The organism is Pseudomonas sp. SWRI77 (assembly GCF_014269105.1).
Classification (GTDB): domain Bacteria; phylum Pseudomonadota; class Gammaproteobacteria; order Pseudomonadales; family Pseudomonadaceae; genus Aquipseudomonas; species Aquipseudomonas capeferrum.
This window is the reverse complement of the sequence record NZ_JABWRV010000025.1, coordinates 1-97448: the sequence shown is the minus strand read 5'-3', so window position 1 is coordinate 97448 and position 97448 is coordinate 1. Positions and strand designations below refer to the sequence as shown.

79 protein-coding genes and 2 pseudogenes are annotated in these 97448 nt (G+C 63.1%); 40 read left to right on the top strand and 41 right to left on the bottom strand.

The window, feature by feature from the left end; genetic code table 11:
* Positions 1-89 precede the first annotated feature (89 nt).
* Positions 90-267: pseudogene (locus HU766_RS26260) on the top strand (MFS transporter); the annotation flags it as partial.
* Between the two features lie 120 nt (positions 268-387).
* Here the strand turns inward: HU766_RS26260 and HU766_RS21535 are convergent.
* Positions 388-999, bottom strand: coding sequence for a LysE family transporter (locus HU766_RS21535; RefSeq protein WP_186660441.1), 612 nt, complete (start codon positions 997-999; stop codon positions 388-390).
* A gap of 101 nt (positions 1000-1100) precedes the next feature.
* On the opposite strand from HU766_RS21535, the gene HU766_RS21530 reads away from it, so the two are divergent.
* Positions 1101-2075: a helix-turn-helix domain-containing protein gene (locus HU766_RS21530; RefSeq protein WP_186660439.1), complete on the top strand. Its 975-nt coding sequence runs from the start codon at positions 1101-1103 to the stop codon at positions 2073-2075.
* Positions 2076-2098: 23 nt separating this feature from the next.
* Here the strand turns inward: HU766_RS21530 and HU766_RS21525 are convergent, their stop codons facing one another.
* Positions 2099-2950, bottom strand: a complete 852-nt coding sequence (locus HU766_RS21525; protein WP_186660437.1) for a CAP domain-containing protein — start codon at positions 2948-2950, stop codon at positions 2099-2101.
* 270 nt (positions 2951-3220) lie between these two features.
* On the opposite strand from HU766_RS21525, the gene HU766_RS21520 reads away from it, so the two are divergent.
* Positions 3221-5386, top strand: a complete 2166-nt coding sequence (locus HU766_RS21520; RefSeq protein ID WP_186660434.1) for a TonB-dependent siderophore receptor — start codon at positions 3221-3223, stop codon at positions 5384-5386.
* A gap of 9 nt (positions 5387-5395) precedes the next feature.
* Here the strand turns inward: HU766_RS21520 and HU766_RS21515 are convergent, their stop codons facing one another.
* The 5 genes from HU766_RS21515 to HU766_RS21495 form a co-directional block, all read right to left on the bottom strand.
* Positions 5396-6007, bottom strand: a complete 612-nt coding sequence (locus tag HU766_RS21515; protein WP_186660432.1) for a cell wall hydrolase — start codon at positions 6005-6007, stop codon at positions 5396-5398.
* A 34-nt stretch (positions 6008-6041) separates the two neighbouring features.
* Entirely contained in the window at positions 6042-6959 is a 918-nt protein-coding gene (locus tag HU766_RS21510) for an AEC family transporter (RefSeq protein WP_186660430.1), read from the bottom strand.
* 110 nt (positions 6960-7069) lie between these two features.
* Positions 7070-7933, bottom strand: a complete 864-nt coding sequence (locus HU766_RS21505) for a LysR family transcriptional regulator (RefSeq protein WP_186660427.1) — start codon at positions 7931-7933, stop codon at positions 7070-7072.
* A gap of 81 nt (positions 7934-8014) precedes the next feature.
* Positions 8015-8863: an ABC transporter permease subunit gene (locus HU766_RS21500; protein ID WP_033697438.1), complete on the bottom strand. Its 849-nt coding sequence runs from the start codon at positions 8861-8863 to the stop codon at positions 8015-8017.
* Positions 8860-9876, bottom strand: coding sequence for an ABC transporter substrate-binding protein (locus tag HU766_RS21495; RefSeq protein WP_186660425.1), 1017 nt, complete (start codon positions 9874-9876; stop codon positions 8860-8862). Before HU766_RS21495 ends, HU766_RS21500 begins: the two co-directional genes overlap by 4 nt.
* Before the next feature lie 186 nt (positions 9877-10062).
* Between HU766_RS21495 and HU766_RS21490 the strand changes: the two genes are divergently transcribed.
* Positions 10063-11991 (top strand): S8 family serine peptidase, encoded by a 1929-nt coding sequence (locus HU766_RS21490; protein ID WP_186660422.1) that lies wholly within the window; start codon positions 10063-10065, stop codon positions 11989-11991.
* On the opposite strand, the gene HU766_RS21485 is transcribed toward HU766_RS21490, so the two are convergent.
* Positions 11988-14132, bottom strand: coding sequence for a methyl-accepting chemotaxis protein (locus HU766_RS21485; RefSeq protein WP_186660420.1), 2145 nt, complete (start codon positions 14130-14132; stop codon positions 11988-11990). The two genes, HU766_RS21490 and HU766_RS21485, sit on opposite strands and share 4 nt — an antisense overlap.
* Positions 14133-14319: 187 nt before the next feature.
* Between HU766_RS21485 and HU766_RS21480 the strand changes: the two genes are divergently transcribed.
* Positions 14320-15639, top strand: a complete 1320-nt coding sequence (locus HU766_RS21480) for a Na+/H+ antiporter family protein (protein ID WP_186660418.1) — start codon at positions 14320-14322, stop codon at positions 15637-15639.
* A 4-nt stretch (positions 15640-15643) separates the two neighbouring features.
* On the opposite strand, the gene HU766_RS21475 is transcribed toward HU766_RS21480, so the two are convergent.
* From HU766_RS21475 to HU766_RS21465, 3 genes are all read right to left on the bottom strand, one after another.
* On the bottom strand, positions 15644-16651 hold the full coding sequence (locus tag HU766_RS21475; protein WP_186660415.1) for a FecR family protein: 1008 nt from the start codon (positions 16649-16651) through the stop codon (positions 15644-15646).
* Between the two features lie 170 nt (positions 16652-16821).
* The gene (locus HU766_RS21470) at positions 16822-18591 is read right to left on the bottom strand and encodes an acyl-CoA dehydrogenase C-terminal domain-containing protein (RefSeq protein ID WP_186660413.1); all 1770 of its coding nucleotides are present in this window, start codon (positions 18589-18591) and stop codon (positions 16822-16824) included.
* 80 nt (positions 18592-18671) lie between these two features.
* Positions 18672-20294, bottom strand: coding sequence for an acyl-CoA synthetase (locus tag HU766_RS21465; RefSeq protein WP_033697445.1), 1623 nt, complete (start codon positions 20292-20294; stop codon positions 18672-18674).
* 196 nt (positions 20295-20490) lie between these two features.
* On the opposite strand from HU766_RS21465, the gene HU766_RS21460 reads away from it, so the two are divergent.
* From HU766_RS21460 to HU766_RS21435, 6 genes are all read left to right on the top strand, one after another.
* Positions 20491-21897 carry an ATP-binding protein gene (locus HU766_RS21460; RefSeq protein ID WP_186660411.1) on the top strand — a complete coding sequence of 469 codons (1407 nt, stop codon included), beginning with the start codon at positions 20491-20493 and terminating at the stop codon, positions 21895-21897.
* A gap of 12 nt (positions 21898-21909) precedes the next feature.
* Positions 21910-22527: a response regulator gene (locus HU766_RS21455; RefSeq protein ID WP_033697449.1), complete on the top strand. Its 618-nt coding sequence runs from the start codon at positions 21910-21912 to the stop codon at positions 22525-22527.
* A 125-nt stretch (positions 22528-22652) separates the two neighbouring features.
* Entirely contained in the window at positions 22653-23126 is a 474-nt protein-coding gene (locus HU766_RS21450) for a MarR family transcriptional regulator (RefSeq protein WP_033697451.1), read from the top strand.
* Positions 23127-23156: 30 nt separating this feature from the next.
* Positions 23157-24350, top strand: a complete 1194-nt coding sequence (locus HU766_RS21445) for an HlyD family efflux transporter periplasmic adaptor subunit (RefSeq protein WP_186660409.1) — start codon at positions 23157-23159, stop codon at positions 24348-24350.
* Positions 24347-25882, top strand: coding sequence for a DHA2 family efflux MFS transporter permease subunit (locus HU766_RS21440; protein ID WP_186660406.1), 1536 nt, complete (start codon positions 24347-24349; stop codon positions 25880-25882). Before HU766_RS21445 ends, HU766_RS21440 begins: the two co-directional genes overlap by 4 nt.
* 507 nt (positions 25883-26389) lie before the next feature.
* Positions 26390-27136, top strand: coding sequence for an SDR family oxidoreductase (locus HU766_RS21435; RefSeq protein WP_186660404.1), 747 nt, complete (start codon positions 26390-26392; stop codon positions 27134-27136).
* Between the two features lie 6 nt (positions 27137-27142).
* Here the strand turns inward: HU766_RS21435 and HU766_RS21430 are convergent, their stop codons facing one another.
* The 6 genes and pseudogenes from HU766_RS21430 to HU766_RS21405 all read right to left on the bottom strand — a co-directional run bounded on the left by HU766_RS21430 (position 27143) and on the right by HU766_RS21405 (position 34263).
* A complete protein-coding gene (locus HU766_RS21430; RefSeq protein WP_186660402.1) occupies positions 27143-28867 on the bottom strand; it encodes an ATP-binding protein in 1725 nt (574 codons plus the stop codon).
* A 165-nt stretch (positions 28868-29032) separates the two neighbouring features.
* Positions 29033-29293 (bottom strand): annotated as a pseudogene (locus HU766_RS21425) (PAS domain-containing protein); the annotation flags it as partial.
* Between the two features lie 27 nt (positions 29294-29320).
* Positions 29321-30976 carry a PAS domain-containing sensor histidine kinase gene (locus tag HU766_RS21420; protein WP_186660397.1) on the bottom strand — a complete coding sequence of 552 codons (1656 nt, stop codon included), beginning with the start codon at positions 30974-30976 and terminating at the stop codon, positions 29321-29323.
* 60 nt (positions 30977-31036) lie between these two features.
* Positions 31037-32446 (bottom strand): GntR family transcriptional regulator MpaR, encoded by a 1410-nt coding sequence (mapR, locus tag HU766_RS21415; RefSeq protein ID WP_186660395.1) that lies wholly within the window; start codon positions 32444-32446, stop codon positions 31037-31039.
* 52 nt (positions 32447-32498) lie between these two features.
* A complete protein-coding gene (gene ccoG / locus HU766_RS21410) occupies positions 32499-33902 on the bottom strand; it encodes a cytochrome c oxidase accessory protein CcoG (protein ID WP_186660393.1) in 1404 nt (467 codons plus the stop codon).
* Positions 33903-34023: 121 nt separating this feature from the next.
* Positions 34024-34263 carry a DUF3203 family protein gene (locus HU766_RS21405; protein WP_186660391.1) on the bottom strand — a complete coding sequence of 80 codons (240 nt, stop codon included), beginning with the start codon at positions 34261-34263 and terminating at the stop codon, positions 34024-34026.
* Positions 34264-34417: 154 nt separating this feature from the next.
* On the opposite strand from HU766_RS21405, the gene HU766_RS21400 reads away from it, so the two are divergent.
* Positions 34418-34951, top strand: a complete 534-nt coding sequence (locus HU766_RS21400) for an MgtC/SapB family protein (RefSeq protein ID WP_186660389.1) — start codon at positions 34418-34420, stop codon at positions 34949-34951.
* A gap of 531 nt (positions 34952-35482) precedes the next feature.
* Here the strand turns inward: HU766_RS21400 and HU766_RS21395 are convergent.
* From HU766_RS21395 to HU766_RS21385, 3 genes are all read right to left on the bottom strand, one after another.
* Entirely contained in the window at positions 35483-36382 is a 900-nt protein-coding gene (locus HU766_RS21395) for a hydroxymethylglutaryl-CoA lyase (protein ID WP_095065135.1), read from the bottom strand.
* A 20-nt stretch (positions 36383-36402) separates the two neighbouring features.
* Positions 36403-36801 (bottom strand): MerR family DNA-binding transcriptional regulator, encoded by a 399-nt coding sequence (locus HU766_RS21390; protein ID WP_027593543.1) that lies wholly within the window; start codon positions 36799-36801, stop codon positions 36403-36405.
* Positions 36802-36886: 85 nt separating this feature from the next.
* Positions 36887-37765: a helix-turn-helix domain-containing protein gene (locus HU766_RS21385; RefSeq protein WP_186660387.1), complete on the bottom strand. Its 879-nt coding sequence runs from the start codon at positions 37763-37765 to the stop codon at positions 36887-36889.
* 171 nt (positions 37766-37936) lie between these two features.
* Between HU766_RS21385 and pobA the strand changes: the two genes are divergently transcribed.
* On the top strand, positions 37937-39124 hold the full coding sequence (pobA, locus tag HU766_RS21380) for a 4-hydroxybenzoate 3-monooxygenase (RefSeq protein WP_186660385.1): 1188 nt from the start codon (positions 37937-37939) through the stop codon (positions 39122-39124).
* A gap of 37 nt (positions 39125-39161) precedes the next feature.
* Here the strand turns inward: pobA and HU766_RS21375 are convergent, their stop codons facing one another.
* A complete protein-coding gene (locus HU766_RS21375) occupies positions 39162-39812 on the bottom strand; it encodes an ankyrin repeat domain-containing protein (RefSeq protein WP_186660382.1) in 651 nt (216 codons plus the stop codon).
* Between the two features lie 116 nt (positions 39813-39928).
* Here HU766_RS21375 and ggt point away from each other — a divergent pair, with 116 nt between their 5' ends.
* The 3 genes from ggt (at position 39929) to sodC (ending at position 43314) form a co-directional block, all read left to right on the top strand.
* Complete coding sequence (gene ggt / locus HU766_RS21370) at positions 39929-41719, top strand: gamma-glutamyltransferase (protein ID WP_186660380.1); 1791 nt, start codon at positions 39929-39931, stop codon at positions 41717-41719.
* Between the two features lie 70 nt (positions 41720-41789).
* Positions 41790-42671, top strand: a complete 882-nt coding sequence (locus HU766_RS21365; protein WP_033697476.1) for a LysR family transcriptional regulator — start codon at positions 41790-41792, stop codon at positions 42669-42671.
* Positions 42672-42798: 127 nt separating this feature from the next.
* Positions 42799-43314 carry a superoxide dismutase family protein gene (sodC, locus tag HU766_RS21360; RefSeq protein WP_186660378.1) on the top strand — a complete coding sequence of 172 codons (516 nt, stop codon included), beginning with the start codon at positions 42799-42801 and terminating at the stop codon, positions 43312-43314.
* Positions 43315-43439: 125 nt separating this feature from the next.
* On the opposite strand, the gene HU766_RS21355 is transcribed toward sodC, so the two are convergent.
* Positions 43440-44375, bottom strand: coding sequence for an arginine deiminase-related protein (locus HU766_RS21355; protein ID WP_202883659.1), 936 nt, complete (start codon positions 44373-44375; stop codon positions 43440-43442).
* A gap of 68 nt (positions 44376-44443) precedes the next feature.
* A complete protein-coding gene (locus HU766_RS21350) occupies positions 44444-45496 on the bottom strand; it encodes an ornithine cyclodeaminase (RefSeq protein ID WP_186660373.1) in 1053 nt (350 codons plus the stop codon).
* 190 nt (positions 45497-45686) lie between these two features.
* On the opposite strand from HU766_RS21350, the gene HU766_RS21345 reads away from it, so the two are divergent.
* Both HU766_RS21345 and HU766_RS21340 read left to right on the top strand, forming a co-directional pair.
* Complete coding sequence (locus tag HU766_RS21345) at positions 45687-46109, top strand: Lrp/AsnC family transcriptional regulator (protein WP_033697484.1); 423 nt, start codon at positions 45687-45689, stop codon at positions 46107-46109.
* Between the two features lie 382 nt (positions 46110-46491).
* Entirely contained in the window at positions 46492-47910 is a 1419-nt protein-coding gene (locus HU766_RS21340) for an amino acid permease (protein ID WP_186660371.1), read from the top strand.
* A 25-nt stretch (positions 47911-47935) separates the two neighbouring features.
* On the opposite strand, the gene HU766_RS21335 is transcribed toward HU766_RS21340, so the two are convergent.
* From HU766_RS21335 to HU766_RS21320, 4 genes are all read right to left on the bottom strand, one after another.
* Positions 47936-48541: an START domain-containing protein gene (locus HU766_RS21335; protein ID WP_186660369.1), complete on the bottom strand. Its 606-nt coding sequence runs from the start codon at positions 48539-48541 to the stop codon at positions 47936-47938.
* An 88-nt stretch (positions 48542-48629) separates the two neighbouring features.
* Entirely contained in the window at positions 48630-49466 is an 837-nt protein-coding gene (locus HU766_RS21330) for a bifunctional allantoicase/(S)-ureidoglycine aminohydrolase (RefSeq protein ID WP_047583757.1), read from the bottom strand.
* 106 nt (positions 49467-49572) lie between these two features.
* Entirely contained in the window at positions 49573-50964 is a 1392-nt protein-coding gene (locus HU766_RS21325) for an LLM class flavin-dependent oxidoreductase (protein WP_186660367.1), read from the bottom strand.
* Positions 50965-50980: 16 nt separating this feature from the next.
* Entirely contained in the window at positions 50981-51961 is a 981-nt protein-coding gene (locus tag HU766_RS21320) for an aliphatic sulfonate ABC transporter substrate-binding protein (RefSeq protein ID WP_186660365.1), read from the bottom strand.
* Positions 51962-52184: 223 nt separating this feature from the next.
* Here HU766_RS21320 and HU766_RS21315 point away from each other — a divergent pair, with 223 nt between their 5' ends.
* A complete protein-coding gene (locus HU766_RS21315; RefSeq protein WP_186660363.1) occupies positions 52185-53069 on the top strand; it encodes a hypothetical protein in 885 nt (294 codons plus the stop codon).
* Positions 53070-53073: 4 nt separating this feature from the next.
* Here HU766_RS21315 and HU766_RS21310 read toward each other — a convergent pair whose 3' ends face one another.
* Positions 53074-53958 (bottom strand): DMT family transporter, encoded by an 885-nt coding sequence (locus HU766_RS21310; protein WP_186660361.1) that lies wholly within the window; start codon positions 53956-53958, stop codon positions 53074-53076.
* Between the two features lie 180 nt (positions 53959-54138).
* Here HU766_RS21310 and HU766_RS21305 point away from each other — a divergent pair, with 180 nt between their 5' ends.
* Positions 54139-54810, top strand: coding sequence for a TetR/AcrR family transcriptional regulator (locus tag HU766_RS21305; protein ID WP_095065147.1), 672 nt, complete (start codon positions 54139-54141; stop codon positions 54808-54810).
* Positions 54811-54816: 6 nt separating this feature from the next.
* Here the strand turns inward: HU766_RS21305 and HU766_RS21300 are convergent, their stop codons facing one another.
* Positions 54817-55824 carry a helix-turn-helix domain-containing protein gene (locus tag HU766_RS21300; RefSeq protein ID WP_186660359.1) on the bottom strand — a complete coding sequence of 336 codons (1008 nt, stop codon included), beginning with the start codon at positions 55822-55824 and terminating at the stop codon, positions 54817-54819.
* Between the two features lie 182 nt (positions 55825-56006).
* Here HU766_RS21300 and HU766_RS21295 point away from each other — a divergent pair, with 182 nt between their 5' ends.
* Entirely contained in the window at positions 56007-56219 is a 213-nt protein-coding gene (locus tag HU766_RS21295; protein WP_033697499.1) for a PLDc N-terminal domain-containing protein, read from the top strand.
* 50 nt (positions 56220-56269) lie between these two features.
* Here HU766_RS21295 and HU766_RS21290 read toward each other — a convergent pair whose 3' ends face one another.
* Both HU766_RS21290 and HU766_RS21285 read right to left on the bottom strand, forming a co-directional pair.
* Positions 56270-56587, bottom strand: coding sequence for a hypothetical protein (locus HU766_RS21290; RefSeq protein ID WP_033697500.1), 318 nt, complete (start codon positions 56585-56587; stop codon positions 56270-56272).
* Positions 56588-56874: 287 nt separating this feature from the next.
* Positions 56875-57594: a TorF family putative porin gene (locus tag HU766_RS21285; RefSeq protein WP_186660358.1), complete on the bottom strand. Its 720-nt coding sequence runs from the start codon at positions 57592-57594 to the stop codon at positions 56875-56877.
* 179 nt (positions 57595-57773) lie between these two features.
* Here HU766_RS21285 and HU766_RS21280 point away from each other — a divergent pair, with 179 nt between their 5' ends.
* The gene (locus HU766_RS21280) at positions 57774-58118 is read left to right on the top strand and encodes a hypothetical protein (protein ID WP_033697502.1); all 345 of its coding nucleotides are present in this window, start codon (positions 57774-57776) and stop codon (positions 58116-58118) included.
* A 12-nt stretch (positions 58119-58130) separates the two neighbouring features.
* Here HU766_RS21280 and HU766_RS21275 read toward each other — a convergent pair whose 3' ends face one another.
* Positions 58131-58382, bottom strand: a complete 252-nt coding sequence (locus HU766_RS21275; RefSeq protein WP_186660356.1) for a hypothetical protein — start codon at positions 58380-58382, stop codon at positions 58131-58133.
* 180 nt (positions 58383-58562) lie between these two features.
* On the opposite strand from HU766_RS21275, the gene HU766_RS21270 reads away from it, so the two are divergent.
* Positions 58563-59918, top strand: a complete 1356-nt coding sequence (locus tag HU766_RS21270) for a DUF3300 domain-containing protein (protein WP_186660354.1) — start codon at positions 58563-58565, stop codon at positions 59916-59918.
* Positions 59915-60823, top strand: coding sequence for a DUF2950 domain-containing protein (locus HU766_RS21265; protein WP_186660352.1), 909 nt, complete (start codon positions 59915-59917; stop codon positions 60821-60823). Before HU766_RS21270 ends, HU766_RS21265 begins: the two co-directional genes overlap by 4 nt.
* Positions 60824-60850: 27 nt before the next feature.
* On the opposite strand, the gene HU766_RS21260 is transcribed toward HU766_RS21265, so the two are convergent.
* From HU766_RS21260 to HU766_RS21245, 4 genes are all read right to left on the bottom strand, one after another.
* The gene (locus HU766_RS21260; RefSeq protein WP_186660350.1) at positions 60851-61807 is read right to left on the bottom strand and encodes a helix-turn-helix domain-containing protein; all 957 of its coding nucleotides are present in this window, start codon (positions 61805-61807) and stop codon (positions 60851-60853) included.
* Between the two features lie 149 nt (positions 61808-61956).
* Positions 61957-64041: a hydantoinase/oxoprolinase family protein gene (locus HU766_RS21255; protein WP_186660348.1), complete on the bottom strand. Its 2085-nt coding sequence runs from the start codon at positions 64039-64041 to the stop codon at positions 61957-61959.
* Positions 64042-64054: 13 nt separating this feature from the next.
* Positions 64055-65800, bottom strand: coding sequence for a hydantoinase B/oxoprolinase family protein (locus HU766_RS21250; protein ID WP_186660346.1), 1746 nt, complete (start codon positions 65798-65800; stop codon positions 64055-64057).
* A gap of 168 nt (positions 65801-65968) precedes the next feature.
* Positions 65969-66823, bottom strand: a complete 855-nt coding sequence (locus HU766_RS21245; RefSeq protein WP_186660344.1) for a LysR family transcriptional regulator — start codon at positions 66821-66823, stop codon at positions 65969-65971.
* A gap of 93 nt (positions 66824-66916) precedes the next feature.
* On the opposite strand from HU766_RS21245, the gene HU766_RS21240 reads away from it, so the two are divergent.
* Positions 66917-67348, top strand: coding sequence for a multidrug/biocide efflux PACE transporter (locus tag HU766_RS21240; protein ID WP_186660342.1), 432 nt, complete (start codon positions 66917-66919; stop codon positions 67346-67348).
* Between the two features lie 9 nt (positions 67349-67357).
* Here HU766_RS21240 and csiR read toward each other — a convergent pair whose 3' ends face one another.
* Complete coding sequence (gene csiR / locus HU766_RS21235; protein ID WP_047583363.1) at positions 67358-68053, bottom strand: DNA-binding transcriptional regulator CsiR; 696 nt, start codon at positions 68051-68053, stop codon at positions 67358-67360.
* Between the two features lie 195 nt (positions 68054-68248).
* Between csiR and glaH the strand changes: the two genes are divergently transcribed.
* The 4 genes from glaH to HU766_RS21215 all read left to right on the top strand — a co-directional run bounded on the left by glaH (position 68249) and on the right by HU766_RS21215 (position 73041).
* Positions 68249-69226 carry a glutarate dioxygenase GlaH gene (gene glaH / locus HU766_RS21230; RefSeq protein WP_033697526.1) on the top strand — a complete coding sequence of 326 codons (978 nt, stop codon included), beginning with the start codon at positions 68249-68251 and terminating at the stop codon, positions 69224-69226.
* A 22-nt stretch (positions 69227-69248) separates the two neighbouring features.
* Positions 69249-70499: an L-2-hydroxyglutarate oxidase gene (lhgO, locus tag HU766_RS21225; RefSeq protein WP_186660340.1), complete on the top strand. Its 1251-nt coding sequence runs from the start codon at positions 69249-69251 to the stop codon at positions 70497-70499.
* 145 nt (positions 70500-70644) lie between these two features.
* Complete coding sequence (gabP, locus tag HU766_RS21220) at positions 70645-72036, top strand: GABA permease (RefSeq protein WP_186660338.1); 1392 nt, start codon at positions 70645-70647, stop codon at positions 72034-72036.
* Positions 72037-72147: 111 nt separating this feature from the next.
* The gene (locus tag HU766_RS21215) at positions 72148-73041 is read left to right on the top strand and encodes a PA4780 family RIO1-like protein kinase (RefSeq protein ID WP_186660336.1); all 894 of its coding nucleotides are present in this window, start codon (positions 72148-72150) and stop codon (positions 73039-73041) included.
* 46 nt (positions 73042-73087) lie between these two features.
* On the opposite strand, the gene HU766_RS21210 is transcribed toward HU766_RS21215, so the two are convergent.
* Positions 73088-73729: a TetR/AcrR family transcriptional regulator gene (locus HU766_RS21210; protein ID WP_047583361.1), complete on the bottom strand. Its 642-nt coding sequence runs from the start codon at positions 73727-73729 to the stop codon at positions 73088-73090.
* Positions 73730-73855: 126 nt separating this feature from the next.
* On the opposite strand from HU766_RS21210, the gene HU766_RS21205 reads away from it, so the two are divergent.
* From HU766_RS21205 to HU766_RS21165, 9 genes are all read left to right on the top strand, one after another.
* The gene (locus HU766_RS21205; RefSeq protein ID WP_186660334.1) at positions 73856-75892 is read left to right on the top strand and encodes an NADH:flavin oxidoreductase; all 2037 of its coding nucleotides are present in this window, start codon (positions 73856-73858) and stop codon (positions 75890-75892) included.
* Between the two features lie 96 nt (positions 75893-75988).
* Positions 75989-77299 (top strand): Xaa-Pro peptidase family protein, encoded by a 1311-nt coding sequence (locus tag HU766_RS21200; protein WP_186660330.1) that lies wholly within the window; start codon positions 75989-75991, stop codon positions 77297-77299.
* 24 nt (positions 77300-77323) lie between these two features.
* Positions 77324-78115, top strand: a complete 792-nt coding sequence (locus HU766_RS21195) for an amino acid ABC transporter ATP-binding protein (protein ID WP_186660443.1) — start codon at positions 77324-77326, stop codon at positions 78113-78115.
* Entirely contained in the window at positions 78115-78756 is a 642-nt protein-coding gene (locus HU766_RS21190; protein WP_186660327.1) for an amino acid ABC transporter permease, read from the top strand. The genes HU766_RS21195 and HU766_RS21190 overlap by 1 nt, the downstream gene beginning before the upstream one ends.
* The gene (locus HU766_RS21185) at positions 78753-79421 is read left to right on the top strand and encodes an amino acid ABC transporter permease (protein WP_186660326.1); all 669 of its coding nucleotides are present in this window, start codon (positions 78753-78755) and stop codon (positions 79419-79421) included. The genes HU766_RS21190 and HU766_RS21185 overlap by 4 nt, the downstream gene beginning before the upstream one ends.
* A gap of 34 nt (positions 79422-79455) precedes the next feature.
* Entirely contained in the window at positions 79456-80289 is an 834-nt protein-coding gene (locus HU766_RS21180; protein ID WP_033697541.1) for a transporter substrate-binding domain-containing protein, read from the top strand.
* Positions 80290-80444: 155 nt separating this feature from the next.
* Complete coding sequence (gene hemB, locus HU766_RS21175; RefSeq protein ID WP_033697542.1) at positions 80445-81419, top strand: porphobilinogen synthase; 975 nt, start codon at positions 80445-80447, stop codon at positions 81417-81419.
* A 248-nt stretch (positions 81420-81667) separates the two neighbouring features.
* Positions 81668-83170 carry a glycine betaine/L-proline transporter ProP gene (gene proP, locus HU766_RS21170; RefSeq protein WP_186660324.1) on the top strand — a complete coding sequence of 501 codons (1503 nt, stop codon included), beginning with the start codon at positions 81668-81670 and terminating at the stop codon, positions 83168-83170.
* Positions 83171-83203: 33 nt separating this feature from the next.
* Positions 83204-84103 carry a LysR substrate-binding domain-containing protein gene (locus HU766_RS21165; protein ID WP_186660322.1) on the top strand — a complete coding sequence of 300 codons (900 nt, stop codon included), beginning with the start codon at positions 83204-83206 and terminating at the stop codon, positions 84101-84103.
* Positions 84104-84158: 55 nt separating this feature from the next.
* On the opposite strand, the gene HU766_RS21160 is transcribed toward HU766_RS21165, so the two are convergent.
* The 3 genes from HU766_RS21160 to treS all read right to left on the bottom strand — a co-directional run bounded on the left by HU766_RS21160 (position 84159) and on the right by treS (position 87642).
* The gene (locus HU766_RS21160; RefSeq protein ID WP_033697545.1) at positions 84159-84860 is read right to left on the bottom strand and encodes a YoaK family protein; all 702 of its coding nucleotides are present in this window, start codon (positions 84858-84860) and stop codon (positions 84159-84161) included.
* Between the two features lie 2 nt (positions 84861-84862).
* On the bottom strand, positions 84863-85492 hold the full coding sequence (locus HU766_RS21155; RefSeq protein WP_186660320.1) for a riboflavin synthase subunit alpha: 630 nt from the start codon (positions 85490-85492) through the stop codon (positions 84863-84865).
* Between the two features lie 83 nt (positions 85493-85575).
* Complete coding sequence (gene treS, locus HU766_RS21150) at positions 85576-87642, bottom strand: maltose alpha-D-glucosyltransferase (RefSeq protein WP_186660317.1); 2067 nt, start codon at positions 87640-87642, stop codon at positions 85576-85578.
* 322 nt (positions 87643-87964) lie between these two features.
* Here treS and HU766_RS21145 point away from each other — a divergent pair, with 322 nt between their 5' ends.
* Together HU766_RS21145 and HU766_RS21140 are read left to right on the top strand one after the other, a co-directional pair.
* A complete protein-coding gene (locus tag HU766_RS21145; RefSeq protein WP_186660315.1) occupies positions 87965-96805 on the top strand; it encodes an RHS repeat-associated core domain-containing protein in 8841 nt (2946 codons plus the stop codon).
* 136 nt (positions 96806-96941) lie between these two features.
* On the top strand, positions 96942-97145 hold the full coding sequence (locus HU766_RS21140; protein ID WP_186660313.1) for a cold shock domain-containing protein: 204 nt from the start codon (positions 96942-96944) through the stop codon (positions 97143-97145).
* Positions 97146-97448 lie beyond the last annotated feature (303 nt).

The window sequence follows — 97448 nt, the reverse complement described above, 5'->3', positions numbered from 1 at the left end:
GCGTAGCGGCCCCGACAATCTATGCGGCGAAGCTGAAATCTGGGGCCGCTGCGCGCCCCTTTCGCGACGCAAGGCCGCTCCTACAATCGCCTGGCTTCAGCGTGATCGGCCTGGCGCTGACAGGCGTGCTGTTGGACTTTGCGGTGCAGATGAACATTTCTGGGCGGGGCGTTGGGCTCGGCGGTGGCCAGTGCGCTGTTGGCCCAGTTCGGCTGGCACGGGGTAGCGTTGATCGTGTTCCTCATCCAGGCCCGGCGGGGTTTGTAGGAGCGGCCTTGCGTCGCGAAAGGGGCGCGTAGCGGCCCCGACAATCTATGCGGCGAAGCTGAAATCTGGGGCCGCTGCGCAGCCCTTTCGCGACGCAAGGCCGCTCCTACAAACGGCCGCTCAGCGGCCCAGGGGCAACGCCACGCCAATCACGACGAACAATGTCCCGCAGCAGCGATTGAACCCTTTGCCGCCTTTGGCCAGCCAGGGCCGAATGCGAAACGCCAGCCGTGCCAGCAGGTACTCGACCACAAACTCCACGCTGGCAAAGGTCGCCGCCATCACCACGAACTGCAGCAACAGCCCCCGTTGGGGGTCGAGGAACTGCGGCAGGAACGCGCCATAGAACAACAGCACCTTGGGGTTGGCCATGGCCGACAGCAGCCCCTGACGGAACAGGCTCGCATTGCTCAAGCGCGGGGTTCGCTGGGTCACCTCCAGGTGCAGCGCCGGGCTGCGCCACAGCTGCACACCCAGCCAGACCAAGTAGGCGCCACCCACCCACTTGAGGATGCCAAGCACCGATGCAGAGGTTTGCAGCAGTGCACTGAGGCCGAACATCGCCAGGGCGATCAGGGCGCTGAAGCCGAATACCCCGCCAACGATGGTGAACAGGGTGCGGCGCGCGCCATACAGTGCACCGTGGGTCAAGGCCAGCAAACTGTTAGGGCCTGGGGTCAGCGACAGGCCAATGCTGGCCAGCAGGTAGATAAGCCAAGTGTCGAGTGCCATGGGCAATGCCTTGTAGGGTCACAGGGCGCCAGTCTAGGCCACGACGACGTTTTTAGAGGGTATTATCTGGACATTCTATGGTTCAATCCGGACGCCCTGCGATGCCCCCTGATATCCGCCTGCTGATCGTGCCGCTGCCGGAGTTCGCCTTGCTGCCGTTCGGGGCGTTTCTCGACAAGCTCCGCTTCAGCGCCGATGACGAAGACTACAGCCGTCAGCGCTACTGCAGCTGGACCCTGGCAGGACTGACCCGCGAGCCGGTGGCCGCCAGCAGTGGCGTGGTGGTGCAGGTAGAGGCCATCGCCGAACAGCTCGACCTGCAGCAGTACGATTACCTGGTGCTGTTTGGCGGCCGCAACGCCATGGCCACCGCCGAGCTGGCACCGTCTTACAAGGGCTTGCTGAAACGGGCCGCCAAGGCTGGCGTCAAGCTGGTGGGTGTCGATAACGCCGCGTTTCTACTGGCCGCGTGCGGCCTGCTGGAGGGGCACGACGTGGTGGTCCACTGGCGGCATGAGGCCGAGTTCCGTACCGCGTTCCCTCACCTGAAGGTCCTGCGCGATCAGCTTTATTGCATTCAAGGCGGGCGCATCACCTGTGCTGGGGGGACGGCGGCCGTCGACCTGGCCGTAGAACTGTTGTCGCGCGCCTGTGGGCGAGCCCGAGCGCTGAAGGGCCTGGCCGACATGCTGGTAGACGAAACGCGCGATAGCCGCCACGCCTTGCGCTCGCTGGAGCTGGGGGTGGGGCAGGGGCGGCAGGTTCAGCGCGCATTGGCGTTGATGCGCCATCACCTGGGTTCACCGTTGTCGGTCGAGCACCTGGCGGCAGAGCTGTGCATCAGCCGTCGGCAGCTCGATCGACAGTTCCTGGCCAGCCAGGGCATGAGCGCCAAGGCCTGGTGGCGGGAAATGCGCTTGCAGCAGGCGCGCTGGCGGTTGCTCAATTCCAGCCACAGCCTGGCGCAGATTGCCGATGAAGTCGGGTTGGGCGATGCCAGCCACCTGGGCAAGTGCGTGCGACGGCGGTTTGGCTGTACGGCGTTGCAGCTGCGCAGCGGGGCGGCTGCTGGCTGAGGCCGCCCAGGCTGTTCAGGTGCTTATTGCGGGGTACCGAACAAGGCCGTCCAGTAGATCCCGGCATCACTCTTCGGGTCCACCGCATAGGCGGCCCCCAACTCGCGGAAATCAGGGTTCATCAACGTAGCGCAATGCCCAGGGCTGGCCAGCCAGCCGTCGACTACCTTGTGCGCGCTGTCGCGGCCGGCAGCGATGTTCTCGCCGACCTGCTGATACAGGTAACCGGCCAACTCCGCTCGATCGCCGGGGGTACGGCCGTCCTTGTCGATGTGGTCGAAGAAGTTCTGGTTGGCCATGGCCCGGGTGTGGTCGGCGGCCACGCCGGCCAAGGTGGTATTCCAGGTCAGCGCCGGGGCGCCAGCAAAGGGCTGGCCGCCGCACTGGCGCGGCAACTTGCGCGCAGCGTTGATTTCCTGCAGCACCTTCTGCCCCTCGGCTTGCCAGTCACCGAGGCGCCCGCTGAGCAACGGGCGGGCGAGGACGATGCGCCAGTCGCGGCCTTCCTGGCTGACGCCGATATCGACGAACTGCGGGTCGAGCACCACTTGGCAGAAACTCTCTTCGATAGCATGCATGGCCGCTTGTGCATCACGCGGGCCCGAGAGGCTGATCGCCTGCACGTTGACCATCGGGTAGGCAGCGCGGGTCATGGCCTGCTGCAAGTCGCGGGTGCCCTCGGGGGACAATGCCAGGCGGGTGTCGCTGTTGAGGGGGGGAAGCTCCAGCGACGCTTCGCCACCGCAAGGCTGGGCCTTGCTGCGGTAGGCATTGATCGAATCGATCAGTTGCCCCTCTTCGCCAGTCACAGCGAAGGCCCCGGTCGAGATGACCAGGCCCAGCGACAAGGCGGCAACAGATGACAGGACGCGCATGTGAATCTCCCTATGACTGGCAGCGTCGTGGTAAGCGCTGCTCATCCTACACAAGCCCAGGGTTTTTGGCCCGGTATCGTGTAAAGCAATGAAAACGCCGGCAATCGTTGCAGGCGGCAAAAGAGGGAGTAGACCACTGGTCGGGCAAAAAGTGCGATCACTTGGTAATCATTCTTAGTTTCGGCTAGAAACAATACTCAATCGCTTATACCCTATGCCCGCAGTTTCACCGTGCCAGGAAGGCCCCATCCCGTTATCGAGGCGCCTTGCATGGCACGATCCCGTCAGTATCAATCGACCCTTCTCGCCGTCTGCTGTTCCGTGGCCGTTACCGCCCAGGCGGCTGACGGTGTGATCCAGCTGGACGCCACCGCCATCAATGCCGAGTCCGCCAAGCGCAAGGGCGAAGCCCCGGAAGCCTTTGCCGGCGGCCAGGTTGCCCGTGGTGGCCAGATGGGCGTGCTGGGCAATCAGGACATGATGGACGTGCCGTTCACCATGACCAGCTACACCTCGCAGTTGATCGAAGACCAGCAAGCCGAGGACATCGGCGATGTACTGCTCAATGACCCGGCGGTGCGCCAGTCGTTCGGTTTCGGCAACCAGTCGCAGGTCTTCGTCATTCGGGGGTTGCCGCTCAACGGCGATGATGTGGCGTTCAATGGTCTGTATGGCGTGCTGCCCAGGCAGATGATCAGCACCGATGCCGTGGAGCGGGTCGAGCTGCTGAAAGGGCCGAACGCCTTTCTCAACGGCGCCAGCCCCACGGGTACTGGCCTGGGCGGTAACGTCAACCTGCAGCCCAAGCGTGCCGGCGATACGCCGACCCGCCGCTACACCCAGGACATCAGCAGCGATGGCCGCCTGGGTGAGCACCTTGACCTCGGCCAGCGCTTTGGTGAGGACAATCGTTTTGGCGTGCGCCTGAACCTGTCGCAACGTGAAGGTGAAACCGCAGTCGACGACCAGGACCAACGCAGCAAGCTGTTCATCGTCGGCCTCGACTACCGTGGCGACAAGCTGCGCCTGTCTACCGACATCGGCTATCAGAAACAGCGGGTCAACCATATGCGCAACTCGGTACGCCTGGGGGCTGGCCTGAGCGATATACCCCGGGCGCCGGATGCCGACCATAATTATGGCCAGGACTGGGCCTGGACCGAGACCGAAGACACCTTCGGCATGGTCCGCGGCGATTACGACTTCAACGACACCTGGAGCGGTTACCTGGCCGGGGGCGTCAAGCACACCCACGAAAACGGTTTTTATGGCACGCCGGTTCTCACTGACGCCGCCAGCGGTGCTGCCACCATCGGCGGTTCGAAAATCCCCCATAACGAAGACAACACCACCTTCATGGGCGGCATCAACGGCCGCTTGCAGACCGGCCCGGTCAGCCACCAACTGAACCTCGGCGCTGCCAGCATCTGGACCCAGCAAGAAAACGCGTTCGTCTTCTACAATTCGCAGGCCACCAACCTCTACCACACCGACCCGTTGCCCAAACCCACCACCCCCACCTTCACCGGTGGCAAGCTGGACGACCCCGGGGTTACCGGCAAGACGCGCAACCGCAGCCTTGCCGTGTCCGACACGCTGGGCCTGTTCGACGATACCTTGCTGGTCACCGTCGGCGTGCGGCGCCAGCAGTTGCGCGTCGAAGGCTATGCCTATGACGGCGAGGGGCCGGACCTTGGCCGCAACGCCTTCTACGATGAGTCGGTCACCACGCCTGTCTACGGCATCGTCTACAAGGTCAACCCGTCGATCTCGCTGTACGCCAACCGCATCGAAGGGCTGGCCCAAGGTGCGACTGCATCGGGCCAGGTGATCAATGCCGGGGAGGTGTTCCCGCCGGCCAAGACCAAGCAGGTCGAGGCCGGGGTCAAGCTCGACTACCAGACCTTCGGTGCCAACCTGGCGCTGTTCCGTATCGAGCGGCCCACCGACGGTTTTGTTCAGGGCGATGTTTTCGTCCAGGATGGCGAGCAGGTCAACAAGGGCGTCGAGCTGAGTGTGTTCGGCGAGCCGGTGCAGGGGCTGCGCTTGATGGCCGGCGGAACGCGCATGGACACCGAGCTGAAAAACACCCAGGGCGGGGCCGATGACGGCAACCATGCGGTCGGGGTGCCGACCTTCCAGTTGAACGCCAGCGTCGATTGGGACGTGCCTGGCTTGCAGGGCGTGGCGCTCAACGCCCGTATGCTGCGTACCGGGGGGCAGTACGCCAACCCGGCCAACACCCTCAGCCTGCCGACCTGGAACCGCTTCGATGTGGGCGCACGCTACCGCTTCAAGGTGCAGCAAAAAGAGGTCACCCTGCGCATGAACGTGGAAAACCTCACCGACAAGCACTATTGGGCTTCCGCCAACGGCGGCTACCTGACCCAGGGCGACCCGCGCCTGGTCAAGTTCTCCGGCTCGATTGACTTCTGAGCGCGCCGATCAGCGGGCGAGCGCCTGGTGAGGCTTGTAGAACAGAAAGTGCGTGGTCTCGGCCGTCCTGCGGTAGGCCTTGGCCCACTGCGGGTGCACATTGCGGTCGTGAAAGTACAGCGCCCCGCCGGTGGGGTCCTTGAGCTGCTGGTTCAGCGCCTTGCGCGCGATCTCTTTGGCAATGTCGTAGCGTTGCGCCTCTTCAACCTGATCGGAGCGCCCGTCGCACCACCAGGAAAACTGGCAGGCCTTGGTCTCCACGCCCTGCTTGACGACGCCGCAGATGGTGTCTGGGAAGCCATCGTGGCCCAGGCGGTTGAGCACCACGCTGGCCACTGCGGTCATGTCCTTGGCATCGGCACCCTTGGCTTCCCAGTAGATGGTACGGGCCAGACAGGTGATGCTGTCGTCCAGCGGCGACTTGCCGGCCGGGTCGACGGCCTTCACCTCGCCCGGGGTGATGGTCTCGGCCTTTTTCGGTGGCGGGGCATCCTCCACCACCTTTTCCTCAAGCACTTCGGCCTTGTCTTCGGCGACGGCGGCCTTGGCCGTGTCAACTGCGTGCACTGGGCCTGCAAGCAGGGCGCTAGTCAAACCGATCAGCATCCACGAAAAGCGCATGGCCGAGCTTCCGAACTGTGGGTTGAATCACAGTCTAGCCAAGCGTAAGCATTAGCACCAAAGGAAGGGTTGCGGCAGCGGCCACGGTCTGCAGGGCGATGATGGTGGCCATCAGCGGTGCATTGCCGCCCATCTGCCTGGCCATCACATAGGAAGAGGATGCGGTAGGCAGCGCCTGGAACAGCACAGCCACCACCGCCGCCTGGCCACTCAGGCCGAACACGCGGCACAGGCCCCAGGTGGTCAGCGGCATCACCAGGAACTTGAATGCCGACGCCGCCATCAACGGGCGCACCTGTTGGCCGACGCGGGCGCCCCCCAGGGCCGCGCCCACGCACAGCAGGCCCAGGGGCAGGGCGGCCTGGCCGAGGGCCTTGACGGTAGGCTCAAGCCCTGCGGGCAAGCCAAGCCCGGTGACCCGCAGCAGCAGGCCGCCGGCACAGCCAACGATCAGTGGGTTGGCGAAAATCGCACGCAACACCGTGGCCGGTGAGCTGTGGCGGGCGCTGAAACGGGCGAACACCAGGACGCACAGCAGGTTGACCAAGGGCACGATGGCGGCATTGGCCACCGCCGCCAGGGCGATGCCGGCACTGCCATAGATACCGGCGGCCAGGGTGGCGCCGATGTAGTTGTTGAAGCGTACGCCACCTTGGAATACCGAGGTGAAATCGGCGCCGTCATGGTTGACCGCACCTTGGTAGAGCACCAACAGCAGGGCGCCGAGCAGGGTCGAGAGCATCAGCACACCGACCATGCCCAGCACCGGCACCCCGTCGAGGTTGGCAGTGGCCAGGCCGTGGAGGAACAGCGACGGCAGCAGCACGTAATAGCTCAGGCGTTCAGCACCGGGCCAGAAGGTTTCGGCAAGAAAACCGCGAACACGCAGAAAGGTGCCCAATGCGATCAGCAGGATGATCGGTAACAGCGTGGTCAGCAGCAGGTGGAGCATGGTCGGCCTTCCGTAGTCGGGTACTGCTACAGCCTACGGGGGCGCTTTGGTTTGGAAAAACGTTGTTTTCTTCAGCGACCGTTGAGAATAAATGCACGGTTGCTTTGGGCTCAGGCCTCAAGTGCTGTCTTCAGTACCGCGCTCAAGTGGCGCCGCTGACTTTTTTCATGTTCCAGCAGCACCACCCGCCGCGTCAGTTGCGGCTCGCCAAAGGGCAGGCAGGTGGCCGCCGGCAAGCGTTGCAGGTCTTCGTCGGCCATGGGGATAATCGCCACCCCCAGGCCCATCACCGCCATGCGTGCCAGGGCTTCTTGGCTGTCCAGCTCCATCTGTTCGCTCACTTGCAGGTGCTGGCGGCGCAGCTCCTGTTCGATCTGCCGCCCGGCCCAGGCGCGCTTGTCGAAGCGCAAAAACGGTTGGCTGGCCAACAGCGCTGGCAGGCTCTGGCCCGCCAGCTCGGGGCTGGCGATGGCCCAGAAGCGGTCAGCGAACAAGGGTGTGAAGACCAGGCTCTGGGGGTAGGGGCTGATTGGCTCGGTGGTGATCGCCGCATCGAGTTCGCCGTCTTCGACGCGCCGCGCCAGTTCCGCCGACATGCCTGAAGCGACGCTGATATGCAACTGCGGGTGATGGGTCTTGATCCACAGCAGCGCCTTGGGCAGACGCCGGGCCAGCACGGTATGGATCGCCCCCAGGCGCAAGCGGCCGCGCAAGCTCGGGCCACTGGTCAAGGCGTCGGCCAATTCGTCATAGGCGCCGAGGATGCCCTCGGCGCGCGCTACTGCCAGCTGGCCGGCTTCGGTCAGCACCACCTGGCGCCGGCTGCGATCGAACAGGCTGACCTGCAGCTCGTCTTCGAGGCTCTTGATGTGCAGGCTCACGGCTGAAGGGGTGAGGCTGAGCAGGTCTGCCGCTCGGGCAAAGGTGCCGTGGCGGGCGATGGTCACCAAGGTGCGCAGGGCTTTGAGGGACACGCTGAAAGCCTCCAGGGCTGAGCGGACGGTAGCGCATTGTCAGCGCCGGCCCGGTCGCCGGCAAGCCGGCAGATGCCGAGATCAGCGTTTGACCTGCCCATACGCCTGGCTGATGCGGTCAATCACCATGGCCAGGGCCACGATCGCCAGCCCTGCTTCAACGCCCTGGCCGACGTTGAGGGTCTGAATACCGGCCAGTACATCCTCACCCAGGCCGCGCGCGCCGATCATCGAAGCCACCACCACCATCGACAACGCCATCATGACTGACTGGTTGAGGCCGGCCATGATGCTCGGCAGGGCCAACGGCAGGGCAATGCGCTGCAGCCGCTGCCAGCGGCTGGCGCCCAAACCGTGTGCGGCTTGCAGCAACGACGGGTCGATCTGCCGCAAGCCCAGGTCGGTCAGCCGCACCAGTGGCGGCAAGGCGTAGATCAGGGTGGCGAACACTGCCGGTACCTTGCCCAGGCCAAACAGCATGAGCACCGGGATCAGGTAGACGAAGGCGGGGAGTGTCTGCATCACATCCAGCACCGGCATCAACAACCGCCGAGCCAGCGGGCGTGACGCCAGCAGGATGCCCAGCGGCACCCCGACCAGCACGCACAGGCCGGTGCTGACCAGCACCAGGGCCAAGGTCTGCAGCAGCTTGTCCCACAGCCCGAGCACGCCGATCAAGGCGAGCAGGGTAACCATCGCCACGCTGCGCAGTACGCTGCGGCTGGCATGCCAGGCGAGCAGCCCGACCAGCAGCAAGAGTGCCCACCAGGGCAGCAGGCGCAGCAGGTTCTCCAGGCTTACCAACAGTTGCAGTAGCTGGTCCGAGACGCTGCGCAGGTGATCGCCGTAGTTCAGCACCAGCCAGTCGACCAGTTGGTTGACGCGTTCAGCGAAGGAAAATTGCAGCGCTTCGGGAAAGCCGCCACTCATAGGCTGCCCTCGACCTTGGCGGCGACCTCTGCCGGCAACCAGGCTTTCCAGACGTCTGGGTTGTCACGCAGGAAGGTGAGGGCAGCCTTGTTCGGCGGTGTGCGTTTTTCGCTCATCTCGGCCAGGGCGCGGTTGAGCCGATCGATCGGCAGGTCGACCTTTTCGAACACGGCCACCAAATCCGGGTAACCCTCGTGGAACGCCTTGGACACGCCAATCGACAATTTGGCCGGCAGTGACTGGCTGCCTTGCGGGTTGGGGTTGCTGGCATCTGTCAGGGTGGCCCAGGCCTGGGCATTGAAGGGCGGTTCTTGCAGGCGTATCAGTTTGTAGCGCCCCATCAATGGGGTCGGGTTCCAGTAGTAGAACAACACCGGTTGACCGCGCCGGATCGCGGAGCCGATTTCGGCATCCAGCGCCGCGCCGGAGCCACTGCGAAAGTTGCTATAGCTGTCGCTGAGCCCGTAGGCCTTGAGCTTCTGGCTGTTGACCGTTTCGGAGGTCCAGCCGCTGGGGCTGTTGAGGAAGCGCCCTTTGGCCGGCGACTCGGGGTCGCGGAACACCTGTGGGTAGCGCTTGAGGTCATCGACACTGCGCAGGTCCGGCGCCAGGGCCTTGAGATTGCGCGAAGGGTCGCCTTCGATCACGTAAGCCGGCACCCACCAGCCTTCCTCGGCGTGCTTGACGGTATCGCCCAGAGCGAACACTTGCCCGGCCTGTTCGGCCTTGACCCAGGCGGGGCTGCGCCCGGCCCACTCCTCGGCGATCACCTGCAGGTCGTTGCGGGCCAACGCCACTTCCATGCTCACGGTGCTGCCAGGCAGGGTGTCGGTGGGGTAGCCATACCCACGCTCGACGATCAGCCGCAGTATTTCGGTGGTCAGGGCGCCGCTTTCCCAGCCAATGGCGCCAAATTGAATGGGCGTGGTGCGCTCCGCTGAGGCGGCGCTGTCGGTGCTGGCCAGGCCGGCGGCGAGCAGCAGGCTGGCCAGCAACGTTGGAATTTTTTTCATCGGGGCCTCGTGGGTTGTCATTCCAGTTGCCGCGAAAGTGTAGTCGAAGGTACTTGTAGCCGAAGTTGCTGCGGCCCCTGCTGCACCAGCAGGAACCGCTTCTGTCTAGGCGCGTTGGATACAGGTTGCAAGGCTAAGCACCTGTGCCCGCGGCCGCTGGGCATGTAGCGCTGACAGGAGTACGCAATGGGTTTCAATCTGGATTTCGTGTATTACCGCAACTTCAGGTTCGATGGGAAGTTTCATGTGCGTTGTACAGGGGACGACCTGCACAAGGTCAAGTCCATCCAGTATCTACTTGAGCGCGAGGTCCCCGAAGGTGTGGTTCAGCTGGATGGCGTTAACGTGCTTTCACAGGTTCACAGTGGCAGGGTCGCCAATCATGGATGCCCTGCCACCCTCAGTTGCGAGGTGCTGGCAGGTACCTACAGGATCACCCCGTTGGTCACGCTGATCGACAGCGAAGTCATCAAGCAGGACCTGGACGCTGATGCAGACGCTACCTTGCGTGAGGGGCCATTGCTGATCGAGGTCAGTGAAGGTGAACTGACCCGGCGCATTCTTGATACGGTGCCGCTGTCGTCGTCCAACACCCGGCGAAGGCGGGCCACGCAGGAGGGCGCAACGCTCCCGCCTCTGCCTGAAGGGCAGCGTTACCCCGCGCTGATTCTGGTGTTCAGTGAAGGGGGGCATGCGCGTTTCATGGCTGATGTGCAAGCTGATGCCAGCTCGTCATTGGCCCATGATTGGCCCGGCCTTCAGCAAATCATTGACCTGCAACCGTTTCTGGAACCTCACGAGCGTGAGGATGAGCACTTGCAGGTACTCGCCAACCACTACTGGGTCGAGCAGCCGCAGGGCATGCCCAACGCAACCTTCAGCGCCCTGGTCCAAAGCCTGAATGGGCTTGCGTACGTTGAAGACACCGCACTGCTCCCACCGCAACTCGAACCGGGCAATCTGCTGGCCTTCGCTGCTGCCGCTGTCATCGCGACGCTGCTGACTGGCGGCGCCTACGCCGCTGGCACCAATGCCAATGAGCAAGCGCAGCCCACACCCGACTTTGAAGCGCTGCAGCGCTACCTGAGCGAGCCAGACAGCAGCGCCAAAGGCTTGAACATCCGCAACGCATGGCAGGCGGGTGTGCAGGGCAGAGGGGTACGCGTGCATTTCTCCGACGGTGGGCTCTATGCCAATCACGAAGACTTGCGTGGTAACCCCAGGCTCAAAGTCATCCCGCCAACAGTCGATTCAGAGCCTGACCACGGCACGGCTTCGGTGGGGGTGTTGCTGGCACATGACAATGGGTTGGGCATGACCGGTATTTGCCATGCCGCAGAGTTGTTCCTGTATGACAACCGTGCCTACGATGCACGTGGGTATTCTCAGACACTGAAAAAGCTGCTGGCTTATGCAAGGGCTGGCGATATCGTTGGCGTCAACCGCCAGACAGCCAATGTGAATGTCCTGGGGACCTTCCTGCCCTCTTTGCATGACAGGACCTGGTGGGATGTCACCCGGTCGCTGACCGAGCGAGGCGTCGTGGTGCTCAATGCGGCGTGCAATGGTACCAGCGTGTCCGATCACAACGCCCGTACCACTCAAGGTTACGGCGTCGACCTGGAGCAGTGGCGTTACTTCGACGACCATGGTGAGGCCGATGCAATTCTGGTGGGCGCCTGCCATTCCTGGGATGGCAAACCGCATCAGTACTCCAATTACAACTATCGCTACCGCATGCTCAATGGCTGGGGGGATAGCGTCGCAACGCTAGGGTATGGGGCATTGCAGGACAAGAACGGGCACGATCGCGACTACACCAGCACCTATGGGGGGACCTCCAGTGCCACGCCGATGGTGACCGGTGCCCTGGCCTTGATCCAGTCGTATGCCATCGAGCAGCACCACCTGTACCTGAACGCCGACCAGATGCACCTGCTGGTGATGCAATCGGGGTATAGGGACGCTACGTTGCCCGACGCCAGCAGGCTACCCATGGGCGCCCGGCCGAATGTGCTGGGCGCCTTGGTGTTGCTCGATCAAATCCTCCAGGCCGGTCGGTTTCACTTGCCGGACGATGGTTTCTGCGGCGACGAGTGCGCGCCTCAGGCCTAGACCCGGAACTGATCCATCAATGCCTGCTGCTGGTTGGCCAGGCTATTGAGCGACTGGCTGACCCGCGCCGATTCGTTGGCCTGCCCTGACAGCGACTCGGTCACATCACGAATGGTCGCGACGTTGCTGTTGATCTCCTCGGCCACTGCGCTTTGCTCTTCGGCGGCCGAGGCGATCTGCAGGTTCATGTCGGTGATCACCGTCACTGCTTGGCCGATGCGCTGCAGCGCGGTGACGGCCTGGCCGACTTGTTCCACGCCACCCTGGGCCTGGCGGTGGCTGTTGTCCATGGCGCCGACCACTTCGCGGGTACCGGCTTGCAGGGCTTCGATCACCTGGCGGGTTTCTTCCACCGATTCCTGGGTGCGTCGGGCCAGGTTGCGCACTTCATCGGCGACTACGGCAAAACCACGGCCTGCCTCGCCGGCGCGGGCAGCTTCGATCGCGGCGTTGAGCGCCAGCAGGTTGGTCTGTTCGGCAATCGAACGGATCACTTCCAGCACCGAACCGATCTTCTCGCTGTTCTGTGCCAGGCCTTCGACTTCGGCCATGGCATTGTTCATGTCGGCAGCCAGGGCGTCGATGCTGTGGGTGGTGCGGTCGATCACGGCCAGGCCTTCACGGGTGGCCTGGTCGGCTTCACGGGCCGCCTGCGCGGCCTGGGCGGCGCTGCGGGCAACGTCCTGGGCGGTGGCGCTCATCTCGTGCGAGGCAGTCGCCACCTGGTCGACCTGGCGGTACTGCTGCTCCATGCCGGCGCTGGTTTCGCTGGCGATGGCCGAGGACTGGTCGGCGGTGCCTCGGGCGGCCTGTACCGATTGCTTGACCTCGGCAATGGTCGGCTGCAGCTTGTCGAGGAAGCGGTTGAACCAACCCGCCAGCTCGCCCAGTTCGTCGTGCTTCTGGTAGGTCAGGCGACGGGTCAGGTCACCTTCGCCGCTGGCGATGTCCTTGAGCATCGCTGCCACACCGAGTATCGGCCGGGTAACACCGCGGGCCATCAACCACACCAGCAGCAGGCCGGCGATCGCAGCGGCCAGGCCCAGGCCCAGCTCCAGCAGGGTGCCGCTGGTGTTCAGTGCGTCCAGTTCCTGCTTCAGCGTTTCGGCAGGCCCGGTCAGCGCGTTTTCCGGTACATCCAGCAGCACGCCCCAGGGCTGGGCGCCGGGGATCGGCTCGAAGGCAGCAAGCACCTTGAGGCGCTGCTGGTCATGCAGGATGCTCAACTTGCCTTCGGCCAGCTTGCGCACCAGTTCGGCACCCTTGGCCGTGTCGACCTGGTCGAAGCGCTGGGCCAGCTTGCCGGCATCGGCGCTGTAACCGGCCAACAGGCCCACCGGGCTGAGGATGCCGACGGTGGTGCGGCCTTCGTACAGACTGCGGCTGGCATTCTGGGTCAAGGCCTGCAGGCTGTTGAGGTTGATGTCGATGGACAGGGTGGCGATCACCTTGCCGTTGACTGCCAGGGGGAAGACGATGCTGGTCATCAGCACCCGCTGGCCATCGATGTCATAGAAGTAGGGCTCCACCACGCAGACCTTGCCAGTGTTGCGCGGGCACACCCACCAGGTGTTGGCGGGCTGGCCGCTGGGGCCGATCTCGGTGTTGGCCATGTCCTGTTCGGGCAGGGCCATGGCCGTCAGCTGGCCGGCACGCGGTTGCGACCAGTACAGGGCGAAACGCCCGGTTTCGTTGCTGCCCAGCTCGGGCTTGGCGGTGAACAGGTTGTCCTTGTTGTCCAGCGCGTTGGGCTCGAACACCAGCGACAAACCGAGCAGGTCAGGGTTGGCCTGCAGCGCGGCACGTACCTGGCGCGTCATGTCCTCGCGCAGGTCGTAGGCATCGAGAAAGCGCTTTTCGGCCTGCTCGCGCAGGAACAGTACCTGGCGGGCGAAGCCGGCGCCGTACTGGTAGGCGTCCATGAACTGACGGCGAATGTTCAAGGCCTGCACTTCACCTTGCGACTCGATGCGCCCCTGGGCCGCCTCGGTGAGCATCTGCATGCTGCTTGCCTTGACCAGGTCTGAACTGTGGTCCATGCGGTACAGCGAGAGGCCGACGAGCAGGGTGACGATACCGGCCAGGCAGAGACCGGCAAGCAGGGTGATCTTCCACTGGATGGAAAGTTGTCGCAAAGGCATGGGCGAATCCCTTGTAATAGTGCTGGCTGACGACTGTGTCGGCCGTGGCGCTTTTTTCTTTATTCAAACGTTCAATTTAAACTCGAAGGGGCTGGGTAATGCGCCGACACGTGGCGCTTTTGACATCTGCCGCCCACTGCTTCAGAGTGCCCGCTTTTTTGTCCGCAGCTACGAGGAAAGCCAAACCATGAATGCAGTGATCGCCGCAGTCGGCATCATGCTGATACTCAGCCTGTCGCGCGTGCACGTGGTCATCGCCCTGATCATCGGCGCGCTGGTCGGTGGCCTGGTCGGCGGGCTGGGCATCGAGGGGACGCTCAAGGCCTTCAATGGCGGCCTGGGCGGGGGCGCCACAGTGGCGTTGTCGTATGCGCTACTGGGAGCCTTTGCGGTAGCCATCGCCAAGTCCGGGCTGGCGCACGCCCTGGCTGACCGTGCCCTGGCCATGATCGATCGCCAGGGCCACGCCAATGGCGACAAGGTCAAGTGGCTGCTGATCGGTCTGATGCTGGTGGTGGCGGTGTCGTCGCAGAACATCCTGCCCATCCACATCGCCTTCATCCCGTTGCTGGTGCCGCCGCTGCTGTATGTGGTGACGCGTTTGCGCATCGACCGCCGGCTGATCGCCTGCGTCATCACCTTTGGCCTTATCACGCCGTACATGTTCCTGCCGGTGGGCTTTGGCAACATCTTCCTAAACGAAATTCTGCTGGCCAACGTCGCCCGGGCCGGGGTCGATGTGAGTGGCGTCAACGTCACCCATGCCATGGCTATTCCGGCTGCGGGCATGCTCGCCGGCCTATTGCTGGCGGTGTTGTGGAGTTACCGCAAGAAGCGCGATTACGACCTGGCGCGTATCGAGCAGGTCGAGCAGGTGAGCGTGCAATACAATCCGTTGACCCTGATGGTCGCGGGCCTGGCGATCGCCGCAGCGTTCATTGTTCAGCTGTGGCTGAACTCGATGATCATCGGCGCCATGGTCGGGTTCCTGATCTTCTCGCTGTCTGGCATCGTGCGCTGGAAAGACACCGACGACCTGTTCACCGAAGGCATGAAGATGATGGCCATGATCGGCTTCATCATGATTGCCGCCTCGGGCTTTGCCGATGTGATGAAGGCCACCGGCGAGGTCAACAGCCTGGTCCAGGCGTCAGCGCAGTGGATCGACCACAGCAAGGGCGTCGGCGCTTTGCTGATGCTGCTGGTGGGCCTGCTGGTGACCATGGGCATCGGCTCGTCGTTCTCCACCGTGCCCATCCTGGCGGCGATCTTCGTGCCACTGTGCGTGCAGCTGGGCTTCGACCCACTGGCCACGGTGTGTATTGTCGGCACCGCGGGGGCGTTGGGGGATGCTGGTTCGCCAGCGTCGGACTCGACCCTGGGGCCGACCTCGGGCCTGAATGTGGATGGCCAGCACCACCATATCTGGGACACCGTGGTGCCGACCTTCCTACATTACAACCTGCCGCTGTTGGCCTTCGGCTGGTTGGCGGCGATGACGCTGTAAGGCGTCAGCCCTTGCCGGGCGGCGGCGAAATGCGGTTGAGGACGGTGCTGCCGTCCTTGCTGCGGGTGAGGTACACCGGCAGTACCTTGGGCAGGTTGTTGACCAGGCGCCCGACTTCACGGGTGTTGTAGATGCCGCTGATGCGGATCCGGCCGGTGCTGGCATCAGCCAGCAGCAGCGGGGCGTCGAGGTAGCGGTTGATCACCGGCAACGCCTGCTCCAGGCTCAGGTTGTCGAGCACCAGCTTGCCACTGCGCCAGGCCAGGGTATTGCCGTAATCGTCGCTCTGCTCCAGTTGTGGCTCGAAATCACCTTTGTGATAGCTGGCCTGCATCCCAGGGCCGAGGCGGTAACCGCCCGCGCTGCCGTCACTGGTGACCAGCACCGAGCCTTCCACCAGCGTGACCTTGACCTGGTCCTGGTACTTCCACACGTTGAACTGGGTGCCGGTGACGCGGGTCTGGCCGCGGCCTGCGCGGACGATGAACGGGTGTGCACTGTCGTGCTGCACCTTGAAAAACGCCTCGCCGCGCTTGAGGGTGACCTGACGTTGGTCTTTGTAGTTGAGGTAGGTCAGCTCGGTGTTGAGGTTGAGTTCCACCGTGCTGCCGTCGCTCAGCTCCACCGTCTGCATGCGGTTGCTGGCTTCGAAGTGCTGGTAGTGGTTCGGCAGCCAGCCTTGTTCCCAGCCTAGCCAGCCGGCCAAGGGCAGCACCGCCAGGGCAATGGCCGCGGCCGAGGCCAGCGGGCGCCAGTTGCGTACCCGCGGTGCTTGGCGTGCAGGCGGGTTGAAATCGACCACGGTGGCGTTGCGTGGCAGCAGGTCGGCGGTTTGCCAGATCTCCAGCATCGCGTGGTATTCCTCGGCGTGCCGTAGGTCGGCCGCCAGCCAGCGGGCGAACGCCTCACGCTCGGCCGCAGTGCAATCTTCGGCGTGCAGGCGCATGCACCAATGCGCGGCGGCGTCGGTGATGGCATCGTCTGAGCTGGGATTGAGGCGGTCGTGGTTCATTGCGGCTCCGGGTTTTGCGCATTCTACCCTTGCTAAGGGGTCCCGAGAACCGAGGTAATGGCGAATGACTATCAGTTGTGACGGTTTTTCGTCGGATTTGCAATGGAATTTCAGCGTTTGAGAACCCTTCGCGGGCAATGCCAGGGGGCGCTGCACACCCCCTGGGCCGATCAGAACTGCGCTTCTGTCATGCCATAAAGGCTGGCGCTGCCCGCCCGGATGCTTGCCTCCAGCCCAAGGCTGCGCGGCAGGATGCGCTGAAAGAAGAACGCCGCACAGGCCAGCTTCGCCCCATGGAAAGCGGGGTCTTGTTCATGCTTGGCCTGCGCCACGGCTGCCATGCGCGCCCACATGTAGGCATAGGCGGTTAGGCCGAACAGGTGCAGGTACTCCACGGCCACGCTGCTGACCAGGTTGGCGTCTTCACTGGCCTGGGCCCGCAACCACGCACTGGTCGCTTCCAGGCGCGCAACGCTGGCCTGTAGAGCTTCGCGATGCAGCGGCGCGGCAACGCTGAACGCGCGCACTTCGGCGGTGAAGCTGGCCAGGGCCTGGCCACCATCGGCCAGTACCTTGCGCCCGAGCAGGTCGAGGGCCTGGATGCCGTTGGTGCCTTCGTAGATCTGCGCGATGCGCACGTCGCGCACCCGCTGTTCCTGGCCCCATTCGCGGATGTAGCCATGGCCCCCGTACACCTGCTGGCCGAGCACACAGCTTTCCAGGCCATTGTCGGTGAAAAAGGCCTTGGCCACCGGCGTGAGCAGCGCCACCAGGCGTTGGGCATGTTCACGCTCGCCTGTATCTTCGGCATAACGGGCCAGGTCCAGTTGTTGCCCCACGTAGGCCGCGAATGCCCGGCCGCCCTCGGTGAGGGTGCGCATGGTCAGCAGCATGCGCCGCACATCGCCATGCTGGATGATCGGGTCGGCCACCTTGCCCCGTGCCTGCGGGCCACTGGCGGCGCGGCTTTGCAGGCGTTCGCCGGCGTAGCGCGCAGCGCTCTGGTACGACGCTTCGGCGCAGCCGATACCCTGGATGCCGATGGACAACCGCTCGTAATTCATCATGGTGAACATGGCCGCCAGGCCCTTGTTCGCTTCGCCCACCAGGTAGCCCGTGGCGCCATCGAAGTTCATCACGCAGGTGGCCGAGGCCTTGATGCCCATTTTGTGCTCGACCGAGCCGCAATGCACGGCGTTGCGCCCACCCAGGCTGCCATCGGCATTGACCTGGTACTTGGGCACCAGGAACAACGAGATACCTTTGGCGCCAGTGGGGGCATCCGGCAGCTTGGCCAGCACCAGGTGGACGATATTCTCGGTCAGGTCCTGCTCGCCACCGGTGATGAAGATCTTGCTGCCAGTGATGCGATAACTGCCATCGGCCTGTGGCTCGGCGCGGGTGCGGATCAACCCCAGGTCGGTGCCGGCCTGGGGCTCGGTCAGGCACATGGTGCCGGCCCAGCGGCCTTCGTAGAGCGGTGGCAGGTAGGTGGCCTTGAGCGTCTCGCTGGCGTGGGCATCGATCGCCAGGCAACTGCCGGCGCTCAAGGCGGAATACAGGCTGAAGCTGCAATCGGCAGCGTAGAGCATCTCTTCGAACAGCACGCCAAGCATCTTCGGCATGCCCATGCCGCCATGCTCGGGGTTGCCCCCCAGGCCGACCCAGCCGCCTTCCCGGTAGGTGCGCCAGGCTTCGCGGAAACCGTCCGGGGTGCTCACCCGGCCGGCCTCGAAGTGCACGCCTTGTTCGTCACCGTTGCGGCTGAGCGGGGCGATCAGTTGGCCGGTGACCTTGGCCGCTTCTTCGAGGATGGCATCGGCGGTGTCGGCGTCGATGCGCTCGGCCAGGGCGGGCAGGCGTGCCCACAGGGCAGGGGCGTTGAAAACGTCACGCAGGATAAAGCGCATGTCGCGCAGGGGGGCGATGTAGTCGGTCATCAGCGGCTCGGTAGGTGTAGAAGCAACGGGTGTGGTGCTGGCCTCGGCGGCGGATTGCCGACGACGAGGCCAATGAACGGTCAGAGGGCTTTGGCCCGGTCGCGCAGGAGGTACTTCTGGATCTTGCCGGTGGAGGTCTTCGGCAGTTCGCCGAAGATCACCGTCTTGGGCACCTTGAAGCCGGCCAGGTGCTCCCGGCACCAACTGCTGATGTCGGCTTCGCGGGTGTCTTCCCGGCCAGGCTTGAGGGCAACGAAGGCGCACGGTGTCTCGCCCCATTTCTCGTCGGGGCGTGCCACCACGGCAGCTTCAAGCACCGCCGGGTGCTTGTACAGGGCGTCCTCGACCTCGATGGTAGAGATGTTCTCGCCACCGGAGATGATGATGTCCTTGAGCCGATCCTTGATCTCGACATAGCCATCGGCGTGCCACACGGCCAGGTCCCCAGTATGGAACCAGCCACCGCGGAAGGCTTCGGCCGTGGCTTCGGGGTTTTTCAGGTAGCCCTTCATCACTGTGTTGCCACGCATGAAGATCTCGCCCAGGGTGTTACCGTCACGCGGTACCGGCGCGAGGGTTTGCGGGTCGGCGACCATCAGGCCGTCGAGGGTCGGGTAGCGCACGCCCTGGCGCGACTTGATGCGCGCACGTTCCTCGAGCGGCAACCCGTCCCACGCTTCATGCCAGGCGCATACCGTCACTGGCCCGTATACCTCGGTCAGGCCGTAGGTGTGGGTCACCTGAATGCCCATTTCTTCCACTGCACCAATCACCTTGGCCGGTGGCGCGGCACCTGCGACCATCGCCTGCACCGGGTGCTCGATGGCAGCCTTGGCGGCCTCAGGCATGTTGACCAGGGCGTTGAGCACGATGGGTGCGCCGCACAGGTGCGTGACCCGGTGTTCGCGGATCAGGGTGAGGATCTTCTGCGGGTCGACCCGGCGCAGGAACACGTGGGTGCCTGCCAGGGCGGTGATGGTCCAGGGGTAGCACCAGCCGTTGCAGTGGAACATCGGCAGGGTCCACAGGTACACCGGGCGGTGGCCCATGGCCCAGGTCATCTGGTTGCCCAGGGCATTGAGGTAAGCGCCGCGATGGTGATAGACCACGCCCTTGGGGTTGCCGGTGGTGCCGGAGGTGTAGTTGAGCGAAATGGCCTGCCATTCGTCATCGGGCCATTCCCAGGCGAAGTCCGGGTCACCCTCGGCCAGCAGGGCCTCGTAATCCAGCTCGCTGACCGCGCGGCCTTCGCCGTACTCCGGGTCATCGACATCGACCACCAGGGGCGGGTGTTCGAGCAAGGCGAGGGCAGCTTCGATGACCGAGTGGAATTCGCGGTCGGTGATCAGCACCTTGGCCTCGCCGTGTTGCAGCATGAAGGCGATGGCCTCGGCGTCCAGGCGAACGTTGAGGGTGTTGAGCACTGCACCGGTCATGGGGATGCCGAAGTGCGCTTCGAGCATGGCCGGGGTGTTTGGCAGCATGACCGCTACCGTGTCGCCACGCCCGACGCCACGGCCGGCCAGTGCGCTGGCCAGGCGCCGGCAGCGCTGGTAGGTTTCCTGCCAGGTGCGGCGGATGGCGCCATGGATGACAGCCGGGTAGTTGCCATACACGGCTGCGGTGCGTTCGATGAAGCTCAGTGGGGTGAGGGCGACGTGGTTGACGGCAGCGGGCATCAGGCCCTGGGCATAGATCGACATGCGGTAATCCTGTTGGGGAGGCAGGCGCAGCCTGTGCGCTTGGCCCCCGGTGGCTGATTGTTAGCTCTGTTCAGGGTGTGGGAAGGCGTACGGTTGGCCGCAATTCCCCTGTCGCAGTTTTACGCGAGTCGCTATGGTAGATGGAATATCGACTATAGCAATATAGTAAAACTACTATAACAACGAGCCTCGCATCGTGGACAAGACCCTCTCTCCCTTGCTCGCCAAAGACCCCCAGCCCAGCCTGCTGCTGGCCGCCGATGCCAGGCCGCTGGCCTGCAACCCGGCCTTGCAGGCCTGGGTTGATGAAGGCCCTGCGCTGGCCTGCTGGCTGCCGGCCAACTGCGCCGCACTGGTGCGCGCCTGCCTGCGACAGCACCGGGCAATTGCCGATGTGCAAGTAGAAGTGGGCGAGCGCATCGTGCTGTGGACGTTCATCCCCGACGACCAAGGCCAGCAGGTACTCGGCCGCTGCCGTGACGCCAGTGCCGAGCGCCAGGGAGCGCGTGAAGCCAGCCGCGCCCGGCGCCTGTACCGCTTGATCATCGAGAACACCACCGACCTGATTTCCCGGCACAGCCCCGATGGCCGTTTTCTTGATGCCTCACCGGCGGCGTTCCGCCTGTTGGGCCTGTGGCCCGAGCAACTGCGAGGCATGGCCGTACGGACCTTGCTGCACCCGCGCGAGCGCCGCCAGGTGCTGGCTCAAGCGGCCGCCGCCCTGGACCAGGACGGTTATCACACCATGACCTGCCGGGTGCGCCAGGCCGCTGGCGGCTACCGCTGGTTCGAGATCGCCAGCCGCGCCATCCGCGAAACCTATACCGGGGCCGTGGTGGAGATCGTCAGTGTCTCGCGTGACATCACCTTGCGCATCGAGGCCCAGGAGAACCTGGCGCACAGTGCCCGGCTCGCCACCCTCGGCGAGTTGGCCTCGGGCATCGCCCACGAGATCAATCAACCGTTGGCGGCGGTGGTCAACTATGCCAATGCCAGTCAGCGTTACCTGCAGGGCCTGGAGCGCGACCCGCAGGCACGCGTGCGGGTCGGGCAGGGGCTGCAACGCATCACTGAGCAGGCGACCCACGCCGCGCAAGTGATCCGCCGGCTACGTGTGTTTCTGCGTAAAGGGCCGCGGCGGCTACAGGCACTGGACATGCTGGATGTCGTCAACGAGGCCATGCGCCTGTGTGCCTGGGAGGCGGCGCGTGACCAGGTCAGCATCGAGCTGCGCGTGAGCGCGCAATTGCCGGCGGTGTATGCCGATCGGGTATTGCTTGAGCAGGTGCTGCTGAACCTGCTGCGCAACGCCATTGATGCCAACCGCGAGCAGCATGGCGAACGCCCGTCACGTATCCTCCTGGCCGCCGTGCGCGAGGGTGATGGGGTGTTGGTGGAGGTGGCCGACCAAGGGCCAGGGGTTGCGGCCGAACGCCTGGAAGACATTTTTACCCCGTTCACCACCAGCAAGGCCGATGGCCTGGGGCTGGGCTTGAGCATGAGTCGCAGCCTTGTCGAAGGGTTTGGCGGCAGTGTGTGGGCACGTGCGGGCGAGCAGGGCGGTTTGGTAGTGTGCTGCCGCCTGGCGGTGAGCAGGGGATAAGAGGAGGTCAGGGTGCAAGCGAAAGTGTATGTGGTCGACGACGACCAGGGCATGCGTGATTCCACGGTCTGGCTGTTGCAGTCGGTGGGGCTTGAGGCCCTGTCGTTTGCCAGTGGCCAGGCGTTTCTGGACGCGTGCCGGGATGATGGGCCCGCCTGTGTGCTGCTGGATGTGCGGATGCCGGGGCTGGGTGGGCTGGCGGTGCAGCAGCTGATGAGGGAGCGGGGCCTGGACTTACCGGTGATCTTCGTCAGCGGCCATGCCGATGTGCCGATCGTGGTGCGGGCATTCAAGGCCGGTGCCTGCGACTTCATCGAGAAGCCGTACAGTGACCAGTTGCTGCTCGACAGTGTGCAGGAAGCGCTTGAGCGCGCCGGCCGCGCGCGTCAGGGCAACCAGGCGCTGGCCCAGGTGCAGGCGCGCATCGATGGCCTGACACCGCGCGAGCGCGATGTGTTCGTGCCGCTGGCCCAAGGCCTGAGCAACCGCGAGATCGCCGTGCAGTTGGGGGTTAGCGTGAAGACCGTGGACTTGTACCGGGGGCGGGTGATGAAACGGCTGCAGGCCGGCAGCCTGGCCGAGCTGGTGGGCATGGCGATTGCCTGTGGCGCGGTGCCGGCGTTGGCGTAGCAGCGCAACCACATCAGCAAGTCATGAGCGTCAAATCATGAAGTTTTGCATAGCAGCCTAATCAAAGCTTTGACATTCACTGCCTAGGCAGTAACATTTCCACACAATTACCCACGGCAGATCCTATGGCGCATTTTTCTCCCGAGAATTTCCAGACCTGTGCCATTGGCATGCTGTTGGGCCGCGCGGCGATCCTCAAGGACCGCATTCTTGACTGGCACCTTGAATCCGAGGGCGTCACCGCCGCGCAGTTCAAAGTGTTGATCATCGTCACCCAGTACCAGGTCGACACCCCGGCCGAGCTGTGCCGCTACCTGGGCCTGGACAGTGGTTCGATGACCCGCATGCTTGATCGCCTCGAACAGAAGGGCCTGATCGTACGCAACCGCTGCGCTGACGATCGCCGCCAGGTGCGCCTGGCCCTGACCGACGATGGCCAGCGCCTGGCTGATCGGCTGCCAGAGATCGGTGCGGCGGCGATGAACGAGTTGTGCGGCGTGCTGCAACCTGAAGAACTCAAGACCCTCGAGGGCTTGCTGGCCAAGGTGCTGCTCAGCGCTGGCGACCCTCTGACGATCCGCCGCTTCGGCGATCGTTGATCCCTGTTACGCATTTTCCAAGGTATTGTCATGGCTACTCCCACAGACACCACACCCCCCGCCGACGCGCCCGAGCCGTCGCGCAAACGCAAGGCCTGGCTGCTCGGCCTGCTGCTGCTGTTGATTGTTGGCGGCATCGGCGCCTGGGCCTGGTACTCCCTGGTCGGGCGTTGGCACGAGAGCACCGATGACGCCTACGTCAACGGCAACGTGGTAGAGATCACCCCGCTGGTGACCGGTACCGTCACCAGCATTGGTGCCGATGACGGCGACCTGGTCCATGCCGGCCAGGTGTTGCTGCAGTTCGACCCGGCCGACAGCGAGGTGGCGCTGCAGTCCGCTGAAGCCAAGCTGGCGCGCACGGTGCGCCAGGTGCGTGGCCTGTACAGCAACGTGGATGCGCTCAAGGCCCAGTTGCAGACACGCCAGGCCGAGTTGCAGAAGGCCCAGGACAACTACAACCGGCGCAAGGTGCTGGCCGACAGCGGGGCGATTGCGGCGGAAGAAATCTCCCACGCTCGCGACGACCTGAGCGTCGCTCAGAGCGCCCTCACCAGCGCCCGCCAACAGCTCAATACCAGCACCGCGCTGGTCGATGACACCGTGGTGTCCTCGCACCCCGAAGTCATGGCGGCCGCGGCCGACCTGCGCCAGGCCTACCTGGACAATGCCCGCACCACCTTGGTGGCGCCGGTGACCGGTTATGTCGCCAAGCGCACCGTGCAGCTGGGGCAGCGCCTGCAACCTGGCACCGCGACCATGGCGGTGATCCCCCTGGACCAGGTGTGGATCGATGCCAACTTCAAGGAAACCCAGCTGCGCGACATGCGCATCGGTCAGCCGGTGGAAATCAGCGCCGACCTGTACGGCAGCGAGGTCAAGTACAGCGGCACGGTAGACAGCCTCGGTGCAGGTACGGGCAGCGCCTTCGCGCTGCTGCCGGCGCAAAATGCCACCGGCAACTGGATCAAGATCGTGCAACGGGTACCGGTGCGTATTCACTTGAGCCCTGATCAGCTCAAGGACCATCCGCTGCGTATCGGCCTGTCCACGGTGGTCGAGGTCGACCTGCATGACCAGAGCGGCCCGACCCTGGCCCAGCAACCGCCGCAACAGGCCAGCTACACCACCCAGGTGTATGACCGCCAACTGGTCGAAGCCGACCACCTGATTGCCCGGCTGATTCACGACAACAGCGCATCCGGCAAGACGGCGCACCGATGAGCAACCAGGCCGCCGCCCAGTTCACCCCGCCGAGCCTGTTGCTGACCACCATCGGCCTGTCGTTGGCGACGTTCATGCAGGTGCTCGACACCACCATCGCCAACGTGGCCTTGCCGACCATCTCCGGCAACCTGGGGGTGAGCTACGAGCAGGGCACATGGGTGATCACCTCGTTCGCGGTGAGCAACGCGATCGCCTTGCCGCTGACGGGCTGGCTGAGCCGGCGCTTTGGTGAGGTGAAGCTGTTCATCTGGGCCACGTTGCTGTTCGTGCTGGCATCGTTCCTGTGCGGGATCGCCCAGTCGATGCCGGAGCTGGTGGGCTTTCGTGTGCTGCAAGGGGTGGTGGCGGGGCCGTTGTACCCGATGACCCAGACCTTGCTGATTGCCGTGTACCCCCCGGCCAAGCGGGGCATGGCCCTGGCACTGCTGGCGATGGTCACGGTGGTGGCGCCGATTGCCGGGCCGATACTGGGGGGCTGGATCACCGACAGTTACAGCTGGCCATGGATCTTCTTCATCAACGTCCCCATCGGCCTGTTCGCCGCCGCCGTGGTACGCCAACAGATGCGCACGCGGCCGGTGGTGACCAGCCGTCAGCCGATGGACTACATCGGCCTGCTGACGCTGATCGTCGGTGTCGGCGCGTTGCAGGTGGTGCTCGACAAGGGCAATGACCTGGACTGGTTCGAGTCGTCGTTCATCATCATCGGCAGCTTGATCTCGGTGGTGTTCCTGGCGGTGTTCGTGATCTGGGAACTGACCGACCGGCACCCGGTGGTGAACCTGCGGTTGTTCGTGCACCGCAACTTCCGGGTCGGCACCATCGTCTTGGTCGGGGGGTATGCGGGGTTCTTCGGTATCAACTTGATCCTGCCGCAGTGGCTGCAGACGCAGATGGGCTATACGGCTACCTGGGCGGGGCTGGCGGTGGCGCCCATCGGGCTGTTGCCGGTGATCATGTCGCCCTTTGTCGGCAAGTACGCGCACCGGTTCGACTTGCGCCTGTTGGCAGGGTTGGCGTTTCTGGCCATTGGCACCAGTTGCTTCATGCGTGCCGGGTTTACCAGTGAGGTGGACTTCCAGCATGTGGCGTTGGTGCAGTTGTTCATGGGGATTGGCGTTGCGCTGTTCTTCATGCCGACGTTGAGCATTCTGCTTTCGGACCTGCCGCCGCATCAGATTGCCGACGGCTCGGGGCTGGCGACGTTCCTGCGTACGCTGGGGGGGAGCTTTGCGGCGTCGTTGACGACCTGGATCTGGATTCGCCGGGCTGATCAGCATCATGCCTACTTGAGCGAGAACATCAGCCAGTTTGACCCGGCGACTCGGCATACGCTCGAGCAGCTTGGGGGGGCTAGCCCGCAGCATTATGCGCAGTTGGAGCAGATTCTGAATGCGCAGGCTTACATGATGTCGACGGTGGACTACTTCATGATGATGACGTGGGTGTTTGCTGGGTTGATCTTGTTGGTGTGGTTTGCGCGGCCGCCGTTTACGGCCAAGGCTGGGCCGGCTTCGGCTGGGCATTGATTGGTTGGTCGGTGATATTGGTCGGTGATATTGGTCGGTGATATTAGTCGGTGATATTGATCGGTTGGTATTGATATCTGGCGGAGTCCATTTGCGAGGGTGACGCTTAGTCACCGTTCCGCTCTTACAGCGGGTCACTTTTTGGCAAACGCCCCAAAAAGTAACCAAAAAGGGCTGCGCTCCATCATACGGCCCCTACGCTGCGCTTCGGGGTTCCCTCGCTCCGGCGCCTTCCGGGCCCGCGCGGCCTACGGTTTGCTGCGCAAACCTACATCTCGCGCCTTCGGCTACGCCGAAGGGTGCTGCGCACCTGGCCCTCCAGACGCCTGCGCTCGGCCTCCTGAGTCGCTGAAGATCAAGATCAAGATCAAGATCAAGATCAAGAGCTGGATCAAGAGCCAGATCAAGAGCGGGGGGGATAGCACGCTTTGCAGGGTTGATGTCATTCCCTTGAGTTGGTATTTCCCCTATTGTCCAAGCTCCACTTTCAAACACATTGGCAGACCCATGGAGAATGTCATCGTCATCACTGGCGCCAGTCGAGGTATCGGCGCCGCCACCGCGCTGCTGGCAGCACAGCAGGGTTATCGCATCTGCATCAACTATCACGCCGACGACCAGGCCGCCGAGCATATCCTCAGCCAGGTGCGGGCATTGGGCGCCGAGGTGATCGCCGTGCGCGCCGACGCCAGCGTCGAGGATGAGGTCATCCAGCTGTTTCAGCGCGTCGACCAGGAACTTGGTCCCGTCACTGCACTGGTCAACAATGCTGGCACCATTGGCCAGCAAAGCCGCGTCGAGGAGATGTCCGAGTTTCGCCTGCTCAAGGTGATGAAGACCAACGTCGTCGGCCCCATGCTCTGCGCCAAACATGCCCTGCTGCGCATGGCACGCCGGCATGGCGGGCAGGGCGGGGCTATCGTCAACGTCTCTTCGGTGGCCGCTCGCCTGGGCTCGCCCAACGAGTATGTCGATTACGCCGCCTCCAAGGGCGCACTGGACACCTTCACCCTTGGCTTGGCCAAGGAAGTGGCGGGGGACGGTGTGCGAGTCAATGGCGTGCGCCCAGGCTACATACACACCGGCTTCCATGCGCTTTCCGGCGACCCCGACCGCGTCGCCAAACTCGAACCCGGTTTGCCCATGGGCCGTGGTGGCCGGCCTGAAGAAGTCGCCGAGGCGATCATCTGGTTGCTCTCGGACAAAGCGTCCTATTCCACCGGCAGCTTCGTCGACCTTGGCGGCGGGCGCTGAGGGCTATCAGCCGTCCAGCAACTGGCCGACCTGCTCGGCCAGCGCCTCAAGGGTGAAGGGCTTGGTCAGCACACGCATGTCCGTGTCGAGGTCGCCTTGGCCAAGCGCCGTGCTCTCGTCGTAACCTGTGACGAACAGCACCTTGAGGCCGACGTAGCGTAGGCGCAGCCGGTCGGCCAACTGGCGCCCGTTGATGCCACCCGGCAAGCCCACGTCACTGACCAGCAGGTCAGGTGGCGGCTGGTTTTCCAGCCCGGCAATCGCCATGGGGCCATCCTCGTACATTTCCACCTCATGGCCCAGGTCATGCAGCACTTCTGCAATGACCAGGCGCATCGCGCTTACATCCTCGACCACGACGATCCGCTTTGCGGCGCCGCTGCTCGGGCGCGCTGCCGGCGCCAGGGGCTTGAGCGCGGCAGGGGCATATTGCGCGTGGTACCTCGGCAGGTACAGCTGCACCTGTGTGCCGTGCCCAAGCGTCGATGTGATTTTCAACTGCCCGCCGGATTGCCGCACAAAGCCGTAGGTCATCGACAAGCCCAGGCCTGTGCCGCGGCCCAGTGGTTTTGTGGTGAAGAAAGGGTCCACGGCGCGGCTGAGCGTGTCATCCGTCATGCCGCCACCCGTGTCCTCGACACTCAGGCACAGATAGTCGCCAGGTACCAGTTCCAGCTCGCTGGCGTGGTCAAGCGTGAGCGAGGTATTGCACAGCGCGATACGGACCCGGCCCCCATTGGGCATGGCATCGCGGGCATTGATGCACAGGTTGAGCAGGGCACTCTCAAGCTGAGGAGGGTCGATACGTACCGCCCAGAGGGCGTCTTTGCACTGGTAGTCGATTGCGATGTGGGGGCCGGTGCTGCGGCTGATCAGGTCCAGCATGCCGCTGACCAACTCGGCGACATCCGTCGGGCGAGGTTGCAAGGTTTGCTGCCTGGAGAACGCCAGTAGCCGATGCACAAGCGCAGCTGCCCGTTGCGCAGCACCGTGGGCGCTGTCGAGCAGCGGGCTGATCGTTGCTTTGCGCGGGTCGGCTGCAAGCCTGTCTCTGGCCAGTTCCAGAGCGCCGAGGATGCCGCCGAGCAGGTTGTTGAAGTCGTGCGCGATGCCCCCCGTCAATTGCCCCACGGCTTCGACCTTTTGCGCCTGGCGCAACGCTTCCTCGGCCTTCTGGCTCTGCGCCACGGCCAGTTCCACGCGCTGTTCGAGCTCTGCGTTGAGGTGTTGCAGGGCGCTTTCAGCGCGCTTGCGTGCCGTCACGTCACGAAAGATGACCGCAACCTGATGATGGTGAGCAGGCTCAATACGGATTGCCGCAAGGCCCAGGCAGCGTTCGGTGGCCAGCAGCTCGTGCTCGAAATACAGGGGGTTGCCGGTGCGCTCCACCGTACCGAAATAGTCGAGCCAGACCTCGGCCTCGTCGGGGATCACTTCACGCAGGGTGCGGCCCACCACATCGGGCAGCCCGGCATGGCGGCAGTAAGCGGGGTTGGCCATCAAGTGCACGTAGTCGCTCAATGGCCCCAGAGGGCCGTCGATGAACTGGATGATGCAGAAGCCTTCTTCCATGTTCTCGAACAGGAATCGGTAACCTTCCGCCTCCTGAGTGCGCTCGTGCAACCGCGACAATTCGCTGCTCAACTCGGTGTTGCGTCGTTCGAGTTGATCAACCCGTTGGCGTAGAAAATTCAATTCATCGGTAGTGCTCAAGCGAGAGTCACTGGGCATCCTTTGCGCTCCATCGCTATCCGGTGGCCGTTAGTTAATCAGCCAGGTCGAAAGGTTTGGTCAGCACGCTGGAAGCCTCCAGTGGCTGACCGTTGCTGAGTACGGCGCTTTCATCGTACCCGTAATGAACAGTACTTTGCTGTGCGGGTGACGTACGCGGTATTGGGCAATGCCGCCACTCAAGTGGCCAACGGCCTCCATCTTCTGGGCATGACGCAATGCCTCCTCAGCCTTGAGCAGACGTTGTTGGGCCGTGACCCGTTCGCTGATGTCGTAGGCGAACAGGTAGGCGCCTTGAACAACGCCATCAGGGGCACGCAAGCAATTGAAGCACAGCTCGTAATGCCGCTGTGCAGCCCCATTGCCTAAATGCTGGGTCAAGGTGAACTGTTCGCCCGACAGCGCACGTTGCCACAAAGGCTTAACGCGTTCACGGCGAGGGCGAAAAGCCGCTCAACGCAAATGCGCGTCAACGCCCAGCAGGCGATCGATGCGCTGCGCAAGTGCCTTGAGCTCGAACGGCTTGCAAAGCACTTCGGTAGGGCCGGCAGGCAGACTGCTGGCCACGCTGCTGGTGATGTCATAACCGGTGATCAGTATCACCGGCGCCTCACTGGCAAGGCTTCGGTAGGCCCCGGCGAGTTGCTGCCCATCGATGCCGCCGGGCAGGCCGACATCGGTGACCAGCAAATCCGGCAACGGCCCCTCCCGCAATGCATTGAAGGCGCTAAGGCCGTCCTCGCAAACCTGGACCTCGTGCCCCAGTTCTTGCAGCACTTCGCTGAGCACCAGGCGCATGGTCGCCTGATCTTCAACCAGCATGATCCGATAAGGCCTGTGTTGCGGCTTTTCGAGGATCTCTTCGGGTGCCACACAGGGCGCTGGCGGGGTGATGCTTTCGTCTCGAGGCAGATACAGGTGAACGGTGGTGCCTTGGCCCGGCGTGCTGTCGATGCGTAACTGGCCGCCCGACTGGCGCACAAAGCCGTAGACCATCGACAACCCAAGGCCAGTACCCTGGCCCATGGGCTTGGTGGTGAAGAAGGGATCAAGCGCACGCTGCATAATGTCCTTGCTCATGCCTATGCCGGTGTCGTCCACGCGGATATGCAAGAACTGCCCCGACGGCAGGTCCATGCGGCTCGCCTGGTCTTTGTCGAGTTCGGTGTTTTCGCAACCAATGCGCAATGTGCCGCCCAGCGGCATGGCGTCGCGGGCGTTGATGCACAGGTTGAGCAGGGCATTTTCCAGCTGCTGAGGGTCGATGCAGATCGACCACAGTCCTGCCTGGGTCAGGTCCTGGAAGTCGATGTGCGAATCAATCGAGCTACGGATCAGGTCGTTCATGTCAGCCACCAGCAACTGCACGTCGACCGGTTGCGCCAACAGTGTCTGCTGGCGCGAAAATGCCAGCAGGCGTTGCACCAGCGACGCCGCGCGCAATGCGTTGTGCTTGCCGACGTCGAGCATCCTGGCAGTGTCGAAGTAGCGCTGTTGGCCCAGGCGTTGCTCGGCCAACTCCAGTGCGCCAAGCATGCTCCCCAGCAGGTTGTTGAAGTCATGGGCAATGCCGCCGGTCAACTGGCCGACCGCTTCCATTTTCTGCGATTGGCGCAGGGCATCTTCGGTTTGGCGCAGGCGCCCCTGCTCGGCAACCCGTTCGGTGATGTCATAGGCGAACATGTAGCCACCCTGAATGCGCTGCTGCTCATCGCGCAGCGGGTTGTAGCGGATTTCGTAGTGGCGCAGGTCGTCAGGTGGCCCGAGGGAGATGGTATCGATGAACGCTTCGCCGGCCAGCAGGCGCGGCCATACCGGGGCCAACCGGCCCATGATGTCCGGTTGGTTGGCAAGGAACTGCGGAATGTAATCGCCGATCTGTGGCACAAAACCGCGCAAACGCTGGAAGGTTTCGCGGGCAGTGCGGTTGATTGCCACCAGGCGCATCTTTCGGTCGGCCGCAAACACGTTGGCCAGGCTGCTGTCGACCAGTTGACCGAGCAGTTTGTTGTTGGCCTGCGCGATGTCCTCGCGCTCGGTCAGCAGAGCTTCCAACTCTGCGACACGTGCCTGCAGCTGCTGGTAGGAGGGTTGAGTGACTGGCGGCATGCTGTTCGATCCGTTGAACAATTCGCACAAACTATAGTCGTGTCTCAATGCCCCCAGCCATCAGAATGAACGAATGATGCGCCCCAGGGTCTCCATCGCCCGTTCGGCACCGTCATGCCAGGGGCTACCGTAATTCAGGCGGATGCAATTGCCGAAGCGTCGAGTTGGCGAGAAGATCGGCCCGGGCGCAACGCTGATGCCTTGGGCCAAGGCCATGTGGAACAGCTTCAGTGCGTCCATCTGCTCTGGCAGTTCGAGCCACAGGAAGTAGCCGCCGGAGGGCTGGCTGACCCGCGTCTGTGCCGGAAAGTACCGGGAAATGGCTGCGAGCATGTTGGCTTGCTGGCCTTCCAGGGCGTAACGCAGCTTGCGCAGGTGGCGGTCATAGCCACCGTGCTGCAGGTAGTCGGCGATGGCTGCCTGGGCGGGCATCGAGGCGCACAGCGAGGTCATCAGCTTGAGCCGTTCGATCTTCTGGGCGAAGCGCCCGGCGGCCACCCAACCGATCCTGTAGCCGGGCGCCAGGCTCTTGGCGAACGAACCGCAGTGCATCACCAGGCCCTGCGTATCGAAGGCCTTGGCTGGCTTGGGCGCCTGTTGCGCGTAATACAGTTCGGCATAGACGTCGTCTTCAATCAGCGGCACCTGGTGGCGTGCCAGCAGCTCGACCAGCGCCTGCTTCTTGGCCTCCGGCATGCTCGCGCCCACCGGGTTCTGGAAGTTGGTCATGCACCATACGGCCCTGACCGGGTGCTTCTCCAGGGTCTGCGCCAGCACGCTCAGGTCCATGCCCTCGCGCGGGTGAACGGGGATTTCCACCGCTTTGAGTTTCAGCCGTTCCAGCACCTGCAGGCAGGCATAGAAGGCCGGTGCTTCGATCGCCACCAGGTCGCCGGGTTCGGTCACGGCCTGCAGGCACAGGTTGAGGGCTTCGAGTGCGCCGTTGGTGATCAACAGCTCTTCCATCGGCAGCATGAGCCCGCCGACCATGTAGCGCAGGGCAATCTGCCGGCGCAGCTGGGGGTTGCCAGGGGACAGGTCGGTGACCACCATGCGCGGGTCCATTGCGCGGCTGGCGCTGGCCAGCGAGCGCGACAAGCGCTGCAGCGGGAACAGTTCGGGGCTTGGGAACGCCGAGCCGAACGGCACGGTGTTGGGGTCCTTGATCGAGTCGAGGATGGAGAAGACCAACGCGCTGACGTCGACATCGGTGGACTCGCTGACCGGCTGCAACGCCTGCGGCTCACTGAACTGGCGCGGTGCATGGGCGTTGACGAAATACCCCGAGCGCGGCCGTGCGCGGATCAGCCCGCGCCGCTCAAGCAGGTAATAGGCCTGGAACACCGTGGACGGACTGACCCCGTGAGTCTGGCTGGCATAGCGTACCGAGGGTACGCGCTGGCCGGGGCCCAGCACACCCGAGCGGATCAGTTCGGCAATGTCGTCGGCGAATCGTTCGTAGCGTTTCATTCTGGCCTTCTGTCGAAGCCTGGCAGGCAAGGTAGACAAACAGTTTAAGGGATCAGCGGTTCATCGGCGCGACGAAGCGGCTTTGGGCAACACTGCGTACAGCAGGTTCGTCGCTGTCCTGCACCTCGAAACTCAAGGTTTGCGAGCTGCTGGTGGGGCGCTCGGCGAGCATCGCCACCGAGACAGGCAGTTCGCTCATTTCGCCGGCCGGGATGATGAACTCGGTCTTGCCCTGCAGGGTGAAGCCGTCGGCGTCCAGCAACCGCAGGTGATAGCGCTGGGTGCTTTCGGTCTTGTTGATGACTTTGAGCAGGTAGATGTTCTCGATCTGGCCCAGGGCGTTTTCGCGGAACAGGCCACGGTCCTTGATCACGTCCAGCGACACCATCGGGCGCCACTGCAAGGCAAGCACCAGCGCGCCGACCATCACCACCAGCGCGGCGGCATAGCCCAGCAGGCGCGGCCGCAGCCAGTGGGTGGTGCCGCCCTGCAGGCTGTGTTCGGACTTGTAACCGATCAGGCCGCGGGCGTAACCCATCTTGTCCATGACCCCGTCGCAGGCATCGATGCAGGCCGCGCAACCGATACAGGCCATTTGCAGGCCGTCGCGGATATCGATGCCGGTGGGGCAGACTTGCACGCACATCGTGCAGTCGATGCAGTCGCCCAGGCCTTGGGCTTGGGCGTCGCTGCTTTTCTTGCGCGGGCCACGGGTTTCGCCCCGACGCGGGTCGTAGGCTACCGCCAGGGTGTCTTTGTCGAACATCACGCTCTGAAAACGGGCATACGGGCACATGTGCAGGCAGACCGCTTCGCGCAACAGACCGGCATTGATGTAGGTGGCGGCGGTGAAGAACAGCACCCAGAACAGCGCGACGCCACCCAGTTGCAGGGTGAACAGCTCCGCCGCCAGGGGCTTGATCGGGGTGAAGTAGCCAACGAAGGTCAGGCCGGTGAGCAGGCCGATGGCCAGCCACAACCCGTGCTTCAGTGAGCGGCGGGCCAGCTTCTCCAGGCCCCACGGGGCTGCGGCGAGCTTGATGCGTTGGTTGCGGTCGCCTTCGCTGATCTTTTCACACCACATGAACAGCCAGGTCCAGGTGCTTTGCGGGCAACTGTAACCGCACCACACACGGCCGGCGTAGACAGTGATGGCGAACAGGCCGAAGGCGCAGATGATCAACAGCGCCGACAGCAGGATGAAGTCCTGCGGCCAGAAGGTGGCGCCAAAGATATGGAACTTGCTGCTGCTCAAGTCCCACAGTACGGCCTGGCGGCCGTTCCAGTCGAGCCAGACGGTGCCGAAAAACAGGAGAAACAACAGCCCGGCGAAGCCGATGCGCAGGTTGCGGTACAGCCCGGTGAAACTGCGGGTGTGAATGCCGCTGTCGACATGGCGTTTGGCGGCGGTGACTACGGGCGCGGCAATCTCGGTAAATTGAATTCTATCGTTCATGGCTCGGTGCTCATCAGGCCTCGATCAGGCATGAGCACTATGGCCCCCGAGCTGTTATCAGCACAGGCTCAGGTTTTGCGATAAAAACCGTATCAGATGCGCAGCTGTAGGCCGCCAGGCCTCATATTACCGAGCCTGGCACGCTTGTCTTCAGATGCCTGCGGCTATCCACCGCACCCGCCACGGTCAGGGCATCGGCCTCTGCCTCGGTGATTGGTACGCGTTGCCCGGCGAGCAGCGCCACCGACATGCGCAGCTGTTCGTCGGTGATGATTTCGATGGCTGGGCCATCGCCTTCCAGATGCACATCCTCGCCGATGAGGGTGCAGCGGCGGGTGCTTTCGTCGATTTCAACCGGCATGGGAACATCCTCTTGGTGGCGGTTACAGGTTGTGACCGCAGCACATGGCAGGTTGCTGCATCGTTCCGCCGGGCGGGCGGCATCGCACTTGTCAGCGCGCAGCGGGTCAACCCTCAGAAGGGCCGCACGCCAAGCCCGGTCGAGGAGCATCACTATGAACCCCTGGTGGCACCCCATCTGGCAGGCCATACAAGCCGAGTTCGCCGACATCACCGACGAGCGCGAAGTGACCCAGGTCCTCGTGCGCCTGCTGATGGCCGCGCTGCTCGGTGCGGTACTGGGTTTCGAGCGCGAGCACAAAGGCAAGTCTGCCGGCGTGCGCACGCACATGCTGGTCTCGCTTGGCGCTGCACTGTTTGTGTTGTCACCGAGCATGGCCGGCGCTGACGAGCAGGCGCTGAGCCGGGTGATCCAGGGCATTGTCGCCGGTATCGGCTTTCTGGGCGCGGGGACCATTCTCAAGGGTAACGGCCAGGACACCAGCCATGTGAAAGGGCTGACTACCGCTGCCGGGTTGTGGATGACCGCCGCCATCGGCACGGCTGCCGGCATGGGGCGTGAGGCCACGGCATTGATCAGCACGGTGCTGGCCTTGCTGGTGCTGGGCACGATGCCTTTGCTGGTGGAGAAGGTCGAGAATGTGGATGAGGCGAAGCAGGAGGAAGAGGAGGAGCGCAGGAAGCACTGAGGGGAGCCTAAGCTCCCCTCAAAGTGATGTTGCCTGCTCTTTTTTATTATTGAAGACTGGCCTTTTGTTGTTTTTGTAAGCCTGTCTTTGTGTTGCGAGCGACCCCCATGCGGGGTCAAGAGCAAACGTATTTTTTTGAGCGCTGACCTGCTTTCACCATGTCTGGTCCGGTGCTGACTGCTGCTACCTTGAGGTAGTTTATTGTTCTGTGTCAGACCGCGGGGCGTACCCCTGAAAAGCGTGCCTACTCCAAAAAAATCTGCTTGCTACGCCTCTGCCGTGTTGTTCTTGTTATGTCAGAGCCGTTACCTGTTGTTTTTATTGGGTGTGTCGTTTTTCTTGTTCTTGTACCAAAGATATAGCAGGGCCCGTGCCAACTTTTGCAAACCCTTTAAAATCAATCACTTAAGCGCTTAGGGCAAAAACACCGGACCTGAAATTTTGTCGATTTGTTTCCCTGTTACCCGATTTTTTGCTGTGAAACGTGGGGGAGGTAACACTCCACCCACATTCGTGTGACACCCGTATGACTTACTGCGCGCTGCGTGCCCGCGCCACCCGCGAGCCGTTGGCCCGGCCAAGCACCTGGCTGATGCGTTGCCCCGCAGCAATCAGGCGGTCCAGGTCGATGCCGGTCTCGATGCCCAGCCCCTGGAGCAGGTACAGCACGTCTTCGGTGGCGATATTGCCGGTGGCGCCTTTGGCATAGGGGCACCCCCCCAAACCCGCTACCGAGCTGTCGAACACGCTGATGCCTTCAAGCAGGCTGGCATACACATTGGCCAAGGCCTGGCCGTAGGTATCGTGGAAGTGCCCGGCCAGCTGCTGGCGGGGCACCTGGGCCGAGACGATGTCGAACAGCCGACGGGTATCACCGGCGGTACCGGTACCGATGGTGTCACCCAGCGACACTTCATAGCAGCCCATTTCATGCAGGGCTCGGGCGACCGGGGCAACCTGTTCGGCGCTGACCGTGCCTTCATAGGGGCAGCCCAGCACGCAGGAGACATAGCCCCGCACGCGCACGCCGTGGCTGCGCGCGGCCTCCATGATCGGCTCGAAGCGTTTGAGGCTGTCGCTGATCGAACAGTTGATGTTGCGCTGCGAGAACGCCTCGGACGCTGCGGCGAACACCGCCACCTCCTTTACCCCTGCCGCCAAGGCATCTTCGAAACCCCGCAGGTTGGGGGCCAGGGCTGCGTAGGTAACACCGGGCTTTTGCTGGATTGCGGCGAAGACTTCGGCGGAGCCGGCCATCTGCGGTACCCACTTGGGCGAGACAAAACTGCCGACTTCGATGTAGGCCAGGCCCGCCTCGGTGAGGTCGTCCACCAGGCGTACCTTGTCGGCGACGCTGATGGGCTGGGCTTCGTTTTGCAGGCCGTCGCGGGGGCCGACTTCGACCAGACGGACTTCTTTGGGCAAGGGCATGGCGGGTTTCCTGTGGCGGGTCAACGGTTGTCTTTATTGTTCAAGGTCGCGGCGAGGGCTTGTTCACAGCGCTCCTGGGCGGTGTCGAGTTCGAGCTGCATCTGGTGGATGTCCAGCATCTGCTGTTCCAGCTGGGCGCGTCGTTCGGCAATTTTCACCAGCATACTGTTGAGCTGCTTGAGATTGCCGCTGGTGGGGTCGTACAGCTCGATCAGCTCGCGGCATTCGGCGAGGGAGAAGCCGATGCGCTTGCCGCGCAGGATGAGTTTCAGGCTGACCTTGTCACGTGCCGAATAGATGCGTTCCAGGCCGCGCCGCTCGGGGCTCAGCAAGCCCTGTTCCTCGTAGAAGCGGATGGCGCGGGTGGTGATGTCCAGCTCGCGGGACAGGTCGGAGATGCTGTAGGTCTGAAGGCTCATGCTGGGGCTCGGCGTGGAGTATGCAGGTATCCTGAATGCAGGTTGACGTATACGTCAAGCAGGGCTTGAAGGCGTGTGAGGGTTTCTAATCTGGCACGCCTGTGCGCCGATACGCATTGGGTGTCTGCCCACTTAGTCGCTTGAAAAACCGCGCAAAGTAAGTCGGATCGGTAAACCCCAGGGTATCCGACAACTGCCCGATGCTCATGCGGCTATAGAGGAGGTTGCGGCGCGCCTCCAGCAGCAGGCGCTGATGCACCACCTGCAAGGCGGTCTGCCCGCTCAAAGCGCGGCACAGCTGGTTCAACTGCAGGCTCGAGACGTTCAGCCGCGCAGCAAAATCCTCCACGGACAGGTGCTCGCGGTAATGCGCCTCGACCAGGCGCAGGTATTGCCCGAGCAATTGCCGGTCTCGTTCGTCACGGTTGCGTGGCGTCTGCCCCAGTTGCTGCTGGCGGCTGATCCACACCATCAATGCTGTGACCAGCGCCTGTAGCATCGTCGCCCGCGCTGGGGCATTGCCCTGGTACTCCTGCTGCAAGGTGTCGACCAGGCTGCGCAAGCGCTGACGGTCCTTGCCCAGCGCATAGCACGCTGGCGCGGCAAGCATGCCCAGCGGCGCGCCCAGTTGCTGCTCAAGGCCCGCCACCAGCGCGGTGCCGAAGGTCAGCACATGCCCTTGGATGTCGGCACTGAAGCGAAAGCCGTGCACGGTCAGTGGCGGTACTACCTGGATCGAGGCTTGGCTGATCGCGCGGCGAACACCTTCGATCTCCACCTCGGCTTGGCCACGTTGCACATACAACACCTGGAACAGCTCGGCGTGCTGGTGCGGTTTGATTTCCCAGTGGTGCAGGCGGCTGCGTGCCGGGATCGACTCGCAGTGCAGCAGGTCGGTGCCGGGCCACGCCTGGTTTTCGCCATACAGCTGGAACAACGGAATGCCGGGGAGGGTGGATTTCATGCGGGGATGCCTGTCCGTTAATCGAACGTTTTTTGTAAAAGTGCAGGTTTTGCATGGAATAGCACACTTAAACGGCTGCCGTTGCCCGTAAAAATGCAGGTGCAAACCCTAACAGCAGATGCCCGGCCACTGCCAGTCCAGGCCGGCATCGCCCGACTAGAGACAACAACAATGAAAACTCAGGTTGCAATTATCGGTGCAGGTCCGTCTGGCCTGCTGCTCGGCCAATTGCTGCACAATGCCGGTATCGAGACCGTCATCGTCGAACGCCAGACCCCTGAATACGTGCTTGGGCGCATCCGTGCCGGGGTGCTTGAGCAAGGCACCGTCGACCTGTTGCGTGAGGCCGGTGTATCGGCGCGCATGGACCGTGAAGGCCTGGTGCATGAAGGTGTCGAACTGCTGGTCGGCGGGCGTCGCCAGCGGTTGGACCTCAAGGCCCTGACCGGCGGCAAGACAGTGATGGTCTACGGCCAGACCGAGGTCACCCGTGACCTGATGCAGGCGCGTGAAGCCAGTGGGGCGCCAATCATCTACGCGGCGAACAATGTGCAGCCGCATGAGCTCAAAGGCGAGCGGCCTTACCTGACGTACGAGAAGGACGGCCAGGCCCACCGCCTGGAGTGTGACTACATCGCCGGTTGCGATGGCTTCCACGGGGTTTCCCGGCAGAGCATTCCCGAGGGCGTGCTCAAGCAGTACGAGCGGGTCTATCCATTTGGCTGGCTTGGCTTGCTGTCCGATACGCCCCCGGTCAATCACGAATTGATCTATGCCCACCACGAGCGGGGTTTCGCGCTGTGCAGCCAACGTTCGCAGACGCGCAGCCGCTATTACCTGCAAGTGCCGCTGGACGATAAGGTCGAAGCCTGGTCAGACGAGCGTTTCTGGGACGAACTCAAGGCCCGTTTGCCCGCCGAGGTTGCGGCTGACCTGGTCACTGGCCCAGCCCTGGAAAAAAGCATCGCGCCGCTGCGTAGCCTGGTGGTCGAACCGATGCAGTACGGCCACCTGTTCCTGGTCGGTGACGCTGCGCACATCGTCCCACCCACCGGTGCCAAAGGTTTGAACCTGGCAGCTTCGGACGTCAACTACCTCTACCGCATCCTGGTCAAGGTGTACGGCGAAGGGCGTACCGACCTGCTTCAGCAATATTCGCCGCTGGCCCTGCGTCGGGTATGGAAGGGCGAGCGTTTCAGCTGGTTCATGACCCAGCTGCTGCATGACTTCGGCAGCCACAAGGATGCCTGGGACCAGAAGATGCAGGAGGCAGACCGCGAGTACTTCCTGAACTCCCCAGCGGGGCTGCTGAACATTGCCGAGAACTATGTGGGGCTGCCGTACGAAGAAGTAGTCTGACCTGCCATTGCGCAAACGAATTGTGCCTGCCTCGAAATTAGCGAGTCAGTAGCGCCTCCATCTCCCGGTAACCCCGCTGGCGCGCATGCTCCAGCGCGGTAACCCCGTCCTTGTCGGCAATCTGCCGATCCGCCCCCGCAGCCAGCAGCCGGCGCACAATCTCCACATGCCGCGGCCCGCCATCCCCCAGGATCACTGCCTCCATAAGCGCGGTCCAGTGCAGCCGGTTCAGGTGGTTCACGTCCACCCCGGCGTCTATCAGCATCTGCACGGTCTCGACGTGCCCACGCTCCGCCGCAGGGATCAACGCAGTTCCCCCGTATCGGTTGGTGCTCCGGAGGTCGGCACCGTGGCTCAGGGTCAGCCGCAGGATGCCGTTCAGGCCCCGGGCGCCGGCATACAGATAAGGGCTGTCATCAATATTGTCCTTGGCGTTCACGTCGGCACCGGCCTCGATCAGCGCTTGGGCCGCCGCAACCTGGTTGCCGTGAGTGGCCACCAGCAGGGCAGTGCGCCCTTGCTCATCACGGCTTTCCAGTCGGGCACCTTGTGTCAGCAACTGTTGCAAGGTGCGCACGTCATCGTGACTGGCAGCGTTGTGCAGGCGGTTGTCCAGGGTGGTGTTCTCGGCGTGGGCGGCAAGGCTGGTGAACAGGGCGAACAGCATGGTTGCGAGTGGTATACGCATGGGATGGGCTCCTTGGTGACCTGTCTGCATCCTAGAAAAATCACACCAGCTCTTGAAGTTAAGTTTGCGCATGACCGACAGTGGTCTGCTGAATAGACAAGGCAGGAAGCAAAACGATGAAGTTCTCTACACCGCTGATGAGCGCGCTGTGCCTGGCGGTCGCGAGTGGGTGGGCCTGTGCCGACCAGGTGATGCCCGCACCACCCGAGCTGGCTTCCGGCTATCGCACTGGGCTGCAGCCGGTGCACGCCAACCGGCATATGGCCGCCGCCGCCAACCCGCTGGCCACCGAAGCGGGGCGGGCGATGCTGCGTGCCGGCGGCAGCGCCATCGACGCGGCCATCGCCATGCAAATGGTGCTGACCCTGGTCGAGCCGCAATCCAGCGGCATCGGTGGTGGGGCTTTTATCCTGTACTGGGACGGCAAGCGCGTGCAGGCTTTCGACGGCCGCGAGACTGCCCCGGCGCAGGTAACGGAAAAACTGTTTTTGCAAGCCGATGGCTCACCGATGCCGTTCAGGTCGGCGCAGATCGGCGGGCGCTCAGTGGGGGTGCCCGGGGTACTGCGCGCGCTGAAACTGGCTCACGAGCAGCACGGCAAGCTGCCTTGGCAGCAACTCTTTGCCCCGGCCATTGCGCTGGCACGTAACGGTTTCCCGGTTTCCGAACGCCTTCACACCCTGGTGGCGGGCGACCCGTATATTGCCCGCTCACCCTCCATGGCCCGCTACTTCCTGGATGAAAAGGGCAAGCCGTTGCCGGTGGGCACGAGGTTGCGCAACCCCGAGCTTGCGCAAACCTTCGAGCAGATTGCCGCGCACGGTCCCCGAGCGTTCTATACCGGTGAAATCGCCGGGGCCATCGTGGCCAAGGTGCGCAGCCATGCCAATGCCGGTTACCTGTCGTTGCAGGACCTAGAGCAGTACCGCGCCAAAGAGCGCGAGCCGGTGTGCGGCCCCTACAAGGCCTGGCGTATCTGCGGCATGCCGCCGCCATCGTCGGGTGGGGTGACGGTGTTGCAGACGCTGGGCGTGCTTGAAGCCATGCAGCGCGCCACGCCACAACGCGATCTGGCAGCATTGCGGCCGCTGGCGAACACGTCCCCAGCAGGCCTGGAGGCATCGCCGCTGGCCGTGCACCTGATCGCCGAGGCCGAGCGCCTGGCCTATGCCGACCGCGCTCAGTACCTGGCCGACAGCGATTACGTGCCGGTCCCGGTCAAGGGTCTGATCGACGCTACCTATCTGGCCAGCCGAGCAGCGCTGATCGGCGAGTACAGCATGAAGCGCGCCCGCCCAGGCACCCCGCAGGGCGCGGACCTGGCCATGGCCCCTGACCGTTCACCGCTGCGCATTTCCACCTCGCATCTTTCTGCAGTGGACGACAGTGGGCAGGCCTTGGCGATGACCACGTCGGTGGAGGCCGCGTTCGGCGCGCATCTGATGGTCAAGGGCTTCCTGCTGAACAACCACCTGACCGACTTTTCCTTCCTGCCGCAGGCGCATGGCAAGCCGGTGGCGAACAGGGTCGAACCCGGCAAGCGGCCCTTGTCGGCCATGGCGCCGACCCTGGTGTTTTCACGTAACTCGGGGGAGCTGGTGGCCAGCCTCGGTTCGCCCGGTGGGTCGCAGATCATCGGTTACGTGAACAAGGCCCTGGTCGGCTTGCTGGACTGGCAGCTCGACCCACAGCAGGCCAGCAGCCTGCCCAACTTCGGCAGCCGCAACGCCGCTACCGAGGTGGAAGCACAGTTGACCAGCCCGGCGCTGATCCGCCAGCTGGCGGCCTGGGGGCACGAGGTCACGCCCATGACCATGACCAGTGGCATGCAGATCATCCAGCGCGATACCAACGGTTGGTCAGGCGGCGCCGACCCGCGGCGCGAAGGCGTGGCGCTTGGCGATTGAGGGCGCGCGTTGCGGGGCATCAGGTAGCGTGGTAGAAATCAACCTTGTCATTTAGAAGTTGAATATCAAGATGTCTATCAGCGTGAAATCGAATAGAGCCCTGTTCGACCTCGACCTGCTGCGCGCTATTGTCGTGGTGGCCGATTGCGGCAGTTTCACCACCGCCGCCGCGCGGCTGCATTCGACCCAGTCCACCATCAGCCAGAAGGTGCGGCGCCTCGAAGAAATGGTCGGCCACCGTCTGCTGGTGCGCGGCAACCGTGATGTGCTGCCGACCGACGCCGGGCAGACCTTGCTCGGCTATGCCCGCCATATGCTGGCCTTGAACGACCAGATGCTCGAAGCGCTGGCCGGGGCGATGGTAGGTGTCACGGTGCGCCTGGGCGTGCCCGAGGACTTCGTCGGTGGGCGCACCACCAATGCCTTGTCGGCGTTCAGCCGCCTGCACCCCCAGGTCAAACTGGAGGTGACCAGCGGGCTGTGCCGCGACCTCAGCCAGGCCTATGACAATGGCGAGCTAGACCTGGTGCTGCTCAAACAACGGCGTAACAGCCGCGAAGGGGTGGCGTGCTGGCCAGAGCGCCTGCAGTGGATAGACAGTGCACGCATGCCGTCTTTCGAGCTCGACCCGATTCCGTTGGTGACCTTTCCGCCGCGCGGTTTGTACCGCGACGACATGATCACCGCCATCGAAGGCATGGGCCGGCGCTGGCGTATCAGCTTCACCAGTTCCAGCCTCAGCGGCATCCAGGCTGCGGTAGCCGATGGCATGGGTATCAGCCTGCTGCCACCTCGGGCGGCAACGCGTGAACACCAGGTACTGGGGGGCGAGCAAGGGCTGCCCGAGGTCGACAGTTACGAGATCGTCATCGTGCACCGGCCCACGGCGGACGTGATGGTCAAGGCATTGGCCGAGGTCATGACACAGTTGCTGGCTGGCGGCGGGATCTAGAGCCCGGTGCAGGCTCGTGGAGGTAAAGTGTTTCAGGCTATGGCCGGATGGAATGCCTGAGGGGCTGTGCAGTCCCACTTGTTATCCGGGTACGACACCCATCCTCCCCATGCCATGGAGAAACAACATGAAAGCAACGCTTTTCATCGCATTGCTGGCCAGCGCCGGCCTCGCCCAGGCCGCCGAAAAGGTGGAGCTCAAGCTGGCAGGCCCCGACGGCCCAGGCAAGTCGATAGGCACCATCAGCATCGAACAGAACAAGTACGGCGCGCTGTTGACCCCTGATCTCAAGGGCCTGCCGCCTGGCGTGCACGGCTTTCACTTGCACCAGAAGGCGTCGTGCGCGCCTACCGAGGAAAACGGCAAACCTGTGCCTGCAGGTGGCGCGGGCGGCCACTGGGACCCGGATTCGACCCAGGCGCACAAGGGTCCGTTCGATGACAGCGGCCACCGTGGCGACCTGCCGGCGTTGTACGTCGGTGCCGACGGCAAGGCCACCTACCCCGTGCTTGCGCCCCGCCTCAAGGCCGAGGACTTCAAAGGCCATGCGCTGATGGTGCATGCCGGTGGCGACAACCATAGCGACCACCCTGAAAAACTGGGCGGTGGCGGTGCACGCGTAGCGTGTGGGGTTGTGCAGTAATAGGTGTTCGCCACAACATTTTCAGCGCCTGTGAGATCGAGCGCCGCCCGCGCGGCGCTCGATATCCGCCCCCCTAAAGAAACCAAGACAGGCACCGCTAGCCCCAATCACCTCACAGACGATCCTCAAAACTCAGCAATACACCCCAGATCAGTCAACCGCCCCCGTGCGCCCCTCGGTGACAGGTGAATCCCGGCGATCATACAGCGCACCGAGCCGCCGGCCATTTCAATGGTCGGTACATCCAGCGGCACCAGCCGCGCCGAACGCTCGATGCGTTGACGCTGCTCACCGGTAAGGCTGTCGAACGCTTTGCGCGAGAGCGCCAGAATCCGACCATCGCTGCCCGACAGCTCGATGGCGTTACCTGCAAACTGGCTGATCTGCTGGTTGCTCAGGTTGATGACATCCCGGCCCGACTCGATCAGCCGCATGCGCACCTCCTGTGCGCGGGCGGGGTTGGTGAACGTGCCAAAGCCGACCAGGGCAAACTCGGTGGCTACGCACATCAGCACGTTGGTGTGATAGATCGGCGTGCCGTGCTCGTCTGCCGTGTCGAACACCATGGGCTCGAAGTTGAAGTGGGTGCTGAAACGCTCAAGGGCGATCGGGTCGGCGCGGTTGGAGCGTGCGGTATAGGCAACCCTGGACAGATGGTCGAACACCATCGCCCCGGTACCCTCCAGAAACAGCTCGTCCTGCTCCAGGCCGGAATAGTCGATCACATCCTGCACGCGGTACTCATGCTTGAGCATTTCGATGACGTCCGCGCGGCGCTCGCGCCGACGGTTGCGCGAGTACATCGAGTAGATCGCGACATGGCCGCCCGGGTGGGTAGAGAACCAGTTGTTGGGGAACACCGAGTCCGGCGTGTTCTGCTCGCCGAAGTCATCGAACAGGTGCACCCGCACACCCTCTGCTTCGAGCCTGCCTGCTGCCTGGGTAACCTCGTCGCGCGCCACATTGGCCAAGGCCTGGGCGGTGATGTCGGGGTGGGTGCTTTGGAACGAATTGTCTGCTGCTGTTTCCGGGTTGGGGGTGAAGGCGTGCGGCCTGACCATGACCACGGCCGCAGGTGCTTGAATGGAACGCGTTGGAAATGCCATCTGGAATACCGAGAGTAGGAGAGTTATGCAACGCGTCGGATACGGCTTTTTGCAGCGCGGCCGCGGGTGTGGCTGAACAGGTCTTTAGGGTCTTCGTCCACCCACGGTACCAGGTCTATCTTCGAACCCATGCCGCGCTTCTCGGCTTGCTGTAGTACGTACCGTAGTACGGTGTAATCTTCCAGCGCGAAGCCCACCGAGTCGAACACTGTCACCTGGCTTTCACTTTGCCGGCCTTCGGTTTCACCGCGCAGTACACGCCACAAGTCAACGACCGGGAAGTCGGCGGGCAACTGCTGGATGTCACCTTCGATGCGGGTTTGCGGTTCGTACTCGACGAACACGCGCGCATTGCGCAGTACGTCGGCATGCAGTTCGGTCTTGCCTGGGCAGTCGCCGCCTACCGCATTCAAGTGCATGCCAGGTTCGAGCATGTCGGGGGTGATGATGGTTGCGTAGGCCTTGTCGGCGGTCACGGTGGTGATGATGTCGGCACCTTTGACCGCTTCTGCCACCGAGCCGGCTTTGCGAATGCTCAGGCCCGTGTATTCCTTGAGGTTGGCAATCAGTTTGGCGGTGGCCAGCGGGTCGGTGTCGTAGGCGACGATTTCTTCGATCCCCAGGTGCTTGTGGAAGGCCAGCGCCTGGAATTCGCTTTGCGCGCCATTGCCGATCAGCGCCATTTTCTTCGAGTTTGGCCGGGCCAGTGCCTGTGCGGCCATCAGCGAGGTTGCGGCGGTGCGCAGGGCAGTGGCGATGGTCAGTTCCGACAGTAACACCGGGTACCCCGTGGCCACATCGGCCAGCACGCCAAATGCCATGACCGTATGCAGGTCTTTGGCAGTGTTGGCCGGGTGCCCGTTGACGTATTTGAAGGCATATCGATGTGTGTCCGCGACTGGCATCAATTCGATAACGCCGACGTCCGAATGGCTGGCAACGCGTGCGGACTTATCAAAGTCCTGCCAGCGTTTAAAGTCTTCGCGCAGGGCGGCGGCCAGTTCACCCATGAACGGCGCTACGCCAATGTCATGCACCAAGTCGGACATGGTTGGAACATCAATGAAATACGTCATGCTCTTGCACCTTATTGTGTGCGTTCTCACCCGTTGCCGCAGGGTGCACGCTTACGATTGTTGAGGGGTTGCCAGCACGACAATTTTGATGAAAGGTTGCGTCAAATTGAAGAGCGCAGGTTGCCAGTTTCGTCAACTTTCTAGACAATCTGTTACCCCAGAATAACAATCTGATTACTTGGCAGGCACCATGGACACTGTAGATCGGGAACTGATCGCGCTATTGCGTGATAATGCGCGCACGCCCATCCTGACCCTGGCGAAGAAGCTCAAGGTCGCCCGGGCAACGGTGCAAAACCGCATCACCAAGCTTGAAGAACAAGGGGTGATCATCGGTTACACGATACGCCTGAGGTCTGATGCCCTGGACCAGGGCGTGCGGGCGATTACCAGCATCGGCATCAGTGGCCATCACGCGGCGGAGGTCAAGCACGCGCTACGCGGGCATCCCAATGTCGTGGCCATCCACACCACCAATGGCCGCTGGGACCTGATGGCCGAGCTGCGGGCCGACACCCTCGAAGCCTTCGACCGGGCGCTGAACACCATCCGCTCGATACCGCACATCGAAAACACCGAGACCAGCATTTTGCTCTCCACCTACAAGATGTGATCAGGTCGATAACCCAATTGGGTAGCGGCGTAGAGCAAACTGTCACCCGGGCTTTTCACTGTGCAACATATCCCATTTCGTGTGCGCACTCTGTAGCGTTCCGATTGACCTTATCGGCTGGCAAAATGAAACGGCTTCAGCGCCATGTATTACACGTTCAACACTGTCTTGCCAGGCATCTCCCCGAATAATGGGCGTGCACTTGTGGTGGGCTTTCAATCACTCTCAGGCCTGATAAAAAGTTCATCTGGGCGTGCTTATCCATCTGCATTAATACCCCTACCTCCTGACGCTTGTTATCAAGGCGTTTGCACTTTCGTGCCAACTAACGGCCGCAGTGGCGAGGGTGAGGGTTTTACAGAAAAAGAATAAGAGGTCAACTATGCATCCAACGTGCAACTCGCAAGACGCGACTCCGGAGGCTGGCCGCACACTGAAGCGACGGCTGGAAAACAGGCATATTCAGCTCATTTCGATCAGTGGCGCGATCGGTACCGGGCTGTTCATGGGGGCGGGCAAGATTATCGCGCTATCAGGCACCTCGATCATTCTGGTGTACGCCATCATCGGCTTTTTCGTGTTCTGCATCATGCGTGCGATGGGGGAGATGCTGCTCGCCAACCTGCACATGGAGTCGTTCGCAGACCTGGTGCATAACTACCTGGGGCCGCGTGCCGGTTACATCCTCAGTTGGTCATACTGGCTCAGCTGGGTGGTGGCGGCGGTGGGCGATGTGGTGGTGGTGGCAGGTTTCGTCCAGTACTGGTACCCCGGCGTGCCCACCTGGCTACCGGCTTTTACCACGATGTTCCTGCTGCTGGGCCTGAACATGCTTGCCGTGAAGGCCTTCGGCGAAGTCGAGTTCTGGTTCGGGCTGATCAAGATCGTCGCGATCGTGTTGCTGGTGGTGACGGGGCTGGTGATGGTCGCCACGTCGTACACCTCCCCAGGCGGCGTCACAGCCTCCTTCAGCCACCTGGTGGCGCCCGGTGTGGTCATGCCCCACGGCATTCTCGGTTTCCTTGCCGGGTTCCAGATCGCGATCTTCTCGTTTGTCGGCACCGAACTGATCGGTACGGCGGCAGCCGAGGCCAAGGACCCCGAAAGGACCCTGCCCAAGGCGATCAACACCATTCCGGTGCGTATCCTGCTGTTCTACATCTGTTCGCTGGTGTGCATCATCAGTGTGGTCTCGTGGGCCAACGTGCCTGCCAATCGCAGCCCATTCGTCGAGCTGTTCCTGCTCGGCGGCCTGCCGGCTGCTGCCGGGATCATCAACTTTGTCGTGTTGACCTCTGCGGCCTCGTCCGCCAACAGCGGTGTGTACTCGGGGTCGCGGATGCTCTATGGCCTGGCGCATCAACAGCAGGCACCCACGGCATTCGGGCGCCTGTCCGGGTCGGGTACGCCGGTCAGGGCGTTGATGTTCTCGGGGGTGTGCATGGCGATTGCGCTGACGCTGCTGTTCGTGATCCCCGAGGTCATGACCGTATTTACCCTGGTGTCGACCATTTCTGCGGTGATGATCATCGTCACCTGGTCGTTGATTCTGATGTCCTACTTCGCCTACCGCCGTCAGAACCCCAAGGCACATGAGCAGTCTAGGTTCAAGCTGCCGGGTGGCAAGACGACGGCGGCCATGGCGCAGCTGTTTCTGATCTTCGTGTTGTGCCTGCTGGCCCTGGAGCCTGATACGCGTACGGCGCTGTATGTCATGCCGCTGTGGTACATCGGTTTGCTGCTGGCCTACCGGCGCCGGGTCAAGGTGTGTGCCCGGCAGATGGCTGCCACGCTGTCCTGAAACCCCTGGTATCGGCGAGCGGGCCTCAGCGTTGGCGCTCGGCCACCGCCCGCAGGGTGCGCAGGGTGACCACCGGCGCATCCACCACGAAGCGGTTGGCCAGCCAGCCGGGCACATCCCCGGCAGGGTCTGCCTTGAGCTGGTAGGTAACCTCGGTTTGCCGTTCACCCAGCGGTTTCATCACCCATTCGCCCGTGAGGCGCTGCACGCGTATCAGCCCGGCCACCTCGGGGACCTTGCCGGGGTCGGCGCGCAGGTGGCGCAACAGGGTGCCATCGTCGCGCAGTTCAGTGGTGACCTTGAGCACGATATCCCGCGGCATCGTCGGCCACGGCAGGTCGGTGGTCAGGTACACCCAGGTACTGTCGCCGTCGACCTCCAGCAGGCGCATTTCGGCACAGGCGTACAGCCATTTGCACGCCACCCGCAGGTTTTCCTGCAGGTCGGTGAGCGTGCGCACGCTGGCCTTCATGGTGCTGACACCGCGAAATTGCTGGTAAGGGGAGCCGGCAGCGGCACTGAGGTAGACGCGGATGCCTTCTCTGTCGTAGGCCAGGTTCCAGTCGTCGGCTGCCTGAGCAGCGCCGGACAGCGCCAGCAACAGGGCGGCAAGCATGCGATAGCGGTTCATGATGAGCACCGCGCAGGGCAGGGGTGATCAGTATGAGCGGCAAACAGAAAGCCCGCCAGGTGGCGGGCTTCGGACCATCAGCCTGGGCTCAACGCTGTGGGTTGAGAGTCAGGTGCACGTGGCGGTTGACGTCCTTGTACAGCAGGTAGCTGAAGTTGCCTGGGCCACCGGCGTAGCAGGCTTGCGGGCAGAAGGCGCGCAGCCACATGAAGTCGCCGGCTTCGACTTCGACCCAGTCCTGGTTCAGGCGGTACACCGCCTTGCCTTCCAGCACATACAGGCCGTGCTCCATGACGTGGGTCTCAGCGAACGGAATGACGCCGCCTGGCTGGAAGGTCACGATGTTGACGTGCATGTCGTGGCGCATGTCGGCCATGTCGACGAAGCGGGTGGTGATCCAGCGGCCTTCGGTACCCGGCATTTCAATGACAGTGGCATTGTCGCGGTGGGTGACGAAGGACTCTGGCAGGTCCAGGCCTTCAACCTTCTGGTAGTGCTTGCGCAGCCAGTGGAAGGTGACGTTGGCCTTGCTGTGGTTGCGCAGGCTCCACTCGGCGCCTGGGGCGATGAAGGCGTAGCCGCCCTGGGTCAGGGTGTGGTGCTTGCCTTCCAGGGTGATATCGAGCTCACCCTCGACCACGAACACCACGGCTTCGGCGTTGGGGTCCAGTTCCGGGCGCTCGCTGCCGCCTTCCGGGGCAACTTCGACGATGTACTGCGAGAAGGTCTCGGCAAAGCCGGTCAGCGGGCGGGCGATGACCCACATGCGCATCTTGTCCCAGAACGGCAGGTGGCTGGTGACGATGTCACGCATCACGCCCTTGGGGATGACGGCATAGGCTTCGGTGAACATGGCACGGTCAGTCAGCAGCTCGGTTTGAGCCGGGTGCCCACCGTGGGGGGCGAAGTAGGAATGATTCGACATGGACGATCTCGACTTGTTGTTCTCTCCCCGTGCCGTGAACCGCACCGGCCGGTGCGGCGCAGGGGATGTGCCGACAGAATAGGGTCGAGCGCGTGCCATCTACAAATTAAATGTTGGAATACCCGGTATTTGCCGGCTGAATGCTAACCTGGCGCCCTGCATGTTGCTCTGGCAGGCGGTTGCCCTGGCCGAACAGCTTGTGGCGCAAGGTGCCGTCCTGGTAGTGCAGGGGGTAGCGGCCGCGACGTTGCAGCTCGGGTATCAGCAGCTCGACCACATTGGCCAGGTCATCAGGTTGCACGGCGTAGGTGAGGTTGAACCCGTCGATGCCGGTCTCGTCCAGCCAGCTTTCCAACTGATCGGCAATATCACTGGCTGCGCCCACCAGCACCGGGCCGCGGCCCCCCAGGCCAACGAACTCGGCGGCCTCGCGCACGGTCCAGCGGCGGTTGGGGTCGGCTGCGGTGAAGGCGGCCAGGGCCGCGCGGCCGGCATCGTTCTCGACATATTCGATGGGGGCATCCGGGTCGAGGCCGGCGAAGTCGATGCCGGTCCAGCCCGACAGCAGGGCCAGGGCGGCGTCCAGGTCAACGTAGCCACGGTACTCGGCGAAGCGCGCTTCGGCTTCTTCACGGGTGGGGGCGACGATCAGCAGGGCCTGGGCGTAGATCAGTACCTCGTCGCGGCCACGCCCGGCAGCCTCGCTGGCCTGGCGGATGCCGTCGACATAGCGGCGCAGCACCGTGGCCGTAGGCCCGCTGATGAACACGCACTCGGCATGTTGCGCGGCGAACTGCTGGCCGCGTGCCGAGGCCCCCGCCTGGAACAGCACCGGCGTGCGCTGCGGCGAGGGCTGGCACAGGTGCATGCCAGGCACCTGGAAGTGCTCGCCGGCATGGCTGATCGGGTGTACCCGGGCAGGATCGATGTAGCGGCCGCTGTCACGCTCAAGCACCACCGCATCGTCGTCCCAGCTTTTTTCCCACAGTTTGTACAGCACCTGCAGGTACTCCTCGGCCAGGTCGTAACGCTGGTCGTGGCCAAGCTGGCGAGCCAGGCCCAGGTTGCGCGCGGCGCTGTCCAGGTAGCCGGTGACAATGTTCCAGCCGACTCGGCCATTGCTCAGGTGGTCAAGCGTGGACATGCGCCGGGCAAAGGGGTAGGGGTGCTCGTAGGTCAGTGAGAAGGTCACGCCAAAGCCCAGGTGCTCGGTGACCCCGGCCATGGCCGGAACCAGCAGCAGCGGGTCGTTGACCGGCACCTGTACGCCGCCGCGCAAGGCCGCTTCGGGGCCACCCTGATAGACGTCGTAGATGCCCAGCACATCGGCGATGAACAGCGCATCGAACAGGCCGCGCTCCAGCAGGCGGGCCAGGTTGGTCCAGTAGTCCAGGCGGTTGAAAGCCACGCTGGTGTTACGCGGGTGGCGCCACAGGCCAGGGGACTGGTGGCTGGCAGCGTTCATGCTGAAGGCGTTGAAGCGGATCGGGCGGGGCATGGCGGTCAGTCTCCAGTCACGGCAGCACGGAAGCCGGGTAGACCGCATCGGCTACCTGCAGCTTGCGCGGAATCAGGCCCAGGCCTTGGAAGGTGTCGGCCAGCTTCTGCTGTTCGGCGACGATCTGCGGGGTAATGGCGACGGCGTTGTAGTTACGGCGTTCGCTGGCCACTTGCAGCACGTCGGCCTTGATCCCCAACTGCGGCGCCAGCAGCGCGGCGACTTGCGCAGGCTCGGCGTTGGCCCATTGGCTGACCTTGCCCAGTTCGCCGAAGAAGGCCTTGAGCAGCGGGCGGTGCTGGTCGGCGAACGCAGCAGTGGAAAGGTAGAACGTGCGGTTGTTGGTCAGGCCGCTGCCGTCGCGCAGGTTCTTGAGCCCTGGCTGGCTTTCTGCTGCCGCGAGGAACGGGTCCCACAGGGTCACGGCCTGGACGCTGCCCGATTGCAGGGCCGCCACTGCGTCGGCGGCATTATTGACGTAGGCGGGGGTGATGTCCTGGTAGCTCAGGCCGGCTTGTTCCAGCGCGACGGCTAGCAGGTACTGGGCGTTCCAGCCGCGGCCAGTGGCTACCCGCTTGCCTTTGAGGTCCTGCACGCGGGTGAGGTGGTCTTGCTCGCGTACCACCAGGCCGATACCGCGTGGGTAGGGTTGTTCGGCGGCCAGGTAGACCACCGGTTTACCAGCGGCCTGGGCAAATACTGACGGGGCGTCGGCGGCGTGGCCGAGGTCGATGGCGCCGGTGCTCAGGGCTTCGAGCAATTGCGGGCCTGCGGCGAACTCGTGCCAGCTGACGGTCACGCCTTGCGGGGCGAGGGCTTTCTCCAGGGCGCCGCTACCTTTGAGAATATTGATGCTGTTGAACTTCTGGTAACCAATACGCAGGGTCTTGGCGTCTTCGGCCAGGGCATTGGACCAGGGCAACAGGGCGCTGGCGACACTGGCCAGCAGGCCGCCGATTAGCAGGCGACGCAGGGGCGAGAAGGTACGGACGGGCATGAGGCGTATTCCTTGAATGGGGTGGCAATCGATGCGCCCAGACTAAGGAGGTGGCGTTTGGCTTTCAATTTGTTTATTCCATTTAGTTAGAATGTTTGGTTATTTTTATATCCTTTTTGTAATTCATGATTCAGCACCCGTTACACGGCAAATAGCAGTGTGCTATGACCTTTTTTTCACATCTTCTTGCTAGGATCCCCGCACTCTCGAGGAGCCCTTTTTCATGCCGCACATCCTGCGCAAACGCAGCACCCGCATCGCCCTGACCGCCACCGCCAGCCTGCTCGCTGCCACGCTGGGCTTCTTCGCCTGGCAGAGTTTTTACCCCGTCCAGGCTGCCAGCGGTTGGGATGTCGAGGTGTTGCACCGCGATGTGACCAAGGCCGCGTCGTTGTTGCCGCAGGCCGACGGCAGCCTGCTGGTCAGCCGCGAGCTGGACGACGGCCGTGGCAGCATCCTCAAGATTACTGCCCAAGGTGACCGTGTGGTGGTGATTGACAACCTGTCCAAGCCCGACGGCATGGTCGCGGCCGAGGGCGGCTGGGTCTTCAGCCAGGAGGGTGGCCTTGCGCCGGTCAGCCTGTCTCGCGACGGCCAGGTCACCCACCTGTTCGAAGGCGAGAGCGTGCAAGGGTTGTGGAACGATGGCGATCACCTCTATGCGATCGAAGACCGCAAGGGCAATGGGCGGTTGATGCGCTATGACTGGCGCAGCGGCCAGCTGGATGTGCTGCGCACAGGGCTCAGCGAAACCGAAGGCCTGACCCGCTGCAACGATGGCCGCCTGCTGTATACCGAGAAAGCCAACGGCAAGGTTCGCGCATTGTCCGAGGACGGCCAGGACCCGGTGGTGGTCGATGGCCTGCGCAACCCGACCTTCCTGTTTTGCGACCAGCGCGGCTTGTGGATCAGCGAAGACAACACGCACCGCGCCCGCCTGCTGCGCATCGACGCCGATGGCACGCGCCAGACGGTGCTGTCGTTCCTCAAGGCGCCCCAGGCAATCGTTGCCGATGGCAAAGGTGGTTACCTGCTTGCCGAAGGCGGGCGTAACCGCGTACTGCACCTGTCCCCTCCGGTAGAGCGCAATACCGCGCAGCGCGACTGAGGGCTCAGTTTGGCAGGCGCGGTTTGCGCCCTGGCAGCAGGCCCAGCACCAGCAGGCAGCCGACCAGCACCACCGCGCCGCCCGCCAGTTGCAGCAGGCTCAAGGCTTCGTCGAGGAACATCGCGCCCACCAGTACCGCGACCAACGTCACCACGAACTCGACACTGAGGGCACGGGTGGCGCCGATGCGCGCCACCAGGCCGAAATACAGCACGTACGTGGTGGCGCTCATGACCGCGCCGCTGATCATCAAGTACAGCCAGTCGCTGGCTTGCGGCACGCTGGGCACCGGCACCACCCACAGCAGGGGCAGGGTCAGCAGGCCGCCGGCCAGGAAGGCGCCGCCGGTGACGGTCCACGGGTCCTGGCCGCGCAGGTGCAGGCTGGCGTAATTACTGCCGAACGCGGCGCTCAAGGCACCGAACAGCGAAGCGATGCAGCCGTGGATGAACACGTCGCTGACCGGCTGGGCCGGAAACCCCACCAGCATGGCGATACCGACGAAGCCCAGAAGCAGGCCCGCCAGGCCCTGCAAGGTGATTTTCTCCAGCCCCCAGACACGGCCGATGATCATCGAGAACAGTGGGATGGTGGCCACGAAGATCGCCGCCATGGCCGTACCGATCCGCGGGGTGGCATAGGACATGCCGATCAACTGCCCGGCCACGGTGGTAGCGCCGATCACCAGCAGCGGTTTCAACAGCGGGCGCAGGCGCAGGGTGCGGCCGAGCAAGGCTGCCAGAATCGCCAGGGTGCTGCCGGCAATCAGCGCCCGCAGGCTGACCGCGCCGACCCAGCCGAAGGCGTGCACCACCTTGAGCAGGACCAGAAAGGAAAACCCCCAGGCAATGGCCAGAAACAGGTAGGCGGCAAAGTCACGCGGTTGCATGGGGCAGGGTCCGTCCAGGGCAGAGGGACGCAGGCTAGCGGGTTGCGGGGCGCGACTTCAAGCGCCGTCGGCGGTTTGCTTGTAACGCCGTTTCGTGGCTACCCGACCAACAGCGTGCTTCCCTGCATGGCCGCGCTCACGGATAATCACCGTATTCCAATAAACAGCCTGTGAGTGGGTATGAGTGATTCCGTAGTCAGCCTCGGCCAGCCTGAGATCGAAGGGGTGCGCAAGTCGCGCAAGAACAACCCCGAGAAAACGCGCGAGGATATCCTTCAGGCCGCCATCAACGAGTTCGTCCAGCAGGGCCTGGCCGGCGCGCGCGTCGATGCCATCGCCGAGCGCACCGCCACCTCCAAACGCATGATCTACTACTACTTCGGCAGCAAGGAGCAGTTGTACGTCGAGTGCCTGGTCAAACTCTACGGTGATATCCGCAAGACCGAGCAAAGCCTGGACCTGGAGTCGCTGCCGGCCGAGCAAGCGATCCGCCGTCTGGTGGAGTTCACCTTCGATCACCACGACCGCAATGTCGATTTCGTGCGTATCATCTGCACCGAGAACATTCACTACGGCGAGTACGTCAAACAGTCGCCGGTCATTCGCGAAATGAGCAGCCTGGTGCTCGAAGCCCTTGGCAGTACCCTGCGCCGGGGCGAGCAGGAAGGCGTGTTCCGTGCCGGTATAGAGGTCATCGACCTGCATATGCTGATGAGCTCGTTCTGTTTCTACCGGGTGTCGAACCGCCACACCTTCGGCGAGATCTTCCAGATAGACCTCGCCGACGAAGCCATCAAGCAGCGCCACAAGACCATGATCGGTGACGCGGTCATTCGCTACATCCGCGCCTGAGCGGTGTCATTCGCCCAGCCGTTGCTCGCGTGACGGCGGGTAGCCGAAGTATGCGGCGTAGCACTTGCTGAAGTGCGACACCGAAACGAACCCGCAGGCCACTGCCACGTCCATCACCGACAGGTCGGAGTACTGCAGCAGGCGGCGGCTCTTGGTGATGCGCAATTCCATGTAGTAGCGCCGCGGCGAGGTGCCCAGTTGGGCCTGGAACAAGCGGTCGATCTGGCGCCGCGAGCGCCCGCTGTAGGCGGCCAGCTGATCGAGGCTGAGGGTTTCTTCGAGGTTGTTCTCCATCAGCTCGACGATGGTGCGCATGTGCAGGCTCATGGACTTTTTCGCCCCCGGGCCGACCTGGCGATAGCGCGCGCCCGAGAACGACAGGATTTCTTCGACGCCTTCGGCCAGGCCGTCGCCGTAGAGCCTGCGAACCAGGCCGAGCATCAGCTCCATGGCGCCATTGGGGCTGGCGGCGCTGAGGCGGTCACGGTCGAGGGTGAAACTGGCCGGGGTAATGCGGGTTTGCGGGCTGCGCTCCGAGAGGCTGGCGCGTTGCTCGGGGTGGACGCTGCAGCCATAGTCATCCAGCACGCCCGCGCGGCCGAGGAACCAGGCGCCGTTCCACAGGCCGCCCAGGGCCATGCCATGGGCCGCGCAGTCGTGCAACAGTCGATCGAGTTCAGGGTATTTGAGCGGCGTACGCAGGCCGCCGCAGATGATCAGCAGGTCCAGCTCGCGCAGTGCTTCGGCCGACAGGTCGCTGGCCACCAACTCCAGCCCCAGGTCGCTCAACACCCGGTCACCGTCCAGCGACAGTGGGGTGAACTGGAAGCTGTCGGTGCGCAGCAGGTTGGCGGTGACCAGCACATCCATGGCCACGGTGAAGCTGGCCATGGAGAAGTGTTCCAGCAATACGAAGTCGACCCGATAGGGCGCTTGGGCATTTGCGGTGGTGGACTTGAGCCGCAGCATGTTGCTGGTGCTGGTCTTTTTGCTGAACTGACGTGGGGTGGGCACTCTGGACTCCGCTTCCTGGCTGGCCTGGGGAGTGTGCTCGGTGGCAGGGGGAAAGACAATCTCCGGGGTGGGGGTGTCGTATTTGAGGTCGTGTTCAGGCAATTGGGCGGGGGGAGTGCATGGCTTGAATTTTCCAGCGCCTGCCACAGCCCAACGCATTACACGCCAATGGGAGAGCGCTCATGGAAATCGGAACGATCTGGATCATCCTCGCAGCCGTCGTGATTCTTCTGGAAATCTGGGCCATCTGGCACATCATCGGCAGTGACCGGCGCGCCGAGCGCAAGATGCTATGGGTCGTATTCGTGGTCTATGCACCGTTGCCAGGCTTGCTGTTCTGGGCTTGGCGCGGGCCGCGCGCAGTGAAGGGCAGGGCGGTACTGCAGGAAAAGTAATAGCCAGAGCATCAGGCGCGGGGGCGCCTGATGCGGCCACCGTCAACGCCTCAGGGCAGGATGCTGAAACGGATGGCCTGGCCCAGGCCATCCACCATCAAGCAGCCGTGAAACCTGACGCGCGACAGCACACGCAAGCTCTTGAGCTCTTCGTGGATGCGGTCGCGTATCTGCTTCTCGGCCTCGTCGATCCGGTCCGCCGTCGTCGCATGGTAGAGGTGAACCACACCCAACAGCGTGGTTTCAATGTGCTCAACGGTATCCCAACCGATCTTGCGCAAATGCAGGCGTGCGCTCGCGGCTTCGTCCTCATCGCCTTCATGCCGTGGGTTGATGGTGTAGGCGAGTTGAAAATGATGCTTGGTCATTGTCGCTTTCCTTGTTGCAGGCTGGCCTCCGTGCCGGGGCTTGCAATCTAGCGGCTGACAGACCTCTCTGAAAACACACACGTGGTTCAATGCTCCGACTTCGCTATCAGAGAAGTCTTACGGCGTTCTTGACCCCAAGCTAACGCGAGGTCTGATACTCGGGCCTTTCTTCCCCCGTGCGAGTTGCTGTATATCGCCGGCCAAGATACCGCTACCGCGCTTGGCGCTGGACGGGATGTTCATGGAAATCGAGGCCGTGGCGGCAACGGACTGATCAGCGCCTCAGGCTAGAAGAAACTGCGCTGCGCCTTGAACGTGACCACACTCTCGCAATACGCATTGATACCGGCATAGGCATCGCAACCGGTACCGCTGAGGTTGGAGTTGCTGTAGATCAAATTGAGGTCGATGCCCAGCCAAGGCCGCGACAGCTCCAGCGACCAGTCGGAAAACGCGCTGACCTGGCTGCCATCGCCAATCGTGAACGGCGTGCCCAAGCGATGATGGGCCAGCTTGACGGTAAAGTCGGCGTCGAGCAGGGGCAGTTGACCGAGGTCGGCGAACAGGGTGCTGGTGCGGTTGTCGGGGTTGTCACGCAACGCGCCACCAAAACGGCTGCCGTATACCGAGATGCCCCCGTAGACGGCGTAGCTGTCAGGGCCTGAGAGGTTGGGTTGGCTGTAGTGGATCAACCCCACTTCATAGCCCAGGGTGCTGTCGAAGTGGTGCTGGTAGCCCATGTAGCTGTCCAGGCGCAGGGTGGAGTCGGGCGACAGGCCCATGCTCGGGGCGTATTGCCCCAAGTACCAGCCGTTGAGGTGGCTGAGGTCGAGGCCGCCATGAAACGCCCCCACGGCGCTCGGCGAAATAAGCCCCTGGGCCATGCTACGCGTCGGTGTAGTGCCAAGTTTGAAGTCGAAATCGCCCAATTGGCGCTGTATCTGCTGGGCCTGCAGCGCGGCGCTGAACAGCAGCGCCGCGCTCAGCAACAGAAGGGGCCTGGTCATGGTCACCGTCCTGGAAGGCTTGCTGTAGAGCGCCCAAGGATACCCGTGTCGGCCAAGGGTGCAAACCGTTCGGCGCGTCACCCAGGCGGCAGGGCTAGCGCTGATCGTGCGTTTACGCCCGAGCGTCGCACATTCTCTTCTAGAATTGCCTGAACACTTTCCACTCCAAGGCCCAGGCCATGCGCAGACTGTGGCGAAAATACCTCGACCTGCTGGATGCGGACCTGAGCACCAAGGTTTTTGACAATTTCAAGAACCTGTTGGTCTGCGGCCTGCTGTTTGCCGCCGGTACGGATGCCCTGCACAACAGCGACCCCGTGTTCCTCGGGCTGTGGGTACCGAGCGTGACCGGCTGGGGGTTGATCATCGTGTCGGCATTGCTGCTGCTGTTGAATGTCAGCGATACGCTGCACCGCTTGGCCAAGCTGCCGTATCACACGGCGCTGCAGGTTGCGCTGTGTTTGCTGTACCTGGTTCTGGCGTCGCGGGTGGTGGAAATCATCTGGAATTTTCGCGCGCACTGAACGTGGCCAGGCCTAGCCTTGGCTGGAGGGGGAGCGTTCGGCAACCTCTGTCACCACTTGATCGCTGCCAGCGCGCTGGATCACCAACCGCCGTTGTTCGTATTCGTCCAGGGAAAGGCCCTGGCGTTGCAACGCTTCGAGTTGCAACTGCCGGGTTTCCTCCGCGGTGTAGGCGCGCAGTTCAGGGTGGCTGGCGCAGCCGCTCAACACGGTCATGGCGGTGGCAATCAGGGCAGTGAGCAACAGGCGGGCCGAGGTGTTCATCGAGCAGCTCCAGAGTTTGGGGGGCGCAGGGATCGAAGTGATGGAGCAAGGTTATTGGGCATCCTCGATCAGTAGAAATTGCCTTGCTCGATAGTGACTATCGACAGCACCTTCTGGCGGGCAATACGGCTGAGCTTTGCTACCGTTAACCCACGCGGTTCGACCACATAGGGATAAGTCATGCGCATGCCATTGTTCGGGGTCTTGTCGGCGGTGCTGTGCCTGCAAGGCGTACCGGGGCTGGTCAAGGCCGAGGATGCTGCGGCGCCGCAAACCGCCGCAGTCGCCGCCAAGGAGGCGGTGTTCACCCAGGAGCAACTGGACCAGATGCTGGCGCCCCTAGCTCTTTACCCGGATGCGCTGCTGGCGCAGGTACTGATGGCAGCGACCTACCCCGGGCAAGTGGCCGAGGCGGTGTCTTGGTCCAAGGCCAACCCTAAGGCCACTGGCGACGCTGCGGTCAAGCAAGTGGCCAACCAGGCCTGGGACCCGAGTGTGCAGGCGCTGGTGGCCTTCCCGCAGGTGCTGGCAACCCTCGGCCAGGACCCGGTCTGGGTCCAGCGTCTGGGCGATGCCTTCCTCGCGCAACCCGACGATGTCATGAATGGCGTGCAGCGCCTGCGTCACCAGGCCCAGGCTGCCGGTAACCTGCAGAGCAACCAGTACCAGCAGGTGACTGTGCAGGCGGCACCGGCGCCCAAGGCCAGTGCTCCGGCCAGCAGCGCGCCGACCACCATCATCATCGAGCCTGCCGAACCGCAGGTGGTGTACGTGCCCAGCTACAACCCGACCACCGCCTACGGCACCTGGGCCTACCCGGCCTCACCGCCGGTGTATTACCCGCCGCCGCCGATGTATTACGCAGGCTCCGCACTGGTGGCGGGGCTGGCGTTCGGTACCGGCGTTGCGATTGTCAGTTCGCTGTGGGGCAATTGCGACTGGGGCCACAACGACATCGATATCGACGTCAATCGCTACAACAACATCAACGTCAACAACCGCATCAGCAACAACCAGAACAAGTGGCAGCACAATGCGGTAAATCGCGAAGGCGTGCCATACCGCGATGCACGCAGCCGTCAGCAATATGGCCGGCAACTGGACGGCGCCGCGCAGCGCACCGCCTTCCGGGGTGACGACGCCCAGCGTGCCCAGGCACGGGACAAGGCGCGCGCCTCGATGGACAGGGCAGGCATCGAACGGCCTGCCACCAGCAACCGCGAGGCGCGCGACCGGGTGCGCGAGGCGCAGGCGAATACCCCACGGCCTGCCGAGCGCCGAGCGCAGGCGGGCAGTAGCCGTGACAACCTGCAGGCCAGGCAGCAGGTGGCGCAAGCGCGGCCGGCCAACAGCGCTGGCCGTGCCCGCAATAACGCCTTCGATGGCGTGCGCTCGCCATCGAGCACCCGTGCGCAGGCCGACCGAGGTCGCATCAGCCAGTCGTTTGCCCAGCGGCCGCACACTGCGCGAGCCGCCGGGCATCAGATTTCCAGGCCCAGTGCGCCCATGCGCCGTGGTGGAGGTGGCCGTCGATGAACCGTCGATCAGGGTGGGTTGCCTGCGCCCGTTGCTGGTTGTTGGTCGCAGGGATGGCGAGCTCGTGCCTGGTGACGGCGCAGGAGGCCTTCCCGACGCCCGAAAAGGCCGCCGAAGCCTTCGTTGCAGCGCTGGGCAAAGAGCACGCCGACGAGACACGCCTGGCACAGTTGCTGGGGGATGACTGGCGAACCTATATCCCCAGCGGCGGCGTACAGCGCAGCGACGTGGATGCGTTCCTGCAGCAGTACCGCGAAGCGCACCGCGTTGAAAGGCCCCATGAGCACCAGGCCATCCTGGCGGTGGGGCACGAACGGTGGACGCTGCCCATTCCCATCATCCAAGGCAGCCGCGGTTGGCGTTTCGACCTCAAGGCCGGCAGCGCCGAAATCCGCGCCAGGCGCATCGGCCGCAACGAGCTGGCGGCGTTGCAGTCGGTGCTGGCCTACCACGACGCGCAGCTCGATTACGCCGCGCAGGACCGCAATGGCAACGGTGCGCTCGAGTATGCACAGAAGATCCTCAGTACGCCCGGCAAGCACGACGGCCTGTACTGGGAAGATGCCGGCGATGGCCAGGTCAGCCCATTGGGGCCACTGTTCGGCCGGGATGTGGTCGGTGATGACTGGTACGGCTACCGTTTCCGCATCCTCGAAGCACAAGGCCCGTCAGCGCCCGGGGGCGCCTACAGCTACCTGATCGGCAACCAGATGAGCCGTGGTTTCGCCCTGGTTGCCTGGCCTGCCAAATATGACGACAGCGGGGTGATGAGTTTCATGATCAGCCACGACGGGCAGGTCTTCGAAAAGGACCTGGGGCCAGAAGGAGAGAAGCTCGCCAAGGCCATGAAGCGCTTCGACCCCGACGACAGCTGGAAGCTGGTCGATACCCCTGTTGGCGGCTGAAGCCGGCGCATCCTTGCGCTGCCGCATTCAGTGCGTGCGCACCGCGCGCACCTCGCGTGCGGTACAGCCATAGCGTTGGCGAAAGGCGCGGGTGAACTGGGCCTGGTCGGTGAAGCCCCAGCGAAACGCCAGCTCGCCGATCGCCAGGTGGCAGTGCGGGTCGCGCAGTTGCTGGTGCACCGCCTCCAGGCGCTGTTGGCGCACCCATTCGCCGAGGGTGTAGGGCGTGATCGAAAACAGTTTATGCAGGTAGCGCAGTGACAGGCCGCAGGCATTGGCGATGGCTTGCGGTGAAAGCTCGGGGTCGCCGAGGTTTTGCAGTACATAGCGCTCCACCCGGGTCAGGTGCAGCGTACTGAGGTTGGAGCCTTCGCTGCCCAGCACGCGCTCATCCTGTTGCAGGGCCAGCAGCAGAGTCGCACTTGCTTGCTCCAGCAGCAGGTGGCGTGCCGCTGCGGGGCTGGCGTCGAAGTGGCGCGCGCAGAGGTCCAGCTGCTCGACGAAGATGCGCCCCAAACCTTGGCTGGCGTCGAAGCAGTGGCGGGTGTAGCGCCTGTGCCCGAGCAGGTTTGCCTTCAGCGCACGCTCCGGCAGCTTCAGTACCCACAGGTCATTGTCCGCGCGGTAGTGGAAGCGGTAAGGGGCGTCGCCGCGCTCGACGATAAAACCGCCAGGGCGGCAGCTCAGTTGGTGGCCATCCTGCTCGAAATGCACCTCGCTGCGGCTAGGGACGGTAACCAGGTAGAACGCGTCAGAGTCCTGGCCGATGTGTGCCTTGTTGCGTGAATAGCCGAGCTGGCTGGAGCGCAGGCGTGACAGGCTGAGCGGGGTGGTGGGCGTGCTCCAGCGCTGCAAGTGGCCGTCGAATGGCTGTTCGGCGGCAAATTCCAGGCTCAACGGGAAGTACGTATCACTGATCGCTTCGGCCCAGCGTGCCTGGCGTTCGGGCTGCGCCCAGCCGTGGGTCGAGAGTTCTGTGGGCATGGTGGGTCCTTTTTCAAAGAGGGCAGCATTGAAAAAAGGAACTGCAGGCAAGCTACTCAAGCAGCTCTTGTTATTGTGCAAAAAAGCCCGGCTGCGCAAAGCGGCCGGGCAGGTATCACGCCCATGATCGGCGCGTGCCGACCTTCAGATCAAGCGCCGCGTGTCACCCGGTAGGTGGCAGACGGCTCCAGGCAGGCTTGCCAGCCTGGCGGCACGACGATGTTGGTGGTGTCCTCCTCGATCACACAGGGTCCCTGCACGGTCTGCCCAGGCAGCAGGCGGTTACCGTTGAACACCGGGGTGCGTTGCCACTCACCGTCTGCACTGAACCGCATCGGGCGCTCGCTGTCCGGGGTTGCTGCCGGTGGCTGGGCCGGCCCTTGCAGCGTTGGCTGTGGCGGGCGGGGCAGGTGACCGATGACCGAGCACTCCAGGTTGACCAGCTCTACCGGGCTCTCTGGTTCGCTGTACGAATAGAGCGTCTGGTGGCGCACGTGGAAAGCCTCGATCAGTGCTGCCAGGCCGTTGCTGTCCAGGGCGTGGCGTTCCAGCTGCACGCTGCATTCGTGGATCTGCCCTCGGTAGCGCATTTCCAGGGTGTAGTGGCAACTGCTGGCCTGGTCGCCGAAACCGTCTTCGCGCAGGTTCGCCAGGCCCTGCTGGCGCAGCTCGGCGAGGGCATGGTTGAGCTGCGCCAGGTCAGCGTGCTGCGCGTCCAGGCGCATCGACAGGCTGGTCAGCTGGTCATAACGCACATCCGAGAGGATCTGGCCGAAGGCGCACAGCCCTGAGGCCACTTTGGGGATCAGCACGGTGTGCATGCCGATTTCTTCGGCCAGGCGCACCACGTGCATGCCCGCCGCGCCGCCCGCCCCGATCAGGGCGAAGTCGCGAGGGTCGTGGCCGCGTTCGATGGACACCCGGCGGATACCGTTGACCATGTTCAGGTTGACCAGGGTGGTAATGCCAAACGCGGCGCGTTCCACGCTGATGCCCAGCGGCTCGGCGACCTTGATGCGGATGGCGTCCAGCGCCGCCTGGCGGTTCAAGCGAATGCTGCCACCGAGCAATGCGCCATCGGGCAGGTAACCCAGGGCCAGGTTGGCATCGGTGACGGTGGGTTCAGTGCCGCCTTTGCCATAGCACACCGGGCCGGGCGTGGCGCCAGCGCTGCGTGGGCCGACCTGGAGCATGCCGAATTCGTCGAGGTGAGCGATGGAGCCACCACCGGCGCCCAGGGTTTCCACCTGAATCATCGGCACGCCGATACGCTGACGCAGAAAGTCCACGTCCTTGTTGAAGTTGGTGCGCCCGGCGTTGGTCAGGGTAATGTCGAACGAGGTGCCCCCCATGTCCACCGTGATGACGTTGTCGATGCCGAACGGGCGCGCTACCGCGAGCCCGGCCTGGGGCGCCGAGGCAGGCCCCGAGTTGATCGCGTTGACCGCACGCTCACGCATCAGGTGGCCGGGTGCTAGGCCGCCGTTGGACTGGAAGTAGCGTACCGGTTGCTGCGCGCCCAGTTCCTCGAACAGGCTGTCGATGCGTGCCACGTAACGCGCCATCACCGGGCTCAGGTAGGCGTTGACCACGGTGGTGGAGGTACGGGTGTATTCGCGGATTTGCGGGAACACTTCAACGCCTGTGCAGACGAACACCCCGGGCAGCGCCGCCCGTACAAGCTCGGCGGCGCGCTGCTCATGGCTGGGGTTGCGCACCGACCAGAGGAAGGAGATGGCCACCGCCTGCACGCCTTCGGCACGCAAGTAATCGATGGCCTCGTGTATCGCGCGTTCGTCCAGCGGGGTGTGTTCGCGGCCATCACCGAGGATCCGGCCGCCGATGGGGCGGCGCAGGTGTCGCGGGGCAAGCATGTGCGCCGGCGGGTAGTGGGCGTCATAGCGGTGGCCCTCTTCTTTGTGGCCGAGGCGGATCTCCAGGCTGTCTTCGTGGCCTTCGGTGCACAGCAGGCCGACCTTGACCCCGGTGCGCTCGATCAGGGCGTTGAGGGCGACCGTGGTGCCGTTGATGCACAGGTCGCAGTTGGCGATGATCTCGGCCGGCGTGCGGCCGGTGGCGTCGGCGATCTGCGCCAGGCCGGCGCGAATGGCCAGGGTGCCATCCTGCGGCGTGGATGGGGCTTTGAACAGCTGCACGCCACCGTCGCGGTCAGCCAGGATGAAGTCGGTGAAGGTGCCGCCGGCGTCGATGCCCAGGCGATATTGATTGCGCATGATGGGTCTCCGGTCAGTGCAGGTCGCGGGCAAGGCGGGTGGCGGTTTCGTCGAGCTGGCCGTCGGCATCGACGATTACTGCGTAGTCCAGGGCTGCGCCCTGGGGCGACACCAGGCCGTTGCGCAGGTCTTGCAGCACGGCAGCTACCGGGCGGCGCAACGGGTCGCCGTAGCCACCACCGCCAGGGTTGATGTTGATGATCCGCTCGCCGGGCTGCAGGGTGAGCATGGGGTTCTGGGTGTAGTGGTCTTGTGTGCCATCAGCGTGCTGGTGGATCAACCGGCCGAGCTTGGGTGCGAGCAGGCCATTGCGTGCTCCGGCTGCGCCGGCCGTGGGCAGTTGGCGGCCTTCGCCGAAGCCGACCACGGTCATCGCGTGTTGCAGCGGTTCGATCTCCAGGCGGGTGCCGGAACCGCCGCGAAACTCACCGGCACCGCCACTGTCGGCCATCAGGCTGTAGCGGTGGATAAGCACCGGGTAGGCGTGCTCGAGCAACTCGATGTCGCCGCTCATCAGCGCGCCAAAGCAGCACAACGGCCCGCATGCGTGCCAGCCATCCATGACCTTGTTGGCGCCGGCGCCGGCAATGATCGAGGCCAGTACCATGGTGACGTACTCGCTGTTGTCGTTGCGCGGGTCGTGGCCGGCGATGTTGATGCCGCTGGTATGGCCCCACGAGGCGGTGACCCGCTGCGGCGAGGCTTGCTCCAGCGCCGTGCGCACGGCATCGGCCAGGGTTTCCATCGGGGTGGTGGTGCAGTTGACGTGCGGTGCCGGCTCCTGGGCGTTGCACAGGGTACCCTTGGCGCCGACATCGACCGTGACGCAGCGATACAGGCCTTCGTTGTAGGGCGGTGCGACCTGGGCGAACATCATCAGCCCAAGGTACACGCCGGAAACCGAGTTGCCCTCGTAGGAGTTGATGAAGTAGGGCACCTGCGGTGGGCTTTCGATACGCACGTGGGCTTGGTCGCCACGGATCTCGACATGGGCGGTGATGGCCAGCTCGCCCAGGCCGTGGCCGGAGTCTTCGAGCACGGCGGTGCCGCTGTACTGGCCGTCCGGCACGTCGCGCAGCAGGGCGCGCATGTGGCGGTCGGCCATGTTCTTCAGCTCGGCAATGCACGCGCGAACTTGCTCGACGCCGTACTTGTCGAGCAAGTCGAGCAAGTGCCGTTCACCGACTTTGCAGGCCCCGTACTGGGCATTGAGGTCGCCTTCCTGGTAAGGGCGGGCGCGCATGTTGGTGAGCATGAAGTTGATCACGTCTTCCCGGCGCTTGCCCTTTTCCCACAGCTTGACGGGCGGGATACGCAGGCCCTCGGCGTAAATCTCTTTGGCGTCCGGGTTGTAGCCAGCGGGTACCGGCCCACCGATGTCGGTCAGGTGGCCCTTGCACACGGTCCAGAACACCAGCTCGCCCTGGTAGTACACCGGCTTGTACATGCAGCAGTCGAGGATGTGGCTGCCCTTGTACGCCGGGTCGTTGTGGTAGATCACGTCACCTTCGGCGATGTCGTCACCGAAGCATTCGGCCACGCACTTCATCGCGGGGATCAGCGAACCCAGGTGGATGGGGATGTCCTGGCCTTGCAGGATCATTTCGGGGAGGTGGTCGAACAGCGAGTTCGAGTAGTCGTGGGCCAGGTTGAACACACTGGAGCGGCCAGTCTTTTCCAGGGTCAAGGTCATTTCCCGCTGCGCTGTCTCCAGCGCACCCCGGACAACCGCAAGGGTGATCGGATCTACTGTTTTCATGGGTCACCAACGTTTCTTGTTGTGCTTTGGGTGCGTGCCGCAGAGCTCGGCGCGTGGTGACAGGCTACGGGGGGAGGGGGGCGGCTGACTTGTCGGTGGGTGTACTGCTTGTTGCGCGTGGGTGCACGGGTGCGGGCAATTATTCCGCTGGGGTTCTGTGGCGGCGGCCTATCGGCCCAGCAACTGCTGCACCAGCCACTGCCCGGCCGGGCCGAGGGCGCGGCGGCGTGACCAGGCGATATCCATGTCGACCCGCCGCGGGTAACCGGCCACCTGCAATTGCACCAGGCCGCTGCCAAAGCGGGTGACTAGGGCTTTGGGCAGTTCTGTCCAGCCAAAACCACGGTCGGCGAACTCCAGCAAGGTCAGGTAGTCCGGTGCCGACCAGGCTTGGCCGCGGTCGTGATGCAAGCTGGGGGCGTAGGTCTTGATGTACAGCTGGCGCACGCTCTCCAGCTGCTGGCGCTGCACCGTGCGCAGGGCCGCCAGCGGGTGGTCGGCGCTGACATACACGCAAAACTCCGCCTGTTCAGGCAGGCGCGCCACGGCGACGTCGGCAGGGTAGTGGGGCTGTGCGGCCAGTATGCCGATCTGGGCCATGTCCAGTTGCACCAGCTCGATCACATCAGCGTCTTCAGACGGGCCGCAGCGCAATTCGGTGTGCGGGTAGCGTTCGGCAAAACCAGCCATGACTGCGCTTTGGAACGTGACGCTGTAGCTGTCCGACATCACCACCGAGACCAGCGCTTCGACATGCTCGGCCAACCTGAGCGCCAGGGCGTCGAGCCCGGCGCTGGCATCGAGGATCGCTTCGACGTGCGGCATCACCTGTCGGCCTGCGGCATTGAGCGTGGGGTGGCGGCCTCCTCGGTCGAACAGAGTGCAGCCGATATCGGCCTCGAAATTGGCAATGGCGATGCTGACGGTGGACTGGCTTTTCTTGAGTTTGCGCGCCGCCGCAGAAAACGAGCCGAGTGAGGCAGCTTCCACAAAGGCAAGCAAGGCTTCCGGTGAGTAGCGCATAGGTATTGATAAAATCGATGGGTGCTATGTCGCGAGTATCTGTTCTATCAAAGAAAATAGAAAGCACGTCTTAAGCAATCGATGGAATTAGTAATGAAAAAGGTCTCTTTCACCGAGCGTATGGTCCATGCGGTGGGTTATGAAGTGTTCGCCGTGCTGCTGTGCGCACCGCTGTTGTCCTGGGTGCTGGGTAAGTCTTTGGCCACCGCGGGCACACTGGCGGTCACCTTGTCGGTAATCGCCATGGTGTGGAACATGGTCTACAACGCAGTGGTCGACCGCTTCGTGCAGACCGAGCGGGTTGACTGGAAAGCCCGGGCGCGCGTGGTGCATGGCCTGGGCTTCGAGGCGGGGTTGGTGGTGTGGTGCCTGCCTGTAGCGGCCTGGATGCTGGATATTTCGCTGCTGCAGGCGTTCATGGTCGAGCTGGGCTTCTTTGTGATCATCCTGCCCTACACCGTGGTGTACAACTGGGTGTTCGACAAGCTCCGGCACCATGTGGCCCAGCGCCAGGCAGCGGCCTGAAGGCCGCCGCTACGACCGCCCGATGCCCTCGGTGTGCATGATTTGCGCAATGATTGGCACCGGGGTCATCAGGTGCGAGTGCATCATGGCACTGGCGCGTTTGGCATCGCGGGCCAGGATCGCCTCGACCAGCGCCGAATGCTCCTGGCGCTTGAGCTCAAGCGCCTGCTCGGAAAACACCGTCTGCGTCAGCCACAAATGGCGGTAACGCTCAGCCTGGTCGAACAGGTAGGTGCGGGCCTGCAGCAGGTGCTTGGAGCCGCACCCCGAGGCGATGGCGGTGTGAAACGCCTTGTGCCGTTCATCCCACACATCCAGCCGTTGCTCGCGGGTTTTCACCTCCACCACTTTGGCCAGGGTATGCGAACAGGCCAGCACCGACGCTTCCCAAGCGTCATCGCCGCGTTCGATGGCCAGGCTGATGATCATGGCTTCCAGGTTGGCGCGGGCATCGTAGATGTCGTTCATCTCCGCCAGTGACATGGGCGCGACACGGTAGCCTTTCTGGCTGATGACAATCACCAGGTGCTCGGCCACCAACTGCGAAAGCGCCTCGCGCAGCGGCCCCACTCCCAGTTCGTAGCGGTCCTTGAGGGTGCTCATCAAGAGCTTCTCCCCAGGCTTGAACACGCCGCGGATGATGTCCTTCTTGAGCCTCTCATACCCGCTGAATGCTGAGTTTTGTCGGGGAGCGAGCGCTTCCAAAGTCCTGTTCCTCAAAACGTTTTGCCGATCATACCGAAACCGTTGGCGGACGAAAAACAATGGACATACTGTCTAAGTATCTTCGTTTTATAAAAATGTAGACATTTTCCGTGGGTGGCGATATTTTTGCTTCGCCCGCACTGATCCAGATCACGACTGGACCGTGCTATCTCCTTTTTCTGCCAGGACCTCGCCATGAACGCTTTTACGCAGATCAACCAACCTGTGCTGCCGCTGCCGCTCGAACCGCGTGGTTACACCATCGCCCCGTCGAAGCAGTCGCCTCGTCTGCTTGAACTGACCTTTGCCCGCGAGACCGTGCAGGCGTTCGTCGAGGCTGTGGCCCAGTGGCCGGTGCAGGCGCTGGAATACAAATCGTTTCTGCGTTTTCGGGTGGGCGAGATCCTCGACGAGCTGTGCCAGGGCACGCTGCGCCCGGTACTGCTCAACACCATTCTCGACCGCGCCAGCGGCGGCATGCTGATCACCCCGCTGGGGCTGGATGACGTGAGCCAGGCCGAGGACATGGTCAAGTTCACCACCGCCTGTGCGCACCTGATCGGCCGCTCCAACTACGACGCCATGAGCGGCCAGTACTACGCCCGCTTCGTGGTGGTGAACAGCGACAACTCCGACAGCTACCTGCGCCAGCCGCACCGCGTCATGGAGCTGCACAACGACGGCACCTTCGTGAACCAGATCACCGACTACGTGCTGATGCTGAAAATCGACGAAAGGAACATGGAAGGCGGCAACTCGCTGTTGCTGCACCTGGACGACTGGGAGCAGTGCGAGGCGTTCTTCCGCCACCCGCTGGCGCGCCGCGAGATGCGCTGGACCGCGCCGCCCAGCAAGAACGTGGCCGAGGACGTGTTCCATTCGGTATTCGACAACGACGCTGAAGGCCGGCCGACCATGCGCTACATCGACCAGTTCGTGCAGCCGGAAAACTTCGAGGAAGGCGTCTGGTTGAACGCCTTGTCCGAATCGCTGGAGGGCAGCGACAAGAAACTGTCCGTGCCGGTGGCGGTGGGCAGCTTCGTCTTGATCAATAATCTGTTCTGGCTCCACGGCCGCGACCGCTTCACACCGCACGACGGCCTGCGCCGCGAGCTGATGCGCCAACGCGGCTATGTCGCCTTCCCCAAGCCGCTGTACCAACGCGGCCAGTAAACACGGCGCGGGAGGTAACACTGTGTACGATTTCATCATCATCGGCGGTGGCATTGTGGGCATGTCCACCGCCATGCACCTGATCAAGGTGTACCCGGACGCCAAGATTCTCCTGCTGGAGAAGGAGTCCGGCCCGGCGCGCCACCAGACCGGGCACAACAGCGGGGTGATCCATGCCGGGGTGTACTACACCCCCGGCAGCCTCAAGGCACGCTTCTGCCTGGAAGGCAACAAGGCAACCAAGGCCTTCTGCACCCAGCACGGCATCGCCTTCGATGAATGCGGCAAGCTGCTGGTGGCCACCAACGACCTGGAAATGCAACGCATGAAGGCGTTGTGGGAACGCACCGCGGCCAATGGCCTGGAGCGCCAGTGGTTGTCGGTCGACGAGCTGCATGAGCGCGAGCCCAATATCGTCGGCCTGGGCGGGATATTCGTGCCCTCCAGCGGCATCATCAATTACGCCGAGGTGACGGCGGCCATGGGCCGTGAGTTCCAGCGTGCCGGTGGCGAGATCCGCTACAGCGCCGAAGTGATCGGCCTCGAGGAGCGCGCCAGCGAAGTGGTCGTGCGTACCCGCAGCGACGAGGTGCACAGCCGCTTCCTGGTCACCTGTTCGGGGCTGATGGCCGACCGCGTGGTGAGCATGCTTGGCATCCGCACCCACTTTGTGATCTGCCCGTTCCGTGGCGAGTACTACTTGCTGCCCAAGCAGCACAACCAGATTGTCAACCACCTGATCTACCCGATTCCGGACCCGTCCATGCCGTTTCTGGGCGTGCACCTGACGCGCATGATCGACGGCACCGTGACCGTGGGCCCCAACGCGGTGCTGGCGATGAAGCGCGAAGGCTACCGCAAGGCCGACGTCAGCGTGGCGGACATGTTCCAGACCCTGACCACTCCCGGCATCCTCAAGGTGCTGGCCAAGAACCTGCGCCCGGGCCTGATCGAGATGAAGAATTCACTGTTCAAGGGCGGCTACCTCAAGCAGGTGCAGAAGTACTGCCCGAGCATCACCAAGGATGACCTCACACCTTACCCGGCGGGTGTCCGGGCACAGGCGGTGTCACGCGATGGCAAGCTCATCGACGACTTCCTCTTCGTCAATTCGGCGCGCAGCGTGAACGTCTGCAATGCGCCATCGCCTGCCGCCACCTCGGCCATCCCGATCGGCGCCTACATCGTCGAGAAGGTCTGCGCACAAGTCGCCCTGCAGGGGGGCGGCTTGCCCAAGCCAGACCTGGCCGGCAAGCAGCGCGCTGCCGGCTGAGCAGGCCGGCAACCCCAGCGGATCTGCGTTTCGTTTTACTCAACCCGCCTGGCCCTACTCACCATTTAGGGCCGGGTGGGCTTTTTCGCGCCCGTGTTCGCTAGACGGCGCAGCGCGGGCATGACAAGAACAAGAAGGTAAGGCCATGCAAACAGACAAGAACAATTTGAGTCATGGGTTGAAATCGCGGCACGTCACCATGTTGTCCATCGCCGGGGTGATCGGCGCCGGCCTGTTCGTCGGCTCCGGTCGGGCCATCGCCGAGGCCGGGCCCGCCACCATCCTCGCGTATATGCTGGCCGGTGGGCTGGTGGTGCTGGTCATGCGCATGCTGGCCGAAATGGCGGTCGCCTCACCGGATACCGGCTCGTTTTCCACCTATGCCGACCTCGCCATCGGCAAGTGGGCCGGCTATACCATCGGTTGGCTGTACTGGTGGTTCTGGGTGCTGATCATCCCCATCGAGGCCAACATTGCCGCCACCATCATCAACACCTATGTGCCGCAGATGGAAATCTGGGTGCTGTCGTTGGTGATCACGCTGCTGCTGACGGCCACCAACCTGTTCAGCGTAAAGAACTACGGCGAGTTCGAGTTCTGGCTGGCGCTGGTCAAGGTCATTGCCATCGTCGCCTTCATTATTCTGGGCGCCTGCGCCATTTTCGGCCTGCTGCCCAGCGCCGGCGTCAGCGGTGTTTCGCGCCTGTGGGACACCGGCGGCTTCATGCCCAATGGCTTCGGCGCGGTACTCAGTGCCATGCTGATCACCATGTTCTCGTTCCTTGGGGCCGAGGTGGTGACCATTGCCGCCGCCGAGTCGGACGAGGCGGGCAAGCATATCTCCAAGGCCACCAACTCGGTGATCTGGCGGATCACGCTGTTCTACATCCTGTCGATCTTCATCGTCATCGCGCTGGTGCCCTGGACCGACCCGCGGTTGGCCACCGAGGGCTCCTACGTCACGGTGCTGGATACGCTTGGTGTGCCGCATGCCAAGGCCATCATCGACTTCGTCGTGCTGACCTCGGTCACCAGCTGCCTGAACTCGTCGCTGTACACCGCGTCGCGCATGGTCTATTCGCTGAGCCGTCGTGGTGATGCCCCGGCCTGTGCCCAAGTGACCAGCCGCAGCGGTACGCCGATTGTCGCGGTGCTGCTGTCCACCGGTGCGGCGTTTCTGGCGGTGATCGCCAATTACCTGGTGCCGGCCAAGGTGTTTGGCTTCCTGATGGCAAGCTCCGGCGCCATCGCCTTGCTGGTGTACCTGGTGATTGCCATTTCCCAGCTGCGCCTGCGCAAGCGCCTGACTGCGCAAGGCAAGACACTGAACTACCGCATGTGGCTGTTCCCATGGCTGACCTGGGCGGTGATCCTGTTCATCAGCAGCGTGCTGGTGGTGATGCTGTTGCGCCCGGACCATCGCCTTGAGGTGGTTTCCACCTTGGTGCTGGCGGTCTTCGTGGTGTGCTCGGGGTTGCTGATCACGCGCCGACGGGCGCGGGTGGCGCCAGGCAGCACCGTGGGGCAGGGCGCCTAGGCGGCCGGTAACAGACGAACGTTGCATCTCAGACGAGCAAGATCCATCAGGCTGTGAGAGGATGGCCGCCACCTCCACGGCTCGGCCACAGGACCCCAGAACTCAAGCCTGATGAAGACTCCAAAAAGAATCGAACCCCTGATCGAAGACGGCCTGGTCGACGAAGTACTGCGACCTCTGATGAGCGGCAAGGAAGCTGCGGTCTACGTGGTGCGCTGCGGTACCCAGGTGCGCTGCGCCAAGGTCTACAAAGAGGCCAACAAGCGTAGTTTCCGCCAGGCTGCCGAGTACCAGGAAGGCCGCAAGGTACGTAACAGCCGCCAGGCCCGCGCCATGGCCAAGGGCTCCAAGTACGGCCGTAAAGAGGCCGAAGATGCTTGGCAGAACGCTGAAGTGGCGGCCCTGTTCCGCCTGGCCAGCGCCGGTGTGCGGGTGCCCAAGCCTTACGATTTCCAGGATGGCGTACTGTTGATGGAGCTGGTGACGGACGCCGACGGCGACGCCGCCCCGCGCCTCAACGATGTGCACCTGGAAGCCGAAGAAGCCCGCGAATTCCACACATTCGTCATCCGCCAGATCGTCCTGATGCTCTGCGCAGGGCTGGTGCACGGCGACCTCTCCGAGTTCAACGTGCTGCTCGGCCCTGACGGCCCGGTGATCATCGACTTGCCACAAGCGGTGGATGCAGCCGGCAACAACCATGCCTTCAGCATGTTGCAGCGTGATGTGTCGAACATGGCCCATTACTTCGGCCGCTTCGCCCCGGAGCTCAAGGACACCCGCTATGCCCAGGAAATGTGGGCGTTGTTCGAAGCGGGCGAACTGAAAGCGGACAGCCCGTTGACCGGCGTGTTCGCTGACGACGACGAGCAAGCCGACGTGGACGGCGTGCTGCGTGAAATCGAAGCCGCGCGGTTCGATGACGCCCGCCGCCGCGCCGCCTTGGCGGACGCCGAGCGTGGCCCGGTCAAGGGTGAAGAACCCCCTCCGCCCTGGATGCAGTAGTCCATTGGGGCCGCCTGGCGGCCCAACCCTGTGGCGCTGGCGAGGTTCAGTTCGCTGGCGGCACAAACCCGTTGCGCTGGTAGAACCGCTCCAGCTCATGGGCCTCAGGCTCTACCCCGGTGAAAATCCGCAGGTACTCTGGAATGAAGCGCATCCGCAGCGCCAGCGGTTCGTAGGTTTTCATGCTGATGTAGCCGATCTGCGCCAGGTAGATCGAGCGGGCGCGCGTGGCGGCGGCGTCCTCGCTGAAGCCAAAGCGGTCGAACATCTGTTTCAAGGCCTCCATGCGCAGGGCGTCGGCCTCGACGATCTCGGCGGCCACCTGTTCCGACTGCAGGGCCCAACTGCGCATGGCGAATTCGAACTGCGAATCGAACAGTTCGCTGTTCAGCCAGCAATCGAACACATTGAGTATCGCCTCGCTGATCGACGCCGCATACGCCTGTGAATGGCTCACCAGGTTGCTGGTGTTCTTGCGCTTCCACTGCTCGATCAGCGCTGCCAGCAACGCCTCGCGGTCCTCGAAGTACCAATAGAAACTGGTGCGGGCAAGGTTGAGTTTTTTCGCCAGCGGCAATACCCGCACAGCATCCACCCCCGATTCCTTGAGGGTTTCGTAAGCGGCGTTCAGCCAGCTTTCGAGCGAACCGCGGGCGGCGAGTTCTGGGGTCTTCGAAGTCATGTTCATGGGCGCATTCTTCCGTATCCATGGCAGGCTGGCAAGCGCAATGTACACCTGTGTCTAATTAATTGACACCTGTGTACATGGGGGCTAATGTCGTTTTTGCCTGATGCCCTGAACGCGAGAACAATCATGTCAAATGACCCGTTGCTTCAGCCGTACCAACTCAAGCACCTCACCTTGCGCAACCGCATCATCACCACCTCCCACGAACCGGCCTACCCCGAAGACGGCATGCCCAAGCAGCTGTACCGTGCCTACCATGTCGAGCGCGCCAAGGCCGGCGTGGCAATGACCATGACCGCCGGCTCCGCCGCCATTTCCCGAGACAGCCCGCCAGTGTTCAACAACGTGCTGGCCTACAAGGACGAGGTGGTCGGCTGGATGAAAGACCTCACCGACGAGTGCCACGAGCATGGCGCGGCGGTGATGATCCAGCTCACCCACCTGGGCCGGCGTACCCGCTGGGACAAAGGCGACTGGTTGCCAGTGGTGTCACCGTCGCACAACCAGGAGCCGGCGCACCGGGCCTTCCCCAAGCGCCTGGAGATCTGGGACATCGAGCGCATCATCAAGGACTACGCCGACGCTGCCGAACGCATGCAGGCCGCCGGGCTCGACGGCATCGAGCTGCAGGCCTACGGCCACCTGATGGACCAGTTCTGGTCACCGCTGACCAACGAGTTGCAGAACGTCTACGGCGGCTCCCTGGAAAACCGCCTGCGCTTCACCTTCGAAGTGCTCGCCGCGATTCGGCAGCGGGTGGGCGACGCGTTCATCGTCGGTATCCGCTACACCGGCGACGAAGTGCTGGCCGGCGGCTTGACCCGGCAGGAAGGCCTGCAGATTTCGCAGTTGCTCAAAAACAGCGGGATGATCGACTTTCTCAACGTGATACGCGGCAATATCGCCACCGACGCAGGCCTTACCGACATCATCCCGATCCAGGGCATGCGCAACGCCCCGCACCTGGACTTCGCTGGCGAGATCCGTTCGCTGACCGGCTTCCCGACCTTCCATGCGGCGAAAATCCCGGACGTGGCCACGGCCCGCCATGCCATCGCCGCAGGCCTGGTGGACATGGTCGGCATGACCCGCGCGCACATGACCGACCCGCACATCGTGCGCAAGATCATCGAAGGCCGCGAAGACCAGATCCGCCCCTGTGTCGGCGCCAACTATTGCCTGGACCGCATCTACCACGGTGGTGCCGCCTACTGTATTCACAACGCCGCCACCGGGCGCGAAACCAGCATGCCCCACGACATCGCCAAGGCGCCGGTGCGGCGCAAGGTGGTCATCGTCGGTGCCGGCCCGGCAGGGCTGGAGGCGGCGCGGGTGGCGGGCGAGCGTGGCCATGAAGTGGTGGTGTACGAGGTGGCCGACAAGGCCGGCGGGCAAATCCGCCTGACCGCGCAGTCCGAGCGGCGCAAGGAAATGATCAGCATCGTCGACTGGCGCCTGGCCCAGTGCGAGCGCCTGGGCGTGACCTTCCACTACAACGTGTGGGCCGACAGCCAGATCATCCTCGACGAGGCCGCCGATGTGGTCATCGTCGCCACCGGTGGGCTTCCCCATACCGAAGTGCTGGAGCACGGCAACGACCTGGTGGTGTCGAGCTGGGACATCATCTCCGGCGACGTGAAGCCTGGGCGCAACGTGCTGGTGTATGACGATGCCGGGGACCATGCCGCCCTGCAGGCCGCCGAGTTCATTGCGCAAAGCGGCGCACGCACCGAGATCATGACCCCCGACCGAACCTTCTCGCCAGAAGTCATGGGCATGAACCTGGTGCCCTACATGCGCACCCTGCAGCAACTGGACACGACCTTCACCGTCACCTGGCGGCTGAAGGCGGTACACAAGGGCGAAGGCGGCCTGCTGGCCAGCATCGGCACCGACTACAGCGAGCTGCGCCAGACTCGGCAGGTCGACCAGGTGGTGGTCAACCATGGCACCCGCCCGCTGGACGAGCTGTATTTCCAGCTGTGCCCGTTGTCCAGCAATGAAGGGGCGGTGGAGTACATGGACCTCATTGCCGGCCGCCCGCAAACCGTGGCCCGGCGCAACGACGGGCGCTTCCAACTGTTTCGCATCGGCGACGCGGTGGCCTCGCGCAATACCCACGCGGCCATCTATGACGCGCTGCGCCTGGTGAAAGACCTCTGATCGGTACGCTGCACCTTAAAACAATAAACCCAGCACCACCCGCTGTTACTGCCCTGGCTCCAACAACGACAACGATATCCAGTGGAGAGTGTAACCATGCACATCGGTACCCAATCGACCGAGCAGCCCTGCCTGCTCGCCCCGTCATCCCTGCAGTTTCGCACCGACGCCAGCGTCACCGGCCATGCCCTGGCACCGGTAGACAGCGGCCTGCTCGCGGCCCAGGCCGCCATCGACCGCAAGGCCCTGCGCGAATACCGCCTGCAGCGTATTCGCCAGCAACTGCGTGCGCACGACTATGGCGGCATTCTGCTCGCCGACCCGATCAACATCCGCTATGCCACCGACACCAACAACCTTGGCCTGTGGGTGATGCACTCGCCCAGCCGTTATGTGTTCGTGCCCACGGAAGGGCCGGTGGTGCTGTTCGAGTTCACCAGCAGCCGGCACAACAGCGAGCACGTCGAGACCATCGACGAGATCCGCCCGGCGCTGCCCTGGTTGTACTTTCTGGCCGGCCCCAGGGTCGATGAGAAGGCGACCTTGTGGGCGGCGGAAGTGGCCGAGCTGATGCTGCGCCACAGTGGCGGCAATCGCCGCCTGGCGGTTGACCGTTGCGACCCTTGGGGGGCCGAGAAGCTCAAGGCCAAAGGCATCGCGCTGTTCGACGCCCAGCCGTTGATGGAGCAGGCGCGGCTGATCAAGTCCGCCGAGGAAATCGCCAGCCATCGGGTGTCCATGGCCGTGTGCGACCTGGCCATCGCCCGCATGCGGGCCAGCCTGGTGCCGGGTATTACCGAAAACCAGCTGTGGAGCATCCTCCACGGCACCAACGTGGCCCAGGGCGGCGAGTGGGCCGAGAGCCGCCTGCTCAGCTCCGGTCCGCGCACCAACCCGTGGTTCCAGGACGCCACCGACAAAGTCATCGAGGCGGGCGAGATGGTCTGCTTCGACACCGACATGGTCGGCCCCGGCGGCTACCTGTCGGACATCTCGCGCAGCTTCGTCTGCCCTGGCAAACCAGTGACCGGGGCCCAGCGTGCGCTGCTCGACATTGCCTCGCAGCAGGTCAGCCATAACCTCCAGCTGCTGCGCCCGGGGCTTTCATTCCGCGAGTTCGCCGCGCACTGCTGGCCGGTGCCGCAGCGGTTCGAGCACAACCGCTACATGATGATGCTGCACGGGGTGGGCCTGGTCGACGAGTACCCCAGCGTGGCCTACGCCGTGGACTTTGCCGAATGGGGCTACGACGGCGTGTTCGAGGAGAACATGGTGGTCTCGGTCGAGAGCTACATCGGCGAGCAAGGCGGGCGCGAGGGCGTCAAGCTTGAAGAGCAGGTGCTGATCACCGCCCAGGGTGCGGTCAAGCTGTCGAGCACGCCGCTGGTCGACGACGACCGCTATTGAGGGGAGGGCCTGCACATGAACCCGATGAGTATCCCCCTGCGTCAGGTGCCGCCAGTGCCTGCAGTGAAGCCTGCGTTTCTGCGCCTGGAAGCGCTTTACAAACAGTTTGGCAAATACGAGGTGCTGCACGACGTCAACTTCGAGATGAGCAAGGGCGAGGTCGTGGCCATCATTGGCCCCAGCGGCTCGGGCAAGAGCACCTTGTTGCGCTGCATCAATCAGCTTGAGCCGCCGACGCGTGGGCGTATCCGCCTTGATGAGCTGGACATCGACGCCGCCACGCCGATGGCGCGGGCGGACCTTTTGAAACTGCGCCGGCGTATCGGCATGGTGTTCCAGTCGTTCAACCTGTTCCCGCACCTGACGGTGCTACGCAATGTCAGCCTGGCGCAGGTCCGTACCCTGGGGCGCAGTGAGCGCGAGGCCGATGCGCGCTCGATGCAGTTGCTGGAGCGCGTGGGCCTGGCGGACAAAGCCGGGCATTATCCGGCGCGCTGTTCGGGCGGGCAGCAGCAACGCATCGCCATCGCCCGCGCCTTGGCGCTGGAGCCGCAGTTGATGCTGTTCGATGAACCGACATCGGCACTGGACCCGGAGCTCGGCCTGGAGGTGCTGGCGGTGATGAAGGAGCTGGCCGGGGAGGGCATGTCGATGATCGTCGTGACCCACGAAATGCACTTTGCCGAGACCGTCTCCGACCGCGTGGTGGTCATGGCCGAGGGCCGCATCATCGAACAGGGCCCGAGTGCCCAGGTGATGCGCCAGCCACGCCATGAACGGGTGAGCAAGTTCCTCCAGGCCGTGAGGAACCGCTGATGAACGATATCCTCATGATGCTGCTGACGGGCGTGCCGTGGACCGTGGGTGTGACCGTCTGCGCCTTTGCCGTCGGTGTGGTGCTGGGGTTCCCGCTCTGTGCGCTGCGCATGTCACAGGTGCCGTCGTTGCGGGTATTGGGCGCGGCACTGGTGCTGACCTTGCGTTCGATCCCGCCGATCGTCTGGCTGTTCTTCATCTTTTTCGGCATTGGCGGCGGCTATGTCACGTTGTCGCCGTTTGTCGCAGCGGTGGTCGGCCTTGGCCTGATTACCGCCGCGCAGATGGCCGAGGTCTATCGGGGCGCCTTTGCGGCGATCCCCGATGGCCAGTATGAAGCGGCCCATGTGCTCAACCTGTCAGCGCCGCAGCGTTTCTTCGATGTGGTGTTGCCGCAGTTGGTGCGCATTTCCATCCCGACAGCGGCCACCTACGCCATCGGCCTGCTCAAGGACTCTGCAGTGGCGTCGACGCTGGGTGTCGCGGATATCAGCTTCCAGGCGTACCAGGTTTCGCAGCAGACCTTCCTGGGGCTGGGCGTGTACAGCGCGGCTGCGTTGGTGTACCTGGTGCTCAGCGTGCCGGTGGCGCTGGCTTCGCGCTGGTTGTCGAGCACCTTGCAACGGAGGATCAGCCTATGAACGCGCTGCTGACACTGTGGGCGCAGTGGTTTCCGGAGTTATGGAAGGGCTTTGTCCTGTCGTTGCAGGTGACCGCCGTCAGCCTGCTGCTGGGCATCGCGCTGGGGCTGCTGCTGGCCCTGGGCGTAGTCGCCAGGGGCAAGGCCATACGCTACCCGACGTTGATCATCGTCGAACTGGGGCGGGGTGCGCCGGCATTGATCCTGTTGCAGTACTTCTACTTCGGCCTGCCGTCGGTGAACCTGACCTTGACCTCGTTCTGGGCGGCCGTGCTGGCGTTGGCGTACTGCACGGCGGCGTACACCAGCGAGATCATCCGCGGTGGCATCGAGGCGGTTGCCCGTGGCCAGCACGAGGCGGCTGATGTGATTGGCCTGAACCGGGTCGATGCCCTGCGCTATGTGATCCTGCCCCAGGCCTTGCGGGTGGCGCTGCCGTCGTTGCTCGGCTTCTCGATCATGATGTTCCAGGCTTCTTCGCTGTGTTTCACCATCGCCTTGCCTGAGATCGTCAGCCGCGCCTCGGCCATCGGCTCCTCGACGTTCCAGTACATGCCGGTGCTGGTGCTGGCCGGGCTGATGTACGCGGCAGTCTGCGCGCCGGCCAGCCTGGGCGTGGCTGCCCTGGAGCGACGCCTGGCGCCCGGCGTGCAACCTGCTTGCTGATGCTGCTTTTTCATTCACTTCCTGAAAGGTACCCGTGATGAAACCATTCAAGCGCGTTACCCGTTGCCTGAGCCTGTGCCTGGCCCTGGTCGGCAGCGCCCAGGCCATGGCCGAGTGCAAACCCACCCATACGTTCGAAACCCTGACCCCAGGTGTGCTCACCGTCGCGGCCTGGGTCTTCCCGCCGTACTCGATCCCTGGCACCGGCCAGGCACTGGGCGGCGTTGATGGCGAGATCATCAAGCAGATCGCGGCCCGGGAGTGCCTGACCATCAAGGCCAGCGTGCTCGACCCCTCGGCGGCAATCCAGTCGGTGGTGGCCCGCCGTGCCGACGTGGTCATTGGCGACTGGTACCGCACGGCGGAGCGCGGCAAGGTGCTGGGGCTGTCGGCACCGTTGTACCTGGACGTGATGGGCATCATCTCGCCCCAGGGCTATGCCAAGGTCAGCGAGCTGGAGGGCAAGCGCGTGGGGACGGTGCAGGGCTACCTGTGGGTCAGTGACCTGAAGACGGTGCTGGGCGACGACCTGGTGCTGTACCCCAACCCGGTGGCCATGGCCCAGGACCTGGCCTCGGGGCGCATCGAGGCCGGCATCGACAGCCATGCGGTGGCCGTCGCCTCGCAGCAGAAGGGGGCGTACAAGGGCGCCAGCATCAAAGTGTCCGAGCCGGATCCACGGGTCAAGGCGACCGAGCAACCGGGGCAGACCAGCATCCCTTACATGCTGAGCAACGTCGAACTGGGCAAGGCGCTCGATGCCAACATCCAGGCGTTGCATGGCAGTGGCGAGATTGCCCGCATACTTGAGGCGCATGGGCTGGATCGGCAGGCGGCAGATGTGGGGGCGCCGCGGTTGGTGGAGTGAAGTGCCTATACCGGCCTCTTCCCGGGTTTACCCGGGAAGAGGCACGGCTAATCCAGGCTATTACCCTTGATGCAAGACACAATCTCTTCATTCAGCCTTTTCACTGGGGCTCAACAGGCATATGGTGTACGCCGTCCATATTCCCTGGAGCTGTCATGTCCAACCGTTTCCCCTCCGTTCGTCCTCGTCGCTTGCGCCAGAACGAATCCCTGCGTTCGATCTTCCAGGAAACCGAGTTCCGCCTTGAAGACCTGATCCTGCCGATCTTCGTCGAAGAAGGCATCGATGATTTCGTGCCGATCACCAGCATGCCGGGTGTCAATCGCATCCCTGAAAAACTGCTGGCGCAAGAAATCGAGCGCTACGCCCGTGCCGGCATCAAGTCGGTGATGACCTTTGGCGTTTCGCACCACCTGGACGAGGTCGGCAGTGACACCTGGAACGAAAACGGCCTGGTGGCGCGCATGGCGCGGATCTGCAAGGACACCGTGCCGGAAATGGTGGTGATGTCCGACACCTGCTTCTGCGAATACACCAGCCACGGCCATTGCGGTGTGGTGCACGACCACGGTGTGGACAACGACGCCACCCTGGTCAACCTGGGCAAGCAGGCCGTGATCGCGGCCGCCGCCGGCGCCGACTTCATCGCGCCATCGGCGGCGATGGACGGCCAAGTCCAGGCGATTCGGGGTGCGCTGGATGCCGCAGGCTTCCATGACACGGCAATCATGGCCTATTCGACCAAATTCGCCTCGTCGCTCTATGGCCCGTTCCGCGAGGCCGGCGGTACCGCCCTCAAAGGCGACCGCAAGAGCTACCAGATGAACCCGATGAACCGCCGCGAAGCCGTGCGCGAATCGTTGCTCGACGAGCAGGAAGGGGCCGATGTGCTGATGGTCAAACCGGCCGGCGCCTACCTTGACGTGATCGCCGACATCCGCGCTGCTTCGCGCCTGCCACTGGCGGCCTACCAGGTCAGTGGTGAATACGCGATGATCAAGTTCGGCGGCCTGGCCGGTGCCATCGATGAAGGGCGCGTGATGCGTGAAAGCATCGGCGCCATCAAGCGGGCGGGTGCCGACCTGATCCTGACCTACTTCGCCATGGACCTGGCGCGCGAAGGTATCTGATAGGGCCGGCTGCCTTGTGGGGGCGGCCTTGCCGGGGCGCCGGACCGGTCGGAAAGGGGCGCGTAGCGGCCCCAGGTTCTGTGGCGCAGCAAAAATCGCCGGGGCCGCTACGCAGCCCTTTCGCGACGCAAGGCCGCTCCTACAAGCCCCCAGCCCGCCCTGAAACTACAAAAATTCATTAAGCGCTGAATTATTTAGTGTCCCTTAGTCTCTGATGCCATAGAGCATTCAGCGACAGGGATATAAGCATGAAATCTCGCAAGAAAAGCGTCAAACCGATCGGCCTGAAAGACATCACCATCGTCGACGACGCCAAGATGCGCAAAGCGATCACCGCCGCCGCCTTGGGCAACGCGATGGAATGGTTCGACTTCGGCGTCTATGGCTTCGTCGCCTACGCACTCGGCAAGGTGTTCTTCCCCAACGCCGACCCCAGCGTGCAGATGATCGCCGCCTTGGCCACGTTCTCGGTACCCTTCCTGATCCGCCCGCTGGGCGGGTTGTTCTTCGGGGCACTGGGCGACAAGTTCGGCCGGCAGAAGATTCTCGCCGCCACCATCGTGATCATGTCGTTGAGTACCTTTGCCATCGGCCTGATACCGTCCTATGCCTCGATCGGCATCTGGGCGCCGATCCTGTTGCTGCTGGCCAAGATGGCCCAGGGCTTCTCGGTAGGCGGTGAATACACCGGGGCTTCGATTTTCGTCGCCGAGTACGCGCCCGACCGCAAGCGCGGCTTCCTCGGCAGCTGGCTGGATTTTGGCTCCATCGCAGGGTTTGTTCTCGGTGCGGGCGTGGTGGTGTTGATTTCCACCGTGCTGGGCGAGGAGCAGTTCCTTGAGTGGGGCTGGCGCCTGCCGTTCTTCCTGGCCTTGCCGCTGGGCATCATCGGCCTCTACCTGCGCCACGCGCTCGAAGAGACACCGGCATTCCAGCAGCACGTCGAAAAGCTCGAACAAGGCGACCGCGAAGGCCTGGCCTCCGGCCCCAAGGTGTCGTTCAAAGAGGTGGCCACCCAGCACTGGCGCAGCCTGGTGACCTGCGTTGGCGTGGTGATCGCCACCAACGTCACGTACTACATGCTGCTCACCTACATGCCCAGCTACCTGTCGCACAACCTGCACTACAGCGAAGACCACGGGGTGCTGATCATCATCGCGATCATGGTCGGCATGCTGTTCGTGCAGCCGATCATCGGGCTGCTCAGTGACAAGTTCGGGCGCCGGCCTTTCATCATGGTCGGCAGTGTCGGCCTGTTCGCGCTGGCTATCCCAGCCTTCATGCTGATCAACAGCGGCGTGCTTGGGCTGATTTTCGCCGGGCTGCTGATCATTGCCGTGCTGCTGAACTTCTTCATTGGCGTAATGGCCTCGACATTGCCAGCGATGTTCCCAACGCACATTCGTTATAGCGCCCTGGCCAGCGCGTTCAACATCTCGGTACTGATCGCCGGCCTTACCCCGACCCTGGCCGCCTGGCTGGTAGAAAGCACGGGCAACCTGTACATGCCGGCCTACTACCTGATGGTGATTGCGGCCGTCGGCCTGGTCACCGCCCTGACCATGAAGGAAACCGCCAACAAACCCCTGCGCGGTGCGGCGCCTGCCGCGTCTGACATCGAGGAAGCACGCGAGCTGCTGCAGGAGCACCACGACAACATCGAGCAGAAAATCGAAGACATCGACACGCAGATTGCAGAGCTTGAGGCCAAACGCAAATTGCTGGTGCAGCAACATCCGCGTATCGAGTAAGGTACAAGGCCCTTTACTCAGTAGATAATTTATATGGCCGAGGGCTTTTCGGCGCTACCGCCACTCAATGGCTTGCGGGTGTTCGAGGTGGTATCACGCCACCTCAACTTCCGCCTGGCAGCGGACGAGCTGGGGGTTACCCAGGCGGCGGTGGCGCAGCAGGTTCGCGGGCTGGAGGCGAACCTTGGGGTCAAACTGTTCGAACGGTTGCCCAGGGGCCTGAGCCTTACCGGCGCCGGCCAGCGCTACAGCGCCGATATCCGCAGTGCGTTCGCCTTGATCGCCTCGGCTACCCAGGCGCTGCGCCCCGATGGGTCCCACCTGACGGTCAGCGTTACGCCCACCTTTGCGGCGAAGTGGCTGATCCCTCGGCTGGCGTCACTTGCACACGACCACCCCGATATCGACCTGCAGGTACTGGCCACTGATCGCCTCTCGCAGTTCCGCCCTGAGGGCGTGGATATCGCGGTGCGCTACGGCCGCCCGCCGTTCGGCCCGGCCTTGCATGTCGAACCTTTCCTCAAGCAACGCATCGTCGCCGTGGCAAGCCCTGGGCTGCTAGCGCAACTGGGCAAGCCGGCCTCCCTTGACGACTTGCACCGCTTCGCGCTGCTGCACGATGCGCACAATTTCTGGCCAACCTTTATCGGCGAGGTCTTTGCGCAGCCGCTGTTGGCTGGGGCCAAGAATGTGCGCTTCAACCAGACATCGTTGGCGATCGATGCTGCAGTGGCCGGGCAGGGGCTCGCCTTGGCCAGCGACTTCTTCGTACGCAACGACATTGAAGCAGGGCGGTTGGCCTTGGTGTTCGAGCAGCAATTGGTGCTGGAGCAGGCGTTTTACCTGGTCTGGCCGCGCAATGCCTATCAAGCGCCAGCACTGGAGAGGGTGCGCAGCTGGTTGTTGCAACAGGCGCAGGCATCTGGTCAGTAGTTTTTCTATCGTCTATTGCATCAAGGTCGATGGCCGTATCACGCGCAGCATCTGATCAGCGTGGCATGTAGCCCAGTTGCCATGAGCGCGGAATGAACCGCGTCACCAGGGCCAGCAGGCACGCCAGCGCGCAACTGCCCGCCAGCGCCTGCAAGCCCAAGCGGTGCTCCAGCCAGGCGCCAAGGGCGGCGCCCAGCAGCATGCCGGCCCAAGGCACCAGCTGCACCCGCCAGCCATTGCGCCGCTCGCCCAGCACCCAGCGGCCCAGGCCGCGGCCGAAGCGGGACAGGGCACCGGTGACATAGGTCAGGCCGATGGGCAGGCCATTCACCTGCTCGACCACCGCATTGATCATGCCCATGGCCAGCGTCGCCGCAAGCAACGCCGGAAAGGTCGCGGCCAGCGGCCAGGCCGCAGCGCCACCCAGCAGCCCCGCGACCACCAGCAGTACCGGCCAGGCCCGGCGCCGGAAGCTGCGGGCCAGCAACACGCCCAGTGCATTACCGGCGACGAAGCCGAGTACCGCCCCGCTCAGGCGCAGCACCATGGCCGCATCCGCCTCACTGATCGCGACGGCCAGGCGGGTGGTGTTGCCGCTCATGAACGAAACAAAGTCGCCCAGGGCCAATAGGCCGATGGCATCGGTCATGCCGGCCAGCACCGACAGCCCGGCCACCAGCCCCAGGCCCACCCGGCCTCGCAGGCTGCGCAGCTTCAGCCGCCGCGCACTGTGCGATGTCAACGCGTTGGGCAGCATGTTCAGGGCAACAGCTTTTCGCGGGCCAGGGTACCCTTGAGGGTGCGTTCGACCACATCGACCAACACCATGGTCTGGTGGTCCACTTCGATGTTCAGCAGCTCACCGGCCTGGTAGTTGGCGAAGGTGGTCTGGCGCAAGGTTTCGGGGATCAGGTTGATGGTGATGACGGTGTCTTCGACATCAGCGACGGTCAGGCTGCAGCCGTTCACACCAAGGAACCCGCGGGGGAACACGTACTTGGCCCACTCGGGCGGCATGCGGAACTTGATGAACGCACCGGTAGGTTCGATCGACAGCTCGACGATCTCGGCGGTGGTGGCGATGTGGCCCGCCATCAAGTGGCCGCCGATCTCGGCGTTCATCTTGGCCGAGCGTTCGATGTTCACGCCCTGGCCAGCCTTCAAGCAGCGCAGGTTGGTGCGCTCCAGGGTGGCGTTCATGGCGTCGAATTTCACCTGGGTGCCGTCGATCTCGGTAACCGACAAGCAGGTACCCTCGACACTGACGCTGGCGCCGATCTTGAGTTCGTCGAGCAGCTCCGGGGTGAGGTCGAGGGTGAACTGCTTGTGGCCTGGGTAGGTGTTCACCGCAAGCAGAGGGCGGACGGCCTGGACGATGCCGGTGTACATGGAAGTTGCTCCTGGGCACGGGAAAATGAAGTCACCCGGAAACTAAGCCTGTGAAGCGGTAAAAGCAAGGTGGCCGCGACCGTTCAGACATGCCCGCTGCTGTTCACGATGCGCAGGCACAGTGCCTCGTAAGGGTCCAGGTTCACCACCAGCCGCCCATCTTCGGTCAAGTCGCCCTCGACCGTTTCATTGATCATGTCCACCACCGGCCCCGGCGTGAAGCCGGTCAAGTGCAGCGCTTCGCTGATCACCGTCTGGCCAAAGTTCAGCGCGCTGATCTGCACCCCGCGCCCGGCCGGCAGCTCGTGCACCATCACCAGCAAGCCAGGGCTACTGACCTCGGGTACCAGCACCTGGCGGCTGGTGGCGATACCGTAGGCCTGGCGCACGGCAAGCAGCTTCTTCACCTTGCTGGCGAATGAATCGGGGTGTTCCAGCTGGCTGTCGAGGCTGCCGTAAAGCGCGCGGGCACGGGGCATGCCGCGCACCGAGGCCTCGGCGTGCGGGGCAAGGCCGGCCAGGTCGTAGCCGCCGCGGTGGATCCAGCGGGTGTCGCCATCGAGCATGCGTTCTGCCACCGCCTCGGCGGGCAAGGGCAGGGCTCCGACCAGGTCCCAGCCGGACAGCGCCACCACGCCAGGCTGCATGGCGTTGTACATCACCAGCAGCAGGTGAATCTTCTGGATACGCTCGATATCCGCTGCGTTGATCTGATCGAGGTCGCGGATGCCGAGGGCGGCCGTGATCAGGCTGGCGGTGGTGCAGGCGATGCCGTTGGTGACGAAGCGCAGGTTGTAAGGGGCATGTTCGCCCGACAGACGTTCGTAGATTTCTTCGCGAATGTGCTCGCGCAGGATGTTGCCGGGCAGGGTCTGGCCCTTGTACAGGTACATGTCGTGGGCGTGCAGGGTCCAGAAGTGCACCAGTTCGACGGTCAGCTCGTCATGGTTCTGCAAGGCATGGATCAACGAAGCCGGGTCGATGCCGAAGCTGTGCATTTCCTTGAGCATCAGGCGCAGGAATTCGGTGTCGCCGGTCAGCAGCGCGTGCTGGTAGGCCGGGCGGGTGATGAAGTCGTAGGACAGGTCGGCGCCGCCCTTGGACATCAGGGCAATGTCGTCGATCGTCAGGTTCAGCTCCTGGAAGCTGAAACCGCCCGCCTTGCGAATCATGCCGCCAATCAGCTGGTTGCCGACGATCGACAGGGGGTGGCTCTCGGACCAGGCAGTGCCCTCAAGGCGGGTTTCCACCCCGAGAAAACCATTGGCGTCCAGGCGCAGGCCACGCGCGCCAAGGCAGTCCAGCGCATGCAGGGCATCGCCGATGATCATCTGCTGGGCGGCAAATGTCGGGTCGAGCCAGTTGAGCGACGGCTGGCCTTCCTTGAAGTAGTGCAGGTACACCCAGCGCCGGGTCTTGCCGTCGACGCCGGTGACCGGCGGGGTGACGCTCCAGTCGGTCTCCTTGACCCCAGGTTCGAAGAAGATCACCCGCTGCAACTGGCCGACGATGTAATGGCGTGCCTTGAGCGCATCGCACACGGCCGGCAGCAGGTTGACCGAATCGCGCCCTGCGGGTACGTCGGGCAGCAGCGGCCAGTCTTCCTCGCGCACCTCGACCATGTGGTAAAGCCCGGGGTAGGGGCCGTGGGCCAGTTCTGCCAGGCGGAAGTCGGCGCCTTTGCCAGTGTGCGAGGGGATCAGGTCATCGATGGTCACGGCGTTGTGCGCCGCAGCCATGCGGCTCATCTGGATCAGCTCCTGCTCGCTGCCGTAGAGCGGGTCGATGTCGAAGCTGATGCGGTCGAAGTTGCCGTCCACGCTGGGGGTGAACTCGTGGCCGCGCACGCCGCCTGACTGCTTGATCGGGCCGGTGTGCACGCCTTGTATGCCGATCTCCGACAAGCGCTTCCACAAGGCTTCGTGGGCCAGGGCCGAGAGCACCGAGCAGTCATCGGGGGCGATGATAGCGTCAGGGTAGACAGTGAGCCACACCGAGGCGATCTCGGTTGCGCGGCGGGGCTGGGCCTCGGCATAGGGGTTTTGCCACAGGCGCGATTGCCCCGAATACAAAAGGGCCCGCTGCTGGGAGGCTTTGAGCATGGAACGGTCTTCGAGCCACTGGATGTATGACGGGTCGGGGTGAGTCATCTCGCGTCCTCTCTGTGTGTCGGCACCGGCCACAGTTATGACGGCTTCGCACGCGGAACGTTCGCAATGCCTGCGCGATGCGGTGTATACGACGGCTTCTTTCAGGCAGAACCTAGTATTTTTGCCAGGTGACAACTTCTTTTTTCAGCTCACAAAAACGGTGCCATATAGGCAGTGATTAATACCCGAATACTCAAGGGCCTAGGTTCTGTACGAAAAGTATGGTCATTTATCGTTGTGGGAGCGGCGGTGCGGCGATCCCACAAAACTCTTCGTACAGAACCTAGGCAACTAGCGCCACGACCCAACTAGGGAGTCAATGATGAGTCGATTTTCCGAGATATTCATAACGGGTTACAACAAACAGATTATTGATAAGTTGAAGCTCAAGCAGGGCGACCGGTTGAAGCTTGGCGATTCGCCTAACAAGGTATGGTTTATCGGTGCTGATGATACCGGAATATCGGTTGACTACACTGGCCAGGAGGGGCGCCATGCAATAAATCACAAATATTTCGATAGCGCCACTTTTTGTTCAGAATTTGATATCGAGGGGACCCCAGCTGAGACGATTAGTCTCTACAGCACCGATCCAAATCAATACGGCCTCTACGATAAGACTTACGGTAATCTTCTTACCCGGCTGGTGGGCGCTGGCGCCCAGGCAAAGTCGATTGCAGACGCGAAAGACCTGGCAACCCTCAATACGTTCGTACTGATCGAACTTAAAAACGCTTTTCCCCGCGCCTTTAATCCGTTGCGTGACCGGGGTCGCCCGACCAGCGGAACACATCCATATGACCTTGAAGGCTGGGGAGGCCCGACCAGCCGAACACTTCCAGATTACCTTAAAGACTACGGGGTGCTGGGTTTCTTGAAAAAAACTGACTCAACGCCTGGTTCCCGGCAGACGGTTACAATATCCTTTGATGAAGCACTGACATCCTTTCACAAGAAACTTACCGGCACGTATGACTTTCTCAACAATTTCTCTTTGCCTTCTGGCGAAATACGTATCCCCCTAAGTGATGTCAGGGCTCTCTACGCCTTGACCGATCTGGTTGGCACTGAGCCGATCATACAGGCGCGCGCTGAACATGAAGAACTGCTCCAAGCTGGGGCAGTTGTCGTGAAAGAAAGGGCGTGGAACAATATCACTCCAGCGTCGGGACCCTGCCTGGTGTGGGCAAAGTCTCCGCTTAGCGAGCACGAAGGTTACAGCGGCAGTTATGGTTACGTCAGCGCGGGCTCCGACCGGCCACCGACAGTGACAGTCACTTGCAGTCCCGAACAGAAAAAAACCTATAAATCGCTGAGCGCTGAACACGCATTGATTGCGAAATTTGCGCCGCTGGAAACGCTAGAAATACCGCAGTCCAATATTGCAGCAATCTACAGTTTGTCGGGCATTGCCTCCCTTTCCGCACCCGGCGCTCCCGAAACCCGAGCACTCCAGTCCATTACCCCCTATACCCTGACAACCCAGGCCGACGGCTACCTGCCTGAGATGAGCGACTTCCTGCCCGAACGGGTTGGCAGCATCGACGGCGGCTGGAGCACCAGCAGCACGATCAAGGCAGGCCGCGACCTGGCCGAGGGTGAGGTGTTGAGCGCCTTCCTCATCGACCGACTGGGTGGCGATATCCGCAAAATCGATTACACCGCTCGTAAGGGTAAGCTTTCAGCCAAGCAGTGGCCAAAAGCCTTCGCCGATCATCTGGCGGCTGCCGGCGAACCGATCACTGCCGGGAACTGGAGCGACGACAATACCTTTTCCACCGCCACCGAGCCCCTGCGGCTGTGGAGCCCGGTACGCTATCGCACGTTCAGCAACGCGCCGTTTGCCGCCAACCTCGTGCAGGCACTGGCCTGCGACGAGTCGGTTAGCCTGACCGTCGGCCAGACGCTGTGCCTGCAAGTTCGCGACCTCACTACCCAGGCACTTTATGAACACCATTTCTTCACGCCGTCGGCCGAACAAGGTGGCGTGAACTGGCCGCGAGCCCTTTGCCAACAAGTCAATCGCGACAGCCGTCTGCTGCGCGCGGGCGTCCTCGACGGCTGCGCTGTGACGCCCGCCGAAAGCGGCAATGCCTTCTGGGTGCCACAATGCGCCGAACTGTGCGTGACACTCACCGAGGCGCGTTGGTGGCAAAGCCAATCCGTGGATGGCACTCAAGCACTGGCGGCAGGGCAAACCCTGCAAGCCTGGGTGTACGATGCCTTCTCTGGCCGACTGCTGGCTGAGCACCAGTGGTCGCCCGAGAATAGCAAAAGGGCCGCGAACAAATGGCATAAGGCATGGGCCACCGCCCTCAATGCTTCCCCGGTTTCCGACTATTTGCGCGTGGCCACGGACAACCCGGGCGCCAACCAGGCAGACGGTCCGGGCAACCTTCACCTGTGGCAACGCGGTGATGCGCTGCGTATCTTCACCACGCTACCCAGCGATGCCAACCGCCTGACAGGCCCTACCCTGCTATCAGCCTGGCAGGCCGATACCAAGCATGCGGTGCTGGCCACGGTACGCCATCCGTTCAGCCACCAGTTGCTGCACTGCGCGCTGTTCAAGCCTCAGGCTGTCGATACGGTCAGTGACCGGGACACCTGGTTGCAGGCCTTGGCTGATTTCCTCAAGGCGCAGGGTTGGCCCGAAGTGCAGGTCGGTGCAAGCGACGAGCCGCTGTCCGTTCCTCGCTTCAGCGAGTTGCAGGTGCTGCTGGAGAATGTCGGCGATGGCGAAACCTGGAGCGACGGCGACTACGTCAATTACCTGCTCGAGACCGACCACCTGCCCGGCCGCCTCCCCGTTGAGCAAGCAAGCTTCACTGTGACAAAGGGCGCCGGCACCGTGCAGGTCGATGTCCAGGCGCTGAACGGGGAGCTGGAATTTCGCCTGACCAAGGCCGCGTTCAAAAAAGGCTACCGGGTGGCAGCCTGCACGCCACGCGCCAGTGAGCACCTGCAGTGGCCAGTGGACGTGACCGACAGCAAAGTCACTTGGGCAGGGCCGATCAACAATGGCGTCTACGACCTTTATCTGACCTATCCGGAAACTGCTCGCGACAGCACCGCGCTTACCGTGGGCCATATCGGCGCGTTCCACCCCGACCATTTCTGGCACGGTGTGCAAGCCGTCAAATTCACCCCACCTGCCGCCATGAAGGCCTATGAGGCAATCAGCTTCCTGTGCGAGGACTACGGCAATACCAACCATTCCGAAGTCTTCGATACCAGCAACCAGGACCGCACAGGCGTGGACGAACGCAGCGGGCTGTTCCATGCCCACTATCCGATCGCGACCCTGCAAGGCTTGTTGGGGCTGGGCCCGGTATGCGACTTGACCTTGCACTATTCGGCACTGCGAGCCAACGAAGCAGGCCTGGGCGATGGTTGGGCCTGGCGCTTCTCCCGCATCATCACCAGTTCGACCCAGGAAAACGACAACCGCCTGCTCACACTCGCCGACGGTACGCCAGTGGTGTTCAGCGCTGAACAGTGGACCCAGCTGGGCGAAGGCCAGGCCATCAAGGCCAAGGGCTGCCGAGTGAGCTGCAACAAGGATTACAGCCAGTTCACTGTCGAGTTCGCCAGTGGCCGCCAGGAGATCCTGAGCAAACCGGACGCGCCAGGCAGTGATGAGGTCGAACCTAACGACGCATTTCGCAAGAAAGTGCTCCAGGCCTTGAAGGCGATCAAGGCCAAGAGCGAGCCGGAGTTTCCGGCCTGGCCGAGTGAGTGGCAACAAGCGGTGCTGCTGGTCCTTAGCCCTAACACGTATTACGCTAGCGCGGCCATCGATTACAGCGAAGCCGTCGCGGCCTGGAAAGAACACGGGAACACCAAAGAGCTGGACAGGCGTATCGCGCTGTATGAGCTGCCGTTCGTGCAACTGCTACCTTCACGCATCGTCTCGCAGTATGGCGAAGCGCTGGACCTGCAGTGGAAGCGCCAGAACGGCCAGTTCTTGCTGATGAGCATCAGTAGCGGCGAAACCAAGCTATTCAGCGCCGAGTATGTCAAGCCTGAGGTCAAGGCCGGTGGCCAGGTGAAGATGCAGCTGTGGCCGGGCAGCCCCGAAGCGTTCAAGGTCGAGCTCACGCTGCAGCACTACTTGCTGCGCACGCTCAAGCGCATGCAAGGCGAGCGCATTGTGCAACAGGTGGATTGCGGCTACGACGACGACCCGACGCTGGACAGGGTGCTGTGCCGGCTGCAGGAGCAGGACGGCTCTGTCGAATGCGTCCAGTACGTCAAAGAGGACGCGAAGCTGAAAAGCTCGCCTGCCTTGCCGCGGGTGGCGTTGCATGCGCTGCTGCCCGGTGGTGGGCAGCAGAACCATATTGACCGCTACACCTATACCGGTAGCTTCCAGCACCCGGATGACCAGGTGTTCATTGCGGCCGTGGAAAGCGGCCCTCATGCCAACGTGGTGCATGACCTGCACGCGTTCGGATTGGACCTTGAGGGCAGGCGAATCCCGCTGCTGCGGGGCTCGGGCACTGCTCAGGCGCATTGGCTGGAATTTTCCCTGCCTCAGGGGTTGGCCACAACCACCTTCCGCTACACAGGGTGGGGCGATGAACTGGTCCAGATCTGCAAGCAGATGGTCATCAGGGTGAAAGGGAAGCAGCTCGAAGTTACAGCCAGTGCCACACCGGTCGAACGTCAGAAAGCCGTACTGCAGTTGCTCTTGCGGTACTCGACAAAGAACCGCAAGAAATTGCAGCTGGCAATCGAGCATATGCTCAGCCTGGCGCCCAAGGCACAGCGCGAAACCCTTGGCAAAACGGTGGACGCCACCACGCTCTTGACAGACGCACAAGGCACCCCCCTGCGCCTGCATGTCAAAGGCTCCCATTCGGTTTATTACTGCTACTACGGTGACCAGGCGCAAAACCAGATCGCGCTGGGCGAGGTGCAGGGGCTGGACGAGGTGCCGACCCTGGAATGCCCGTTCGTGCCGGCCTATGCCAACGCCCCGCTGATGGCGGAATACCAGTGTGACGACTATGGCAACCCGCAGGGCCTGAAACTGTACGGTTATCGCAAAGTTACCCGCGCCGGCCGTGATTACCTGGAGCTGGCCGAAGTGGTGCTGGTGGATGGCATACGCGGCACGCTGGCCAAGGAAGTGCTCGACAAGACAACCACGTGGCAGCTGGACAATGCGGATGCCGTGTGGCACCAGATCAGCACCACCACCTCGGCTCCTGCCAGCAAGAAAACCCCCAACGAGCAAAGCAAGGTCAAGGAGTGGTCGATCACCAACAAGCAATCGACCCATCTTGACGGCGAAACCGTTGAGCTGACCAATGTGCAGACATTCATCGACAACCCCACCCAGCCCGGTATTCAGGTGATTGTCAGCGCAACGACAGCCGCCGGCACAGCCCAGGTCAGCAAGGAAGTCCGCTCGCGCCACAGCAGGCGCGCCCTGCAAAAGGTAGAAAAGGGTGTCGAGACGCATTGGGAGCGCGATGCCTCGGGTCGGATAACCAAAGAAACCCGTTACCTGCTGGCATCCAGTCATACCAGCAAGGCGACCAAGCAGGTACCCGACGAACGTATTGAGTCGCTATACGACGACACCGGTAAAACGGTGGAACGCACCCATAAGGATGGCAGCCAGACCCGCTCGCACATTGACGGCCTGCAGAGGGCGTGGCGCACCTCCTGGCGCAGAGCCGATACCGAGGGTTATGTGCCCTTGGAAGAACACTGCTTCACCGATCTGGACGAATCCTCCGTGCTGGGCAGTTGGGCGTGGGACTACCTGCCGGGAGGGCAAGCCGTGCGCAAGGGCACGTCTTTGATTGGATCAGCGGGTCGGCAGCCCTGGTTGGCGCAGGAATCAAATGCGGTGGCAGAGCTGTCGGCTACTGCCGAGGCGGATACGCGCGTGGCCGTACAGTGGTCCCCGTATCTCAGGCCGGGAGATCCCGTGCTCACTATCATACTTGCTGCATTTGCAAAGATTGACACTGAAAACCCACTTAAAGAATTCGACTACAATTGGGGCAGCGAGCCCATGCAGATAAACACAATTGCCCACGTATACCTTGAAATACTTGCCGCCTTAGAGAGGTATAACACATACGTTACGATAGGGCAGAAGGTCGGTATAGCTGACCCAGCTCAGCTAATGAAACAAATTCAGACCTTAGCCGGACTTGCAGGGATGGAAGGGCTGGAAGGCATCGAAGAAAAATCAATTTTCTACAATAAAATTTTTCCCGACACAAATCAGATATTAGATCGGATAGGGACCACCGATATTCTCGACACGCTTGAGCTATTTGCCATATACAAATTGCGTGAAGAGAATCGCTCACCCATAGCTGATTTAACAACTTTACTCAAGCCGAACTGCTTTGAGCACGTGTTCTTAGATGCGAAGATAAACCATCAAGACATGCAAGTCGAGCCCCTCTCGACGACTGCAGACTCAGCGGTACAGCTAACCGAACAACAAGGATTGGGGACCCAGTGTCTGTCAAAACGCACCACCACCAGCACCGCAAAAGCCGACGGCACCTTGCAACGCTCGATGCAATGGGCGGATGACGCCGGCACGCAGCACCTGCAACTCGACCAGCACTACGACGCTGACGGCCGTGTCACCCGCCACGTCCGCACCCAGGGCAAGCAAACCCAGGCTTACACGCTCGAACGCGACCGCCTCGGCCGGATAACCAAGGTGACCCGCCCCGATGCGACTACCATCGAGCGCGCTTACCACGGTTTCACCCACCACATCTGCACCTTGACCGTGGACGGCAAGGTCGTCGCGACGCAAACGCTCAGCGATGCCGGCAAGCTCACGGCACGCAAGGTCGGCAGCCGCGAGTATGGGGTTGCCGACCAGACCCTGACGCTGCCCGACAAAACCCGGCTGCAGACGCATCAGAGCGCCAATGGCGTGCGCTTGGAGGCCAATGACAGCGCACTGTACAGCGAAGCGGGCAACGGCGGATCGACCGTGCTCACTGCCGCAGCGGGCTCTGAACCCAGTACCAGCTGGCAACACACGATCAATAACGTGCAGGTGCCCGGCCGACGGATAATCCGTGAAAAATCGCCCCGGGGTACGGTCCAAGCCGCCGAATGGCAGAGCCTGCGCGGGCAAAGCATCGCCGTGCTGCGTGCCGACGGCCACACACGGCGGGAATTTCTCGACAACGAGGGGCGGTTGTTGCGCAGTTGCCAGGAGCACGAAGACGTTCTGTACCGTTACGACGAGCTTGGCCGCCTGCAGGCGCGCCAGGTGCACGCGCTGGCCGGCGCCGGGCAATGGCAGGTGCGCAGTGAACATGACAGCTTCAACCGCGAGACCGTGCGCACCTTCCTGCGTAATGGTGCCCCCTGTTTCAGCCAGCACATGACCTGGCGTGGCGACGGGCGCATGGCCAGCAAAGCCAGTTATCGGGATGGCGAACTGCTGCGCACCGAACGCTTCACTTATGACCTGCTCGACCGCCTTGCAAGCTATGCCTGCGATGCGGCGCAAGCCGAACACTGCCCCCAGGATGGCAACGGTACACCGATCAAGGCTCAGACATTCAGCTGGGATAGCCTGGACAACCTGACCCGCTGCACAAGCACCCCGTTCAAGGGCGATGCGGTGACGCAAATTTTCACCTACGCAGCAACCTCTGACCCCACTCGCCTGACCTCGATAAAAACCGGCAAGCAGACAACCGCCCTGACCTGGAACAGCAATGGCCAACTGCAGACGGACAGCGCGCGAAGGGCGATGGCCTACAATGCGGCCGGCCAGCTCAGCAGCGTCAAGGACAGCGACGGCGCTTTGCTCACCCGCTACGAATACGACGGCATGCAACGTCTGGCGGCGCAATACGACGAACAAGACCAGGCCACCGTCGAATTGCGATACCACGGCGCAGAACTGATCGGCCAGTCGAGTTTCGACAAGGCTGGCAAGCCCACCGGTCATATCAGCATTTCTCCCGGCCTGGCGCAGTACGACGGCGGCCATGTGCGCTGGCTGATCGACGACCCGCAACTGGGTATCGTCGGCCAAGTCCACGACGACGAGCTGCAAATGGCCCCCCTGCTGCCGTTTGGCGAAGGTGCGGCATTGGAGGGCCTGGTCAGTGGCTACAACGGCATGCGCCGCGACCCGGTGACGGGCCAGTATCATGCAGGCAACGGTTACCGCTGCTACGACCCCGTCCTTCGCCGTCATGCCCAGCCTGACTGGTTGAGCCCGTTTGGTGAGGGCGGCATCAACGACTATGCCCATTGCCCCGACCCAGTCAACCTGCATGACCCCAGTGGCGCGATCATGCTCAGCCGTTGGGGGCAAGAAAAAGAGCTGGCCAACTATGCGCAAATTTTCCGTGAGACCCAACCCATGCCGGTCGGCGGCCGTTGGCGCGGCTTGGCACTGTCGGCCGTACTGACGGTAGTTGGTATCGCTGCGTCGGTGATGACCGGTGGCGCCGCCTCGGTGCTGTTTATCGCGATGACGGCCTGCGCGATACTCTCGTTCGGCTTCGAGGTGGCCTCGGTACTGACGGAGGAGTCCAACCCCGAGCTATCCAGGAAGCTAGGCCATGTATCGCTGGCGTTCGCTGTGGCATCGCTTTTCGAAAGTGCGCTGGGCCTGATCAAGAAGATACCCGCGCTGTTCAAAGGTGCGATGCGGACTATGCGTCAGGTCGGCAAGAGGCTTTCGCGCCGCTGGTCAAGGATGGCGCGCAATACCGTAGTCCCCATGTACCCGATAGAGAACCGCTGGGCCATTGCCGCTGACGCCATCAGAGCGGCGCAACCTCCCCGTCGCGGAGCGTGGGCCGCGTTCAAGGCTGCCGGTCGCAAAGTGGTCAACTACCTGGGGGAGGCGCCTTTCAAAGACCTCGCCGATCCACGCTATGCGCGCATGGGGGCCTATGGCAAAGCCTTGCGCCAGGCGCACAGGCTGAACAACGTCGCGACCCAGTCACGGACCGTGAGTGCGATCGCTTGGGTAACGGGCAAGGGGGTCGAAAGCTACATCGTTCAAGGGTCAATCTTTGCCTTCATCGGCATCGCTACCAATGATACGTCCGCCCCCAGCACGCCGTGGGGGCGGTACACCGTACCGCTGGAGGATTTGTACAGCTGGAATCACGGGGGCGGCGGGCATCTTATCGCCTAAGTCGCAAAGTATATTGTCGGTTGTTGCACAACAAAGTAACAATCGACAATTGTTGAAACCGACGGTGTTCACGCGTATTTCGCATTGTTGGTTTTTTACTGAAACATTGACGGTATCCCATGCAGGAGCGAGCGCCATGAGTGATGTAAAAGTTGCAAAAGTCAAAATGTACAATACTGCCCTAAAAGCAGGATTTCTCGACTTCGAAGTCGATGAGGACGACGTCGTCCTGACAGCCGAGGCAGTAGGGTCGCTGAAATTGAAGAATGGCGACGAAGTAACATTTGACGTGAAGAAAGAGGGCGATAAGCATTACGCCATCAACGTACGGGCAAAATAAGCACACAAAAGCGGTGTCGGCGGGTTGGCCGGCGATTGCACTTGGCCAACCCGCAGTGCCCGGCCTTGCTCGGAGGCGGATATCCGGCTGCCTGAGCTCGTGGCTTCTTTGACACTATTTGATATCGGGTACAGGAGCGCTTCGCACGCCATCGCGGGACAAGCCCGCTCCCACAAAACTTTTCGTACAGAACCTAGTGTGGTGTTTCAGAAATACCACTGAAAATCATTTGCCCAGCGCTCGCGCCGCGCGAGCGACTGAGGCAAGGATGTCCTCGGCCTTCTTGTGCCACCGAAATGGCTT

Excerpts from the sequence above, each read along its gene's own strand:
- HU766_RS21330 (WP_047583757.1), bottom strand. The coding sequence starts at position 49,466 with ATGTCGAATCATTCCTACTTCGCCCCCCACGGTGGGCACCCGGCTCAA.
- HU766_RS21475 (WP_186660415.1), bottom strand. The coding sequence starts at position 16,651 with ATGAACCACGACCGCCTCAATCCCAGCTCAGACGATGCCATCACCGAC.
- HU766_RS21240 (WP_186660342.1), top strand. The coding sequence starts at position 66,917 with ATGAAAAAGGTCTCTTTCACCGAGCGTATGGTCCATGCGGTGGGTTAT.
- hemB (WP_033697542.1), top strand. The coding sequence starts at position 80,445 with ATGTCCAACCGTTTCCCCTCCGTTCGTCCTCGTCGCTTGCGCCAGAAC.
- pobA (WP_186660385.1), top strand. The coding sequence starts at position 37,937 with ATGAAAACTCAGGTTGCAATTATCGGTGCAGGTCCGTCTGGCCTGCTG.
- HU766_RS21440 (WP_186660406.1), top strand. The coding sequence starts at position 24,347 with ATGAGCAACCAGGCCGCCGCCCAGTTCACCCCGCCGAGCCTGTTGCTG.
- ggt (WP_186660380.1), top strand. The coding sequence starts at position 39,929 with ATGAAGTTCTCTACACCGCTGATGAGCGCGCTGTGCCTGGCGGTCGCG.
- HU766_RS21290 (WP_033697500.1), bottom strand. The coding sequence starts at position 56,587 with ATGACCAAGCATCATTTTCAACTCGCCTACACCATCAACCCACGGCAT.
- HU766_RS21265 (WP_186660352.1), top strand. The coding sequence starts at position 59,915 with ATGAACCGTCGATCAGGGTGGGTTGCCTGCGCCCGTTGCTGGTTGTTG.
- HU766_RS21260 (WP_186660350.1), bottom strand. The coding sequence starts at position 61,807 with ATGCCCACAGAACTCTCGACCCACGGCTGGGCGCAGCCCGAACGCCAG.
- HU766_RS21375 (WP_186660382.1), bottom strand. The coding sequence starts at position 39,812 with ATGCGTATACCACTCGCAACCATGCTGTTCGCCCTGTTCACCAGCCTT.
- HU766_RS21270 (WP_186660354.1), top strand. The coding sequence starts at position 58,563 with ATGCGCATGCCATTGTTCGGGGTCTTGTCGGCGGTGCTGTGCCTGCAA.
- HU766_RS21525 (WP_186660437.1), bottom strand. The coding sequence starts at position 2,950 with ATGCGCGTCCTGTCATCTGTTGCCGCCTTGTCGCTGGGCCTGGTCATC.
- HU766_RS21285 (WP_186660358.1), bottom strand. The coding sequence starts at position 57,594 with ATGACCAGGCCCCTTCTGTTGCTGAGCGCGGCGCTGCTGTTCAGCGCC.
- HU766_RS21500 (WP_033697438.1), bottom strand. The coding sequence starts at position 8,863 with ATGAGTGGCGGCTTTCCCGAAGCGCTGCAATTTTCCTTCGCTGAACGC.
- HU766_RS21400 (WP_186660389.1), top strand. The coding sequence starts at position 34,418 with ATGAACCCCTGGTGGCACCCCATCTGGCAGGCCATACAAGCCGAGTTC.
- HU766_RS21165 (WP_186660322.1), top strand. The coding sequence starts at position 83,204 with ATGGCCGAGGGCTTTTCGGCGCTACCGCCACTCAATGGCTTGCGGGTG.
- ccoG (WP_186660393.1), bottom strand. The coding sequence starts at position 33,902 with ATGAACGATAGAATTCAATTTACCGAGATTGCCGCGCCCGTAGTCACC.
- HU766_RS21510 (WP_186660430.1), bottom strand. The coding sequence starts at position 6,959 with ATGCTCCACCTGCTGCTGACCACGCTGTTACCGATCATCCTGCTGATC.
- HU766_RS21145 (WP_186660315.1), top strand. The coding sequence starts at position 87,965 with ATGAGTCGATTTTCCGAGATATTCATAACGGGTTACAACAAACAGATT.
- HU766_RS21530 (WP_186660439.1), top strand. The coding sequence starts at position 1,101 with ATGCCCCCTGATATCCGCCTGCTGATCGTGCCGCTGCCGGAGTTCGCC.
- gabP (WP_186660338.1), top strand. The coding sequence starts at position 70,645 with ATGCAAACAGACAAGAACAATTTGAGTCATGGGTTGAAATCGCGGCAC.
- glaH (WP_033697526.1), top strand. The coding sequence starts at position 68,249 with ATGAACGCTTTTACGCAGATCAACCAACCTGTGCTGCCGCTGCCGCTC.
- HU766_RS21470 (WP_186660413.1), bottom strand. The coding sequence starts at position 18,591 with ATGACCGACTACATCGCCCCCCTGCGCGACATGCGCTTTATCCTGCGT.
- HU766_RS21305 (WP_095065147.1), top strand. The coding sequence starts at position 54,139 with ATGAGTGATTCCGTAGTCAGCCTCGGCCAGCCTGAGATCGAAGGGGTG.
- HU766_RS21325 (WP_186660367.1), bottom strand. The coding sequence starts at position 50,964 with ATGCCCCGCCCGATCCGCTTCAACGCCTTCAGCATGAACGCTGCCAGC.
- HU766_RS21395 (WP_095065135.1), bottom strand. The coding sequence starts at position 36,382 with ATGCCCTTGCCCAAAGAAGTCCGTCTGGTCGAAGTCGGCCCCCGCGAC.
- HU766_RS21405 (WP_186660391.1), bottom strand. The coding sequence starts at position 34,263 with ATGCCGGTTGAAATCGACGAAAGCACCCGCCGCTGCACCCTCATCGGC.
- HU766_RS21335 (WP_186660369.1), bottom strand. The coding sequence starts at position 48,541 with ATGAACCGCTATCGCATGCTTGCCGCCCTGTTGCTGGCGCTGTCCGGC.
- proP (WP_186660324.1), top strand. The coding sequence starts at position 81,668 with ATGAAATCTCGCAAGAAAAGCGTCAAACCGATCGGCCTGAAAGACATC.
- HU766_RS21215 (WP_186660336.1), top strand. The coding sequence starts at position 72,148 with ATGAAGACTCCAAAAAGAATCGAACCCCTGATCGAAGACGGCCTGGTC.
- HU766_RS21275 (WP_186660356.1), bottom strand. The coding sequence starts at position 58,382 with ATGAACACCTCGGCCCGCCTGTTGCTCACTGCCCTGATTGCCACCGCC.
- HU766_RS21420 (WP_186660397.1), bottom strand. The coding sequence starts at position 30,976 with ATGCCGCCAGTCACTCAACCCTCCTACCAGCAGCTGCAGGCACGTGTC.
- HU766_RS21315 (WP_186660363.1), top strand. The coding sequence starts at position 52,185 with ATGCCGCACATCCTGCGCAAACGCAGCACCCGCATCGCCCTGACCGCC.
- HU766_RS21140 (WP_186660313.1), top strand. The coding sequence starts at position 96,942 with ATGAGTGATGTAAAAGTTGCAAAAGTCAAAATGTACAATACTGCCCTA.
- sodC (WP_186660378.1), top strand. The coding sequence starts at position 42,799 with ATGAAAGCAACGCTTTTCATCGCATTGCTGGCCAGCGCCGGCCTCGCC.
- HU766_RS21445 (WP_186660409.1), top strand. The coding sequence starts at position 23,157 with ATGGCTACTCCCACAGACACCACACCCCCCGCCGACGCGCCCGAGCCG.
- HU766_RS21185 (WP_186660326.1), top strand. The coding sequence starts at position 78,753 with ATGAACGCGCTGCTGACACTGTGGGCGCAGTGGTTTCCGGAGTTATGG.
- HU766_RS21355 (WP_202883659.1), bottom strand. The coding sequence starts at position 44,375 with ATGGTCAGGCCGCACGCCTTCACCCCCAACCCGGAAACAGCAGCAGAC.
- HU766_RS21310 (WP_186660361.1), bottom strand. The coding sequence starts at position 53,958 with ATGCAACCGCGTGACTTTGCCGCCTACCTGTTTCTGGCCATTGCCTGG.
- HU766_RS21465 (WP_033697445.1), bottom strand. The coding sequence starts at position 20,294 with ATGTCGATCTATGCCCAGGGCCTGATGCCCGCTGCCGTCAACCACGTC.
- HU766_RS21160 (WP_033697545.1), bottom strand. The coding sequence starts at position 84,860 with ATGCTGCCCAACGCGTTGACATCGCACAGTGCGCGGCGGCTGAAGCTG.
- HU766_RS21520 (WP_186660434.1), top strand. The coding sequence starts at position 3,221 with ATGGCACGATCCCGTCAGTATCAATCGACCCTTCTCGCCGTCTGCTGT.
- HU766_RS21385 (WP_186660387.1), bottom strand. The coding sequence starts at position 37,765 with ATGAAATCCACCCTCCCCGGCATTCCGTTGTTCCAGCTGTATGGCGAA.
- HU766_RS21450 (WP_033697451.1), top strand. The coding sequence starts at position 22,653 with ATGGCGCATTTTTCTCCCGAGAATTTCCAGACCTGTGCCATTGGCATG.
- HU766_RS21435 (WP_186660404.1), top strand. The coding sequence starts at position 26,390 with ATGGAGAATGTCATCGTCATCACTGGCGCCAGTCGAGGTATCGGCGCC.
- mapR (WP_186660395.1), bottom strand. The coding sequence starts at position 32,446 with ATGAAACGCTACGAACGATTCGCCGACGACATTGCCGAACTGATCCGC.
- HU766_RS21195 (WP_186660443.1), top strand. The coding sequence starts at position 77,324 with ATGAGTATCCCCCTGCGTCAGGTGCCGCCAGTGCCTGCAGTGAAGCCT.
- HU766_RS21485 (WP_186660420.1), bottom strand. The coding sequence starts at position 14,132 with ATGCCTTTGCGACAACTTTCCATCCAGTGGAAGATCACCCTGCTTGCC.
- HU766_RS21200 (WP_186660330.1), top strand. The coding sequence starts at position 75,989 with ATGCACATCGGTACCCAATCGACCGAGCAGCCCTGCCTGCTCGCCCCG.
- HU766_RS21480 (WP_186660418.1), top strand. The coding sequence starts at position 14,320 with ATGAATGCAGTGATCGCCGCAGTCGGCATCATGCTGATACTCAGCCTG.
- HU766_RS21190 (WP_186660327.1), top strand. The coding sequence starts at position 78,115 with ATGAACGATATCCTCATGATGCTGCTGACGGGCGTGCCGTGGACCGTG.
- HU766_RS21205 (WP_186660334.1), top strand. The coding sequence starts at position 73,856 with ATGTCAAATGACCCGTTGCTTCAGCCGTACCAACTCAAGCACCTCACC.
- HU766_RS21490 (WP_186660422.1), top strand. The coding sequence starts at position 10,063 with ATGGGTTTCAATCTGGATTTCGTGTATTACCGCAACTTCAGGTTCGAT.
- HU766_RS21295 (WP_033697499.1), top strand. The coding sequence starts at position 56,007 with ATGGAAATCGGAACGATCTGGATCATCCTCGCAGCCGTCGTGATTCTT.
- HU766_RS21535 (WP_186660441.1), bottom strand. The coding sequence starts at position 999 with ATGGCACTCGACACTTGGCTTATCTACCTGCTGGCCAGCATTGGCCTG.
- HU766_RS21210 (WP_047583361.1), bottom strand. The coding sequence starts at position 73,729 with ATGAACATGACTTCGAAGACCCCAGAACTCGCCGCCCGCGGTTCGCTC.
- HU766_RS21280 (WP_033697502.1), top strand. The coding sequence starts at position 57,774 with ATGCGCAGACTGTGGCGAAAATACCTCGACCTGCTGGATGCGGACCTG.
- HU766_RS21390 (WP_027593543.1), bottom strand. The coding sequence starts at position 36,801 with ATGAGCCTTCAGACCTACAGCATCTCCGACCTGTCCCGCGAGCTGGAC.
- HU766_RS21430 (WP_186660402.1), bottom strand. The coding sequence starts at position 28,867 with ATGCCCAGTGACTCTCGCTTGAGCACTACCGATGAATTGAATTTTCTA.
- HU766_RS21340 (WP_186660371.1), top strand. The coding sequence starts at position 46,492 with ATGCATCCAACGTGCAACTCGCAAGACGCGACTCCGGAGGCTGGCCGC.
- HU766_RS21155 (WP_186660320.1), bottom strand. The coding sequence starts at position 85,492 with ATGTACACCGGCATCGTCCAGGCCGTCCGCCCTCTGCTTGCGGTGAAC.
- HU766_RS21250 (WP_186660346.1), bottom strand. The coding sequence starts at position 65,800 with ATGAAAACAGTAGATCCGATCACCCTTGCGGTTGTCCGGGGTGCGCTG.
- HU766_RS21345 (WP_033697484.1), top strand. The coding sequence starts at position 45,687 with ATGGACACTGTAGATCGGGAACTGATCGCGCTATTGCGTGATAATGCG.
- HU766_RS21365 (WP_033697476.1), top strand. The coding sequence starts at position 41,790 with ATGTCTATCAGCGTGAAATCGAATAGAGCCCTGTTCGACCTCGACCTG.
- HU766_RS21320 (WP_186660365.1), bottom strand. The coding sequence starts at position 51,961 with ATGCCCGTCCGTACCTTCTCGCCCCTGCGTCGCCTGCTAATCGGCGGC.
- HU766_RS21515 (WP_186660432.1), bottom strand. The coding sequence starts at position 6,007 with ATGCGCTTTTCGTGGATGCTGATCGGTTTGACTAGCGCCCTGCTTGCA.
- HU766_RS21255 (WP_186660348.1), bottom strand. The coding sequence starts at position 64,041 with ATGCGCAATCAATATCGCCTGGGCATCGACGCCGGCGGCACCTTCACC.
- treS (WP_186660317.1), bottom strand. The coding sequence starts at position 87,642 with ATGACTCACCCCGACCCGTCATACATCCAGTGGCTCGAAGACCGTTCC.
- HU766_RS21350 (WP_186660373.1), bottom strand. The coding sequence starts at position 45,496 with ATGACGTATTTCATTGATGTTCCAACCATGTCCGACTTGGTGCATGAC.
- HU766_RS21495 (WP_186660425.1), bottom strand. The coding sequence starts at position 9,876 with ATGAAAAAAATTCCAACGTTGCTGGCCAGCCTGCTGCTCGCCGCCGGC.
- HU766_RS21245 (WP_186660344.1), bottom strand. The coding sequence starts at position 66,823 with ATGCGCTACTCACCGGAAGCCTTGCTTGCCTTTGTGGAAGCTGCCTCA.